Annotated in this window: 104 protein-coding genes and 5 tRNA genes (1 of these 109 running past the window's edge); 34 read left to right on the forward strand and 75 right to left on the reverse strand. The window is 38.8% G+C overall.

The annotated features are described in order from the left end of the window. Positions 1-36: 36 nt before the first annotated feature. A complete protein-coding gene (locus tag HQN86_RS07915) occupies positions 37-3,180 on the reverse strand; it encodes a TonB-dependent receptor (RefSeq protein WP_172660482.1) in 3,144 nt (1,047 codons plus the stop codon). 325 nt (positions 3,181-3,505) lie between these two features. Here HQN86_RS07915 and lpdA point away from each other — a divergent pair, with 325 nt between their 5' ends. From lpdA to HQN86_RS07930, 3 genes are all read left to right on the forward strand, one after another. Next, a complete protein-coding gene (gene lpdA / locus HQN86_RS07920; RefSeq protein WP_172660483.1) occupies positions 3,506-4,894 on the forward strand; it encodes a dihydrolipoyl dehydrogenase in 1,389 nt (462 codons plus the stop codon). A 69-nt stretch (positions 4,895-4,963) separates the two neighbouring features. Further along, the gene (locus tag HQN86_RS07925) at positions 4,964-5,812 is read left to right on the forward strand and encodes an MBL fold metallo-hydrolase (RefSeq protein WP_172660484.1); all 849 of its coding nucleotides are present in this window, start codon (positions 4,964-4,966) and stop codon (positions 5,810-5,812) included. A 92-nt stretch (positions 5,813-5,904) separates the two neighbouring features. Further along, positions 5,905-6,234, forward strand: a complete 330-nt coding sequence (locus HQN86_RS07930) for a YegP family protein (RefSeq protein WP_172660485.1) — start codon at positions 5,905-5,907, stop codon at positions 6,232-6,234. Between the two features lie 226 nt (positions 6,235-6,460). Here the strand turns inward: HQN86_RS07930 and HQN86_RS07935 are convergent, their stop codons facing one another. Beyond that, positions 6,461-6,664 (reverse strand): helix-turn-helix domain-containing protein, encoded by a 204-nt coding sequence (locus HQN86_RS07935; protein WP_172660486.1) that lies wholly within the window; start codon positions 6,662-6,664, stop codon positions 6,461-6,463. A 363-nt stretch (positions 6,665-7,027) separates the two neighbouring features. Between HQN86_RS07935 and HQN86_RS07940 the strand changes: the two genes are divergently transcribed. After that, on the forward strand, positions 7,028-7,888 hold the full coding sequence (locus HQN86_RS07940) for a sigma-70 family RNA polymerase sigma factor (protein ID WP_008242129.1): 861 nt from the start codon (positions 7,028-7,030) through the stop codon (positions 7,886-7,888). Positions 7,889-8,023: 135 nt separating this feature from the next. Next, positions 8,024-9,466 (forward strand): glyceraldehyde-3-phosphate dehydrogenase, encoded by a 1,443-nt coding sequence (locus HQN86_RS07945; protein WP_172660487.1) that lies wholly within the window; start codon positions 8,024-8,026, stop codon positions 9,464-9,466. On the opposite strand, the gene HQN86_RS07950 is transcribed toward HQN86_RS07945, so the two are convergent. After that, positions 9,463-9,729, reverse strand: a complete 267-nt coding sequence (locus HQN86_RS07950) for a hypothetical protein (protein ID WP_048904470.1) — start codon at positions 9,727-9,729, stop codon at positions 9,463-9,465. The genes HQN86_RS07945 and HQN86_RS07950 overlap by 4 nt on opposite strands. 123 nt (positions 9,730-9,852) lie before the next feature. Here HQN86_RS07950 and HQN86_RS07955 point away from each other — a divergent pair, with 123 nt between their 5' ends. Continuing rightward, on the forward strand, positions 9,853-10,785 hold the full coding sequence (locus HQN86_RS07955) for a M20/M25/M40 family metallo-hydrolase (protein WP_172660488.1): 933 nt from the start codon (positions 9,853-9,855) through the stop codon (positions 10,783-10,785). Between the two features lie 7 nt (positions 10,786-10,792). Here HQN86_RS07955 and HQN86_RS07960 read toward each other — a convergent pair whose 3' ends face one another. From HQN86_RS07960 to HQN86_RS07975, 4 genes are read right to left on the reverse strand one after another with little or no spacing between them, the layout of a single operon-like run. Next, on the reverse strand, positions 10,793-12,361 hold the full coding sequence (locus HQN86_RS07960; RefSeq protein ID WP_172660489.1) for a S41 family peptidase: 1,569 nt from the start codon (positions 12,359-12,361) through the stop codon (positions 10,793-10,795). Positions 12,362-12,407: 46 nt separating this feature from the next. Then, positions 12,408-13,022: an HAD family hydrolase gene (locus tag HQN86_RS07965; RefSeq protein WP_172660490.1), complete on the reverse strand. Its 615-nt coding sequence runs from the start codon at positions 13,020-13,022 to the stop codon at positions 12,408-12,410. Continuing rightward, positions 13,022-13,351 carry an ATP-grasp domain-containing protein gene (locus HQN86_RS07970; RefSeq protein WP_172660491.1) on the reverse strand — a complete coding sequence of 110 codons (330 nt, stop codon included), beginning with the start codon at positions 13,349-13,351 and terminating at the stop codon, positions 13,022-13,024. The genes HQN86_RS07965 and HQN86_RS07970 overlap by 1 nt, the downstream gene beginning before the upstream one ends. 3 nt (positions 13,352-13,354) lie before the next feature. Then, positions 13,355-14,005, reverse strand: a complete 651-nt coding sequence (locus HQN86_RS07975; protein ID WP_172660492.1) for an ABC transporter ATP-binding protein — start codon at positions 14,003-14,005, stop codon at positions 13,355-13,357. Positions 14,006-14,126: 121 nt separating this feature from the next. On the opposite strand from HQN86_RS07975, the gene HQN86_RS07980 reads away from it, so the two are divergent. From HQN86_RS07980 to asnS, 6 genes are all read left to right on the forward strand, one after another. Further along, positions 14,127-14,756, forward strand: a complete 630-nt coding sequence (locus HQN86_RS07980) for a hypothetical protein (RefSeq protein ID WP_172660493.1) — start codon at positions 14,127-14,129, stop codon at positions 14,754-14,756. Further along, positions 14,756-15,052 carry a winged helix-turn-helix domain-containing protein gene (locus HQN86_RS07985; RefSeq protein WP_172660494.1) on the forward strand — a complete coding sequence of 99 codons (297 nt, stop codon included), beginning with the start codon at positions 14,756-14,758 and terminating at the stop codon, positions 15,050-15,052. Before HQN86_RS07980 ends, HQN86_RS07985 begins: the two co-directional genes overlap by 1 nt. A 377-nt stretch (positions 15,053-15,429) precedes the next feature. Then, positions 15,430-17,049 (forward strand): DUF4153 domain-containing protein, encoded by a 1,620-nt coding sequence (locus tag HQN86_RS07990; protein ID WP_172660495.1) that lies wholly within the window; start codon positions 15,430-15,432, stop codon positions 17,047-17,049. A 16-nt stretch (positions 17,050-17,065) separates the two neighbouring features. Continuing rightward, positions 17,066-17,821, forward strand: coding sequence for a ferritin-like domain-containing protein (locus HQN86_RS07995; RefSeq protein WP_172660496.1), 756 nt, complete (start codon positions 17,066-17,068; stop codon positions 17,819-17,821). 41 nt (positions 17,822-17,862) lie between these two features. Next, positions 17,863-19,053, forward strand: coding sequence for an ADP-forming succinate--CoA ligase subunit beta (gene sucC / locus HQN86_RS08000; RefSeq protein WP_172660497.1), 1,191 nt, complete (start codon positions 17,863-17,865; stop codon positions 19,051-19,053). Between the two features lie 589 nt (positions 19,054-19,642). After that, complete coding sequence (gene asnS / locus HQN86_RS08005) at positions 19,643-21,091, forward strand: asparagine--tRNA ligase (protein ID WP_216854360.1); 1,449 nt, start codon at positions 19,643-19,645, stop codon at positions 21,089-21,091. Positions 21,092-21,153: 62 nt separating this feature from the next. Here the strand turns inward: asnS and HQN86_RS08010 are convergent, their stop codons facing one another. Then, the gene (locus tag HQN86_RS08010) at positions 21,154-22,818 is read right to left on the reverse strand and encodes an FMN-binding glutamate synthase family protein (protein WP_172660498.1); all 1,665 of its coding nucleotides are present in this window, start codon (positions 22,816-22,818) and stop codon (positions 21,154-21,156) included. Between the two features lie 76 nt (positions 22,819-22,894). Between HQN86_RS08010 and HQN86_RS08015 the strand changes: the two genes are divergently transcribed. Further along, positions 22,895-23,515, forward strand: coding sequence for an L-threonylcarbamoyladenylate synthase (locus tag HQN86_RS08015; RefSeq protein ID WP_172660499.1), 621 nt, complete (start codon positions 22,895-22,897; stop codon positions 23,513-23,515). Next, complete coding sequence (gene nhaA, locus HQN86_RS08020; RefSeq protein ID WP_172660500.1) at positions 23,516-24,697, forward strand: Na+/H+ antiporter NhaA; 1,182 nt, start codon at positions 23,516-23,518, stop codon at positions 24,695-24,697. It begins immediately after the preceding gene. Here nhaA and trpA read toward each other — a convergent pair. The 6 genes from trpA to recR all read right to left on the reverse strand — a co-directional run bounded on the left by trpA (position 24,687) and on the right by recR (position 29,980). Continuing rightward, complete coding sequence (gene trpA, locus HQN86_RS08025) at positions 24,687-25,454, reverse strand: tryptophan synthase subunit alpha (RefSeq protein WP_172660501.1); 768 nt, start codon at positions 25,452-25,454, stop codon at positions 24,687-24,689. The two genes, nhaA and trpA, sit on opposite strands and share 11 nt — an antisense overlap. Positions 25,455-25,459: 5 nt before the next feature. After that, complete coding sequence (gene trpB / locus HQN86_RS08030; RefSeq protein WP_172660502.1) at positions 25,460-26,641, reverse strand: tryptophan synthase subunit beta; 1,182 nt, start codon at positions 26,639-26,641, stop codon at positions 25,460-25,462. A gap of 32 nt (positions 26,642-26,673) precedes the next feature. Continuing rightward, positions 26,674-27,303: a phosphoribosylanthranilate isomerase gene (locus tag HQN86_RS08035; RefSeq protein WP_172660503.1), complete on the reverse strand. Its 630-nt coding sequence runs from the start codon at positions 27,301-27,303 to the stop codon at positions 26,674-26,676. Beyond that, on the reverse strand, positions 27,303-28,292 hold the full coding sequence (gene trpD / locus HQN86_RS08040) for an anthranilate phosphoribosyltransferase (RefSeq protein WP_172660504.1): 990 nt from the start codon (positions 28,290-28,292) through the stop codon (positions 27,303-27,305). Before trpD ends, HQN86_RS08035 begins: the two co-directional genes overlap by 1 nt. A 249-nt stretch (positions 28,293-28,541) precedes the next feature. After that, positions 28,542-29,357 (reverse strand): SDR family oxidoreductase, encoded by an 816-nt coding sequence (locus tag HQN86_RS08045; RefSeq protein WP_172660505.1) that lies wholly within the window; start codon positions 29,355-29,357, stop codon positions 28,542-28,544. A 5-nt stretch (positions 29,358-29,362) separates the two neighbouring features. Then, positions 29,363-29,980 (reverse strand): recombination mediator RecR, encoded by a 618-nt coding sequence (recR, locus tag HQN86_RS08050; protein ID WP_172660506.1) that lies wholly within the window; start codon positions 29,978-29,980, stop codon positions 29,363-29,365. A gap of 117 nt (positions 29,981-30,097) precedes the next feature. On the opposite strand from recR, the gene HQN86_RS08055 reads away from it, so the two are divergent. Beyond that, positions 30,098-31,576, forward strand: a complete 1,479-nt coding sequence (locus HQN86_RS08055) for a sodium:solute symporter (protein ID WP_172660507.1) — start codon at positions 30,098-30,100, stop codon at positions 31,574-31,576. 20 nt (positions 31,577-31,596) lie between these two features. Next, positions 31,597-32,304 carry an LOG family protein gene (locus tag HQN86_RS08060; protein WP_172660508.1) on the forward strand — a complete coding sequence of 236 codons (708 nt, stop codon included), beginning with the start codon at positions 31,597-31,599 and terminating at the stop codon, positions 32,302-32,304. Here the strand turns inward: HQN86_RS08060 and arsC are convergent. The 4 genes from arsC to HQN86_RS08080 form a co-directional block, all read right to left on the reverse strand. Further along, positions 32,301-32,654 (reverse strand): arsenate reductase (glutaredoxin), encoded by a 354-nt coding sequence (arsC, locus tag HQN86_RS08065; protein WP_172660509.1) that lies wholly within the window; start codon positions 32,652-32,654, stop codon positions 32,301-32,303. The two genes, HQN86_RS08060 and arsC, sit on opposite strands and share 4 nt — an antisense overlap. A gap of 6 nt (positions 32,655-32,660) precedes the next feature. Then, positions 32,661-33,251 (reverse strand): DUF502 domain-containing protein, encoded by a 591-nt coding sequence (locus HQN86_RS08070; RefSeq protein ID WP_172660510.1) that lies wholly within the window; start codon positions 33,249-33,251, stop codon positions 32,661-32,663. 19 nt (positions 33,252-33,270) lie between these two features. Further along, positions 33,271-35,730 carry a bifunctional UDP-N-acetylmuramoyl-tripeptide:D-alanyl-D-alanine ligase/alanine racemase gene (locus HQN86_RS08075; RefSeq protein WP_172660511.1) on the reverse strand — a complete coding sequence of 820 codons (2,460 nt, stop codon included), beginning with the start codon at positions 35,728-35,730 and terminating at the stop codon, positions 33,271-33,273. A 73-nt stretch (positions 35,731-35,803) separates the two neighbouring features. Beyond that, positions 35,804-36,490 (reverse strand): substrate-binding periplasmic protein, encoded by a 687-nt coding sequence (locus HQN86_RS08080; protein WP_172660512.1) that lies wholly within the window; start codon positions 36,488-36,490, stop codon positions 35,804-35,806. A gap of 238 nt (positions 36,491-36,728) precedes the next feature. Between HQN86_RS08080 and HQN86_RS08085 the strand changes: the two genes are divergently transcribed. The 5 genes from HQN86_RS08085 to HQN86_RS08105 all read left to right on the forward strand — a co-directional run bounded on the left by HQN86_RS08085 (position 36,729) and on the right by HQN86_RS08105 (position 37,803). After that, on the forward strand, positions 36,729-37,220 hold the full coding sequence (locus tag HQN86_RS08085) for a regulatory protein RecX (RefSeq protein ID WP_172660513.1): 492 nt from the start codon (positions 36,729-36,731) through the stop codon (positions 37,218-37,220). Positions 37,221-37,353: 133 nt separating this feature from the next. Then, a tRNA-Gly gene (locus HQN86_RS08090) sits at positions 37,354-37,426 on the forward strand. A gap of 65 nt (positions 37,427-37,491) precedes the next feature. Continuing rightward, positions 37,492-37,576: transfer RNA gene (locus HQN86_RS08095), tRNA-Leu, on the forward strand. Between the two features lie 21 nt (positions 37,577-37,597). Further along, a tRNA-Gly gene (locus HQN86_RS08100) sits at positions 37,598-37,670 on the forward strand. A 48-nt stretch (positions 37,671-37,718) separates the two neighbouring features. Next, positions 37,719-37,803 (forward strand) — tRNA-Leu (locus HQN86_RS08105). Between the two features lie 49 nt (positions 37,804-37,852). Here the strand turns inward: HQN86_RS08105 and gdhA are convergent. From gdhA to HQN86_RS08130, 5 genes are all read right to left on the reverse strand, one after another. Next, on the reverse strand, positions 37,853-39,193 hold the full coding sequence (gdhA, locus tag HQN86_RS08110; RefSeq protein ID WP_172660514.1) for an NADP-specific glutamate dehydrogenase: 1,341 nt from the start codon (positions 39,191-39,193) through the stop codon (positions 37,853-37,855). Between the two features lie 329 nt (positions 39,194-39,522). After that, the gene (locus tag HQN86_RS08115) at positions 39,523-41,400 is read right to left on the reverse strand and encodes a RagB/SusD family nutrient uptake outer membrane protein (RefSeq protein WP_172660515.1); all 1,878 of its coding nucleotides are present in this window, start codon (positions 41,398-41,400) and stop codon (positions 39,523-39,525) included. Between the two features lie 24 nt (positions 41,401-41,424). Continuing rightward, complete coding sequence (locus HQN86_RS08120; protein WP_216854361.1) at positions 41,425-44,934, reverse strand: SusC/RagA family TonB-linked outer membrane protein; 3,510 nt, start codon at positions 44,932-44,934, stop codon at positions 41,425-41,427. Between the two features lie 103 nt (positions 44,935-45,037). After that, positions 45,038-46,105, reverse strand: a complete 1,068-nt coding sequence (locus HQN86_RS08125) for a FecR family protein (RefSeq protein WP_172660516.1) — start codon at positions 46,103-46,105, stop codon at positions 45,038-45,040. Between the two features lie 96 nt (positions 46,106-46,201). Next, positions 46,202-46,768 (reverse strand): RNA polymerase sigma factor, encoded by a 567-nt coding sequence (locus HQN86_RS08130; RefSeq protein WP_172660517.1) that lies wholly within the window; start codon positions 46,766-46,768, stop codon positions 46,202-46,204. Positions 46,769-47,164: 396 nt separating this feature from the next. On the opposite strand from HQN86_RS08130, the gene HQN86_RS08135 reads away from it, so the two are divergent. Continuing rightward, the gene (locus HQN86_RS08135; RefSeq protein WP_172660518.1) at positions 47,165-48,541 is read left to right on the forward strand and encodes an aspartate kinase; all 1,377 of its coding nucleotides are present in this window, start codon (positions 47,165-47,167) and stop codon (positions 48,539-48,541) included. Positions 48,542-48,550: 9 nt separating this feature from the next. Here the strand turns inward: HQN86_RS08135 and HQN86_RS08140 are convergent, their stop codons facing one another. From HQN86_RS08140 to HQN86_RS26705, 10 genes are all read right to left on the reverse strand, one after another. Further along, the gene (locus tag HQN86_RS08140; protein WP_172660519.1) at positions 48,551-50,308 is read right to left on the reverse strand and encodes an ATP-binding protein; all 1,758 of its coding nucleotides are present in this window, start codon (positions 50,306-50,308) and stop codon (positions 48,551-48,553) included. Between the two features lie 25 nt (positions 50,309-50,333). Then, entirely contained in the window at positions 50,334-51,464 is a 1,131-nt protein-coding gene (locus HQN86_RS08145) for a sensor protein KdpD (protein WP_172660520.1), read from the reverse strand. A gap of 225 nt (positions 51,465-51,689) precedes the next feature. Continuing rightward, the gene (locus HQN86_RS08150; protein ID WP_172660521.1) at positions 51,690-52,760 is read right to left on the reverse strand and encodes a porin; all 1,071 of its coding nucleotides are present in this window, start codon (positions 52,758-52,760) and stop codon (positions 51,690-51,692) included. Between the two features lie 168 nt (positions 52,761-52,928). Next, complete coding sequence (locus HQN86_RS08155; protein WP_172660522.1) at positions 52,929-53,495, reverse strand: K(+)-transporting ATPase subunit C; 567 nt, start codon at positions 53,493-53,495, stop codon at positions 52,929-52,931. Positions 53,496-53,507: 12 nt separating this feature from the next. Continuing rightward, positions 53,508-55,538: a potassium-transporting ATPase subunit KdpB gene (kdpB, locus tag HQN86_RS08160; RefSeq protein WP_172660523.1), complete on the reverse strand. Its 2,031-nt coding sequence runs from the start codon at positions 55,536-55,538 to the stop codon at positions 53,508-53,510. Between the two features lie 6 nt (positions 55,539-55,544). Beyond that, entirely contained in the window at positions 55,545-57,263 is a 1,719-nt protein-coding gene (gene kdpA / locus HQN86_RS08165) for a potassium-transporting ATPase subunit KdpA (RefSeq protein ID WP_172660524.1), read from the reverse strand. Positions 57,264-57,272: 9 nt separating this feature from the next. Further along, positions 57,273-57,350: a potassium-transporting ATPase subunit F gene (locus HQN86_RS08170; protein WP_084498241.1), complete on the reverse strand. Its 78-nt coding sequence runs from the start codon at positions 57,348-57,350 to the stop codon at positions 57,273-57,275. Between the two features lie 288 nt (positions 57,351-57,638). Continuing rightward, positions 57,639-58,745, reverse strand: a complete 1,107-nt coding sequence (locus HQN86_RS08175; protein WP_172660525.1) for a M20/M25/M40 family metallo-hydrolase — start codon at positions 58,743-58,745, stop codon at positions 57,639-57,641. Between the two features lie 185 nt (positions 58,746-58,930). After that, a complete protein-coding gene (locus tag HQN86_RS08180; RefSeq protein WP_172660526.1) occupies positions 58,931-60,268 on the reverse strand; it encodes a sigma-54-dependent transcriptional regulator in 1,338 nt (445 codons plus the stop codon). 20 nt (positions 60,269-60,288) lie between these two features. Then, positions 60,289-61,248 carry a zinc-binding metallopeptidase family protein gene (locus tag HQN86_RS26705; protein WP_216854362.1) on the reverse strand — a complete coding sequence of 320 codons (960 nt, stop codon included), beginning with the start codon at positions 61,246-61,248 and terminating at the stop codon, positions 60,289-60,291. A gap of 250 nt (positions 61,249-61,498) precedes the next feature. Here HQN86_RS26705 and HQN86_RS08190 point away from each other — a divergent pair. Beyond that, a tRNA-Cys gene (locus HQN86_RS08190) sits at positions 61,499-61,572 on the forward strand. A 249-nt stretch (positions 61,573-61,821) separates the two neighbouring features. Here the strand turns inward: HQN86_RS08190 and gloA2 are convergent. The 6 genes from gloA2 to HQN86_RS08220 all read right to left on the reverse strand — a co-directional run bounded on the left by gloA2 (position 61,822) and on the right by HQN86_RS08220 (position 69,190). Continuing rightward, positions 61,822-62,205: an SMU1112c/YaeR family gloxylase I-like metalloprotein gene (gene gloA2, locus HQN86_RS08195; protein WP_172660527.1), complete on the reverse strand. Its 384-nt coding sequence runs from the start codon at positions 62,203-62,205 to the stop codon at positions 61,822-61,824. A gap of 14 nt (positions 62,206-62,219) precedes the next feature. Next, the gene (locus HQN86_RS08200) at positions 62,220-63,242 is read right to left on the reverse strand and encodes a WD40/YVTN/BNR-like repeat-containing protein (protein WP_172660528.1); all 1,023 of its coding nucleotides are present in this window, start codon (positions 63,240-63,242) and stop codon (positions 62,220-62,222) included. Beyond that, complete coding sequence (locus HQN86_RS08205) at positions 63,242-63,673, reverse strand: DUF2147 domain-containing protein (protein WP_216854363.1); 432 nt, start codon at positions 63,671-63,673, stop codon at positions 63,242-63,244. The genes HQN86_RS08200 and HQN86_RS08205 overlap by 1 nt, the downstream gene beginning before the upstream one ends. 57 nt (positions 63,674-63,730) lie before the next feature. Continuing rightward, entirely contained in the window at positions 63,731-65,161 is a 1,431-nt protein-coding gene (locus tag HQN86_RS08210) for an AcvB/VirJ family lysyl-phosphatidylglycerol hydrolase (protein WP_172660530.1), read from the reverse strand. Between the two features lie 9 nt (positions 65,162-65,170). Then, on the reverse strand, positions 65,171-67,759 hold the full coding sequence (locus HQN86_RS08215) for a phosphatidylglycerol lysyltransferase domain-containing protein (protein WP_172660531.1): 2,589 nt from the start codon (positions 67,757-67,759) through the stop codon (positions 65,171-65,173). Positions 67,760-67,825: 66 nt separating this feature from the next. Continuing rightward, positions 67,826-69,190, reverse strand: a complete 1,365-nt coding sequence (locus tag HQN86_RS08220) for a glycosyl hydrolase (RefSeq protein ID WP_172660532.1) — start codon at positions 69,188-69,190, stop codon at positions 67,826-67,828. A 257-nt stretch (positions 69,191-69,447) separates the two neighbouring features. On the opposite strand from HQN86_RS08220, the gene HQN86_RS08225 reads away from it, so the two are divergent. From HQN86_RS08225 to HQN86_RS08245, 5 genes are all read left to right on the forward strand, one after another. Further along, entirely contained in the window at positions 69,448-70,518 is a 1,071-nt protein-coding gene (locus HQN86_RS08225; RefSeq protein WP_172660533.1) for a phosphotriesterase family protein, read from the forward strand. A 161-nt stretch (positions 70,519-70,679) separates the two neighbouring features. Beyond that, positions 70,680-72,140 (forward strand): TolC family protein, encoded by a 1,461-nt coding sequence (locus tag HQN86_RS08230; protein ID WP_172660534.1) that lies wholly within the window; start codon positions 70,680-70,682, stop codon positions 72,138-72,140. Next, the gene (locus HQN86_RS08235) at positions 72,140-73,129 is read left to right on the forward strand and encodes an HlyD family secretion protein (RefSeq protein ID WP_172660535.1); all 990 of its coding nucleotides are present in this window, start codon (positions 72,140-72,142) and stop codon (positions 73,127-73,129) included. The genes HQN86_RS08230 and HQN86_RS08235 overlap by 1 nt, the downstream gene beginning before the upstream one ends. After that, the gene (locus HQN86_RS08240) at positions 73,129-74,313 is read left to right on the forward strand and encodes an ABC transporter permease (RefSeq protein WP_172660536.1); all 1,185 of its coding nucleotides are present in this window, start codon (positions 73,129-73,131) and stop codon (positions 74,311-74,313) included. Before HQN86_RS08235 ends, HQN86_RS08240 begins: the two co-directional genes overlap by 1 nt. Next, positions 74,282-75,448 carry an ABC transporter permease gene (locus HQN86_RS08245; RefSeq protein ID WP_172660537.1) on the forward strand — a complete coding sequence of 389 codons (1,167 nt, stop codon included), beginning with the start codon at positions 74,282-74,284 and terminating at the stop codon, positions 75,446-75,448. Before HQN86_RS08240 ends, HQN86_RS08245 begins: the two co-directional genes overlap by 32 nt. Here the strand turns inward: HQN86_RS08245 and HQN86_RS08250 are convergent. The 12 genes from HQN86_RS08250 to HQN86_RS08305 form a co-directional block, all read right to left on the reverse strand. Next, positions 75,440-75,841: a DoxX family protein gene (locus HQN86_RS08250; RefSeq protein ID WP_172660538.1), complete on the reverse strand. Its 402-nt coding sequence runs from the start codon at positions 75,839-75,841 to the stop codon at positions 75,440-75,442. The two genes, HQN86_RS08245 and HQN86_RS08250, sit on opposite strands and share 9 nt — an antisense overlap. Positions 75,842-75,883: 42 nt before the next feature. Further along, positions 75,884-76,450 (reverse strand): DUF3347 domain-containing protein, encoded by a 567-nt coding sequence (locus HQN86_RS08255; protein WP_172660539.1) that lies wholly within the window; start codon positions 76,448-76,450, stop codon positions 75,884-75,886. A 97-nt stretch (positions 76,451-76,547) separates the two neighbouring features. After that, positions 76,548-77,762, reverse strand: a complete 1,215-nt coding sequence (locus HQN86_RS08260) for an efflux RND transporter periplasmic adaptor subunit (protein ID WP_172660540.1) — start codon at positions 77,760-77,762, stop codon at positions 76,548-76,550. A gap of 3 nt (positions 77,763-77,765) precedes the next feature. After that, positions 77,766-79,001 (reverse strand): efflux RND transporter periplasmic adaptor subunit, encoded by a 1,236-nt coding sequence (locus HQN86_RS08265; protein ID WP_172660541.1) that lies wholly within the window; start codon positions 78,999-79,001, stop codon positions 77,766-77,768. Next, entirely contained in the window at positions 78,979-80,250 is a 1,272-nt protein-coding gene (locus HQN86_RS08270; RefSeq protein ID WP_246269514.1) for a TolC family protein, read from the reverse strand. The genes HQN86_RS08265 and HQN86_RS08270 overlap by 23 nt, the downstream gene beginning before the upstream one ends. Further along, the gene (locus tag HQN86_RS08275) at positions 80,216-82,153 is read right to left on the reverse strand and encodes an efflux RND transporter permease subunit (protein WP_172660542.1); all 1,938 of its coding nucleotides are present in this window, start codon (positions 82,151-82,153) and stop codon (positions 80,216-80,218) included. The genes HQN86_RS08270 and HQN86_RS08275 overlap by 35 nt, the downstream gene beginning before the upstream one ends. Further along, a complete protein-coding gene (locus HQN86_RS08280) occupies positions 82,150-83,448 on the reverse strand; it encodes an efflux RND transporter permease subunit (RefSeq protein ID WP_172660543.1) in 1,299 nt (432 codons plus the stop codon). The genes HQN86_RS08275 and HQN86_RS08280 overlap by 4 nt, the downstream gene beginning before the upstream one ends. Before the next feature lie 24 nt (positions 83,449-83,472). Then, entirely contained in the window at positions 83,473-83,817 is a 345-nt protein-coding gene (locus tag HQN86_RS08285; protein ID WP_172660544.1) for a heavy-metal-associated domain-containing protein, read from the reverse strand. A gap of 100 nt (positions 83,818-83,917) precedes the next feature. Then, positions 83,918-84,316: an HYC_CC_PP family protein gene (locus HQN86_RS08290; RefSeq protein WP_172660545.1), complete on the reverse strand. Its 399-nt coding sequence runs from the start codon at positions 84,314-84,316 to the stop codon at positions 83,918-83,920. 84 nt (positions 84,317-84,400) lie between these two features. Next, positions 84,401-85,267 (reverse strand): dTDP-4-dehydrorhamnose reductase, encoded by an 867-nt coding sequence (rfbD, locus tag HQN86_RS08295; RefSeq protein WP_172660546.1) that lies wholly within the window; start codon positions 85,265-85,267, stop codon positions 84,401-84,403. 80 nt (positions 85,268-85,347) lie between these two features. Continuing rightward, the gene (locus tag HQN86_RS08300) at positions 85,348-85,893 is read right to left on the reverse strand and encodes a GNAT family N-acetyltransferase (protein ID WP_172660547.1); all 546 of its coding nucleotides are present in this window, start codon (positions 85,891-85,893) and stop codon (positions 85,348-85,350) included. Positions 85,894-85,904: 11 nt separating this feature from the next. Then, positions 85,905-86,315 carry a DUF1801 domain-containing protein gene (locus HQN86_RS08305; RefSeq protein WP_172660548.1) on the reverse strand — a complete coding sequence of 137 codons (411 nt, stop codon included), beginning with the start codon at positions 86,313-86,315 and terminating at the stop codon, positions 85,905-85,907. A gap of 91 nt (positions 86,316-86,406) precedes the next feature. Between HQN86_RS08305 and HQN86_RS08310 the strand changes: the two genes are divergently transcribed. Then, positions 86,407-86,880 carry a VOC family protein gene (locus tag HQN86_RS08310; protein WP_172660549.1) on the forward strand — a complete coding sequence of 158 codons (474 nt, stop codon included), beginning with the start codon at positions 86,407-86,409 and terminating at the stop codon, positions 86,878-86,880. 63 nt (positions 86,881-86,943) lie between these two features. On the opposite strand, the gene HQN86_RS08315 is transcribed toward HQN86_RS08310, so the two are convergent. From HQN86_RS08315 to HQN86_RS08340, 6 genes are all read right to left on the reverse strand, one after another. Further along, positions 86,944-87,594, reverse strand: a complete 651-nt coding sequence (locus HQN86_RS08315) for an NADPH-dependent F420 reductase (RefSeq protein ID WP_172660550.1) — start codon at positions 87,592-87,594, stop codon at positions 86,944-86,946. Positions 87,595-87,695: 101 nt separating this feature from the next. Continuing rightward, entirely contained in the window at positions 87,696-88,304 is a 609-nt protein-coding gene (locus tag HQN86_RS08320) for a Crp/Fnr family transcriptional regulator (protein WP_172660551.1), read from the reverse strand. Between the two features lie 22 nt (positions 88,305-88,326). Further along, positions 88,327-88,785, reverse strand: coding sequence for a hypothetical protein (locus tag HQN86_RS08325; protein WP_172660552.1), 459 nt, complete (start codon positions 88,783-88,785; stop codon positions 88,327-88,329). A gap of 87 nt (positions 88,786-88,872) precedes the next feature. Continuing rightward, entirely contained in the window at positions 88,873-89,031 is a 159-nt protein-coding gene (locus HQN86_RS08330; protein WP_161662271.1) for a hypothetical protein, read from the reverse strand. A gap of 122 nt (positions 89,032-89,153) precedes the next feature. Continuing rightward, the gene (locus tag HQN86_RS08335) at positions 89,154-89,516 is read right to left on the reverse strand and encodes a VOC family protein (protein ID WP_172660553.1); all 363 of its coding nucleotides are present in this window, start codon (positions 89,514-89,516) and stop codon (positions 89,154-89,156) included. Positions 89,517-89,597: 81 nt separating this feature from the next. Next, positions 89,598-90,335 (reverse strand): DUF6597 domain-containing transcriptional factor, encoded by a 738-nt coding sequence (locus HQN86_RS08340; protein WP_172660554.1) that lies wholly within the window; start codon positions 90,333-90,335, stop codon positions 89,598-89,600. 203 nt (positions 90,336-90,538) lie between these two features. On the opposite strand from HQN86_RS08340, the gene HQN86_RS08345 reads away from it, so the two are divergent. Continuing rightward, a complete protein-coding gene (locus HQN86_RS08345) occupies positions 90,539-91,183 on the forward strand; it encodes a dihydrofolate reductase family protein (protein WP_172660555.1) in 645 nt (214 codons plus the stop codon). 53 nt (positions 91,184-91,236) lie between these two features. Here the strand turns inward: HQN86_RS08345 and rsgA are convergent, their stop codons facing one another. Continuing rightward, positions 91,237-92,289, reverse strand: a complete 1,053-nt coding sequence (rsgA, locus tag HQN86_RS08350; RefSeq protein WP_172660556.1) for a ribosome small subunit-dependent GTPase A — start codon at positions 92,287-92,289, stop codon at positions 91,237-91,239. 352 nt (positions 92,290-92,641) lie between these two features. Here rsgA and HQN86_RS08355 point away from each other — a divergent pair, with 352 nt between their 5' ends. Continuing rightward, positions 92,642-93,841, forward strand: coding sequence for a PQQ-dependent sugar dehydrogenase (locus tag HQN86_RS08355; protein ID WP_246269517.1), 1,200 nt, complete (start codon positions 92,642-92,644; stop codon positions 93,839-93,841). A gap of 336 nt (positions 93,842-94,177) precedes the next feature. On the opposite strand, the gene HQN86_RS08360 is transcribed toward HQN86_RS08355, so the two are convergent. The 3 genes from HQN86_RS08360 to HQN86_RS08370 form a co-directional block, all read right to left on the reverse strand. Next, a complete protein-coding gene (locus tag HQN86_RS08360) occupies positions 94,178-94,567 on the reverse strand; it encodes a hypothetical protein (protein WP_172660557.1) in 390 nt (129 codons plus the stop codon). A 15-nt stretch (positions 94,568-94,582) separates the two neighbouring features. Beyond that, complete coding sequence (locus HQN86_RS08365) at positions 94,583-95,095, reverse strand: hypothetical protein (protein ID WP_172660558.1); 513 nt, start codon at positions 95,093-95,095, stop codon at positions 94,583-94,585. Between the two features lie 92 nt (positions 95,096-95,187). Continuing rightward, positions 95,188-95,865: a Crp/Fnr family transcriptional regulator gene (locus HQN86_RS08370; RefSeq protein WP_317171673.1), complete on the reverse strand. Its 678-nt coding sequence runs from the start codon at positions 95,863-95,865 to the stop codon at positions 95,188-95,190. 81 nt (positions 95,866-95,946) lie between these two features. Here HQN86_RS08370 and HQN86_RS08375 point away from each other — a divergent pair, with 81 nt between their 5' ends. Continuing rightward, the gene (locus HQN86_RS08375; RefSeq protein ID WP_216854364.1) at positions 95,947-96,624 is read left to right on the forward strand and encodes a hypothetical protein; all 678 of its coding nucleotides are present in this window, start codon (positions 95,947-95,949) and stop codon (positions 96,622-96,624) included. A gap of 142 nt (positions 96,625-96,766) precedes the next feature. Here HQN86_RS08375 and HQN86_RS08380 read toward each other — a convergent pair whose 3' ends face one another. Together HQN86_RS08380 and HQN86_RS08385 are read right to left on the reverse strand one after the other, a co-directional pair. Then, positions 96,767-97,639, reverse strand: coding sequence for a helix-turn-helix domain-containing protein (locus HQN86_RS08380; protein ID WP_172660559.1), 873 nt, complete (start codon positions 97,637-97,639; stop codon positions 96,767-96,769). A gap of 115 nt (positions 97,640-97,754) precedes the next feature. Next, positions 97,755-98,663, reverse strand: coding sequence for an alpha/beta fold hydrolase (locus tag HQN86_RS08385; RefSeq protein WP_172660560.1), 909 nt, complete (start codon positions 98,661-98,663; stop codon positions 97,755-97,757). A gap of 359 nt (positions 98,664-99,022) precedes the next feature. Between HQN86_RS08385 and HQN86_RS08390 the strand changes: the two genes are divergently transcribed. After that, on the forward strand, positions 99,023-99,817 hold the full coding sequence (locus HQN86_RS08390) for an SDR family oxidoreductase (RefSeq protein WP_172660561.1): 795 nt from the start codon (positions 99,023-99,025) through the stop codon (positions 99,815-99,817). A 101-nt stretch (positions 99,818-99,918) separates the two neighbouring features. Here the strand turns inward: HQN86_RS08390 and HQN86_RS08395 are convergent, their stop codons facing one another. Beyond that, the gene (locus tag HQN86_RS08395) at positions 99,919-100,284 is read right to left on the reverse strand and encodes a winged helix-turn-helix transcriptional regulator (protein WP_090779212.1); all 366 of its coding nucleotides are present in this window, start codon (positions 100,282-100,284) and stop codon (positions 99,919-99,921) included. 136 nt (positions 100,285-100,420) lie between these two features. On the opposite strand from HQN86_RS08395, the gene HQN86_RS08400 reads away from it, so the two are divergent. Continuing rightward, positions 100,421-100,744 carry a nuclear transport factor 2 family protein gene (locus tag HQN86_RS08400; protein WP_172660562.1) on the forward strand — a complete coding sequence of 108 codons (324 nt, stop codon included), beginning with the start codon at positions 100,421-100,423 and terminating at the stop codon, positions 100,742-100,744. 341 nt (positions 100,745-101,085) lie between these two features. Here the strand turns inward: HQN86_RS08400 and HQN86_RS08405 are convergent, their stop codons facing one another. The 11 genes from HQN86_RS08405 to HQN86_RS08455 form a co-directional block, all read right to left on the reverse strand. After that, a complete protein-coding gene (locus HQN86_RS08405) occupies positions 101,086-101,565 on the reverse strand; it encodes a hypothetical protein (protein ID WP_172660563.1) in 480 nt (159 codons plus the stop codon). 3 nt (positions 101,566-101,568) lie between these two features. Next, positions 101,569-101,733, reverse strand: a complete 165-nt coding sequence (locus tag HQN86_RS08410; RefSeq protein WP_157247259.1) for a hypothetical protein — start codon at positions 101,731-101,733, stop codon at positions 101,569-101,571. A 534-nt stretch (positions 101,734-102,267) separates the two neighbouring features. Then, a complete protein-coding gene (locus HQN86_RS08415; RefSeq protein ID WP_172660564.1) occupies positions 102,268-103,683 on the reverse strand; it encodes a M16 family metallopeptidase in 1,416 nt (471 codons plus the stop codon). Between the two features lie 2 nt (positions 103,684-103,685). Continuing rightward, positions 103,686-104,999, reverse strand: a complete 1,314-nt coding sequence (locus tag HQN86_RS08420) for a M16 family metallopeptidase (RefSeq protein WP_172660565.1) — start codon at positions 104,997-104,999, stop codon at positions 103,686-103,688. 441 nt (positions 105,000-105,440) lie between these two features. Continuing rightward, on the reverse strand, positions 105,441-106,598 hold the full coding sequence (locus HQN86_RS08425) for an alpha/beta hydrolase family protein (RefSeq protein WP_172660566.1): 1,158 nt from the start codon (positions 106,596-106,598) through the stop codon (positions 105,441-105,443). Between the two features lie 58 nt (positions 106,599-106,656). Next, complete coding sequence (locus HQN86_RS08430; protein ID WP_172660567.1) at positions 106,657-107,979, reverse strand: MutS-related protein; 1,323 nt, start codon at positions 107,977-107,979, stop codon at positions 106,657-106,659. After that, the gene (locus tag HQN86_RS08435) at positions 107,976-109,328 is read right to left on the reverse strand and encodes a MutS-related protein (RefSeq protein ID WP_172660568.1); all 1,353 of its coding nucleotides are present in this window, start codon (positions 109,326-109,328) and stop codon (positions 107,976-107,978) included. The genes HQN86_RS08430 and HQN86_RS08435 overlap by 4 nt, the downstream gene beginning before the upstream one ends. A gap of 4 nt (positions 109,329-109,332) precedes the next feature. Beyond that, complete coding sequence (locus HQN86_RS08440) at positions 109,333-111,633, reverse strand: Gldg family protein (RefSeq protein WP_172660569.1); 2,301 nt, start codon at positions 111,631-111,633, stop codon at positions 109,333-109,335. Positions 111,634-111,652: 19 nt separating this feature from the next. Beyond that, positions 111,653-112,573 (reverse strand): ABC transporter ATP-binding protein, encoded by a 921-nt coding sequence (locus HQN86_RS08445; RefSeq protein WP_172660570.1) that lies wholly within the window; start codon positions 112,571-112,573, stop codon positions 111,653-111,655. Between the two features lie 88 nt (positions 112,574-112,661). Beyond that, positions 112,662-114,044 carry a RagB/SusD family nutrient uptake outer membrane protein gene (locus tag HQN86_RS08450; RefSeq protein ID WP_172660571.1) on the reverse strand — a complete coding sequence of 461 codons (1,383 nt, stop codon included), beginning with the start codon at positions 114,042-114,044 and terminating at the stop codon, positions 112,662-112,664. After that, positions 114,044-115,343, reverse strand: partial view of a SusC/RagA family TonB-linked outer membrane protein gene (locus HQN86_RS08455; protein WP_172660572.1) — the end only. It continues 2,288 nt past the right edge of the window; the window shows 1,300 of its 3,588 coding nt (coding positions 2,289-3,588); its start codon lies beyond the right edge, outside the window; it ends in the stop codon at positions 114,044-114,046. Before HQN86_RS08455 ends, HQN86_RS08450 begins: the two co-directional genes overlap by 1 nt.

The following is a 115,343-nucleotide window of genomic DNA, read 5'->3' on the forward strand; positions in this document are numbered from 1 at the left end:
TAAATTGGGAGCCTTTTTTGTTTATGATTATAATTCTTAGTTAAACAAATATCTAACTCCAATTTGTCCTTGCCATCTTGAATCGAAAGATTCAGTAGACGTATTACCAGGAGTTGTAGGAGAGAAATTAAATCCTTTAAGGCCTGAGTTATACGAAATTAACTGATAAGCCTGGTTGCCATAGCTGTATTGACGACCCCATTTCTTATTCAATAAGTTGGTGAAGTTAAATACATCAAACGATAATTGTAAGCGGTTTTTAGTTGACCCAATCATGGTACCTATATCTTGCATTACGCGAAGATCTACCTGGTGTTGCCAAGGTAAACGAGCACCATTTCTTTTTGCATACTGGCCTCTTATTGTTTTAAGGTATGAATCGTTATTGATGTAGGTATTTAATGCATCCCATTGCTCTTGTGGAGTATAGGTTTTAACAACAACACCTTTTGCATCTTTGATTTCAAGTTTCACCATATTGATATCGTTCATTGTTCTTGGAACAAACAATAAATCATTACCAAAAGCACCATCACCATTTAAATCACCATTATACAAGTAGGTAAAAGGAACGCCTGAACTACCCGCATAGAATACTGAGAAAGTAGTTCCACTTGATTTTTGACGACCATAGTTAACAGCGTACGATAAGCTACCTAAAATTCTATGACGGATGTCTTGGTTTGAATAAACAAGATCAGGATTATTAGCGTCATTAACGATCTGAACAAACTCCCAGTTAGACTGAGCAGTACTGCTAGCACCAGAGTTTACATCTTTAGATTCGCCATAGTTATAAGCTACAGTTGCGAATAAACCGTTAGAAAAGTTTTTCTTTAACTCAGCAGTCAGACTGTAAGAATAGCCTCTACTGGTATTATCTAAAAGATAAGCACCTGTGTAGGTTGGATTTACTCTATTTGAATAAGCGGGACGCAAGTCATTTCCATTGCTCAAGGCTGGATCTATAGTAGTCCCTTTTGCTTTAACATTTAAATCTTTATAAAGAATGTTGTTCACAGTTTTAGAGTAAATAGCCTCTAAAGTACCTAACATACCTCCAGGCAATTTAAAATCAGCAGCTAAGTTATTACGGAATACCTGAGGTACTCTGAATCTTGGGCTCATTAAGTTAACCTGATAAGTATTTCCAGCCGACCCAACTGTAGATTGTTTGTTTGGATCAGGCTCAAAACCAGCATTATTAGCAGCAGCTCCTGATAATGCAATAGATTTATAATCTAAACCAGTATTTCCATATTGGTTAGAGAACCATACAAATGGAGCACGCCCCGTAAATAATCCACTACCACCACGTATTTGAATTGTTCTGTCACCAGTTGCATCCCAGTTAAATCCGATACGAGGAGAAACTAAAATTTGTCCACTTGGTAAATTACTTGTTCCATAACCTGGGAATGCGGCAGAAACTGCTGGATTATCAGCGGGTTTATCAAAGAATAAAGGAACATCTAATCTTAAACCCGCAGTCAATCTGAAGGTAGGATCTACTTGGATTTCGTCCTGGAAGTAAAATCCTAATTGAGCTGCTTTAAATGCAGCAGCAGGAACAGTACCCGCAATCGCAGGATAAGTAACATCTATATTGTTCGGCTTATCATTGTAGAAATTGTCAAGATTACTGAAACGATAACGACCTCTGTAGTTATTTACGAACAAGTTGCTGAATTTGAAAAACTCGTTGTGCGTACCTAAAGTAAAAGTATGGTTACCAGCTAATAATTTCAAGTTATCCGTAAATTCAATCACATCCTGATCAAGTGAGTTAGCTGTAGAGCTTCTTTCTGAACCGAACTGAAGTGTGCTTCCTGCTTGTCCGCCCCAGTTCTGAATTTCTACCTGAGGGAATAAAGCACCATTTGTAGCACGTGAATCTCTGATTCTTGAGTAACCCACAATAAGATTATTTGATAGGCTTGAATTTATTTGAGACCTTAACTCCAATACACTGATGTTTTGAGTATTGGCAAACTTATATCCATTGTTTCCTAACCGGAAGAAAGAAGGGCTTCTGCTAAGGTTGTCATCAGATGCTTTAATATAATTGTGACGCAAAGTCAATTGGTTTTTGCTGTTGATATTCCAATCTAAGCGCGCAAAAATCTTATCACTTTTAGTTTCCTGATCAATTTTATCAAAGCTACCAATATCATAGCCATAAGTTTTTTTAACAAAATCAGCTAATGTATTGGCATCAGTTGCTGAAAGCATAGCATTTGCATCACCAACATTAAATGATGTAGGAACTTTATCTCTGGTTTGCTCAGCGTTTACAAAGAAGAATAATTTATTCTTAACAATTGGAGCACCTAAACGGAAACCGTATTGAGTTCTGTAAAAGTCGTTTGCTTTCTCGCCTGCAAAGTTTTTACCTACTAGTTTCTGGTTTCTACCAAAAAAGTAAGCTGATCCTTCTACATTGTTTGTTCCTGAACGGGTAATGGCATTAATGCCACCACCTGTAAAGTTACCATAGCTCACATCGTAAGGAGCTAAAACAACTTGAATCTCTTGTACAGCATCAAGTGAAATAGGCTGAGTTTTGGCTAAACCGCCCGGTGCCGGTGAACCTGCGATACCAAAGATGTCATTGTTCATGGCACCATCGATGTTGATGCTGTTGTAACGAGTACTTGATCCAGAGAAAGAGTTACCATTTGCCTGAGGTGTTAAACGCGTAAAATCCTGAAGACTACGGCTCAAAGTAGGTAAATTTTGAATTTGCTCTTTTGAAATGGTTGTAGCAGCACCAGTTCTCTTGCTATTCATAGTTGCATCCTTTTTACCAGATACTACTACTTCTTCAAGATTTTTACTGTCATCACTTAATACTACATTTAAAGTATATGGATCACCTAACTTTAAATAAATATCAGTAGCACTTTCTTTTTGGAAGCCTACATAGTTTACTTCAATAGTATACGGACCACCAGGTCTCATATTTGCAATGCTAAATCTACCGTCGTTGTTGGTAGAAACAGAGTATACTGTACCCGTTGGTACATGTATAGCTTTAACGCTAGCACCAGGCAAAGCTCCTTTAGCGTCTTTGACTGTACCGTTCATAGCAGATGTAGTTACCTGTGCATTAACTGCAGAAATAGACCCCACAAATGCCAAAACGATTACTACGATTTTAAATAGTAAAGATTTCTTCATATTGTTTTGTTTTTTTATGAATAACATCAAAAATTGATGATAGCGGCAAATTTAAATATTAATTTAATGCTCACTTTAATTTTCATGTTAAATAATTATTAATAAAGTCAAAACTTATCAACATTTAACACAGGAATTAAATATATAACCAACAGTTTATCAGTCAATTGTTTTTATCCGGCAAACTGTCTTTTGTTTTAGTAAGGTCATATGTTAACATTCTGTTTAGGTAAATCATTTACTCAAAAATCTTAAAGGAAGTATTAACGAACATTTTTTTTTATTTTTGGGCGTTTACTAAAGTTAAATTCCTTTATAATAAGATATGAACTACGATGTAATTGTAATAGGCAGCGGTCCCGGAGGATACGTAGCTGCAATCAGAGCTTCTCAGTTAGGTTTGAAAACTGCAGTTGTAGAGCGCGAATCCTTAGGTGGGATATGCCTTAACTGGGGCTGTATACCTACTAAAGCATTACTAAAAAGTGCCCAGGTGTTTGAATACATTAACCATGCTTCAGAATATGGTATCAAAACTGCTGAAGCTGAGGCTGATTTTGCAGCAGTCATTAAGCGTAGCCGTGGCGTTGCTGATGGTATGAGCAAAGGGGTTCAGTTCTTAATGAAAAAGAACAAAATTGATGTAATAATGGGTTCAGGTAAAGTTAAACCTGGAAACAAGGTAGAAGTTAAAGCTGCTGATGGTTCTCAAAAAGAATACACTGCGACTAACATTATATTAGCTACAGGAGGAAGATCAAGAGAATTACCTAATTTAAAACAGGATGGTAAAAAAGTAATTGGCTACAGACAAGCTATGGTTTTACCTGAGCAACCAAAATCTATGGTTGTTGTTGGTTCTGGTGCTATAGGTGTAGAATTTGCCTATTTCTACGCTACCTTAGGTACTAAGGTTACCGTTGTTGAGTTTATGGACAATGTTGTTCCTGTTGAAGATGAAGATGTATCTAAGCAATTATTACGCAGCTTTAAAAAAGCAGGTATAGAGGTGATGACCTCTTCAAGTGTTGAATCTGTTGACACTAGCGGTGCTGGCTGCAAAGTACAGGTTAAAACGGCATCAGGTATGCAAACGCTTGAATGTGATATCGTTCTTTCTGCTGCTGGTGTGGTTGCAAACATCGAAAACTTAGGTTTAGAAGAAACTGGCATCAAAACTGAAAAAGGTAAAGTAGTTGTTGATGAATTCTACAATACTTCTGTAAAAGGTTATTATGCTATTGGTGATATTGTTGGCGGACAAGCGCTGGCTCACGTTGCTTCGGCAGAAGGTATTATTTGTATAGAAAAAATTGCCGGTCACAAACCTGAGCCTTTAGACTACAACAATATCCCGGGGTGTACTTATTGCAGTCCTGAAATTGCTTCGGTAGGTTATACTGAAAAAGCTGCCAAAGCTGCAGGATATGAATTGAAAATCGGGAAATTCCCATTCTCTGCTTCAGGTAAGGCAAGTGCCGCAGGTGCTAAAGATGGTTTCGTTAAATTAATATTTGACGCTAAATACGGAGAATTATTAGGCGCCCATATGATTGGTGCTAACGTTACAGAAATGATTGCTGAAATTGTTGTTGCCCGTAAACTGGAAACGACAGGTCATGAAATGATTAAATCTGTTCACCCTCACCCTACTATGAGTGAAGCGATTATGGAAGCCGCTGCTGATGCATATGGAGAAGTAATCCACTTATAAGAATCATTTTTGCATTAACATATTTGGAAAAAGGCCGCGCAATGCGGCCTTTTTCATTAATTTTAAAATATGAATCTACATACTATAAATACAGGCTTATTTAAACTTGATGGAGGCGCCATGTTTGGTGTGGTACCTAAATCCATCTGGCAAAAAACAACGCCATCTGATGCGAATAACATGTGCACCTGGGCAATGAGGTGCTTGTTAATTGAAGACGGTGATAGATTAATATTAATAGATAATGGTATCGGTGATAAACAGGATGAAAAATTTTTAGGTCATTATTACTTACATGGTGATGATACCTTAGACAAGTCTTTGGCTGCAAAAGGTTTTTCAAGAGACGATATAACTGATGTTTTTTTAACGCACCTGCATTTCGATCACTGTGGTGGTTCAATAATGCGTGTTGGCGACAAACTTAGACCAGCATTTAAAAATGCTTTCTATTGGAGCAACCAAAAACACTGGGACTGGGCCGTAAACCCAAACGAAAGAGAAAAGGCGTCTTTTTTAAAAGAAAACATCTTACCTATTCAGGACAGTGGTCAACTTCGGTTTATTGAAGATATTGATGGAGTTCAATTTCACGATGGCATCAATATTCGATTTGCATACGGGCATACAGACGCAATGATGTTACCCCAAATCAAATATAAGGATAAGACAATTGTTTATATGGCTGACCTGCTTCCTTCTATTGGACACATCCCCTTACCTTATGTTATGGCGTACGACATGTTCCCACTGCAAACATTAAAGGAAAAGAAGTCTTTTTTACAGGAAGCAACTGATAATGGCTATATCCTTTATCTGGAACATGATGCCGTAAATGAATGCTGTACTTTACAGCAGACAGAAAAAGGCATAAGGCTAGATCAGACTTTTGATTTAAAAAGCATCACTAATCCTTAAACAAAAAAATAATAATTGTTTGGTTTTGTTTAGTTATTTTATAAATTGGTTTATTAAAACAGTCTACTTTAAAAATAAATTAAAAAAAGATTATGGGCAAATTTGAAATCACAACAAGAAAGAATGGAGAATTCCAATTTAATTTAAAGGCAGGAAATGGCCAGGTAATTTTAACTAGCGAAGGGTATTCAAGCAAAAGTGGATGTACCAACGGAATTGAGTCTGTAAAGAAAAACTCTCAGGACGATGGTAAATACGAGAAAAAAACATCATCAAATGGCAAACCTTATTTTAATTTAAAAGCAACTAACGGGCAAATTATTGGCAACAGCGAAATGTACGAAAGTGTTGCAAGCAGAGATAACGGCATTGAGTCGGTTAAAAAAAATGCCCCTGACGCAGAGATTTCAGATTTGACTTAAATATCTATTTATATATTTTGTAAGAGCCTGATTAACTTCAATGTTGATCAGGCTCTTGTTTTATAGGTTTATGCCATGGCCAACGCCGTCATTCTGCTTCGTAATCCCGAGAACCAAGGGATCTCTTGCTTATACAAACTTGCTTAGAAGCTATTTTATGGCCAGGAGATCTCTCCTATCGTCGAGATGACGAGTGAACTATAAGATGACGGTGGGCTCTCCAAAATCACCTGCGAAACTCCAGGATATCGCCAGGCTGGCAGTCCAGAACATTGCATATCGCATCCATAGTTTCCAATCTGATTGCTTTTGCCTTTCCAGTTTTTAATATAGAAAGGTTAGACATTGTTACTCCTACCCTCATGCTAAGCTCTGTTAAAGACATCTTTCTTTTAGCAAGCATTACGTCTAAATTTATAATTATTGGCATGATATGTTTTTATTATAAGTCATTAATCAATGCAATTAATATTCCCCTATTTTCCCCATTTTTAAAGATGCTAATTATGTTTTATTTCCTGACATCATAAAGACAAACATTTATTTTGGCTTTAGACGGCCTCAATTATTGTTGTAAAACACAATATTAATATTGATATTCAATAACAACACTATGTTTTACAATATAACGACATTGATACTGACAAAAGTATTTTGGAATAATTTTTGCTGCTAAATTATTGTATAATTAATACGTGTAAAGTGTAACGTTTTCAGTAATTTATGTTTTCTAATTGCCTTAAAATTCTTACTTTTGCACGTTCAAACACATAAAGAGTACCAAAGCATATAAATGAGACAACTCAAAATCACGCAATCGATTACCAATCGCGAAAGTCAATCTCTAGACAAATACCTTCACGAAATTGGTAAAGTGGATTTAATTACCGCGGAAGAAGAAGTAATATTAGCAAGAAAAATACGTGAGGGCGATCAGGCTGCGTTAGAACGTTTAACTAAAACCAATTTGCGCTTCGTGGTTTCGGTAGCAAAACAATATCAAAACCAGGGTTTAACTTTAGGGGATTTAATTAACGAAGGAAATCTGGGCCTAATTAAGGCTGCCAAGCGTTTTGATGAGACAAAAGGTTTTAAATTTATCTCATATGCTGTTTGGTGGATTCGTCAGTCTATTTTGCAGGCAATTGCTGAGCAAAGCCGTATTGTTCGTTTACCGCTTAACCAGGTTGGATCTTTAAGTAAAATCAGTAAGGCCTTCTCTAAATTAGAGCAGGAATATGAGCGCGAACCGTCTCCTGAAGAATTGGCAGATATCCTGGAAACAACTGTTGATAAGATTTCTGACACATTAAGTAACTCAGGAAGACACGTATCAATGGATGCTCCATTTGTTCAGGGTGAAGAAAATACGCTACTGGACGTATTGGAAAATCATGAGCCTAATACAGATAGCAGTCTTATAAACGAATCTCTTTCTGAAGAAATTAAGCGTTCATTGTCTACTTTAACAGAAAGAGAACGTGAAATTATTGTTCTTTTCTTTGGATTAAGCACAAATCATCCACTATCTCTTGAAGAGATTGGAGAGAAGTTCAATTTAACACGTGAGCGTGTACGTCAGATAAAAGATAAGGCACTTCAGCGTTTGCGTCATACCTCAAGAAGCAAGATCTTAAAATCTTACTTGGGATAGAAAGTTATTTGTTTAATCGGCCTCATCCTGAAATAAATTCAGGATGACGTAGCATAAGAAATATATAAAGTAAAAAAGATCGGGTATATACCCGATCTTTTTTACTTTTGTGACGTTCTAACCAAATTTAACCGCATGCTAAATAAGTACCAATCGGAGTTTCAAAGCTGGATTGAAAAGGAAAAAAAGGCAATTCAATTAATCAATATCGTAGGACAGCTATGGTTCGATAAATCAATTGAACTGGTACTATTCAGAAAACCTTTGTTTGACATAGGTAGCAGCGAGATACTTTCCTACCATCAATACGCCAAGGAAGTTAGTGGGAAAGACATTAACATTTATGAAACACTGGAATTAGCTAAAACAATAGCAAACAGTAACCTGGCACCTTCCAGGATTGACATAGGAAGATTAGCTGCAGAATGGCTTGAGGACAATAACACCAATATCCAGGATTTCGTAATTGGCAAACTAAACAAGCACATCGGCAAAGATAAGATCAACCTAAAACCTAAGGACGTAATATTGTTTGGATTTGGCCGTATTGGGCGCATCGCTGCAAGAGAATTAGTTTTGCAGGCCGGAAAAGGAGAACAATTACGGCTACGTGCAATCGTAACCAGAGGTCACAGCGACGAAGAGCTCATTAAAAGAGCAGAACTAATGCGCACAGATTCTGTTCATGGCCCATTTAGCGGCACTATAATCGAGGATTTTGAAAACCATGCACTAATTATAAATGGGCAAACCATTTATTTCGTTGAAGCTGAACAGCCGGAAGACATAGATTACACTGTTTATGGGATTCAGGATGCCCTGCTAATTGACAACACAGGAATTTTCCGTGAACGGGAAGACTTAAGCAGACACTTGCAGGCAAAAGGAATAGCAAAAGTGTTGCTTACTGCCCCAGCAAAGGGTAATGTACCCAATATTGTTGCTGGCATTAATGATTTAGAGATTGATTTTGATAAGGAAACTATCTTTTCTAACGCATCGTGCACTACCAATGCCATAGTCCCCGTATTAAAATTAATAGACGATTGTTTTGGAATTGAAAAGGGGCATATAGAAACGATACATTCCTATACAAACGACCAAAATCTACTGGATAATTACCATAAAAAATACCGGAGAGGTCGCGCCGCAGCATTAAATCTAGTAATTACCGAAACCGGTGCAGATAGGGCTGTAGCGAAAGTACTTCCTCATTTAGGAGGCAAATTAACAGGGAATGCAGTACGTGTTCCTACGCCCAACGTATCACTAGCCATATTAAATCTGTCACTAAACAAAGTATCATCAAAAGAAGAAATCAGTGAGATATTGAAACAGGCCTCCCTTTTTGGGAATCTGTCTGAACAAATCGAATATTCAATTTCCAATGAATTAGTAAGTACAGACCTAATCGGCAATAGCCATTCGGCTATTATAGATGGGCCTGCAACCATTATGGCCAAGGACAACAAGTCTGTAGTAATATATGTATGGTACGACAATGAGTATGGTTATACCAGACAGGTTATCCGTCTCGCCAAAAAAGTTGCAGGCGTAGTTAGGCTAACTTATTACTAGAAATCTATATCAATAAGGCTGCTTAGTGGGATATGAACCCCGCTCTTTAATTGAAGGTATCTTTCTGTAACAGACCAAACGGTAGTACTAACTGTTTTTGGCCCCTCTGTAGTGTTAAATGTAATATCCGCTTTTGATTTAAATTCGTTTCCCAGTCGTTGCGCGGAGTTTAACTTATCTCTTAATTCTTCTGTGTGATTCTGATCGGCTGAAACGATTTTACTGATATCTATTGATTCTTTTTCTATTAATTCCCCTAACATAGTATTATGACTTATTCTTACTTAAATATGCATTTAATCTATTTAAATAACAATAGGACATGAAAAGAGTTACAAATATCATTCTATATCTTTACTTTAGTATTATATACCAATCATAGCAAAATGAGACTCTACCCTTTAATATTCCTTAGCTTATTGTTAAGCTGTAGTTCTGTAAAAAAAACAGATGCTCAAGCTGGAAGTCAGCTACTTAAAGATGTAGAAGTATTATCTTCCGATGCTTATGAAGGGAGAAAAACGGGAACAAAAGGTGGCGAAAAGGCACGCGTTTATATAGCATCCCGATTTAAAGAAATTGGTTTAAAAACTTTACCAACATTTTCTGGTTATGAGATGCCATTTACCTATACAGGCAAAAAAGGAACTGCCATTGAAGGCAAAAACATGCTTGCATATGTAGAAGGAAAGAGTAAAAATATAATAGTTATATCTGCCCATTATGATCATATCGGCATTATAAACAATGAAATTTACAACGGTGCCGACGATAATGCTTCGGGAATTGCGACATTATTGAAACTCGCCTCGCACTATACAAAGAATAAACCCGACCATACTTTAATTTTTGCTGCATTTGATGCTGAAGAAGCCGGTTTACAAGGAGCCAAAGCCTTTATAAAAAATCCGCCCGTTCAACTTGAGAATATCAAACTCAATATAAATATGGATATGGTAAGTCACAACGACAAAGGCGAGCTTTATGCTTGTGGTACATTTAAATACCCTCAGCTAAAACCATCTGTTTTTAGCAAGAATTCTAAAGTAAAAATAATTTTAGGTCATGACGACCCAAAGTTGGGTAGCAACGACTGGACAAATCAAAGTGATCATTCGGCTTTTAACGACAAGGATATACCCTTTATTTATTTCGGAGTGGAAGATCATAAGGATTATCATAAGGCTACTGACGAGTTTAAAAACATCAATCCTGCATTTTTCACCAATGCAAGTGAGGCAATACTTGAAATAACCCAAAGGCTAGACCATCAGCTCTATTTGAAGTCTGTAATTAACGAAAAGAAAACAATAAATTAAGTGAGGGTTATTTTCGGTTTTCAATCATCCCAACAAATTCACCACTTGATTTACCTCCAAGTGCCTGCAAACGTGTTGATTTAGTTCTATCTGCAGTGGTAGCTACTTTTGCCTGACTGGTGACTGCTATGCCTGGAGCCAGGATATTAATGGCTTCTGCAGTACAATCATCTTTAGGATTACCAAAATCATACATCACATCTCCAGAAGCAAACTCATATCCTTTAACATCAGGAACCATTCCAGTATAATAACCACCGCCACCCGCAGAGTTTTTAGTTTCAAACATTGAAAAGTAAACATCATACTTGTTCTCCAGGGTTATAGGAAAAAAGCCAACTGGTTTTCCATAAGAAGTCTCTCCTACCAACTTAACAGTCATATGAGGTTTAAGACTGTTTATTACAAGTTCACTAGCAGAAGCGGTATACTGTTCAACAATAAACACCACATTCTTCACTCCGGTTAAATTTCCTGTTTTCTGGAATGTAGTGGTATTGCCGCTTACGGTATAATCATCATCAAAATATGTCCCAACGGCTTGCCCATCATCATTAACAGCTGGCTGATTCTTTAATATCGTAGCTTTTTTATTCTGCATTGTGGCATTAAAGTGCTCGGTAAACATTACACCTGAGGTACCGGTAGGCGCAATAAGATTAATAAGGTGTTGTGCTGTACTTATATAACCACCACCATTATACCTCAGATCAACAATAAGATCGGTTACTCCTTTAGCAGCGAAATTATTGAACACTGTGGTTAATGCACTTTCAGAATTTTCTTTATTTGAGAACCTTGCATAGGCCAAATAACCTATCTTTTTACTACTGGCTGTAAAAACAGTGTCTTTATATATAGGACTGCTCTTATATACGCTCTTATTTAATGTTTTAGTGAAACTTACATTCCCCTTTTTTCCAGCAAGAGTTACCGTAGCTCCCTCAATTGCACTTTGGATTTTATCTATTTCTCCATTAAAGTTAGTTCCATAGGTAACTCCATTTACAGATGTAATTTCATCACCTCTTTTAAAACCAGCTTTGGCTGCAGGAGAATTTGGATAAACTGCGGTCACGAAGATATCATAGTCTGAATTAGACGGCCCAAAATAGCCGAACCTTAATCCAACATCATTACCGTTTCCTTCTAAGTCAACAGATAACATTATACCAGGTATACTTGCAGTAGGATTTTTATCGGCTTTGTCAAAAATATAGGAATACTTTGGATCCGTGCTATTTGTTAAATAATCCGGAGATTTTGATGCCTTAACTATATTAAACAAGTTAGCTTCGTACTTTTCAAGGTTGGTTCCGCCTGTAGCACTATATTGTCGAGGCTCAAAAGCATCGTATGTAGGCAAGGATTCATTCCAGAAATAAACTTCCTTAGCATATAGAAATAAGGAATCATTTGTTAGATCTACCCTATTTGTTGTAGGAGTTTGCTTGGTATTTTGCGAAACCTGCGGTTCCGGATCAGGTGTAGTTTTATTTTTTTTACATGCACTGAATAAAATGCAAATCCCCAACACCGAACCAATTACGTAATTTTTTACAAGACTATTTTTCATTTAAATCATTTTATCACCAACACCCGGTTCGGAGGTATAAACGTAATCAAGATACTAATAGTTTATCAACATTCAAATAATCAACACCTACATTTATAGCACAATCTTCATCTGGTTTTATCTTACCAATCATTAGCACATCTTCTTTCTTCAAACTATGCTTATCTAAAATCAGTTGAATCCCTTCTGGAGAAGGTTTAAGCGCGGTTTCAGCAGCAAAATAAACAGTAAGATAGTTTTCTAATCCATGCCATTCCATTTGCTTAATCTTATTAAGCTGCATCATAGGATCGCCATTTGTGAATATAAATATTTGCTTACGTTCAACAGTGATTTCCTGCAGCAAGCTAAGCATCTCATTAAACATCAACAGCTTTAAGGGCAAACGCGCGCTTAAGAAAAGCAAATCAAAATTTACTTTATACTTTAATGGTATATCAAATTGGGTTGCTGTTTTCTCAAAAATATCCTCATTACCTGTTGCAAGGTAAGTTTGCTGCATACTTTTAAGGATTTCATCGGCGCTTATTTGCTCTGCATATTCTATAAATTGAGCAAATAAATAATAAACCTGTAACAAGTAATCCTTTTGTGGATAAAGGACATCATCCAGCTCAAAAACAAATGCTTGCTTGTTGTTTAAATAACGTTCAAATGCCATTAAATATTAGTTAAATGGATGATCTGATCTTTTTCGGGCATTAGCACCTGAATATTAAACTCCTCAAAAAGGATTTTCGATTTTAGTATATCGGCAATCTCAAATTCATGCAAAGGTAAAACAGCATCTACCCCCTCGTTGAGGCAATGATTTAACAAATTATGAGCTATAATTTCATCATTTCGCTCCCCTAAAGAAATGAAATAGTATCGTGCAGATGGAAAAGAAGGCACATCCCCATAATCAGCCAGTACAATATGATCATCTGCAAAAGTTTTAATCAGTTTTAGCGACTGAGCAGATTTCCCTCCCGTTATTAATATCTTCAAAACTTAAATAATTAAACCGTCTTTCATTGTAACCACCCTATCGCTAATCTTAGCCAGATCTTCATTATGTGTAACAATCACAAAAGTCTGTTTAAAATTATCTCTAAGGGTAATAAAAAATTGATGTAGTGAGTTGGCGTTTGCCGAATCCAAATTACCGGATGGCTCATCAGCAAGAATAATTGCCGGATTATTTATCAGTGCTCTTGCTACAGCAATACGTTGTTGTTCGCCACCAGATAATTGATTAGGCTTATGGTCTGCCCTATCCTTTAAACCCAAAAGATCAAGGAGCTCAGTTGCCCTTGCTATTGCTTGTTTTGTAGGCACCTTAGCTATAAATGCAGGGATACAGATGTTCTCAAGTGCAGTGAACTCAGGTAAAAGATGATGAAACTGAAAAACAAAACCGATATTCTTATTTCTAAAAACACTTAACAATTCGCCTGAAAGCTTGTTGACCTTAGAACCATTAAGTTCTACCGTGCCATCGTCGGGCTTGTCCAGTGTACCTAGAATATGGAGTAAGGTACTTTTCCCTGCACCCGAAGCACCTATAATACTTACAATTTCGCCTTTTTTGACCTCAAAATCTACTCCTTTTAATATGGGTAGATTTCCATAAGCTTTTTTTATACCTGTGGCTTTTAGCATAAGTGCAAACTTACAAAAACATAGCACAAGGTTAAACAAATATGACGCAACAAAAAAAACCTAAATTTTTCTTGGAAGTTCAGATTTATCATTTAACTTTGAAAAACAAAGTACTTTTAAAATGAGTAACAAGGAAGAACAGCTAAATGCATTGAACGACATCAAAAAAATGATGGATCGTTCATCAAGATTTATTTCTTTAAGTGGGCTATCAGGAGTTTTCGCTGGTTTTACTGCGCTGGTGGGTGCTTACCTTGCTCATTTAGAAATAGCAAATAGTGTAAATGGCACTTATGAATATGGTTTTACTGAGGATGATCTGGAAGCCAATTTAATTAAAATTGGTCTGGGGGTACTTGTTGTTGCGCTTATAGGTGGTTTTCTTCTTACACTTAGACAAACCAGAATAAAAAAGCTTCCATTCTGGGACAGAACCTCTAAAAATCTATTGATCAATTTAGCAATTCCATTATTTGCTGGAGGTTTATTTATTATTGGCCTTCTTCTGGCCCACCCCGGGACATATGGCTTAATAGCACCTTCTTGTTTATTATTTTACGGGTTGGCTTTAATTAATGCCAGTAAGTATACTTATACTGACATTCGCTTTCTCGGTTTCTGCGAAGTTGTACTAGGATTGGTAGCGATGTTTAATATTGGATACGGACTCTATTTCTGGGCTTTTGGTTTTGGTGTGCTTCATATTTTTTATGGATTGCTGATGTATTTTAAGTACGAAAGGACTAAATAATGAAGAACCCGATTGGAGCCCTTAACAAGATATTTGATAGTCGGATAAGACTAGGCGTGATGTCTATTTTGATTGTAAACGACAGTATCAGTTTTAATGAACTGAAACAAATGCTGGAACTTACAGATGGCAACCTCGCCTCTCACCTGAACACTTTGGAACAAGCAGAATACTTAAAAGTTCAAAAGTCATTTATTGGAAAAAAAACAAACACTACATATATACTTACAGATCTGGGTAGGCAAGCATTTAAAACTCATTTAGATGCTTTAGAGAAGATGATTAAAAGTCTTTAATTTTTTTTATCTATTTACTTTGAAATGCAAAGTACTTTTAAAAAATAAAAAAATGGAAACAACGTCAATTAATCAAATTACAACCATTGCCAAAGAATGCACTAAATATTCATTTGTTGCAGGATCTGCACTCTTCTTATTGTATTGTCTTACAAAATTCAGCCCCTTAGTTCCAGTAGGTCTCTTATACATCATACTTGCCCTAGTGATCAACTCAATTATCTTTATGAGTTTATTGATTACAATAATCGTTCACCCTGAGCATTGCCTTACACTCTTAAAAACAGCAGTTGTTATGCTATTTAACCTCCCTGTAGCTTTTGCATACATGTGGATAGTTACAAATCATCTTTAATCTAAAAACAATCTACACTCACATGAAACAGCGGATAGACCTACAGCTCCTTGCAGCAATTGGCGGCGGCATTCTTTTCAACTTTCTTTTCTGGATGGAGAAACAAGCCCTTAACCTACTTATTTACACACTTTTTTTAATCATCATAACTTTACTGGATCGGGAAAAGTCTAAAACTAAAAAGTACTACATTTTTGCTGGCAGTCATCTTCTGGCTGCAATAATGGTAGTTGTCAATCAATCAGATCTTAATATCATCACCTGGTATATCACTTTTGCGGTTATGATAGGCTTAATTCATTTCCCTTTATTACGGAATATTTTTACCGTATTGCTTGCCGCATTTTTACAGATTATTACGACCCCGATAAATCTTTTAAAAAAAATAATGGCCATTCACTTTGGGGACCTTTCTTTTAAGCCTGTCTTAAAAATCGTGAAGTACACTATTATCCCCTTTTTCGCCATCATGCTGTTTAGCATACTTTATAGTGAGGCTAATACTGTTTTTGCCAATTACCTTAATCGGATTACTTCTGGTATAACCACATTTATAAACAACATGGTTGTTTTCCTATTTCCAGAATTAAGCTTTGAACGCTTCATACACATTGTTCTGGGAATTGTGTTGAGCGCAGGAGCTTTTATCAGTTTAAAAAGGCTTGAACTTGAAAAAATTGAAGCTGGTTTTGGTGAGCAGTTAGTACGAGAACACAGGAATAAAACAAGCAACTCAATTGCCTATATGTTGATCGAAGTTTTTGCCGAAGGTTTGTTGAAACGGATGATGGCTTTAAAAACTGAGAATATCATTGGTATTATTTCATTTACAGCCTTAAACCTTCTATTGCTTTCATTAAACACCATCGACATAACTACATTATGGCTGGGTAAAAATATTGAATCGAATGGGGCTAAATATTCAGATGCGCTTCATGATGGCACAAATGTATTAATAGTAAGTATTGTGATAGCTATGATGATTATTGTATATTTTTTTAGAGGAAATCTAAATTTCTACAGTAAAAACAAAACGATCAGATTCCTGGCCTATTTATGGATATTTCAGAATATTTTTCTGGTATGTTCTGTCTTACTCAGAGATTACCAGTACGTAAGTGCTCTTGGATTAACCTACAAACGAATTGGTGTATTCGTTTTCTTATTGCTTTGCACAATAGGTCTGGTTACTGTTTACATCAAGGTCGCTCAGCAAAAAACCTTCTTTTATCTGTGTAAAATAAATGGTCGCATTTGGTATATCTTACTACTTGTTTTTGGATTTGTAAACTGGGATGTTTTGATTGTGAACTACAACATTAACAACAGAGCCTCCATTAACTTAGATCTTGATCATTTAACCGATTTGTCTGACAAGACCCTCCCCCTTTTAAATACGAATAAGATTATACTTAGAAAATATTTGAGCACCTCAAATTATGCTTATAAATGGAGCAACGACACAACTGACCTCAGTAACAAACGAATAACTCCAACGAATTCAGAACAGATCCTGGCCTTTGAAAAGGATTTAGCTCAACGAAACAACACATTCAAAACAAAATACAACGAGACATCCTGGTTGTCATGGAACTACCGTGATTGGCAAACAATGCAATTTTTACTTAAAAACCATTTATAATCTTAAAACCTGGTGTATGCACAACTCATCGTATTGGATAAACTATTTTAACCAAAACCTAAAGAACAAAAGAATTGACTGGAGTATCAGTCCGAATTTAAGCCAACTGGAAAAAAACAACATTTTAAGCTCTTTACAGGCCTGGCAACTGGGAGAAACATCTGAGGGAACGAATCTGGTAAATGCTGCAACCAAACATGCAAAAAAGCTAAATGATCCTTATTATACAGATGCCATTAAGCTATTTATTAAAGAAGAGCAAAAGCATGGTAATAATTTGGGTCGTTATATTGATCTAATTGGCGAGCAAAGAATAAAAAAGGATTGGGGTGATAGCTTATTTAGAAAAATAAGGGGACTAAATACAGACATGGAGTTTTGGACCATAGCAGTAATTACCGTAGAAAGCGCGGCCCAGATATTTTACCAATGTTTAAAGGATGCAACGAACTGCAAATTACTTAAACAAATAAGTACAGATATTTTAATCGACGAAGCGGCTCATATCACTTTTCAAATCGAGAGGCTAAGTTTGATATATAGACAAAAGAGCTTTTTTATGAGAACTATTACGTACTATTTTTACACAGTTTTCTATTTTTCAACAGCGATGGTAGTCTGGCTGGCGCATAGAAGATTATTTAATGCCGGCGGGGTTCACTTTGGCACTTATTGGATCAAGATGAAACTCAAATTTAAAAAGACCATTAAAAAATTAAAACCCGAAATAGAAAATATAAACGCTGAAAATACCTTTAGCCATTTGTTATAAAGCTTTTGAAATTGTAGATTTGAACAAATTTTTTCAGCATAATGAATATCCACGAATATCAAGGTAAAGAAATACTTAAAAGTTTTGGAGTAGCCGTACAAGAAGGTGTAGTAGCCGACACGGTAGAGCAGGCTGTAGAAGCTGCTAAAAAAATGAAAACTGACTACAATTCTGACTGGGTTGTAATTAAAGCTCAGATCCACGCTGGTGGTAGAGGTAAAGGCGGTGGTGTAAAGCTTGCCAAAAACCTTGATGAGGTTAAGGAAAGAGCTTCTGCTATCTTAGGTATGCAGTTAGTAACTCCACAAACTGGTCCGGAAGGAAAGAAAGTTAACAAAATTTTAGTTGCTCAGGATGTTTACTACCCAGGTGCATCTGAAACCAAAGAATTCTATATCAGCGTATTGTTAAACCGCGCTAACGGAAGAAACATAATTATGTATTCTACTGAAGGTGGAATGGATATCGAGGAAGTTGCTGAGCATACACCTCATTTGATCTTCAAAGAAGAAATTGATCCTAAAGTTGGTCTTCAAGGATTTCAAGCTCGCAAAATAGCTTTTAACCTTGGTCTAAGCGGTCAGGCTTTTAAAGAAATGGTAAAATTTGTTACCGCACTTTACAAAGCTTACGATAGCACTGATTCTTCAATGTTTGAAATCAACCCTGTTCTAAAAACATCTGATGATAAAATTATCGCAGTTGACGCGAAAGTAGATTTAGACGAGAATGCCTTATTCCGTCATCCGGATTACGCGGCAATGCGTGATAAACTGGAAGAAGATCCTACTGATGTTGAAGCAAGCGAATCAAACCTTAACTATGTTAAACTTGACGGGAACGTTGGCTGTATGGTTAATGGAGCAGGCTTAGCAATGGCTACTATGGATATCATCAAAATTGCAGGTGGAGAACCGGCTAACTTTTTAGATGTTGGTGGTACTGCAAATGCACAAACGGTTAAAGCTGGTTTTAACATCATCCTTAAAGATCCGAATGTAAAAGCAATTTTAATTAACATATTTGGTGGTATTGTTCGTTGTGATCGTGTTGCCCAAGGTGTTATTGATGCATATAAAGAAATTGGAGATGTTCCGGTTCCTATTATTTGCCGTTTACAAGGAACAAATGCTGTTGAAGCTAAGCAATTAATAGATGACTCAGGATTAAAAGTTTTCTCGGCGATAGCATTAAAAGATGCAGCTGATTTAGTTACGAAAGTATTAGCTTAATCTATAGCTATTCAAATAAATCTTTATTAAAGGAAAAAGCCAATTGTTAACTCAATTGGCTTTTTTCATTTACAAAAAAATAAACAGGCTTGATTTCTGTTTAAAACACAAAAAAAATGAGAATTCTACTTTTAAAATAAGAAGAGGCATACAATCATCCAATTGTATGCCTCTCTAACCAAATATAAATTAAACGAGCATTACAAATATAGGGTTTTAAATTTAAAAACAATAAAAAATTGATTTTATTTAAATAAAAATCTAAAAATACACCATAAAAACAAAACAAAACCCAACAAAACACAAAAACAACTAAAAAAACACAATAGAAAAGCAATAAAAACACAAAATAACCAATAAAACATAATTACAAATACCAACAAACAACACTAAAGCAATAAAAAAACAACAAAACACCATCCAAAAAACAGAATAATACCAAGAAAAATACATTAAATACCAAAATCACTCAAAATAAACCTAAAAATACAATCAAAATAAACCTAGGTAATTTAAAATAGGCTACTAAAATATTCCCTCCCATTTATTAAAGGAAATCCTTATTTTTGACGCTCTCCACAAAAAAATCATGATTAAAAGAGAAAAAGTAAAAAGTTTGTTAGATACAAACGAATTCGACAGAGAAGTTACGGTTATGGGATGGGTGCGAACATTTCGCAACAACCAGTTTATTGCAATAAATGATGGCTCCTGCATTGGGAACATCCAAGTCGTAGTGGATTTTAATAATACTCCGGAAGAACTTTTAAAGCGTATTACTACAGGAGCTGCAATTTCTGTAAAAGGAAAAATTGTAGAATCATTAGGAAAAGGTCAGAGAGTAGATATTAAAGCTGAAACTATAGAAATATTAGGCGATAGTGATCCTGAAAAATTCCCTCTTCAACCCAAAAAACATAGCCTGGAGTTTCTGCGGGAAATTGCCCACCTGCGTTTCCGCACCAATACTTTCAATGCAGTCTTTAAATTACGTCATGCATTAGCCTTTGCTATACATCAATTTTATAACGAAAGAGGTTTTGTTTATATGCACACACCTGTTATTACTGCATCAGACGCAGAAGGTGCCGGTGAAATGTTTAAAGTTACCACTCTTGATTTCGACAACACACCTCGTACAGATGATGGGAAAGTAGATTACTCACAGGATTTCTTTGCGCGCGCAACCAACCTGACCGTATCTGGTCAGCTGGAAGGTGAGCTTGCTGCAATGGCCTTTGGACAGATATATACATTCGGACCTACTTTTAGAGCAGAAAACTCAAACACAACACGTCACCTTGCTGAATTTTGGATGGTTGAGCCTGAAATTGCCTTCGCTGATCTTGAAGACAATATGCAGCTTGCAGAAGACATGTTGAAATATGTGATTAGCTATGCGCTAGAACACTGCAAGGAAGAGATTGACTTTTTAAACAACCGTTTACTAGAAGAAGAAAAAACAAAACCTCAGAATGAGCGCAGTGAGCTATCTTTAATAGAAAAGCTAAACTTCTGCCTAAACAATGATTTTGAACGCCTAACATACACAGAAGCTATTGCGATCTTAAAATCTTCCAAACCTAATCAGAAAAAGCAGTTTAAATATCTTATTGATGAATGGGGAGCAGATTTACAATCAGAACATGAGCGCTTCCTTGTTGAAAAGCACTTTAAAAAGCCAGTTATCTTAACTGATTATCCGGCCGATATTAAGTCCTTCTATATGCGTCAAAACGAACCTGATGCTCAAGGCAGAAAAACAGTAGCTGCAATGGACATCCTTTTCCCAGGCATTGGCGAAATCATCGGAGGATCTCAAAGAGAGGAGCGCCTTGATAAGCTAACCCGAAGAATGGAAGAGCTTGATATTCCACAAGACGAAATGTGGTGGTATCTGGACACCAGACGCTTTGGATCGGCACCACACTCTGGTTTTGGACTAGGATTTGAACGACTGATATTATTTGTAAGTGGAATGACAAACATCAGAGATGTAATCGCTTTCCCTCGTTTCCCTAAAAATGCAGAGTTTTAATAGACTCATAAAAATATAAAAGGGGTGTATCAATCATGATTGATACACCCCTTTTATATTTATTACCTATTCTGATTTTGATTCAAATCATCTGCAAATGAGTTTGCATGTGTATAATCAACCAGTGAAACTTTATAATCAGAAGGCACAAAACTTGTTGATACACTCAGTGCCATTCCCAACTCAAACCTTAAAGGGTAAGGTGACTGCAATAAACTTCCTTCAGGGATGTATGGGAAACTTTCCATATATGATTGCATTACATTGGGCGCAATCCTCCTGTTGATATATGCCCTGGTCAATTGATAAGGATGATGTAAACCCGCAGCACCTAATAACTCTACAGCACTACCAACAGTTAGCTTATGGAAATTATAAACCCTAACTGTTTTATCTCCCACTACAAGACCTTTCATTAAACTTGGGTCCTGTGTTGCCACCCCTGTTGGGCAAGTATTACTGTTGCACTCTAAGGCCTGTATACAGCCCAACGCAAACATCATTCCTCTCGCCGAATTACATAGATCAGCACCAAGCGCGATATTCTTTACCAAATCAAATCCAGATGCTACTTTACCCGATGCAATAATTTTAATGTGCTTTTTAAGGTTAAAACCTACCAAAACATCGTAAACAAAAGCCACACCTTCTCTTAATGGCATGCCAACCGCATTAGAAAATTCCTGTGGAGAAGCTCCTGTACCACCTTCGCCCCCATCAACAGTAATGAAATCTACATAAATACCTGTTTCAACCATTGCTTTACAAATGGCAAAAAATTCACTTCTTCTTCCAATACAGAGTTTAATACCAATTGGCTTACCACCAGAAAGCTCTCTCAGTTTCTTTACAAAACCCATTAATTCTAACGGCGTTTTAAAGGCAGCGTGAGCTGGAGGCGAGATCACATCAAACCCCTCTTTTACCAACCTTATCCTTGCAATTTCAGGAGTAACCTTTTTAGCCGGCAATATACCTCCATGTCCTGGTTTAGCGCCCTGAGAAAGCTTAATCTCAATCATTTTTACCTGATCTGTACTTGCCCTCTCGGCAAAGGCCTCATAGTTAAATGTACCATCGTGATGACGACAGCCAAAATACCCAGTACCAATTTGCCAGATTAAATCCCCTCCGGGATTAGCATGGTAATCGCTTATACCACCTTCACCTGTATTATGCGCAAAATTACCCATCTTGGCTCCACCATTTAAAGCCAGAATAGCATTCTGACTTAATGAACCGAAGCTCATAGCAGAGATATTATAAATACTTGCAGAATACGGCTTTAAACACTCCGGACCCCCTACTAACACACGCGGATCTTCATTAAGTTCAGTATGGCTGATTGCTGAAATACTGTGGCTTAGCCATTCATAACCATTTTCATATACATCCAATTGTGTCCCGAATGGAATAGTATCATTTTCTCTTTTTGCGCGCTGATAAATCAATGAACGACTAAGTCTGCTAAATGGCTTACCATTGGTATCACTTTCTACAAAGTATTGATACACCTTTGGCCTTAAATCTTCCATAAAGTACCTTAATCTGCCCACTACTGGGTAGTTCCTTACTATACTGTGTTTTGGTTGATACAGGTCATAAATACCCAACAAAACAACTGGTCCTGTAAAAATGAATAACCACCATAAAGGCGGATAAGTAAGACCCAACATTACAGTGAGTGCCACCAAAAACGCCGCAATTGCGATAAATGCTTTTCTCATATTCCTTAATTTAATAAAAACATGCCAATAGAACAATTATAATCTGATTTCGGATCAATATTTTGTAAATTTACACATGCTTATTAAAATCTATCCTGAAAACCCAAATCCCAAGGCGATTGAGCAAGTTGTTGAAGTATTGAAAAAGGGAGGAATAATCATCTACCCAACCGATACCGTATATGGAATGGGTTGCGATATTACTAATCATAAAGCCATTGAAAAAATTTGCCGGTTAAGAGGTATTAAACCTGAAAAGGCCAATTTCTCTTTCATCTGCTCGGATTTAAGGCACATTTCAGACTATATAAAACCTATCGACACCACCACATTCAGGCTACTAAAAAAAGCTCTACCTGGCCCTTTTACATTTATACTGAATGCAAACGGAAATGTACCAAAACTACTAAGTTCCAACAAGAAAACTGTTGGTATAAGGGTACCTGATAATGATATTGCAAGAGAAATTGTTTTGCAGCTTGGAAATCCAATTCTATCTACTTCTATATATGATGATGATGAAGTAATTGAATACTCTACAGATCCTGAACTGATCCACGAAAAATATGAAGACACTATAGACATCGTAATTGATGGTGGATATGGAGACAATGAACCATCTACGGTTGTAGACTGTACATCAGGAGATTTTGAAATCATCCGTCAAGGAAAAGGAAACCTGGAAAACTACCTATAAATGGCCAAAATAATAAACTTACAAGCATTTAAAGACTTTTTAAGATCAGGACAAATTGGAGGCATACTCCTTATGGTATGTGTTGCGATCTCTCTGTTTATTGCAAACTCTAGTTATAAGAATGGCTTTTCTGCACTACTATCAACAGATTTAGGCTTCACATTTGGCTCTGGCTCTTATGTATTTACTGTTTCTGCCTGGATAAATGATGCGCTAATGGCTGTATTTTTTCTTCTTGTGGGCTTAGAGATCAAGAGAGAGCTGGTAGAAGGCGAGCTTTCATCTATTAAAAAGGCTTCCTTGCCTGTAGTTGCTGCTCTTGGAGGAATGTTGGTACCCGCATTTATTTATTTCATTTTAAATAAAGATACCGCTACGGCATCTGGATGGGGAATTCCAATGGCTACCGACATTGCCTTTGCCTTAGCTATCATATCCATGCTGGGTAAAAGTGTTCCGGCCTCATTAAAAATATTTCTTGCTGCCCTGGCCATTGTTGATGACCTTGGCGCCATCCTGGTTATTGCTATTTTTTATACAAATGAGGTACATTTTCATTACCTCCTGATGGCAGGAGGTGTACTTGCGCTATTGCTGGTATTTAACTTCTTTAAGATAAAACCGCTTTATTTTTATCTTATACCCGGAGTGTTCTTATGGTACTTCATTCACCACTCAGGCATACACGCAACAATTGCAGGGGTGTTGCTTGCCCTTACCATACCAACCAATTCAGATAACACAGAATCTCCTTTAGAAAAGCTTGAGCATTTATTAAATGGTCCTGTAAATTATTTTATCATGCCGATCTTTGCACTGGCCAATACCAACATCACCTTTCAAAAAGAAATGCTTGACGGTTTAGTATCGCCGCTGGGGCTTGGAATTGTGGCTGGTCTTTTTGCCGGAAAAACAATAGGTGTTACACTGTTCTCCTGGCTTGCAGTAAAGCTAAAACTGGGAACACTTCCGTCGCAATCAGGCTGGAAACACATTATTGGCTTAGGTATGTTGGCTGGTATAGGATTTACCATGTCCATATTTATATCCTTACTTTCATTTAGTGATGAAATGCATGTAACCGAAGCAAAATTTGCGATTCTTTGTGCTTCGGTTATTGCAGGATTAGTTGGTTTTGTTTTCCTAAAATCTATTAAAGGAAAAGCGCCGGTTAAGGCTTAAATTCTTTCATGAAGTTTTTAACACTGCCCTGAACATCATCAGCAGACAAGCTTTTCACAAAGGCAGTACCTATAATTGCACCGTTAGCATATTTACATGCTTTATCAAAGGTTTCTTTGCTACTTATACCAAAACCTATCATGGTTGGGTTTTTAAGTTTTAATGATGCAATTCTTGAAAAATATGTTTCGGTTGTATCAGATACCTGAAGATTTTTTCCTGTAGTTGCCGACGAGGATAGCAAGTAGATAAATCCATTACTTAAACCGTCGATTTTACGGATCCTTTCTTCAGAAGTTTGAGGAGTAACCAGGAATATATTACTTAAACCATATTTAGCAAAAACTGGTTCATACAACTCCTCATGTTCAACCATTGGGAGATCCGGAACTATACAACCATCAACGCCTACCTCTGCACAAGCTTTACAGAAATTCTCTACACCAAATTGAAGCATTGGGTTTACATACCCCATTAACAAAACCGGGATAGTTACCGTTTTACGTAAATCTTTAAGCTGCTCAAACAGCAGTCTTAAATCCATACCATTATCAAGCGCCAGCTTACTGCTCGCCTGTATAACCGGGCCATCAGCAACAGGATCAGAATATGGGAACCCTATTTCTAATAAGTCTGCACCTGAACGCTCTAGCTCTTCTGCAATTGCCACTGTATCTCCAAGATTAGGATAACCAGCTGTATAGTAAATTGATAATATATCTTTCTTTTCCTGAAATAACTTTTTAATTCTATTCATTTCTTTTATAATCCAAAATATCTCATGTAAGTATCCATATCCTTGTCACCGCGGCCCGACAAGCAAACCACTACATTCTCCCCACCTTTAAAATTCATTTTCTCCAGATAAGCCAGTGCATGAGCACTTTCTATTGCAGGGATAATACCCTCCATTTGAGTAAGCAATAAACCAGCTTCCAAAGACTCATCATCAGTTATGGAAACATACTGACCACGACCAGTTTTAAACAAATGTGCATGCTGAGGGCCAATGCCGGGATAATCTAATCCTGCTGACACAGAATGAGGTTCAACAACCTGACCATCTTCAGTTTGCATCAAAATACTTCTGCTGCCATGCAACACACCCTCCTTACCCAGTGTAGTTGTAGCTGCCGAAAACCCGCTATCAACCCCTTTACCTGCAGCCTCTACAGCGATTAGTTTTACCTTTTCATCATCAATAAAATGGTAAAACATGCCCATGGCATTACTACCACCGCCAACACAGGCCAGCACATAATCCGGCTGGTCATTACCAGTTTGTTCTATCAATTGCTTCTTAGTCTCTTCTGAAATGATAGATTGAAAAAGTGCCACCATATCCGGGTACGGGTGTGGCCCAACAACAGAACCTATTATATAATGGGTATCTACCGGATTATTAATCCAATCGCGCATGGCTTCGTTGGTAGCATCTTTTAACGTTTTACTTCCTGAAGTTGCAGGAACTACCTTAGCACCCAGCATTTTCATTCGTGCAACATTGGGAGCCTGTCTTTGAATATCAATCTCTCCCATATATACTACACATTCTAATCCGCGTAATGCACACACTGTAGCAGTAGCCACACCATGTTGTCCGGCACCAGTTTCGGCAATAATACGTTTCTTACCTAAACGTTCTGCAAGCAATATTTGACCAATGGTATTATTGATCTTATGTGCACCCGTATGATTCAGATCCTCACGTTTCAGAAAAATATTTGCGTTATATTTTTGCGATAATCGTTTAGCTAGATATAGTGGCGAGGGCCTGCCGACATAATCTTTAAGTAACTGATGAAATTCCTTCTGAAAGTCTTTATCCTCAATAATTTTAAGATAATTTTGTCGTAATTCTTCTACATTCGGATATAGCATTTCCGGAATATAAGCTCCGCCAAAATCTCCGTAGTATCCTTTTTCATTTACAAAATAGTTCATAGTCTTGTTCTTAAATCCTTGGTTGAATAAACTCAATAGGACAACATATTTCTAAAGTCAATCAATTTATCTATATCCTTTAGCCCAGGCTCCAATTCAAACTTGCTATTAATATCAATAGCATAAAAACGCACATCTTTTATTCTGTTTATTTCATCAATACTTTCCAAATCAATTCCCCCACTTAAAAAGTATGGTTTATCTAACACATATTTTTGAAGCAACTCCCAGTTAAAAGTCCTTCCTGAACCTCCATGATCGGGAGTCTGGGTATCAAATAAAAAGTAATCAACTGAATCAGCATATGCTTCCAACTGCTCAAAATCAAATTGTTCATCAATTCCAAACGCCTTTATTACTTCTATATCTAATAATGCTTTTAGCTGGCTACAATAATTAGCAGATTCGTTTCCGTGTAATTGAACAGCATATAGTCCATATTCCAAAACCCGTTCAACCACTATTCTAAGCTCTTCATTTACAAAAACACCTGTTTTTTTGATATTAGAAGGCAGATCCTTAACAAACTGAGCTGAAAGATCCGCAATAAATCTTTTTGAGCCATTATAGAAAATAAATCCCATATAATCAGGCTGCAAGTCTGCCACCATTTCGATGTTTGATGGCACCTTCATTCCACATACTTTCAGTCTCTTATCCATTACCTTGATATTAAGTTTTTAAAACTATTCAAAGCATTCTTGCTCATTAAAGAAGCCTCTGCTTCATAAAAACAATCCGCAAAAGATTTAGTGTTATCTATTGTCTGAATAGCAAGTGCGGCATTGCAAAGCACAACATTTCGTTGAGCATCGGTACATTCATCATTAAGCACACTCATAAAAATCTTTGCTGATGATTCAACCGTATCCCCTCCTTTTATTTCCTGCTCATCAATCTGTGCAAACCCAAGATCAGCAACGGTTACCAACGATTCTCCATTTTTACTAAAAGTTTTAAAATCGCAAGTCAGCGAAACCTCATCAAAACCGTCCACCGCGTGCAGTATCGTATAGTTTTTATCAGTATCCTGATATAAATAAGCATACAACCTGGCTAGTTCGAGACTAAACACGCCTACAATTTGATTTTTAGGTTGTGCTGGATTAACCATTGGTCCAAGCATGTTAAAAAAGGTTTTAACTCCTAATTCTTTACGTATAGGCGCAACAATTTTCATGGCCGGATTAAACAACGGGGCATGGATAAAGCATATCCCTGCTGTATCTAAACTGCGTTTTAAAATATCCTGTTCGTTAGTAAATGTATAACCCAGGTACTCCATAACATTTGAAGAACCGCAGCCAGATGACACACCATAGTTACCATGCTTAGCCACTTTGTGACCTGCGCCAGCCACAACAAAAGAAGCAAGTGTAGATATGTTAAAGGTGTCTTTACCATCACCTCCTGTTCCACAAAGATCTACAAGCTCATAATCTGAAAAGTTCAGTTTCACACAAAGATCAAGCATAGCATCACGAAAGCCTTGAAGCTCAGCAACAGTAATGTTCCGCATCCCATACGCCGTAATAAAAGCGGCAATCTGCGAAGTATTAAATTCGCCTAAGGCAATAGAAGTAAGTATCTTTTGTGCCTCTGCTCTACTGAAGGTTTTGTTTTCAAATAGGTGGTTAAGTATTTTCTTCATGTTATTTTCTTCTTAAAGAAGTTTTTCAAAATGTCGTAAAACAAAAAAGGTTGCCTTAAGCAACCCTCAAAATATTTTTATATAAAATAAAACGTTCAAAACGGGGTTACACTACGCTATTGCGTTGTGCCACCACCAGTTGTTAAGTCCGTTTGTAAGTATCATTAAAGCAAATATGGAATTGTTTTTGCAAAGCAGCAAATCTTTTATCAAAAAAAATAAAATTTATTACTTCTTTGCAGGGCGGGTTTACTTAATCAGGGCGTTCTTTTCCTTGGTAAAATGGTTAAAAACCAGTTTATCTGCCAATGCAGGCAATAACTTATTAATCCATACGGTTAGTTTGCCCTGCCCTGTCATAACTAAAGTGCGCTTTCTTGCAGCAATGCCATCAACGATACGAGTAGCCACTTCTTCAGCGGTCATCATTTTACCTTCTTCCATACTTGTTTCGCCATGAGCAGCACCATCTTTAGCCAATGCTGTAACCCGAATATTAGAAGCCGTAAAACCAGGGCAGGCTACCATCACATGAACACCGGTTTTAAGTAATTCGGTCCGCAGTGACTCCATAAAACCATTCATGGCAAACTTGGAAGCAGAATAACCGGTACGACCAGGCAAACCACGATACCCCGCGATTGATGATACCCCTATTACACTGCCTTGTGTTTTTAAAATCTCGGGCAACGCATATTTAGTGCAATAAACCGTACCCCAGAAATTCACATCCATCAGGTTTTTCAATACAGACAAGTCCAGATCATTGAACAATGCACGCATAGATAAGCCCGCATTATTAATTAATATATCTATCTTACTGAAAGTGACTAAGGCCTGCTTAACAAGCACTTCACACTCTTCTTCTTTACTCACATCTACCTGAACTGCAATAGCTCTTATGCCATATCTTGCCTCCAGATCGGCGGTAATTTCGCAAAGTGTAACATATTGTCTGGCACCAAGAACCAGGCTAGCACCGCGTTTAGCAAACTCTTCAGCACATGCTTTTCCAATACCAGATGATGCACCCGTAATTATGACTACTTTATTCTTAAAATCCATTCTAATTATTTAATTAATGAGTTTTCATAAGGTACTCTGGTAATAATAGACCTTCCCAGTGTGATCTCATCAGCATACTCCAACTCACCTCCAAAGGCAATTCCTCTGGCAATCGTGGTAATTGGTATTTGAAAATCTTTAAGCCGTTTATACAAATAAAAGAGTGTAGTATCACCTTCCATTGTGGCGCTAAGTGCCAGTATTATTTCTTTTACGGGAGTTGTAGCGACCCGCTGTACCAATGAATCAATAAACAGATCAGATGGTCCTACTCCATCCATTGGAGATATTAAACCGCCAAGCACATGATAAACGCCAAAATATTGAGAAGTGTTTTCCACAGCCATAACATCTCTGGTATCTTCTACTACACAAATCACTTCCTTTTCGCGCTTAGGTGCTGAGCATATTTCGCAAATATGGTTATCAGAAATATTATGACAAATGCCGCAGTGCTTAATTTCTTTTCTAAGCCTTACAATTGCATTTCCAAAATGCTCCACTTCCTCCTGCTCTTTATTTAATAAATGCAGAACCAACCTTAAAGCTGTCTTTTGTCCAACGCCAGGTAACTTCGAAAATTCGTTAACAGCGTCCTCAAGCAATTTAGAAGAAAAGTTCATCTTACAAACTTAGATAAATTGTGAATGTAAATTTATATTTATCTCCTGATATTTAATTTTTATAAGTAGAAACTCATGAGGGTTTCTTACATTTAGAATCTTAACTAATCATAAAAAATGAGTCCAATTATACTTTTGTCTTTTCTGCTCGGTTACTTTGCACTGCTAATAGGTGTATCCTATTTTACATCCCGAAACAACTCCGACAACGCTTCATTTTTTATAGCAAACAGAAATTCAAAATGGTACCTGGTAGCGTTTGGAATGATTGGAACGGCTCTTTCCGGCGTTACTTTCATTTCCGTACCCGGAGCGGTAGGTAAAAGCGAGTTTGGCTATTTCCAGTTTATACTGGGTAATGCTGTCGGTTTTGTCATTATCGCCACGGTACTATTGCCTTTATATTATAGGTTAAACATCATTTCTATATATACCTATCTTGAAAGGCGTTTAGGCTTTTGGAGTTATAAGAGTGGTGCTGTTATCTTCTTAGTTTCGCGTACTATTGGCTCATCTTTCAGACTCTACCTTGTTGCTATCGTATTGCAAAAATTCATATTCGATGCCTGGAATGTCCCTTTTTGGCTCACCATCGTTATCTGTCTGGTGCTTATCTGGCTTTATACCCATAAGGGAGGATTAAAAACCATTATCATTACCGATACCTTACAAACCGTATTCTTACTCCTGTCTGTGGTGCTATCTATCATTTTTATTGCAAGGTCTTTAAACCTGGATATTGCCGGCACTTTTGAAGCGGTAAAAAACAGCAGCTATTCAAAAATCTTCTTTTGGGAAGATTTTATGGGCAGTAAAACGCACTTTATTAAACAATTCCTTGGGGGTATTTTTGTAACCATTGCCATGACTGGGCTTGATCAGGACTTAATGCAAAAGAACCTGAGCATGAAAACAATAGGTGAAGCGCAAAAAAACATGTTCACCTTTACTGCGGTTTTTGTTGTAATGAACATCTTCTTTTTAAGTGTAGGCGCTTTATTGTACCTATTTGCAGCAAAAAATGGAATTGATGTGGCTGCATTAAAAACGCCAGATCACCTTTACCCTGAAATTGCGTTAAATTACCTGAATGTTATTCCCGGCATTATTTTCATGCTCGGATTAACCGCTGCAACATTTGCGACAACGGACTCGGCATTGACTGCTTTAACCACTTCATTTTGCGTAGATTTCTTACATTTCGATAAAAAGGCTGATCAAAACGACCCAAAACTGGTAAGTAAAAGACATTATGTGCATGTTGGCTTTTCAATATTAATGGTTCTTGTGATCATGGTTTTTAAACTCATTAATGACGATTCTGTTGTGAACGCGATATTCAAAGCAGCCGGATATACTTATGGTCCATTGGTAGGATTATTCGGTTTTGGTATGCTGACTAAAAAAGCTGTAACAGATAAGCTTGTACCTTATATCTGTATCGTCTCGCCAATACTATGCTATATAATAGATATAAATTCTTTAAACTGGTTTAATTACGCCCTGGGTTTTGAGCTTATCATATTAAATGGCCTGATTACGTTTATACTTCTTTGGATAACTGGGAAACAAACTACAACCCAGACCAAATTTTAAATATTATAATACCTATTAGAATGACAAGTGAAGAGAAAATAAGAAGCGCATTTGAGAACAAGAACTGGCAGGAAATAAAAGTTACCGACTCCTGGCAGATTTTTAAAATAATGGCCGAATTTGTTGACGGTTTTGAAAAGTTGGCAAAAATAGGCCCATGCGTAACCATTTTTGGATCGGCAAGAACTGCTGAAACAAATAAGTATTACCAAATAGCTGTTGAGTGTGGCAAACTGCTAACAGACCGTGGCTACGGAGTTGTTACTGGCGGCGGACCCGGTATCATGGAAGCAGGGAATAAAGGTGCACATACAAATGGTGGCAAGTCAGTTGGTCTAAATATAGAATTGCCTTTTGAACAATTCCACAATAAGTACATTGACCATAACAAGCTCCTTGAATTTGATTATTTCTTTGTAAGAAAGGTAATGTTCATGAAATACTCGCAAGGCTTTATTGTTTTACCCGGCGGTATGGGTACCATGGATGAGCTTTTTGAAGCAATAACACTTATACAAACAGGTAAAATTGCAAGATTTCCTATTGTGCTTATAGGTAGGGATTATTGGAGTGGATTAGTGGACTGGATAACCAGCACTATGCTAAACAAGGAGCATAACATTCATGCAGAGGATTTAAACCTATTCAGACTAGTTGATACGGCCGAAGAGGCTACCGAGCATATTTTCAGATTCTATGAGAAGTATGTTCTAAAACCGAATTTCTAGACAGGCTGTTGAAGAAAGTCATAAATTTTTTCTGATGGTCTTGCTATAACGGCGAGATCATCAGAAACTAATATCGGACGTTCTATCAATATTGGATTTTCAACCATTGCTGCGATCCATTCGTCATCAGAAAGATCTTTCCCTTTATAATTCTCCTTATAAAGAGTTTCTGATTTACGCACGAGCTCAGGAGGAGCAATTCCTAATTTACCGACAATAGTCTGCAATTCTTCAACAGTAGGAACGGTTTCCAGGTAATTGACCACTTCAAATTCCTTTCCGCTATCTTCCAAAATAGTTAACGCACACCTGCTTTTACTACATCTATTATTATGATAAATTTTGATCATATTATTTTAGAAATGGCTAACTCCGCCAGATACAACCAACTTCATGGCATCCGCAGCACTCATATTTAACGACTTAATCTTTTCGTTTTTAACAACGTAAACCTGACCGGCAAAAGAGTACGAAAATGGGAAATAAACGATTGCCTCTCCAGGAAGTCCTATTGATTTAAGATCAGCCTGAGTAAGAAAGCCTATCCTCTTTAAATCTCCTTCAACCTCTACAAGCACCGGGTGATTAAACTTCTTCTCATCGCCTACAAATGCTTCAGTAAGATCTTTAATAGATGAGTAAATAAACTTTACCACAGGAAGCCTGTCTAAAGCTTTTTGAAACCAGTTGTACATTGGTTCAGTAACAAAGTTAGTTACAAAAATTCCTGCAGCCAGGATAATGGAAATTACCAATGCTAAGCCTAGTCCGGGAATATTTCTGCTTGCCCCGGTTCTTGGATCTACTCCGAGAATATTGTTTACATTTAACCAGCTGTCTACGGTAGTAACAGCCCAAATCACAATAAAAATACTTAGTGCAATAGGCAGCACAATCAACAACCCTTTAATAAGGTAATTTAACAACGCCCTACCAATTCTATTCATGATGCAAACTTAGATAAAACTACTCATAAAAATACACTCGTTTTACCCTTTGAGATACATTTGTTAATATTTCGTAGGGTATGGTATCTATTTGTTTTGCTAACTCAGAGATGGTAAGCTTTCCATTAAAAACGATCACCTCATCGCCCGTTTTCACGTCTAAACCAGTTACATCCAACATGCACATATCCATGCATATCACACCAACAGTAGGTACAAGCTGACCGTTAATCAGCATTTTACCAACGCCATTTCCAAATTTACGGTTATATCCATCGGCATAACCAATTTTAACGGTTGCGATCATGCCTCCATTGGGCAGAGCACCCCTTCTGCTATAACCAACCGTTTCATTAGGTTTTATAGGCTTTACCTGAGTTACTGTAGTTTTTAAAACTGCTACAGTTTGGAGCCCTTTATTATGAGATAACCCTCCGTCAAAACCATACAGTCCAATTCCAAGTCTAACCATGTCCAATTGGGCCTCGGGGTGACGGGAAATCCCTGATGTATTAGAAATATGCCTGATAAATGAGTAGCCTATTCCATCCTTAATCTTATCTGCCGCGGACGTAAATCTTTCCAATTGATGTGCCGTAAATTCATCATGTTGGGGGTCATCGCTTCCAACCAGATGAGAAAATACAGAAATCACTTTTACTTTCTCGGTTTCATTTAATTGTTGTAAAAGATCTGCCAATTCCGGTTCTTCAAAACCTAGCCTGTGCATTCCTGTTTCTATTTTGAGGTGGACGGGATAATTTTTCACATTTTCACTTAGAAAACTGATAAAGCTTTTTAGAATATCCAGATTATAAATTTCAGGTTCCAGCTTGTGCTTAACTATAGCGTCGAAAGCAGAAGGTTCAGGACTCATTACCATAATAGGCATAGAAATACCTCCTTTTCTAAGCGCCACTCCCTCATCTGTATAAGCTACAGCCAGATAATCAACCTTATGGTATTGTAACAGGTTGGCAATTTCAAAACTACCACTACCATAAGAAAAAGCTTTTACCATTGCCATAACTTTAACGCCAGGTTTTACTTTATTTCTATAGAACTGCAGATTGCCTGCCAACGCATTTAAATCGATCTCCAGAACCGTATCGTGTATCTTTTGGGTAATCAGTTTACTGATCCGGGCAAACTCGAACCTGCGGGCTCCTTTAACTAAAATAGTTTCGTTACTAAAATGAAGAGATGGAAAGTTCTCGATAAAAGCTAATGTGCTATCAAAAAAGGAAGTTTCCATATCAAATAGCTTTGCAGCGGCAGAAATATGGGGTCCAACCCCTATCAGCCTGTTTACATTCTTTTGCTTAAGCAGGGCGGATATCTCTGCATACAGGTCCTCATCACTTTTCCCCGTCTCATACAAATCAGAAAGTATAAGAGTCTTTTTAGGGTGCTGGTTCTGCAGGTTTAAAAAATCAAGTGCAATGGCCAATGAGGAAATATCGGCACTATAAGAATCATCAATAACTGAACATTGATTGATTCCATTTTTCAGTTCCAAACGCATGCTAACAAGTGTCAGCTTTTCTAACAAAGCATCTGTTTGCTGAGGTGTGTAATTCAATGCAAGCAAGGTGGCCCAGCAAATAACACCATTCTCAAGAGAAGCTTTGTCGCTGAACGGAATTAAGCACTCTATTTCTTCGCCTTTAAACTTCGCTCTTATATAATTCCTGCCATCTATTGGCTCTATAAATAAAATCTGTAGATCTGCTTTTTGTTTAAAGCTCCAGGAGAATTTTGATTTGCCTGGTAAATCATCTAAACTTAATCCCTCAGTATATTCCGGAGAATAAATAAACAACTCAGCATTTTTAAAGAGCTTTAACTTTTCGAGCAGCTTTTCTTTAACGGAAGAAAAACCTTCTGCATGTGCTTCACCAATATTGGTTAAAATACCTATTGTTGGTTGTATAATTTCGGCAAGGCTATCCATTTCACCAGATTTGGAGATACCTGCTTCAAATATCCCCATGGTATGGTTCTCTTCAATTTCCCATACAGAAAGAGGCACACCAATTTGAGAATTAAAACTTTTCGGACTTCGAACTATATTAAAATCAGCTGCAAGCAATTGATACAACCACTCTTTAACTATAGTTTTACCATTGCTTCCGGTAATCGCAATTGTTTTTAGTGTATGATGTTCACGGTTGTATTTTGCTAAAGTTTGAAGCGCAACTAATACATCAGCAACCAACAGGACATTAGCATCAGGAAAACTACCAATGTAATCCTCATCACTGATTACAAAATTCTTAATTCCATTTGCATAAGCATCTTTAAGGTACTCATGCCCATTTCTTTTTGCATTCAAAGCAAAAAATAAAGACTCATCCGGATCAATTACGCTTCGGCTATCAATTACCAATTTGGTAATTATAGCCTGATCATTGGCTATGTATGATTTTGCACTTAAAATGCCGGCAATAAGAGAAATGGAATAATTGGGATTGCTCATGCCTCAAAATTAAACTTTTTTAAAGAAATGAATGAGAGCTCGTTCTAAAAGTATGGTCTTTATATGAGCTTTTCTAAAACTGAATATCAGTGAACCATTTTTTATAAATCGTCTGATAGGTCCCATTCTCCTTTAAAAGACCCAGAACTTCGTTAAACTGATCACGAAGCTGAGTATCCCCTTTTTTCATGGCAATCGCATATTGAGAATCTGTTTTAGGCAGATACATCCCTACTTTTAGTTTTTTGTTTTTTTGTAAAAACCCGCCTGCAATTGGTGAATCATCGATAAGCAGGTCTATTTTTCCTGCTTGTAACTTTCTGTATAATTCTTTGTTTGTTTCGGCATGTACCATATTGTTGCCCGGGAAATTAACATGAACATATCGCTCTGCCTCGGTTGCTTCTCTGATACCGATTGTTTTATTTCTAAGGTCATTTATGTCCTTTATGTCATCATCATTATTAACTACAGCACATAATCTAAAATGCAGATAGGGATTACTGAATTCAAGGATATGCCTCCGCGAGGGTGTGACCGTTACTGCAGAGCAGATGAGATCCAGCTCCCCTTTAAACAGCTTTTCGAGAATGGTTGCCCATAATGAAACTTCGTACTCTACCTCCAAATCAAGATGTTCGGTTATGGCTTTCATTAAGTCGACTTCGAAACCTTCAAAATTTTCAGAATTGTAATCTGAATGCATAGGAAATGGCGCTGCAGAATCTAATCCGACTTTCAATATTTTTTTTGGTTCCATAGAAGGAGAGTTAACTAAATGACATCCGAACGAAGCTAAAATACGCCTTTTCAGCAATAATTTAATAAAAAAACCCTAAAACAAACAAAATGTTTGAGATAATTATCGCTTTTTACTCATTTACAAGATATTAAAACCCAGCCCAATGAAGATTTTGATAAAAACACCGCACTTAAATAAGAAATTCTTGTTTAAACATAAATCACACTAATGACAAGCACATTTTGTAATATTGTAAATGCTCGATTCATCAAAAAAACAAACCGTAAAGTTAGATAAGAAAGCGGCTTTGGCAAAAGCTGAGCACTACTGTGCTTATCAGGAAAGATCTCAGCAGGAAATCAGAAACAAACTTTATGAATGGGGGCTTTGGAAAAATGAGGTTGAAGAAATTATTTCCGAACTTATACAGACAAACTTTTTGAACGAGGAGCGCTTTACGATGGCTTACGTTTCTGGTAAATTTAAGATAAAGAAATGGGGAAAGATGAAAATCAAACAGGGCCTTAAATTGAAAGGGGTAACTGAAAAGATGATTTTGAACGCGCTTAAAACAATAGATTATGATGAGTATTTAGAAACTATACTCGTTTTAGCGAACAAAAAGTTACCCTCCATTAAAGAAAAAGACGATTACAAGAGGAAATATAAGCTTACTTCTTACTTAATGGGGAAGGGTTTTGAAAGCGATTTAATCTCGGAAGTACTAAAGACCAATGGCTTAGCTTAACCGCAGCATTTTTTATAAAAAATAACTTGACGGTAATACAAAAGTATTTATATTTGCAATCCCAAACGGAAACAAGGTTATTAATTATTGTTTTAAAAAGGGAATCATTGGATAATGATTTAATGAAACCAATGCGAAAGTAGCTCAGTTGGTAGAGCACGACCTTGCCAAGGTCGGGGTCGCGAGTTCGAATCTCGTCTTTCGCTCTAAAAACCTTTACAGGTTTTTAAGTAAACAGTCATCATTTCAACAGATATTGAAATAAGACTATGCTCAGATGGTGGAACTGGTAGACACGCAGGACTTAAAATCCTGTGACCTTAAAAGTCGTGCGGGTTCGATTCCCGCTCTGAGTACAATAAAACAACAATACCAACGCGAAAGTAGCTCAGTTGGTAGAGCACGACCTTGCCAAGGTCGGGGTCGCGAGTTCGAATCTCGTCTTTCGCTCAAAATGCCTTCAGTAGAAGGCATTTCATTTTAAAAGGTTATTCACCTGCTCAGATGGTGGAACTGGTAGACACGCAGGACTTAAAATCCTGTGACCTTAAAAGTCGTGCGGGTTCGATTCCCGCTCTGAGTACAAAGCCTCTTTACTAAATGTAAAGAGGCTTTTTTATTGGCTCAGTGTATTATACAATACCTTGCGCTATCATTGCATCAGCAACCTTAACGAAGCCTGCTATATTTGCTCCTTTACCATAATTTACATAGCCATCTTCTTCTTTGCCATATTTAACACAATTCTGATGAATCTGAGCTATAATTATTTTTAGTTTAATATCAATTTTTTCGCGATCCCATGAATAACGAAGTGAGTTCTGGGACATTTCAAGCCCTGAAACGGCAACACCACCGGCATTGGCAGCTTTACCGGGAGCATACAAGATCTTAGCTTTTTCGAACACATGAATAGCGTCTGGTGTAGATGGCATATTTGCACCTTCTGCAACACAAAGACAACCATTTTCTACCAGAATCTTAGCGTCGTTCTCATTCACCTCATTTTGAGTAGCATTAGGAAAAGCCACATCACATTTTATACCCCATGGTTTCTCGCCAGCAAAGAATTGGCAGTTAAATTTATCTGCGTACTCTTTAATTCTTCCTCTGCGACTGTTTTTAAGTTCCATGATGTACTTAAGCTTTTCTGTGTCTATTCCATCAGGATCATAAACAAAACCTTCCGAATCTGACAAGGTCAATACCTTTGCCCCTACTTCTATACATTTCTCTGCTGTATATTGAGCAACATTTCCAGAACCTGAAATGACAACGTTTTTTCCTTTTAACGAATCACCTTTCAGCTTCAGCATCTCTTCAACGAAGTATACCACACCGTAGCCAGTTGCTTCAGGACGAATTAAACTTCCTCCCCACTCAAACCCTTTTCCTGTTAAAACCCCTGTAAATTCGCCTCTGATGCGCTTATACTGACCAAACAGAAATCCTATTTCTCTTGCCCCTACACCAATATCTCCGGCAGGAACATCAATATCAGCACCAACATGGCGATATAATTCGGTCATAAAACTTTGGCAGAATTTCATCACCTCAGCATCAGATTTCCCTTTTGGGTCAAAATCTGAACCTCCTTTACCCCCACCCATAGGCAACCCGGTAAGGCTGTTCTTAAATACTTGTTCAAACGCAAGGAACTTAAGTACACTTAAGTTTACAGATGGGTGAAAGCGCAAACCTCCTTTATATGGACCAATTGCGCTGTTCATTTGAACCCTAAACCCACGATTAATTTCAACTTCACCTTTATCATTCAACCAAGGCACTCTAAAAATGATAACCCTTTCCGGCTCCGCAATTCTTTCTAAAATCTTGTTTATTTTATACTTAGAATTCTTTTCACTAAAGGGTATTATTGATTCTGCTACTTCATATACTGCCTGCAAAAATTCCGGTTCATGTGCGTTCCGAAATTCTATTTTACTCATAAATGTCTTGATCGATGAATCCATTGATAGTTTAAATGTTATAAAAATGATGAATTTGGCCTAAACATATAAAAATGCACTAAGCCTGGAAGTCGTAAGTAACCGGAAAATTCTTTATAGAAAAGTACAATCAATATTGAATTATTGATTGTGTTATAACATGCTGCATTTCCTTTATTATTTGATTCCTGGATAAAAATATGTTTTTTTCAATTAAGGTCAAGCAATTTTTATATTCTCGCCGCTAATGTTACAGAAATAATCAACGAAGAGAGAGTAAAAGCGCCGATTCAAAATAAAATCAAAAAAAGGGCTGCTCTGGATGAACAGCCCTCACGATATTGAGTGCGTTATTAGTAACCTGGATTTTGTTTCAACTCACTATTTCTGTTGATCTCATCACGGCTAAATGGTCTGAAATAAATTTTATCTTCCCATTTGCGATTTTCCTGTGCGGTCTCTACAGTTGGTGTGTATGTATAATCATAAACTGAAGTATCATAATGATAAGGCTCAGACATAGTTTTACCTGCTTTAAAAGTACCGGACACTTTAATGTAAGTCGCTTTCCTACCCAAGGTTGCAGGTGCTATCATCCATCTGCGCGTATCATGATAACGTTGTTCTTCATATACCATTTCAATTCTGCGCTCATGGCGATAAATTTCGGTTAAAACTTCCTTCGAACTACCTGCAATTGCAGGCATTCCTGAACGGAAACGAATACGATTTAACCACAATACAGCCGGAGCGAAATCGCCTAGCTCTATACTGGCTTCAATATAATTCATTACCGCCTCAGTATATCTGAAGAATGGCCATGGCACAAATTGAGGCATAGAAGCATCTACAATATTCGGATCCGGATCTATAAATTTATGTGTATAATAGCCAGTCCAGCTTCCGTTCCAGTTTTCAATGGAGCTACCTCTTGTATCGAGCCCTTTAAAACGGATCTTTTTCCCGTCCTCCATAAGGTCATATTCACCGGTTTGTATCTGGTTAGCAGGATCTACTGATCCTGAAACTTTATCTCTTGGTTTCCAGCCAGCACCATCATATAAAACAGTTGCGTAGAAACGTGGATCACGATTTTGATAAGGAGCAGATTGCTGCGCAGTATTTGTCCAGCTAAATTTTGTTCCATCAATCATCTCATAATCATCAACAAGCAAGCCTATTGGGGTGTTACCAGCCCAGTTATGATAACCATTTGGTCCATTTGCTCTTCCATAGCGCAAGTCACTGCGATCTATAAAGTATCTGGCAAAAATTAACTCAGAAGCAGCAGCGATATCTATGCCCGGCGCTTTACTACCACCACCCATAGCTATACTTTTATAGTTATTACGTCCTTCAGCAACAGATACTTTTGCATCCAGGTTCAACTTATACCCTGTTCCGGCATCCATTACAGCTTTTGCTGCATCTTGTGCTGCTTTCCAGCGTGCATTGCGATCACCAGTTAGATATCCTAAAAATTCTGGGTTAGCATAACTTGAAATCACTGTAGATTTTGATTTTGCCGTAGGAACATCATGCAGATCACTTGCGGCATATAACAAAACTCGTGATTTCAACGCTAAAGCAGCCAAAGAATTAGTTTGCCCCTTTACCATTGTTTGATCTTTTAATAGATTAAAAGACTCCTCACAATCTTTAACAATGAAGTTTACACACTCTTCATAAGTGGCTCTTTTTACTTTATAATCATCATTAAGTCCATAGCTTTTTGTAATAAGCGGCACAGCACCGTAGTATCGCAACAACTGCTGATAAAAATAAGCTCTTAAAAAATAAGCCTGTCCCAACAACTTCGATTTTACAGCCTCGTCAGTAATTGCATTATCGGTACCTGTTAACTTTTCTACCGTGATATTACAAGCACGGATGCGGTTATACATCTGATCGTAACCCCAGGTTACATGAACCCACCCTAATGTTGTTGGATTAATGGTACTTGCATTAACGAGATCGATTCCCCTGTTTGGATGCGTAAAAAGTGACTCGTCGGAAACTGACGACAACATTTGCTCATCAAATCCCCCCACATTTAATCCATTGTATATCTCGGTAACAAAAGCTTGTGCCAATGCAGGATCCTTCCATACCAAATCAGCATTAATTGCCGTCGGCGGATCTACTGCAAGAAAATCCTTTTTACAACCTGATCCGAACAGCGTTATAAGAGCGATGGAAAATATGTATGTATTTCTATTTATAGGTTTCATATAAAATATTTTAATTCTTTGAACTTAAAAAGTGGCTTTAATTCCTGTATTGATAACCCTTGCCTGTGGATAATATTGGGCACTAGAGTTTGTTGATTCAGGATCCCAAATTTTAATTTTATCCAGAGTTACAAGGTTTAGCCCATTTACATATACCCTAAGCGCTGTTAATCCGATTCGTTTTACCAATTCCGGAGCAAACGTATAGCCCAGTTCAACATTTTTTAACCTTATATAGTTGTTGCTACGCATCCAATAGGTATTACGTGCTGCATTATTAAAATCCGTATAATAGGTTTTACCACGGTTAGATAACCTAGGGAATTCACTACTCGGATTTTCGATGCTCCAACGGTTTTTGTATGACCATTCAAGGAAGTTACCTATGTCACCAGATTCTGTTAATCCTACAATCTGCAGACCTCCTGAAGCTCCCTGAATTAATGCCGAAAGGTCAAAACCTTTATAAGCCAGATTCAAATTAAAACCACCTGTAAAAGTAGGTGTGTTTGTTTTGTCCATTCTAATCTGATCATCGCCATTGATTTTACCATCGCCATTGATGTCTTTAAACTTCATATCACCTGGCAATAGATTACCGGTAAAGGCGCTATAATCGATTTTGTTGGCATTAATTTCGGTCTGATCTCTAAAAACTCCATCATATTGGTACACAAGTTCTGTTCCTGTAGGCATTCCAGTTGATCGCTGCCACTCTGGTGCGCCTGGTGTTTCATCCCAGAATATGATCTTGTTTTTAGAATATCCTCCGTTAACACTTACTCCGTAATTAAGTTCACCTACATTGTCGTTATAGCTCAACTTAAATTCAAAACCTTTATTGTTTACTTTTCCAAGATTCACAGGAGGTAATTTATCGGTAATACCCGAACTGCCAGGTATAGAGTTACCTCTTGCAATAAGAATTTTTGTACGCTTGTTATAAAAGGCGTCAAACTCAAAGCTTAATTTATTATCCAAGAACGATGCATCCAAACCTACGTTGGAATTGTTTGCTACTTCCCATCCGAAATCCAAATTAGGAACTCGGTTTTCAACTAATGTTTGGCTTAACTGATCATTGATCACATAACTTCCAAAGCCCATTGTACTCAGGTATTGATATTCGGCCAGTGCATCCCCAAAGTATGCCTCTGCACCCATCTGACCCCATGAAGCTCTGATTTTCAAATTATTAACAAATCTGACGTTATCTTTAAAGAAAGGCTCTTCAGATACCCTCCAACCCAGTGAAAAGCCAGGGAAGAAACCAAAGCGCTTATCTTCAGGGAAGATGTACGAACCGTCAGCTCTCCACAAGAATTCAGCAAGATATTTTTCTTTATAGTTATAACCTACCCTTCCAAAATAACTCAAACGAGCTCTTTTGTATAAGTTGTTAGGGTCACCTGGATTACTGATCGACTGCTCTTTATCGCTACCTGCTAACAGTTCCTGCAAAGCAGTAGAAATGAAATATCTTCTGAAAGCTGAAAATCCATCATTATCAACCTTTTCTCTGGTTACACCAGCCATTAAACCAATAGTATGATCTCCTATTTTTTTATCATAATTGATCATTCCCATTAAATTTGTTGCCAATTGCGCTCCAGCGGTTTCAGTTAAACTAGGATCTGTACGTTCAGAACGCACCGAACCTGTCAGTACAGGTGTTACACCATCGGCTTCAAAAGATTTTTTGTCCCAATAATAAAGCGTCCATGGCGTCTGCCATCTTTTTTGCCTGCCTGCAAACTTATCTATAGAGGCAGTTCCTGTTACTTTTAACCCATCAACCCATGGAATTCTGATTTCTACTTTACCAGTAGTTTGTAAGTAATCCCTGCGATCCCTGTTATAACCTGTAAGATCTGTAGTTGTCACATATGGGTTATATCCATATTCAATATCAGGTCCTGGTAAACCATTTGGCCAAACCTCTATTTCTGTTGGTTTTCCGCGCATCAGCATCCTGAATACATCAGAGGCACTTACAGTAGGGAAATTACGAACTTCCTCTCTACCAGTAACACCTAATGTAGCAGTTACATATTTGTTGATGTTCGCTTCGAGGTTAATCCTCAGATCGTACTGCTGATATCCTGTTGCAGATTTTTTGTAATAACCATCCTGATCTAAATATCCCAAAGACACAAGATATTTGATGTTATCTCCTCCTCCATTAATTTGTAAGTTGTGTTTTTGTTGTGGAGACCAGTTTTTAAGTGTGGTATTAAACCAATCTGTATTAGGGTATCTTAACGGGTCTGAACCATCACGTAGCTTCTGCATCTCATCGGGACGATAAGCTGCGCTGATTGTACTATTGTTATCAGTTCGTTTGTACGACCCTGTTTCCTTAAACGCCTGCCACGCAGCACTCCATTGGTCCTGAGGCAAGTCGGCACCGAATATGTTTAATTCATTCAATATTTCAGCATACTGGGATGAATTTGACATTTTAGGCGTTCTGGTCGGTTGCTGCAAGCCATAACCATAATCATAAGATAATTGTGGTTTTCCTGATTTACCTTGTTTAGTGGTTATAAGGATAACACCATTTGCCGCCCTGGAACCATAAATTGCAGCAGAAGCATCTTTTAGTACTGATACACTTTCTACATCATTTGGATTTAAGCGTTCTAGACCGCCTGCCCTGTTAGGCACCCCATCGATAACGATTAAGGCATTGTTATTTCCTAAGGAATTAACTCCACGGATGCGGATAGTTGATCCATCATAACCCGGCTCACCACTTGCTTGAACAGCTGTTACACCCGGCAAACGACCAGCCAGTGAGTTAGAAAGGTTTACCGTTGGTGTTTTTGCCAGCTCGGCTCCTTTAACTGAAGTTACAGCTCCGGAAACGACAGCTTTTTTCTGTGTTCCATAACCAACAACCACAATTTCAGATAGTGCCTGTGCACTTTCGACCAGCTTCACATTAATTGTTTCTTGCTTATTAACCGGAATTTCTTGCGTCTGATATCCCATATAAGAGAACACCAATGTGCCATTGTCCGGCACCCTGATGCTGTATTTACCTGTTGCATCAGTAGTTGAACCAGCCGTACCTTCTTTTAATTTAACACTTACCCCGGGGATGCCAGTTCCATTGGCATCTGTAACCAGACCTTTCACCAAAATGTCAGCCGCCGATGCATTTCTTAGTCTTATCACTACCAGGTTATCTTCCAATTCCTGGAACTCCAGATTAGTGTTTTTCAAAAGTAGCATCAGGGCATCAGAAACAAATATCTGACTCTTTACCAATGTAACATCTTTACTACCAGAAAGGTCGTCCTCGCTATATAGAAAGCGTATATTCCCTTTCTTCTCAAGCACATTAAGCGCTTCTTTTAATTTGACTCTATGCAGCTCTAAATCAACCTTTGTACCTTGGGAGAAGGTGGAAGCTGATACCTGCAAACATAAGACAAACGATGAAACAAAGATCCAGTTTAGCATCATTATTAGTTTTTTGTTGGGAAAGTTGGCACATAGAACTTTATTGCACAGTTCTTTTTTTTTCATAGATTTGTGAATTTCAAAGTTAAAAATCTGTAATAGTAGCATTTAGCTACTCATGAAGGTTTAGGGGGAGAGAAATGTTAGCCGCATTTAGCTCCCTTTTTTGTTAGTAAATGATCACGTCATGTTCTTTAAGTTTAAAGTTAAATGGTTTGATTAATTGCATTGCTTTCAGGGTTTCTTCGATTGTTTCATTTTTAAATACACCTGTAAAGCGATAAGATTTTGCTTGCTCGGTTTCAAAGTTGATTTGCACATTGAACCAGCGTTCCAGCTTTGGTTTCAGATCTTCTAATGATTCATTCTGAAAAACAAGCTGGCTATCACGCCACGAAGTTTCTTCGATATATTCGTTGTTACCAATTCGCACCGGCACCACGTGTTGTATCGTTAACGTTATGTCCTTTGGCACATCTGGCGAGGGACTAGACTTAACATGAATAACTTTTTTATCTTCAACCAATGCAAATTTTTCTGACGGACTTAAAAGGATCTTTTGTTCCGATCTGTCGTTTACAGAAAGCTCAATAGACCCGCGGATCAAGGTAGCCTCTGACTTTTTATCAATGGGATAAGCTTTTATGTTAAATGCAGTTCCCAAAACTTTTACACAAATTTTATCAGTACGTACAATAAAGGGGTGAGATTTATGGTGAGCCACATCAAAAAAAGCCTCACCTACCAGATAAACAATACGTTTCTTCTTTTGATTGATACTGCTTTCATATGAAAGTTTACTATCAGAATTAAGCCAAACTATTGTACCATCCGGAAGCTTAATTTTTTTTCGGATCCCTTTCCCTGCAACAATTTGAGTATCCGGGGAAAATTTATCGGACCTATTGTAGTAAAGTAGAGCAGCAGAAACAATAACAAGTAATATTGCAGCAATGCCAATTAGATTTTTATATTTTTTGAAGCCGGTTATTTTTTGTGTTTCCTCTTTATGTCCAAACTCATCACGGAATTTAAGCCTATGCAACAGGTACGCCTGATCTACGTCTGGCAAATCGGTTTGTCCTTCTGAACTTAACCAGAGTTGTTCTAGAAATTCTTCATAATAAACGGAATCAGGATATCCTGTTATGAGGTCATTCAGCTCTTCCAATTCGCTTTTCGTGGCTTCACCAGCTAATTTACGAGCTAACAGTTCTATAATTCTGTTTTTATACATACAGATAATCCGGGTAAGTTTATATTGGTTTGTATGTATAGGACAAACCTTTTTGGAAAACTCCCTAGTCTTTCATGAAAAAAAATAAAAGTTTTTTTACATGAGGTTAAATTCTGCTTTTAAAACAGTGCTCATTTTTTTAATTGCCGTTACCAGATGCGCATCTACTGTTTTAGGAGAAATATTTAAAATGGATGCCGTTTCCTTATAACTTAAACCGTCTTCTTTTATTAATTTAAATACCAGCTTGCACTGAGAAGGCAGTTTTTCGGTGGCAACCTCGAGCTTTCTCTTCAATTCATCATTAATCAATATCTGCTCCGGATTCAGGTTGTCAAGAATAATTTCGAATTCAATATCATCTAGAGAGACCCACTCCTGCTTTGAATGTTTATTAAGCACATTTAAGGATAAATTACGGGCAATTACAAAAGCATAAACTTTGATATTTCTCACCTCCGATAATTTTTCTCTATTCCGCCAAATGGTAATCATAACATCACTGGCCACTTCTTCTGCAAGTTCTCTTGACTTTAATAAACAAAAGCAAAAGCGATATAAAGAAGGAAACAAAGATTTGAAAAGCTTCTCGTATGCGTTCTCATTATTATACAAAGCAATATGACTTATCAGACTGTTTAGGTCGGGTAAATGTTTAGGCATAGGGTCTATATTTGATTAATTCAAATGTATGAATTAAACCATACCATCCAAATCCTAAAACAATTCTCTTGAAATTTAACTGAATATAAGTACATATTCCTTACTTCTAAGCCCTTTAACCCAAAACATGTTAAAATGAAAAAACCTCACCCATTTTGAAAAATGCTTATTTAATCTGGATTTTAGTTAAAAAAATTAAAAACAGCTAACACAATGTGTAACTGACCTTTAGCATCAATCTCATCTTTTAGGCCACGAATTTGCATCTCTATTCACATCTTAGGTTCTCTATGCAAGGTCTAATCCCATTCGGATTTTGGCTTAGAATGGATTAGTCCTAACGTAGAATAGAAAAAATCCTTTAATTTTAAACCGAAACTGAAAGTAAAATCATACATGTTAACAGTAGAAAAAATTGGGGGGACTTCGATGAGTGCCCTTGCAGATGTTATTAATAACATCGTTTTATTTGAAAGAAGCGGTGAGGCATTATACAACAGAGTTTTTGTAGTCTCTGCATTTTCCGGTGTGACCGACCTGTTGTTGGAGAACAAAAAAACAGGAAAGCCAGGTGTTTATCATCGCATTGCTAAATATCAGGATTTTCACAGGCCGTTAATGAGTCTGATCGTTCAGTTAAAATCCATCAACAAAAAGTATAAGAGTATAGGCCTTGATTTAACTCTGGCCGATCAGTTCATAGAAAATCATATTACAGAGGCACAAAAATATCTTGAAAATCTAGCAAATATCCTGGCCTCAGGTTATGTGAGCAAAGCAGGTATTTTACAGGCGGCACGTGAGATACTAGCCTCAATTGGAGAAAGCCACTCTGCTTTTAACTTTACTAATATCTTAAAGAACATGGGTATTAATGCTATTCTTATAGATTTGAGTGGTTTTAATGACCATAGGGCATTTACTATTGACCAGCGGATAAAGCATGCCTTTAAAAATATCGACTTCGAAAACACAGTGTGTATAGTTACAGGATATGCTAAAGGAACCGAAGGTATTATGCGTGAATTTGACCGGGGATATTCTGAAGTAACTTTTAGCAAAATTGCTGAATTCTTAAAACCTCAGGAAGCAATTATTCATAAAGAATATCATCTATCAACAGCAGATCCGGCGTTAGTGGGGATAGAAAATTGTACCCCGGTTGGTTACACCAATTATGACATTGCCGATCAGCTGGCAGATGTAGGCATGGAGGCAATCCATCCCAAGGCTTCAAAACCTCTGGAAATCAACGGGATTCATCTACGAATAAAAAACACTTTTGAACCTGCCCACCCTGGCACATTGATCACCAGGAATTTTATTTGTGAGCATAAACGGGTGGAAGTAATTACAGGAACAGACAAATTGCTATTGATTGATGTTTATGATCCATTAATGGTAGGTAGTGTGGGTAGCGATCTGCACATCATGCAAATTTTCTATAAACACCACATTAGTTATACCTTTAAGGCAACCAGTGCCAACAGCATATCTATTGCAATTTGGGAACGAGATTTTGTTAAAAAACTAATTAGTGATCTGGAAGATGACTTTGAAAAGGTAACTATTGAAGAAGTTGCTATGGTATGCCTCTTAGGATCTAACATAGACCAACCGGGTTTGTTGGCAAAAAGTGCCTACGCTCTAACCGAAAAAGGGATAAACATTAAGAGCGCAGGCTTTGCATTAAGAAAAGTAAATATTCAGTTTTTAGTTGCACGCGAACACTTTAAAACTGCCATCATTGCACTTAACTCTGCAATGAATTAATAACGCATTTTATACTGCTATTGGTAGCTGAAAGCAAAATCTGCTTCCTTCTCCAATAGCACTTTCCACCCAAATCTTTCCGCTTTCTGCCTCTATGAAGTCTTTGGATATTGCCAATCCTAATCCAGACCCTGATTTATTATTTCCGTCGGTAGGAACCTGAAAATAACGGTCAAACAACCTTTTCTGATACTGCTCATCAATTCCTTTTCCAAAATCCCTCACAGAAAATTCTATGTTTCCATCCTTTTCAATTATCTGAATAATCACTTTAGATTTTTCTGAGCTGTACCTCAAAGCATTAGATAAAAAATTAACCAGCACCCATGCGGTCTTTTCAGTATCCACAAATACTTTAGCCAAATTATTTTTGCTGATCAATTCCAATTCTATCGACTTCTGCTCTGCCTGAAACCTTACAGCATCCATAGCATAAATAGCGATCTTACGTGGGTCAGATTTCACAAAATTTAATTGCAGGTTACCTGTTTCTACCTGAGCAAGATCAAGTAGCTCCGTTGTAATCTTTAATAAACGTCCGCAATCCTCCTTAATATGCTGAACAAGTTCCTTCTGCTCGGCATTCATTGTACCAACGCGCTCATCATCCATTAATTTTAAACTCATTTTAATAGATGATATCGGCGTTTTTAATTCATGAGATACAGTAGCAATAAAATTTGTCTTTGCTTCGTCTAATTCCTTATACTGTGTTATGTTTTTTAGTATATATACTTCACCAGCAGTTCTTCTGGTCTCAGTAATTATCTGTTCGTCCTGATCTTCATAGGCTACCGGAACTGTGATCTCCCTACGCTCCAACTGGAAGTAAGACTCTTTATTATCAGCATAGATCTTCATTGGTTTGTCTACACTATTGATTTGCAATATTCTATTTAAAAGATCATTTCTTTTCATTAGCTCTAAAGCATTTAATCCGATAATATCTTTTTCGCTCAGGTTTAACAACTGTCCGGCTACTTTATTCAAAAATAAGATCTCTTTTTTCTCGTTCAGACCAATAATTGCATCCTGCATTTGTTCAATAATGGCTTCTATCCTTAGCTTTTCGGATTGAAGTTTGGCCAGATTACTGTTTTCCCATTTGTTGAGCTGAGCAGCCATAGCATTAAACTCTGTTGCGAGCTCCGAAAACTCATCAGTTCCATTGAATTCCAAACGCTGTTTATAATTTTTCCGACTGATTTCTTTAATCGCTTCAGAGAATTCCTTTAGGGGATTGGCTACAAAGCCCGGGAAATTTACAACAAAAGAAAACAAGATTAGAAAGCACATTGAAGCCGCAAAGATCAGATAAGTTGCTGCCTTTTCGACGCCCCTTTGGGCAGCAGCATTTTTTCTGACAATAGCATTCATATTCACCTCATCAATGATCCTCAACTGCAATCGGGCATTATTTAATGCCAACTGCTTGGCTGATATATTTTTTGCCGGGTCTACAATAATCTTATAGGCTTCAGCAAGTCTAAGTACAGACTCATGCTCTCCTTTTTCAGTAATGTTATTTCTTTCTTTTGCCAAATGGATTCCAAACTGTTCAGCCTCTTTCTGCGAAAGTGGTATTACGCTTTCATCAAGTATCTTTCGCATCTCGCCAGAAAAATTTAAGCTCTCGTAGTTGTCCTTTAAGATTACCTTGGAGCTTACAGAAATTTTGTTCATATAGTAGAGCGAGATCGCTCCGAAGAATATCACGACCACGAATAAGAACCCGAATCCGAGGCGTAGTTTAGTTTTTATCTTCATGGTTTATAATATTAAATTTTTAACGTCATGATAATATAACAAGATCAGTTTCGGTAGCAGAAATACTTCGCAAAAGTTGGTTAAAAACAGCAGTTCTCATAATGATCTGAAATAAATTTAAGTGTGGCTTTCCTATACATATTGTGGTAATTTCTTTTTCTTCAGCAACCTTCAATATAGCGCTGGTGATATGATTGCTTTTAACTTTTATCACCTCTGCACCTAGCTCGGTTGCCATTTTAAAGTTGTTAATCAGATGTCGCTGCACGTCTAATTTAATCCGATCTCCACTTTCATTATCGTTTTGTACATATAGCACTATCCATGGTGAACGGTAATAGGAAGCAAGTCTTGCGGTTTTTCTGATTACTATTTTAGCTGTTGTATTATTAGTAGATATACAAGCTAAAAAACGCTCAGGCCGAAGCTTGATCTGCTTAGGAATTTCGATATTGATTTTCCTTTCCAGGTGATGGGCAACTTCTTTTAAAGCAAGTTCACGAAGTTGGAGTATACGCTCTGGTTGAAAAAAATTTCCGAGGGCCCGTTCGATCTTACTTTTATCATAAATTTTCCCGGCTTTTAACCGCTCTATCAACTCATCTGCGGTTAGGTCTATGTTAACGATCTCGTCCGCTGTTTCTAAAATCTTATCTGGTATTCTCTCTGTGATAGGGATCCCGGTAATGGTTTCAATATCCTCATTCATACTTTCAAGATGTTGAATATTTACAGCAGAGATCACGCTAATTCCCGCTTCAAGAATATCAGCAACATCCTGCCAGCGCTTAACGTTTTTACTCCCTTCAACATTTGTGTGCGCTAATTCATCAACAATAACAACCTCTGGGTGCGTATTAATAATTGCGTTTACATCCATCTCCTCCAGCTCTTTACCCTTATAAAAGAGTTTTCTTCGGGGAATAATCGGGATACCGTCTAATAATGCATGTGTTTCAGCTCTGTTATGGGTTTCTATATAGCCAATCCGAATATCAATACCATTCTTTAATAAAGCATGGGCTTCCTGCAACATTCTGTACGTTTTCCCCACGCCCGCACTCATGCCAATATATACCTTAAATTTCCCTCTTCTGGACTTCTTTACCAGATCAAGAAATTTCCTTACCGAGTCTGCTTTATTATCTTCTTCCATGGCTCAATAAAATTACCATTTAATAATGATGTAATTATTAGTCATCAAATACCATAATCCACCAATAATCAACCCAATACCAAAACACAGAATCAGTTTACCAAAGGGATTACTCACAAAACCCCGAAATGTCCATTTTTTCATAGTAAATATTTGATTTTAACAATTACGGAATCCGCCTGGTTTTAGGTGAATTCCGTAATTCTAAACTATATTAATCTAAGTCTAAAAAGCAACAGCAATACTTGCTGTAACTGCAGCATTGTTGTCTACAGCATTTAAATTACGCACAAATATTTTGTCTTTACTGCTATACATTTTACCTTCCAATCTAATTACTGCATTACTCACAGGCGCGTAATCCACATTAAGGGAATATCCGGTTGTTTTAAAGCCATTAGGTGTTCCGGTAGCAATAAAAACACCATTCTTATCCTGGTAATATTCTCCTCTTGCGGCAACCGCCCAGTTGCTGTTGATCTTGTATTGTGCAACGGCAACAGGCGAAAGAACTTCATTTTTGTCGCTGCTTCCTTTTGTTTTCTGCTGTGTTCCGTAATCAAAGCCAAGAGTCAATCCAAACTGATCAGTTACCTGGAATATTCCATAAACATTATGATAGAACCGTGTTACCCTTATAGAGTCAGCACCTTCTGTTCCCAGGTAATTACTATAGTTGACAGTAATTTTATCTGTTGGTTTCCATGTTAACTGTACACCACCGGCCGGCTGGCTGTTTCCGCTCTGACGGGTAATTCTTTGCCATCCGTTCAAATAAAATGCGGCAGCAGTAAACTTTCCATCACTAGTACCATAGGTAATTTTTGCACCCGATTCATAATAAGGTGTATTTTCTGATGAGATGTTTCTTGTTAATACCCAGCAATCTTTAGAAACGGCACTTTCAAAACCAATATGTGAAGAGAAAATTCCGGCATCCAACCATAAATTAGCTGTTTTGGAAAGTTTAACCCCAGCATTTGCTTCATAGATGTTTTTTAACACCCCAGGCTCAGCCGCTAGATTTGCATTGGCATAACTTCCCGCCATTACAGCTACATTTGCCCTGATGGTTCCATTATCGTAATTCCCTTTGATGAAACCCAAATTTAAGTTCATTTCGTTATGACGGTTATGAGAATAGATAAATCCAGGTCTGTTGTTATCCGTCGGTTTATTAAAATCGTAACCGAAATAAGTTTCCAGGTAACCACTCACTTTGATTTTTGATGTTTCCTGGCCGTATGCTAAAGATCCCGTAGTTAATGCTGTTGCTAATATTAAAAGTTTTTTCATTTATAGTTTTGTTTTTTCTAGATATGGTCATCTCTGATGGCCACGTTATTGTATTATTTGTTGTTTTTGGATTAAAATTTAGGCCATACTTCCCCTGCCGCTGCCTGATCCGGGGTTTGGCAAACGCATTATGGATCAGGCAGGAGTTTCGGAGCGAGAGTCGTAAGATTATTTTTTTAGCTCATCCAGGGCAAGGTTAAGCTTAAGTACATTTACGGATGACGGGCCAAACAGTCCTAACAATGGCCCCTGAGTATTTTTAACTACCAGTTCAGCTACTGTCTTTTCATTTATTTTACGATAAGCAGCAATTCTTTTGATCTGGATAATGGCACCCTGTTCGGAAATGTTTGGATCTAAACCACTACCTGAAGCAGTGACCATATCGGCTGGAATATCAGCCTTTTTCAAAGATGGGTTGTATTTTAGCAAAGTGTCGATTCTGCTCGAAACCTCTTTTAGGTAATCAGGATTTGAAGGCCCCTTATTGGAGCCGGCCGAGCCTGCAGCATTATAACCAACCGCAGAAGGTCTTCCCCAGAAATACTCCGGTTTGGTAAACGATTGGCCAATTGCGGCATAACCAACAACTTTACCATTTTTGCTGATCTTTTCGCCGCCACCATTTCCTTTTGAGAAGCCACCGGCAAAAGCAACAATCAATGGATAAATAACGCACAGTAATACCATAAGTACTAGTGTTAAGCGTAAGGATTGTATGATATATTTTTTCATGATTTCTATTTTTTAAACAAATAAGCCTACAACAATATCAATAAGTTTGATGCCTATAAAAGGGGCTATCACACCGCCAAGTCCATAGATCAGTAGATTTCTACGCAACAACGCACTGGCACCGATTGGTTTATATTCAACACCTTTTAAGGCCAGAGGGATCAGGATAGGGATAATGATTGCATTGAAAATTACAGCAGATAAAATCGCACTCTCAGGACTATGCAATCCCATAATATTTAAACTCTGTAATGCAGGAATCGAAGCAATAAACAATGCCGGTACAATCGCAAAGTACTTCGCTACGTCATTGGCAATAGAGAAGGTAGTAAGTGTTCCGCGGGTGATCAGCAATTGTTTACCGATTTCCACAATCTCTATGAGCTTGGTCGGATCATTATCCAGATCCACCATGTTACCTGCTTCTTTGGCTGCCTGCGTACCACTGTTCATAGCCACACCTACGTCTGCTTGTGCAAGTGCAGGGGCATCATTGGTACCGTCACCCATCATGGCTACAAGTTTACCCAAGGCTTGTTCTTCTTTGATGTAATTCATTTTATCCTCAGGTTTAGCCTCAGCAATAAAATCATCCACACCGGCTTTCTCTGCAATGAATTTTGCGGTAAGGGGGTTGTCTCCGGTAACCATTACCGTTTTTACACCCATTTTACGCAGGCGCTCAAAACGCTCACTAATGCCGGGTTTAATGATATCCTGTAATTCAATTACTCCAAGTGCTTTTTCATTCTCAGAAACAACAAGCGGTGTTCCCCCATTATTGGCAATTATTTTCACCTGCTCCTCAATGTCTATTGGAAAAGGATTTCCAGCCGTTAAAACAATGTTACGGATAGAATCAAATGCGCCTTTACGGATTCTTTTTCCATCCGGAGTATCCAAACCACTTGACCTGGTTTCAGCAGTAAATTTGATGAATTTAGATCCTTCAGGTGCAGTAAGTAATTTATGATCTTGCAATACCGCAAGCTCTATAATAGATTTACCTTCGGGGGTTTCATCAGCTAGAGAACTTAACATACAGGCATCAACGAATTGCTTCTTATCCATCCCCGAAGTAGGGTAGAAATTGGTGGCCTTACGGTTACCAATAGTAATGGTACCTGTTTTGTCCAGTAATAAAACGTCAATATCGCCTGCTGTTTCCACAGCTTTACCTGATTTGGTAATTACGTTGGCACGCAGTGCCCTGTCCATCCCGGCTATACCAATTGCAGACAGCAGTCCGCCGATAGTGGTCGGAATCAAGCAAACAAACAAGGAGATCAATGCAGCAATAGTAATCGGAGTATTTGCATAATCAGCAAATGGCTTTAAGGTAACGCAAACAATAATAAACACCAAGGTAAAACTGGCGAGCAATATGGTCAATGCAATCTCATTGGGTGTTTTTTGTCTTGATGCACCTTCAACAAGGGCAATCATTTTATCCAGAAAACTTTCACCCGGCTGGGTATTTACCTGAACTTTGATATGGTCTGAAAGCACTTTTGTACCCCCGGTAACAGAAGATTTATCGCCTCCCGACTCACGGATTACCGGAGCCGACTCACCGGTAATGGCGGATTCATCAATGGTAGCAATACCTTCAATAATCTCTCCATCGGTTGGAATGGTATCTCCCGACTCGCAGAAAAATATGTCTCCTTTTTTTAATTGGTTCGAAGAACGGATCTCGATCTTTCCATTTGCCAGAACAACCTTAGCTGGTGTTTCTTCACGTGTTTTCCTTAAACTATCCGCTTGTGCTTTTCCTCTGGCCTCGGCAATGGCTTCAGCAAAATTTGCAAAAAGAACAGTAAGCAGTAATATTAAAAAGATAAAAAAATTGTATAGTGGTGATCCCTGACCTGCGTTACTCATGGAGTATACAGTTACGTAAGCCATGATTACGGTACCGATTTCTACGGTAAACATAACCGGATTACGAACCATTACTCTGGGGTCAAGTTTGATGAAGGACTGCTTAAGTGCAGTTTGCACTAAAGCGGGTTCAAATAATTTATTAGATGAGTGTTTCATTATAATCTATTTAAGCATGGTAAAGTATTCTGCCAATGGGCCTAAAGCCAGAGCAGGGAAATAAGAAAGCGCATTCAGTACAATGATCACTGCAAAAGTCATCAGACTGAAAGTCAAAGTATCTGTTTTCAAGGTACCAGCAGACTCCGGGATGTATTTTTTAGAACCTAGTAAACCTGCAATGGCAACAGGGCCTATAATCGGTAGGAAACGACCAAGGAATAGAACGAAGCCACTGGCTACGTTCCAGAAAACATTATTGTCACCCAGACCTTCAAAACCAGAACCGTTATTGGCATTGGATGAGGTCATTTCGTACAACATCTCCGAGAAACCGTGGAAGCCGGGATTGTTTAACCAGTTCTTAGGTTGTACCGCCCATCCAGCTTCCCCGTGATTCGTAAATACATAACTGGCAATTGCCGTTCCTGCCAAGATCAGAAAAGGACTCAGTAAGGTGATCAATGCTGCAATCTTAACCTCTCTGGCTTCTACCTTATGCCCAAGGAATTCCGGTGTTCTTCCCACCATCAATCCGGAAATAAATACAGCAATGATCAGGTAAATAAAATAATTCAATACACCAACACCGCAACCTCCATAAAAAGAGTTGATCATCATACCCAGTAATTGCCATGCGCCTGTTAGTGGCATGGTACTGTCATGCATCCCGTTAACGGAACCGGTAGAGATAATGGTGGTTACTGTGCTCCAATAGCCGGTTATGGCTGGGCCAAAACGAACTTCCTTGCCTTCCATAGCCCCGGTAGCCTGCGAAATGCCCATTTTTGCAATGGCAGGATTTCCTCCAAGCTCGGAACTTACAGTAGGGATCAGCAGGAGTAGCATACCAATCGTCATGACCCCAAAGATCATCCAGGCAAGTCTCCTACGTCTGATGAAAATGCCAAATGCGATGACCATTGCAATAGGAATAATTACCTGTGCAACCAATTCAACGGTATTGGTGATGTAATTCGGATTTTCCAAAGGGTGGGTAGAGTTTGCACCAAACCATCCACCACCATTAGTACCCAAGTGCTTAATGGCAATAAAAGCAGCTGCAGGGCCTCTTGAAACATTTACTGTATCTCCCTGAACAGAAATAAACTGATCTTTAGCTTCATAGCTTGTTGGAGAACCGTTAAAGGCAAGAATAATTGCCATTACCAATGATAACGGAAGTAATAACCTGGTAATAGATTTCACAAAGAATTCCCAGAAGTTACCAAGTTTAGTGCTTGTTTTATCCCTGAAAGCTTTAAAGAAAACTACAGCAGCAGCAAGGCCTGTAGCCGCACTAACAAACTGGAGAAACATCAGTACAAAATGCTGGGTAAGATAAGTTACACCCGATTCTCCTGAATAGTGCTGCAGGTTACAGTTTACCACGAAACTGATGATTGTATTAAAAGAAAGATCGGGTGTCATTCCTGGGTTTCCGTCAGGATTCAACGGAAGCTTGTCCTGATACATCAGAACAAAAAATCCATAAACAAGCCATACAAGATTGATGGTTAACAGCGCCTTCATGTGCTGCTTCCAATTCATCTCTTCTTTGGGGTTAATACCAGAAAGCTTATAGATTGCGGATTCAATAGGTTTTAAAAAGTCTGTCCAAACTTTTTCTCCGGCAAATACCTTTGCCAGGTACTTGCCTAGCGGAATAGCGATGACCAGTGTAAGCAGGTAGGTCGCAACAATTCCAAGTAATTCTGTGTTCATAATGTACAATTAAAATTTTTCAGGTTTAATCAACACGTAAATCATATAGATAAATACGGCGATTGCGATAATAAATAATGCAGTCATAATTTTAGATTTTTTCGAACCAGTCGATTGATTTGTAAACTACCCAGCAGAGGATCAGCAGGGCTAAAAAAAGCAGGATTGTAAGCATGATATTTTTATTTTGTGAGAAGCATAAGCCAATTCATATACCACACTTAGATATAAACACATAAAATCCTGATTTACAGATACATAAAACACAAAAATATTTTAACATCTTATTATTGAACAGAAAAACCCTTCCATTATGGAAGGGTTTTTATCAAAATGAAAAAGTCTGTTTTGTATCAATTAGAATGGCACTTTTCATCATGCGGAGGTGTATAATTGCTGATCCAGACTAGAATCATTAACAAGATATGGGAAAATAGATTCTAAAAGATTGATATAAATGGTGATCCCATCACTTATTTCTGCAAGATAAATGTATTCATCAGCTGAATGAGAGCGGGCAGAATCTCCAGGGCCTATTTTAACAGATGGCATTTCAAGCCAGCCCTGATCGGAGCTGGTTGGGGAGATGTATGTTTTTCTGCCAATGGCAATACCAGTTCTGACAAGGGGGTGCAAAAGATCAATTGCTGATGGTGTGAGTACGTTAGGACGAAGCGTGGTATCACAAAAGGTATGATTTTTAATTGTATTGAGTATTTCCTTTTCTGTATAACTATGATCAAATCTGATATCAATGGTAAAGCTGCATTCGCCCGGAACAATGTTATGCTGTATACCCGCATTGATCTGAGTAACAGTCATTTTTACTGGATTTGGAAGATTAGAGTCAATAGGAAAAACATAGCTTGAAAACCAATGAATGTCTTTCAGCGCTTTGTAAATGGCATTATCTCCTTCTTCTCTTGCCGCATGCCCGGGCCTACCAGTCGAAACGCAGTCCAATACCATAGAGCCTTTTTCGGCAACCGCCATATGCATATTCGTAGGTTCCCCAACAATCGCAAATGAAATAGGCATTAAATCATCCAGAATAGACTTAATCCCTTTTCTGCCAGAATTCTCTTCTTCTGCAGTTGCGGCCAGGCATAAATTAAAAGGAAGGTCTTTCCTTTCATAGAAAAAAAGAAACGCAGAAATCAGTGAAACCAAAGGTCCGCCTGCATCGTTACTACCCAAGCCATAAAGTTTTCCATCTTTAATCAGCGGCACAAAGGGATCGTTATTATATTGATCATTTGGTTTCACTGTATCATGATGGGAATTCAATAAAATGATGGGTTTTAAGGGATCAAAGTATTTATTGTAACACCAGATGTTATTGTATTTACGGATAGTAAATACTTCATGGTCATTTAAGAAGGATTCAATACAATCTGCAGTTAGCTTTTCCTCTGTACTAAATGAAGGGATTTTAATTAGTTTTTCCAGTAGTTCAACCGCCTGGTCATATAATTTGTTCATATTGATGATGTTTATGATTAAATGTTGAACACGGCAATTCAAAAGGAATGCCCCAGTCATAAATCATCAAAAAAATGCAGTTAATTAGCTTAAATAAGCGATAAAATATTTTTTAGGTCTTGAATGAATAAAATTTACCATATCAAAATGGTATGATTAATTTCATTTTGAAGAACTGGGAGTTTCTAAATTTTATATTCTTCAATTTTTCGATATAATGTAGTAAGTCCTATCCCCAATAAGCGGGCAGTCTCTGTCTTATTTCCTTTGGTATATGTTAGTACTTTAAGAATATGCTGTTTCTCAACCTGCTCCATTTTCATTGGATCTGTCTCCCCTACCTGTTGCTCTAAAGCGTGAAACTCATAAGGTAGCAGATTCGCTGTAACTGAGTTCCCGTCGGCAAGAATAACGACACGCTCAATTACGTTTTTTAGCTCTCTGATGTTCCCCTTCCAGTTGTGCTTAAGGAGTAGTTCAGCAAAATCATCCCCCATTAAAAGCTCCTGCTTGTTTACTTTATTCGCAAATTCTTTTAAATAATGTTTGGCGATTAGTAAAATATCTGATTTCCGTTGAGATAAAGGTGGAAGTTCAATAGAAAATACGGAAAGGCGGTAATAAAGATCTAATCTGAACTTCCCACTTTCTGCTTCCGTTTTTAAGTCTCTGTTGGTGGCAGCAATAATGCGGACATTCACTTTACTTGTTTGGGTATCTCCTACCTTTATAAAGGTTTGATTTTCCAATACGCGAAGCAATTTTGCTTGCAAATCCAGGTTCATCTCTCCAATCTCATCCAGAAACAAAGTTCCTTCATTTGCTTCTTCCAGCAAACCTTTTTTATCTCTTACTGCTCCAGTAAATGCACCTTCTTTATGCCCAAACAATTCACTTTCTAAAAGTTCATGATTAAATCCGCTACAGTTTACGGCAACGAAAGGCTTCATTTTCCTTAAACTTTCGTAATGTATCGCTTGTGCGAACACCTCTTTCCCCGTACCCGTCTCGCCAAGTAAAAGAACAGTAGTATCTGTACCGGCAACCTTTTCAGATAGCGCTATCGCTTCTTTAATAGCCTTAGACTGACCAAGTATGCCCGTAAAATCATATTTTCTGGCTACTTTATTTTCCAGTTCACTAATCCTAAACTGGAGTTTGGCTTTATCTAATGCTTTATAAACAAGGGGGATGATTTTGTCATTATCATCCCCCTTAGTAATATAATCAAAAGCGCCATTGCGCATTGCCATTACACCATCTTGTATTGTACCAAAAGCAGTCAGATTGATCACCTCGGTATAAGGTTTTATTTTCTTGATCTCTTTTACGAGTTCAACTCCATTAATATCCGGAAGTTTTACATCACTAATTACTACATATACATCCTGGGCAGCTAGAATTTTCAGGCCTTCTTTGCCTGTATTTGCCTGAAAAACCTTGAAGCCTTCCAATTCAATGATGCGCGCCAGCAGGCTGCAGATCTTTTTCTCGTCGTCTATTATTAAAACGGTGTTTTGCATCGCTGATAATTTCAACAATATTAGCAATTATTCAAGACAAGTTGCTGTTCGTAGACGGAATCGTCTATAATAGAAACATTAAAAACATCCTGCCTTACTGTAAATTTACATCTTGTATGATTTCTAATTGTATTTAAAATCTCCTTTTCAGTATAATTATGATCGTAAACAATTTCAACGGTGAACCGACACTCTTTTGAGCTGCAGTTTTGTCCACCGTCCATATTTACATTTGTAACGGTCATTTTAACTGGATCTGGAAGGTCTGATTCAATTGGATATATATATTCAGAAAACCATAAAATATCTGTTAAAGCGCTGCAAATAGCATTAGTGCCTTCTGCTCCTGCGGCAAGGCTTAATTTTGGACAGGCAATACAATCAAGAGTCATCTCACACTTTTCAGTGGCTTGTGTTAAAGCATAACTGCTAAAACTTTCTTTGTGAGGATCAAATAACATAGCTGTACATAAGCAATTGCATCTTTTTTTACCCTCAAGAACATTGTAATTAATACAGCTTTTACAGCCCTCCCAAAAATGTTCATCATGCGTAATTTGGTCAAATGTTACCGGTTCAAAACCCAGTTGATAATTCATTTTCATAATTGCCGCTCCAGATGTAATGCTAAATATCTTGGCCTCTGGATATATTCTTCTTGAAATTTTAAATATCCTTTCCTTAATTGCCTTAGCCACACCAGCATTTCTGAATTTGGGAGCTACAATTAAACCAGAGTTAGACACAAAGGAGCTGTTTTCCCAAACTTCAAAATAAGAGAACCCAACCCATTCACCACCCCCGGTTACTGCAATAACAGCTTTTCCTTCTTTTATCTTTTGGGCGATAGATTCGGGACTGCGCTTTGCGATCCCAGATCCTCTGGCAATTGCCGAAGATTCAGTTTCTTTAACGATTTCATCAACATGTTTTATATCAGCGACGGTAGCGATACGAACAAATATCATTTGATTTTCCATTTTTTTAAAAGATTAATGAACGGCTTTATCAAATGAGATGCCCATATAAAGCTTACAAGCAAGAAATGCCCTTAGTAATTAAATAAAGTCGTTTACCACCTATTTCTTGCCTTTTAGCCAATAAAAATAGTCTTCCAATATGGTATGGTTTATTCCGTTTTGGTTGGGCTCATGGATAAAAAAATAAAGTTTGAAAAAAAATATAAATAAAGTCTACAGTTTTAGTAGACTTTATTTATATTTGTCCCATAGTCATGTGGCCGAGTGGTTAGGTGAGGGTCTGCAAAACCTTTGACGGCGGTTCGAATCCGCCCTTGACGTCCAGTTCAATTTCTACATTGTCTGAATCATTAGATGTTTGGTTAGATCTAAGTTTTGTTTAAAAAGCAGCCAGGTTGGATGACCTGGCTTTGCTATTTAACAGCAGAAATGTATTTCCAGATCAGAAAGAAAAACTATTGCGAAAAGAAACGGGGATACAGCAATCCGCCGTATCCCCGCTATCTAAATTAACGCTCTCATATACATAGACGCCTAAATATTCTATTTATTGTATTAGAGGTAAAAAAAATATTATTTTTCATAAAATTCAATCGGGAGTTGGTCGGGATCAGAAATAAAAGTAAAACGTTTATCAGTAAACTCATCAACACGGATCTGTTCAGCTTCTACACCTTTACTATTAAGCACACTAATCACCTTATCAAGATCATCTACTTCAAAAGCAAGATGTCTTAATCCTGCAGCTTCTGGTCTTGAAGGACGTTTAACCGGATCAGGGAAAGAGAAAAGTTCTATAATGTAAATGCCATTTAATGCCAGATCTAGCTTGTACGATAACCTTTCGGCTCTATATACTTCTCCAATTATTGTAAGTCCTAAAACATCAGTATAAAATGCTTTCGAAACTTCATAGTCACTACATATTATCGCAATGTGATGGACTTTATTTATCATATTCTCAGTTCGTGTTACTTGGCTGCAATTGTAAGTTTATAAATCTCTCCCTTGTTTCCCGCTAAAAGAATAAGCTTACCCTTTTTTGCTTTTTGGACCACATTGAAGCTTGAGGTGGAAATATTATGCCAATTCAACCCTCCATCTTTAGATACATCAGTGCCGGATGTGCCGGTTGCCAGCAAAACCTTTGAATTAACATAAGCAACTCCCGAACGGAAACCGCTTACAGGCTTTAGAGGTTTTTTCCAGCTCTGTCCTCCATCATTGGTCAACAATACATTATTGGTATTCTCTTTATCTTTTAAATAATTCCCACCAACAACAACCCCTTTGTTCTTGTCAAAAAATGCGATAGAGAACGGACCGGTGCTACTTTCTCCCTGTAAAATAGGACATTTAAAAACCTTCCAGGTGTATCCGTAATTGTTCGAAAAGTAAATATTAGATACCGCACCACCGGTTGCAATCCATACTTTACCCTTACCGATTGTTTTAATAGTAGATCCACTAGCAGCAAAGCTGGCTTCACCCGGGGCCATATTTGTTTTCAAATTATCCGAAACATCTGTCCATGAGGCTCCACCGTCTCTTGTTCTAAGAAGCTGCATCTTGTTCTTGATCGGATCACCAAAAGTCATTCCTGTTTGCCCATCCCAAAAGTCCATACCATCCAGAAAAATTGCAGAATCAACATTCTTATAATGCTCTGTCCATGTTTTACCACCATCTTTCGTGAGTAAAATAAACGCAGGAGCACCCGCATTTACAACTACCGCCCTATCCGCATCAAAGGCTTCAATATCTCTAAAATCAAGGGTTTCATACCCAGCAGGCATTATCCATTCCCAGGTTACACCTCCATCAATAGTTTTCCCAATACTGCCATTACTACCACTTACCCAGGCAACATGATCAGAAACAATAGACATACCCCTTAAGCTTGTATTTGTACCTCCTGTTAAGGGTATTAACTCATAGGTTTGTCCGAACCCTAATAAGGGCAAAAAAACCAGGCACCAGATTAGTTTTTTCATTATTTAACTCTTTTCCAAACTTCTGATCTGCCAATCAGAGAGATACCTACATATCCTCTCATGTTTAGCTGACCGTTATCTTTAAGTGTCATATTGCAGCTATAGGTCTTACCCGACTTAGGATCATATATCGTCCCATCAGTCCATTTACTACCTGCAAAAACAAAATCTTTAAGTATTTCTAATCCTAGTATGGGTCTTGATTTCAAGCTTGCATCAGGGTTTTTCAAATCCGTTTTAACAATTCCTTTGTCGTCTTTTGTTTCTTTGAGCCAAACTATTTTACCAAAGTATTTATCACCTTTTTTGGCTATTTCTACGTGAGCCTCACCGGTTGAATTGATCCATTTTCCAAGGATGGCATCCTTGTTTTGCGTAAAGCCAGAGAAAGATATTGCAGTGAAAAGCAACAGCAGTGAAAAATATTTCATAATCATAAGTTAGTGTTTTTTAAAGTTAACAAATCAGCCATAGAATAAGAAAAAAACTTACTCTGCCAGCTCCTTTAAAAGAACGAAAGAAATCGCTGAATAATCATCATTAAAATGATGAGTACCGGGAATACTGGTTACTTTGATGCCATTTCTCACAAATTTATCCTTAACATCAGCATCTTCTTCTGTCCCAAAAACACACAGGGGTTTTAATGATTTGATCTTTTTCATTTCTGCAATTACATCATATTTATCATTCGAGCTTCCAATGCTAAGCATGTCTGCAATGTGAATTTCAAAATCAGCGGTCACATCAGGAGAAAGTGAAAAAACTGCCTTTAAGTCGCCCTTCAACTCAGCTGACAACCTGCTTGCCAGAAACGGAACAACTGAAGCGCCAAAAGAGTATCCGGCAAGTACAAAGTTTTCTTTTCCAAACTCCTGTTTGTAATATGCAATGGCCTTGCTTAAATCTGCAGTTACACCCTCCGGAGTTTTAACATTCCAAAAATATTTTTGTGCATCAAGGCCAATTACTGAGAGTCCTTTTGATGCCATTGATTCGGCCAGAGATTGATCAAAACTAGTCCAGCCACCATCACCAGAGATCATAAAAACCAATGGCAGGTTATTCTTTTTACCAGATGGAACCAGTGTTAATGGCATCCCACCGGAATAAGCCTTAGGTTGCGAAGTTTTAAAGAAATCATAAGCAGATTTTTGCTCATTAAAGGATGGAGCAGCCAATACTTTTTTATATGCCGTATTAAAATCAGGAAGCCAATTATTAGCGATAGAAAATCCATGACCTACTTTTGTTAAGGTTACAAGTTCAGTCATTGGCATCCCCTTTAAAAAAGCTGCAGTAGCATCAAATGGGCAGGTCTGATCTTTCACCCCATTTAAAACAATAAATGGGGCAGTTAAGCTTTTTGTAGCCTCCAGATAGTAAGAAACCCCCGGCTTTAAAACATGCTGTGTGAGTCCGGCACCTTTACACATAGGTTTTTTAATATTAATATCCGGGCAAAAGCCTAAAGCTATAGCCCCCTTAAATGTATTTGCAGGTGCCTGCGCCAATATTCCGTATATCAGAACAGCCCCATATGAATACCCCAGAAGTACTGGCTTATGATAGTTGGTCAGTTTGTATTTCTTTTGGATAAAAAGACTCAGTTCTTCAAAATCCGCTGCTGGATATAAACATTGAGCAGATTCTTTTGATAAATAATTGCCATAACGTTTGCCATCAATACCTAACACCAATGCCCCCTGATTGGCAATATTCTTTGCCATATTAATAACTCCATTCTTCCAGCCGCCATCTCCTGAAACGAATAAGGCAACAGAAGTTGGAGTTCCGGTGGGATGATATACCGTTATTAAACCAAACTTCTTATACGTTACAGAATCAATTTCGCCGGCTACACTCTTTGTTATCCACAAGCAGATTAGCATAAAACATAAGGCAACGCATCTTTTCATATACTCTTATTAGGGTTTAATTACTTTAGTTAATACATTTGGAACCTGCAAAAGATCATAATCCTGATCATATATCAAATACTTATTGTGCCATACCGGCGAGAACTTCTCTTTTGATGCGCGCAGTCCCTTATAATGAGAAAATGACCGGATCTTTTCGTAGGCAAATCTCATAGATCGCTCGGTAAAATTGTGCGGTGTTGTAAGGCCCGACAAAGGGGCAAAACCCAGGTTAACTGCAGTATAATTTTGTTCCTTAAGGTGATTAAATAAGGCTACCATAATAAAATCAATAACACCGTTAGGCGCATCGGCAGTTTTTCTGATCAAATCGTAAGTTCCTTCGCCCTTTACATAATCAGGTATTACATTTAAAAAAGCAACAATCTTTTCTTCTGTGTTTTCTACCGTGATGATAGTTTGATTTTTCAATTCATCCCATATAAATATACCTTGCGAAAACACGATTTCTTCGCGCTCTGTTTCTTTAAGCCACTCGTCAGATACAGATTTAAGTTTTTGAAGCAAACCATCTTTAATGGGACCATTATAGATCTTTGTATGAAATCCCTGATCCGATACTTTTTTAAGCGCATTCCTGATAGATTTTCGGCTTCCCCCTTCCAAAGAAAAAGTAGTCAGATCAACCACGCCCTCTTGTCCTAGAAAAAGTCGCTTTTTTCCCAAAGAAACAAAATCGTCCAGGCTTTCTTCCGACACCCTGTAATAAAGGCTTTTCATCCCGCTTTCGATGCAATATCTGTCGAACGATTTGATAAAACCCTGTCTGTTTTCTGGCAGTGTAACCGGAAGCTCTAATACCACAGCAAAATTACCGGCTATTCGATAGGCAATAAATCCTTCCAGTTCGTCTGTGGTATAAATCAGCTTATCTCTATAAGTTTTGAAATAATCAATTGCTGAATTACCATATTTTTCCAGATCAGCTTTAGCCGCTTCAAATTCCTCTTCTGAAGTGTCCATTTTCAAAATATATGGCCTGATCAGTGTATAAATCAAGAAGGCTATAGATAAGAATCCGCTAATATTAATTGAAAAAAGGAAGCCTCTGGCAAACGCATCCTGAGGCACCAAATCAGAGCTACCCACCAATAAAAAATTTTGTAAAGTATACCTGATGGATTGCAACCAACTAAAGTCAATATCAAAATGTTTTTGATCAAGGAAATAGAATCCAATAACACCATAAAGCAAAACGGCCAGGATGCTTAATAACGTAGTTTGAATGCCAATAAACCTTAATCTTGAATTGTGTTTTATATAATACTCTTTTCTTGATCCTATTAAAATAACCAGCACAATTATCGAAAACCCGGCTTCTTCATAATCTATTGCTTTAGTTAAATGCCCTACCAGCGAAAGTATACACAAAGCAACTGCAAAGTACCATGCCATTCGCAGTCCTTTAAGCATAAATGCAGCTGTAACCAGCAGAAACAATCCCGCAAGCAATACAAAGTAATTGGACACTCTAATTGCTTCTATAGGAAGAAAATCTTTAAGAAATGCCAGCCTCGAGTGGATTGCAGGAGTAAGTACGGACACAATATTAATAATACCCAGCAGCAATAACAGCAAGGCAGGTACAATTCTCATTAATAATTTGTTAATTTTAAGAAGGAAGCTTAAGGCACCGAGAACCAGTGGAATCCAAAATTCCATAAAACGGTACAGCAATGTAATTGAAACTGCTGCTGCATTTGAGTAACCCAATCTAATTAAAATGAAAGCCATAGAGGCTTCTACCGCACCCAGTCCTCTTAAAAAAGGAGAAATAATTAAAAACACAACGGCAACTACGTAACTAATGGTAGCAAAAATTAAAGAGGGGTTCATGTCTAATGCAATCATCGCAATATAGATGTGAACTATGCCAACAACTTCTATCAGCATGCTGTAAACGAATGTTGAAAGAAAATGCTTACGTTCAATTTTATTGGCCCTAAACTCCGCTGCAAATACTTCAACAGAAGGAAGATATTTAACAACGAGCTTATAAACTACTCCTTTTTTTATAACCGACCTGTACAACAAATATATACCGGCAATTAACAGCAAGGCTGCCAACAAACCAAACCACTCTCCCTGACCTAAAGTTCCTTCTAAAACGCCATAAACAAATACAGGTATGGCAATTACCAATACCGATAAGATACCCACAAAACCATATATAGACGAGGCAAAATTAATTTGTGATCTGCTTACCCCCTTCTTTTCTATTGGCACACTAAAAAAAGCCAACGACGAGACCCCACCAGCCGGCAAGAAAACACTCACAAAGTTTCGCTTTAAAAAAAGAATGGTGCCATCTGCTATTGATATTTTGCTCGATACCGCAGCAAATGACGATCGGTACATCATTCCATGAATAAATACATAAACTACGCTCAATAACATCCCTGCACTTAACCACCACCATTTTGCTGTTATTAGCAACTGCTTTACATGATGTATTTCGCCCCGCTCCTGTTTAATAAACCAAATAGCAAGACCAATAAAAAAAAGAGTAAAAATATAACTGGAAATAATCTTTCCGTTCTCGCGGATAAAAGGCACAAAAAATTTGAAGCGCTTCATTAATTGGGATAATTAGAGTAGCAAAGAAAGTTTTTTTACTTTATAAATATAAGAAAAACATCTGTGTTATATTTCAATAACAAAAGGATGATCACTGGTTTTAAGTTTAACTGATTTTATATTCCTTAAAACCTGAACTGCTTCTGTGCCCTTTGTAGGATCATAAACTTTTACCAGAGGATATGCCTTGCTTAGTTTTATTTCTACTTCTTCAGTGCCCTTTGCTTTTTCTCCCCAAATTACCAATTCAAACCTGCCATTACTTTTTTGGAGCAATAGCGTATGCACAGTTTCAGGTTGACCAATAATTTGGAAAGCTAATTTCCCTAAGCTAAACTTTAATGGTTTGTCGGCCAGAATTGTAGTTAAGTTGTGTAAATATATGGCTGATTTTCTTGGGCTATAATCTGGCTTATAAAAACCAAAAGTTTGATTACCTGCCTCATCTACCCTGTCTCGCAATAAATAAACAGCAGTATAACTCCAGTTCCTCTTGAATTGCGACAGGTATAAGTTCAGGTAAAGTCGGGCTTGCTTCTCTTCAGTTATTTCATCAGTTAGCGTTACCCCTGTTTCAGTTGTAACCCGCGGTAATGTTAAAAGTTCGTTTTCGGTATATCCCTTATGTTTTCCCCTCCAGGTTTTTCCATAATTGCCATAGAGCCCGTCAACCTTACACAGTGGCCCCGGATCGGCAGCATTCCATGTTTGGTTATCGTACAGTCCCGGATGGGAAGGATGTGAGAAATAATTATGACATGTTGCAAAATCAGCATATTTAGTTCCATCAGGCATTGATGTGCCAGCCCCTTTTGGTATTTTAAGAAATTGTAATCCTACATTATCAGTTTGTGCTCCATTTTCACAAAGATCCCATACCGGATACTTTTTCAATGTTTTGTCACTTTTAACTGCATCATATAAATCCTTTTGTAATTGAGCAACCGGCAACCAGGTTAAGTTCTTTCCGCCCTCTGCCCCTTTATATTTAAACCCCCAGTTGTTTGGTTCGTTAGAACCTTCAAAAGCCAGCAGGGCTCCTACTGCATCGAGCTTTCTGGCTCCCGCTAACAACCTTTTAATGTCAGTTCCGCCACTTAACAGACCGTAGCTAAATCTAACACCTGTCTCTTTATGGAGTTTAATGAAATCTGCCTCAGGAATATCTCCTTCATAACCTGCACGAATCCATCTGATGCCTGTATACTTCATTAGCTCGATAGTCTTGTCCAAAGATTCTCCCCGCTTCGAGATCGCTGAGTTTACGCCAATGCTATTGAGAAAATCAACTGATTTAACAGCCGTTTGAGCAATTATTGGATTTTGCGTTGAAGGCGTTTTTACACCTGTTAAAGACACAAATAATGCTATACCAACAAAACCAATTGTTAATTTTAATAAAAGCCCGGAATTCGTCTTTTGTTTGCTCATTAAAACAAATTTATAATATCTTAAATAAAGTAAAAGGTATGCTTAACAGCTTAATAAAGATGCAATAAAACCAGATACAATTCAAATTGTAGCATAATTCACTTTTTAAGGGGTGGAAAAAAGACAAAGGTGCATTTGCTCTGCTTCTGGTGTGCTTGAGGCTTGCTTCTGGGCTAACCTTGAGCATTCCTGAGCCATAGGTAAAGCATACCCATACTAAATACGTAAAAATACGGGTGATTAAATTATTTTTGTATATGGAGCGACGTCAGTTTATATCTCTTTCCTGTTTTGCAGGTTTTATCAGTTTATATCCAAATTTTCTAGCGCTTGCAGCAGAATCATCTGGAGCTGAAAAAGGTTTTGTAATGACTGTGAATGGCAAAATTGAGACAAATTCAATGGGCCTTACCTTATCACATGAACACATTATTACCGATTTTAAAGGTGCAGAACCTGATACGCGTCCCGAATACGATAATGAAGTAACAGCAAACCTGTTGCTTCCCTATTTAAAAGCTGCTAAAAAATCTGGCGTCAACACCATTATTGAGTGTACTCCTGCACATATTGGCAGAAATGTAGAATTACTAAGATTACTTTCAAAAGCCAGTGGCATTAACATTATAACCAATACAGGCTATTACGCCGCAGTAGGACATAAATATCTACCCAAACACGCCTTTACAGAAACCAGTGAAGAGTTAGCTACCAGATGGCTAAAAGAATGGGAGAATGGAATCGGTGGAACCGATATCCGCCCTGGTTTTATAAAACTTGGAGTAGGTAGTGCACCACTGAAACCTATTGAAGAAAAATTAATTAAAGCTGCAGCAATTGCCCATCTTAAAAGTGGTTTAAAAATAGCCATACATACAGGAAATGGTGCCGCTGCGCGCCAGGAAGTCGAAATCCTTATTAAAGCAGGGGTAAGTCCGGAAGCTCTAATCTGGGTACATGCACAAAATGATCCAACAGGATTTTTCCACGTTGAACTGGCAAAAAAAGGTTGCTGGATTAGTTTAGATGGCATTAATGAAGACAGGGACTCGATTGTTCAATATCGAAATCATATTTACAGATTAAAAGGTGAAGGCCTGCTACATAAAGTATTGATTTCTCATGACGATGGTTTTGCCGTTACAGAAGAAGGCGGCAAAGCTGCTTTCAACGCTTTTAAAAATGGCAACTCAATACCTTATAACACCATTTTTGGAGTATTAAAACCTTCCTTATTTGAATTGGGGATTACACGGGATGAGTTTAAAATGATGACAGTAGGTAATCCGGCAAATGCTTTTCAGATAAAGGTTTGCCGTCAGGGTTAAACTTTAAGCGCCAATTATCATTATTAAGTTTCATAAATCGAAAATTTAATGTAAATTTTTAAAACTTTATTAGCCTGGAGAGAGTTGATAGATAACATCAACTTTATTCAACATGTAAGCCATGTAAAGTTTAAAGTTATAGTACTCATTAACCTGGATCGATGAGAAACAAACCAACAAACCATCTTAAGTGGTACTTACTACTCAAGATACTGGCAATTTTTGTTGTTACAGCAAACGGCCAAACGACCTCTCTTGAAACATGTTTTAATCTCGCCCGGGATCATAACATGACGCTCAGACAAGCCAAATCTGCACTGCTATCCAGTCAGTATAATTTGCAGGCCGAGAAGAAAAGCTACTTGCCCAAAGTAGACCTGCTATCTAGCTATACTTACCTTAGCAGCCCATTAACGGTAAATTTGCAGACAGTAAAAGATGGTATTGTAGAGGGTTCTTCAAAGCAAAGTGTTAATGCTGCAAATGAAGTATTTAAAGAGGTTACCGGCAATGATTTGTCGCAAGCCGCACAAGACCGGATATATAATGCTTCCAAAAATATTATCGGGAGCGTTTATCCCAACTATAATCCGAGTTTAAGTAAGCAATCTTATTTTGTAGCCGGCTTAGGTGTAAGGCAACCCATTTTTCTGGGAAACAAACTTGATGCTGCCAGTAACCTGGCTCAATCCCTTGTAAATTCTGCAGATATCAACGTTGATCTGGTAAATAAAGAAGTCGATTTTTTGATTGCAGCACAATACCTGCGCATTTTATATTTAAATACCCTGTTCAATAAGCAGCAGATAATGGTTGATGCGTTAACCAAAAACAACAATTATGCCCAGGAACTGGTGAAAAACCAAATCCTTGCGCCTTATCAGAAAAGCTGGACAAATGTAATACTAACACAGGCCGAAAGCCATTTCAATAACATCAAGCTGGAGCAGCAAAATGCCTATATTGAACTTAACAAGCTACTTGGCGTCCCGTTAGACTCTGCAATAATAATTACAGATACGCTGAAATATGCAGTTATTGAGCCATTTAAACCTGAGGGCGATTTTTGGGAATCAAATCCTGTATATAAAATGGCCGGCAGTAAGATCTCGTATGCTAAAACAGCCGAAAAGATCAGCAGTTCATTTTCTTTACCCAACATTTTTGCCATTGGGAATTATAATTTATATCAAAGAGACCTGCCCCTACTTATGCCCGACTGGTTTGTTGGTGTAGAATTACAATGGACGCTTTTTAATGGACAAACAAGAAAAAGAACACTGGCAGCCAGACAATTGATTGAAGAAGCAAAACTTGCTGAGAAGAATGCAAGTCTGGGAATACAGGTCTTATCTACAGTTGCCAGAAACAAGATGAAATCTCTTCAAAATGAGGTGGCATCACTAGATAATGCAAGAAAGGATGCCCATACCACGAGCCGCCTGATCACAGAACGGATGAGAAACCAACTCTCCTCTCCAAAAGATGTAAATGATGCTTTATTAATAGAAACAGAAATTGAAAAAGGCTACCATACCGCAGTGTTTGGATACTATTTAGCCGCAGCAGAATATTTCAACAGTCTAGGTAAACCACAGCAAATAACTCAATACATTAAGTGATGAAAAACATTCTAAAAAACTATTGGGCACTGCTCATTCCTATAGTGGTAGTAATTATTGCTTTATTTTTCTTTCTGGCGGGAAACAAGGAAGATGAAAACAACTTTGTTGGGATGGTTGACGCATCTAGTGTTGACGTAGCAGCAGAATTTCCGGGCAGATTGGATTCACTGCTTGTTGAGCAGGGAGATACGGTAAAAAGCGGACAGTTAGTTGCCATATTACGTTCAAACGAAATAGATGCCATTAAGGCCCAAGCGCTTTCAGCTATTGATGCAGCTAAAGGTCAACAAGAGTTATTAACCCACGGCGCCAGACCAGAGCTAATTGAAGCAACTTCTAAGCTGTATCAGATCAGTCAGGAACAGTACAACCTTTTTAACACCACTTATCAGCGTATGGAACGTTTATACAATGCTGATGTGATATCAGGGCAAGAGAAAGATGTATTCTATTTCAGATATCAGGCAGCTAAAAAAGAAATGGAAACTGCAGAGCTGAACTTAAAAATGCTGAAAGAAGGGACAAGGCCCGAGCTGCTTAAAACCGCTAATGCTATTGTAAAACAGGCAGAGCAGGCATACGAGCTTACAAAGGCTCTTGGAGATAACACCAAAGTTTATGCTCCTGCAGATGGAGTTATTTCGAGTTTGGTTACCCATCAGGGTGAGATCGTATCAATAGGCTATCCTATGATGACCATTGAAAAAAAGAATTCGACACTTTTACGGTTCAACATCAGGCAGGACAAAGCCAACTTATTGAAATTAGGAGCGGTTGCATCTGTAAAAGTACCGGGATGCGAACCTGAAATCTTCCCTGTAAAAGTAACCTCAATATCGCCAACACTGGAATTTGCCAATTGGGTACCATCAAAAGATAAGGGGCAGTTTGAACTTAGAACCTTTACCATAGAGCTTAAGCCCGAAAACCAATTACGGGTAAAAGGACTACGTTCCGGTATGACTGCATCATTAATTCTGCCTTAATGAATCGTTTTGGCCATATCATCATTAGGGAATGGAAGCGAATTCTCAGCTTAAAGGTATTTTACCTGGTTATGCTGGTTGTTCCCGTGCTTCTGTTTTCATTCTATGCGGTGATTTACCAAAAAGAAGAAGCTAAACATTTATCATTTGCCATATGGGATGACGACCAAAGTCCAGTTAGCCGACAGCTTACTTTTTTACTGGAACAAAGAGAAGCGTTAAACATTACAAGAAGAGTTAGCAGTGAGGCCGAGGTTGAAAGACTAATACAGCAGGGCAAAATACTTGGAGCCATACATTTCCCTGTAAACATGCAGAAAGACATTTACAGCAGACACCCGGTTAATGTAACGCTGTATACCAATGCAGCGTCTCTGGTACCAGCAAAAATGGTATATAAGGCCGTGGCCGAAGTTGTAATTACCGGGAGTTCGGGTGTAATTTTAAAGAAGCTGATAAAAACAGGAATGAAAGCCGATCAGGCGATGGCGCTCGCCAATCCAATTAAACTGAATTCTTATCAGCTCTATAATGCAAGTTACAATTACCAGGAGTATCTGGTGCCCGGATTAATAACCGTGGGCATACAAATGATACTAATCATAAGCAGTATGCTTGCCCTGAATTATGAATGGAAAACTGAAACAATGCAGGAGCTGTATGAATTGTCAAAGGGTTCGGCCTTGACCGTAATTACAGCTAAAACCATTGCCCACCTTGTAGTAAGCTGGGTTAATTTTATACTTATTGCTTTTGTTGTATTTCCCTTTTTCGATATTGGAATTTCAGCTGCCACTGGCAAATTCTTTGTTATTTATACACTACTCTCATTAGCATGCATTGGAATTGGTCTCTTTATTTCAGCTTTATTTAAAGATGTAATGCTCTCGGGTGATACCGCTTTATTTTATACTTCTCCGGCTTTTGTTTTTAGTGGATTTACATTTCCAAGATGGGCCATGCCATGGTACGATCAATACTATGCTACCATTATGCCTTACACACCATTTCTGGATGCCTTTTTTAAGGTTTATTATATGAATTTACCATTGCATTATGCACAGGCAGATTTAAATAAGCTTTTATTGTTTTGCGCAGTGATGTTCCCAACTGCAATTCTTTTATTTCAACGTCAGTTTAATACCAGTAAAGATGAAAAAGCAATCAGGGCAGTCCATAATTAAGCTCTTTTTAAGAGAGGCCGCCCTTGTGGCGAAGGACCATAGCTTGCTCCTGACCCTCTTGATTGCGCCGTTGCTTTATGCGTTTTTTTATGGAAGCATCTACATTAATAAAGAAGAGCAAAATGTAAAGCTTGCTGTTGTTGATGATGATCATTCAAGGCTATCAAGGTTGCTCCAACAAAATATTGATAACTCTCCTATTGTTGAATTAATTCATTTCCCTAATCTTGAAGAGGCCAAAGAGCAAATGTACCGTGGAAACTGTCAGGGGTATTTTTATATTCCAAAAGGTACAGAATCAAATTTACTAACCTTAAAGCAGAGCAATGTGGTACTTGCCGTAAATGCAGCCCGGTTCCTGCCCTCAAGCGATATCCTAATGAACGTGCAGCAAATATGCCTTACCATTGGTGCAGGTGTACGCTTACAGTATTTCCAAAAAAGCGAAGGCATGAGCTCCACCATAGCCATGCAAAACGTAATGCCCGTGAATTTAGATTACAGGCCAATGTTTAACGAAAGATCAAGCTATGGTGCATTCCTGCTCCCTGGACTACTGGCATTAATTTTACAACAAACCTTACTGATAGGTTTATCTGAAAGTGTGGCCGGAGAGCGACAACATTCACGTATTGGGGAGTGGCTAAGGGGAGGAATATCTACCGGTATCTGGGGGAAAGGATTATTTTATCTGTTTCTATTTTCAGCTTATGCTTTTTTCTTTTTGAATGTAAACTATAACCTGCTCAATTTACCGATGCGCGGCAATGGTTTCGAATTGAGTGTCTTATTGATACTGTTTATTCTTACGCTTATTCCTATGGCTCAATTTATTGGATCGCTGTTTAAATCGCAATTGCTCTGCCTGCAAATGATGGCCTTTTCTACTTATCCGATTTTTCTGATCACGGGATACTCATGGCCATTCGAATCCTTACCCTTAGCTGTTCAATGGCTATCAAAACTATTACCTACAACACCATTTATTCAAATCTATTCCTCAATAGTTCAGTCGGGAGCGAGTTTATCAGCAAATCCTTCAGCATTAATACATTTAATTTTGCTTTGGTGTTTTTATAGTGTTATTGCCTACATCAGGTTGAATATGTTAAAAAAGAATCTTTTATCAGCTTAACTTGCTTTTTGATTCATCAGCCGCAATTACAATAAAGCAAACGATCAATATTGCGCTGTATTCGATCCCTCCTGATCCATGTTCGCCAACAAACCAACCATTTTCTGCATGTATGATTATAATGCCAATTGCAAGCATTATGATAAATCCTATTGAAATCCATTTTCTGAAATACCCGGCAAGGAGCAATAGTCCTCCTATGATTTCAAATGCAGTAATTCCCCAAACAAAAGCGGTTCCGTATACAAAGCCTTTGCCGTTAAGAAAGCCACCGAACCGCTCAATAGTTCCACCGGTTATACGAACTACGGCATGTGCAAGGAACAACAAACAAGTAAATACCCGTAAGAGCCCCAGACTTTGATTTAAAGAGATGAAAGGAAATGATTTCATTTTGATGATTGGTTTCTATAAATATATAGAAACCAATCTCAATTATTGTATAGTTTCTTTCACTTCGCCACAGGCCAGCATGTTTTCGCCAAAATAAGGGTTTTTTATTTCTTTTTGGTTGCTTAACCACGATGCTCCTTTGTCATTTAAAGCCATTGGGCAATAATCTACATATACTTCTCCGGAACTTAAACCAGATGCTTTTACTCTTTCTATAAAGTTTGTACTCAATTCAGCATATGCAATTCTTTGCGCATCAATATCAGTTGCTGATCCTATTTTCGCTACTAATGAGGCTAAAGAAGTGCCATTAGCTAAATCTTTAGCGCCTAGTTCAATTGCATTAGCTGCCACTTTTGCCTCAGCCACATCGCCTTTAACAAGTGCATTGGTTAAATGAACATAATGTTGATAAACTGCATTTAATTTATCGTCTTTTAAATTTACGGCAGCAGCAGTACCCTTTTCTGTAGTTTCGGCATGCGTTTCTCCTGCCGCGTGACTGTGGCCTTCGTGTGCATCTGTTTCTGTTGTTTTTTGTGGGTTGCTACATGCAGCAAATAAGGTTACTGCTGCCAAAGTAATAATGAAATTAGTTACTGTTCTCATCTTCTTCTTTTTTATTAATTAATAATCTAAGTTTTATTCAATTTTAGTTTGTCACCTAGGGTTTCGTTCGTCATCACGGCACTCGTCCGTCGTCAGCTCAATGATGCCCAACAGGATTTTTACCTTTTTTAAGAATATACTCGCTATATAAAAGATAAGCTCCTGTTACTACGACCTGATCTCCATTTTTAAGTCCTTCAGAAATTTCAACTTCATTGTTATTCTCCTGTCCTGTTTTTACCGATCTGGGTTCAAAGCTGTCTTTACCCTTTTTAATCCATACATGCATACCTTTACCATCTCTAATTACCGCATCAACCGGCAAAGTCAATACATTACTCTTATTTGCTGATGGTAAAAAAACATTTGCCTGCAGGCCTGGTTGCCATTGATTTTGAGGATTAGCAATACTTCCCCTGATCTGTGTAAGCTGGGTTCCAGATTGAAGTGACGGGGTAATGAAGCTAATGGTCATTTCCTGTGGCTGATCTTCCCATCCGGCAATAACAACCTTAACTTTCTGACCCATCCTTATATTTTTTGCCTCGCTTGGATAAACATCGGCTTCAACCCATAACTGCCCATATCCTTCCAATCTTAAAATCGGACTCCCTTCTGTTACATACTGACCCTGAGTCACTGACAACTCAGCAACTACACCACCTTCGGGCGCGTAGAAAACCACATACGGATCTTTCTTTTGAGTTTTAACAAGCTGCTGTACCTGACTTTCGGATTGCCCGTACAACAGTAATTTCTGTTTTGCAGCGGCAACAATCTGCCGCTCTATTTTATCTCCCTTGAATTCTTTTTCCTGCGCCATCGCCATCAGATATTCTTGCTGGAGTGTGGCCAATTGTTCTGAATAAAGCTTGTATAAAGGCTGTCCTTTACCAACCTTAACACCAGTTTCTCGTATATATAATTGCTCTATTCTACCGGCAATTCTGCTGGAAACATAACTGCTTTGCTCTGGGTTAACAGTAAGCCTTCCATTAAGCTGTTTCGCTCCTGAAAGACTACCTTCACCTACCAATACCGTGGTAATATTTGCTAAAGCTTGTCGCTTTTCATCTATTTTCAGCGCCTTTTCATTACTGTTTTTTTCAAATGGAACCAGATCCATTCCACAGATGGGGCAAGTGCCCATCTCATTTTTTATCACCTGCGGGTGCATCGGACAAGTAAACGTTTGCTGTTTTGCGACAATCATTTTACCTTTTGATTTATCCTCACTACTGCAGGCAGCAATGAATATTGATGGAACCAACGCCAACAAGGCAATCTTTTTTATAAATAATTTCCGTTCCATAACTTAATTTCCTTTGTTCTCAGTCATTTTTATGAAGCTTTCGCTATCTACCAGATAAGCCGCTTTTTTACTTACCTCCCAGCTGCCGATGTCTTCTTTAATCTGTATCATTCCGGCAATGGTAATCCCCGACTTTACCACTTTAGGGATAACAACATTCCCTTCCTTTTTAAAAACCACTGTTTTATTACCCAGCGATATCGCAGCCGATTCTGGCAGCCACCATGAGGCATGAAGCAATACAGGAATTCTGGCAGTTAGCAGCTCACCTACCCTAAAGTTTGGTTTATTAAGGTAAGTGCGGGCAATAGTAAAGTTTACCCCATCTTTAAAAACAGGCTGTATCATACCTATGCTAGCATTCTGAATAGTACTTTTATCAGCCGTTTTATAGAATAAAAAATGATCGCCCTTTTTTATGAGCGATGCCAGAGCAGGCTTTAAGGAGAATTCAGCGATCAGCTGATTAGCGTTATAGATGGTAAAAAGCGATTGTCCGGCACTCACATATTGTCCTGCACGTAATAACACAGGGGAATTTACAGGCGCGGCACTTACAGGAGTAGCCGCAGATGAGCTTCCTCCGCCTCCCATATTGTCCATTCCATTTCCACCAGATGATGGCACAGCTACACTTGGTGCTGCAACTGGTGCCGTAGATTTTTCAAGTATGTACCCATCAGCATTGCTATACACCGGAATGCGGTAGTTTACCTTTCCTGTTTTTATTAGCTGATTAATACTGGCAGCACTCATTCCCAACAACATCAATCGTTGTTTTGCCCCCTGGAGCATCGTCTGATCAGTCCCTGTACCTTTCAGGAATAGTAATTCCTGTTGTGCGGCTGCCAAATCCGGTGAATAGACCTCCATTATCAATTGCCCTTTTTTAACAGGTTGGTAATTGTATTTAATCAGCAAACGTTCTATTCTTCCACTCACTCTGCTGGCAATGCTGTTCTGATTTCTTGTATCGTAATTGATTATGCCCTGAGCCTCTTCTGTAAATATTTTGGTTCCATATTCAGCCTTAATTACCGGGAGCGTAGATACCACCTGCTCATTTGAAGGTTTCAGCAAATGAGAAAGGTTACTGTCAATTTTTACAACACCAGGATCATCATGATTCATGTGCTTATTGTCTTTCCCCCTGTTGCAAGAGCTGATTACCAACGCGCCGATCAGGACCATTGCAAGCCATACGTAGGTATGCCGCTTAGCGATATAATTCTTTCTCATAATCGGCTATCATTAAATAAAGTTTCAATTTCTCATCCAAAACGCTGGTTTGCATCATAGTAAGGGCCTCCCATGAATCAATTACCTCAGGCAGTTCCATTTTATTTTCACGGTAATTCAAAAAGTTAACATCCAGTGATTTTTGCAGTGCGGGAATAATCTTGCTTTCCATAGCATCGATACGCTTTTGCATAGATTGGATTTCGAATTGCATACCATACAGCATCCCTTGGGTTTCCTGTAACATGGCAGCCTTTTCTTTATCCATCGCCTGCACTTCGTATTCCATTCCTTTTACTTCCGATTTATACATTTTTGAAGACCACGGGGCAATCGGGATACTTACCATCCCCATTACACTAAAAGCCTTCGGCATCATCTTGGTTAAAGGCGACATATGATCGAACCGCAGCTTAAAATCGGGTCTGCTTTGTTTTTTCATTGCTTCAATATTCAGCTGCATAGATTGGATATTGTAATCCATCTTCTTAATATCATTTCTGGCCAACGCCAAACTCCCGGTATCAATAGCATCTGCCTGTACAAACTTTGGCTGATAATTGGTATCAATAGCTATATCTGCATTTCCCGGCTGGTTCATTAAACTATTTAACCAGGCTCTGGATTTAGCAATATCGCCTTCCTGCATGCGGATCATGTTTTTGTTTTCCTCCAGTTTTGCAGTGGTTTTATATACGCTACCTAATTTCGATTGATTAAAAGGATACCTGATCTCTTCAATCTTCTTCATGGTCTGCATAATTTTCTCATTCTGTTTCAGCACTTCTATTTTTTGTACTGCAACCAGCCAACCGAAATACAGCCTTTTTGCCTGCGTTTTATATTCATTTAAGGTAATGCCGCGGGTTTCATTCTCTGCCTTACCCTTAGATTCGATATAGCGTTTGTTGGCATTTAATTTAGATAGGTTTGGGATATCCTGTTCCAGCTGTATCATTACAGATCCTTTATCCCTGTCGTCCATAAGTTCCTGACCGGGATAAGGGGTCATAAATGTACCTACACCAATCATTGGTGCCATCCAGGCAGTTGCCGCTTTAGCGGTATGTTTATAGCTCTCGGCCTTTAAACCATACGACTGCAGCAACAGATTGTTTTTATCTATACGGTGCAAAATCGTATCCAAGGAAAGCACCTGTTTTTGTTGTGCTGTTGTGTAAAATGGCAGCAGCAACAATATCCATGTTAATTTTTTAATGATGTACATCGTGAACCTCCAGTTTTCCATATTTCCTCAATTCATACTCTTTGGACATTAAAAAGATAAGCGGTGTAACCAACAGAATGTGTGTGGAAGAAGTTAGTACCCCACCTATCATTGGCAGCACTATTGGTTGCATTACATCTACCCCAACACCACTGGCCCATAACACGGGTACCAATCCGAATAGCGACACACAAACTGTCATAAGCTTGGGTCTCAACCTTTTTGCTGCACCATGAATTACATATTCTCTAAGGTCTTCCTTGGTAATGGTCTCGCTCGAATTCCCTTTTAATTTGATCAGCTGCTGCATGGCATCATTCAGGTAAATTACCATCACAATCCCTGTTTCCACAGCAATCCCGAACAGGGCTATAAAACCAACGGCTACACCAACAGACAAATTCACTCCCCAGAAATAGATCATGTAAGCCCCCCCAATTAAGGCAAAAGGAACCGTAATCAGACTTAAAAAAGCTTCTCTAATAGAGCGAAATGCAAAATACAGAGAGAAGAAAATGATCACCAAAACCACCGGAGCAATCCACATCAGTGTTTGCTTACCCCTTATCAGGTTTTCATACTGTCCACTCCATTCCAGAAAATACCCCTCGGGAAGAACCCCCTTCTCTTTATTCAGCTTCTCCATTGCATCCTTAACCGTGCTGCCCAAATCTCTATCGCGAACGTTAAACATTACAGCACCACGCAGAATAGCATTATCAGAGCTGATCATTGGCGGCCCATCTTCAAACTTCACATCGGCCACTGCCGATAAAGGAACTTCACCAAAGGAAGCTGATTGAATAGGGATTCTTTTAATGCGTTCTACACTGTTGCGGTATTCCTGAGCAAGGCGTACGCTTATAGAAAAGCGCTGTCTGCCTTCAATAGTATTGCCAATAGTTGCTCCACCAAGTGCACTTTCAACAACCTGATTAACGTCATCTACGTTTAAGCCATACCTGGCCAACTCTTCTCTTTTTACATCAATAGACAGGTATTTACCCCCTGTAATAGGCTCTACAAATAAATCGCTTACCCCAGGGGTACCTACTAATGCTGCTTTTACCTTTTCTGACACCGAAGCAATTGTATCCAGATTTTGTCCGAATACTTTTATTCCTACATCGGTACGGATACCGGTAGCCAGCATATTGATCCTGTTGATAATTGGCTGTGTCCACCCGTTTACCACACCCGGAATTTGAAGCTTGGCATCCAATTCCGTCACAATATCTTTTTTAGTGATGCCTTTTCTCCATTCGCTTTTCGGTTTCAAAGTAATGATCGTTTCGATCATACTAATCGGCGAATTATCTGTAGCGGTATTTGCCCTTCCGGCTTTTCCAAGAACCTTATCTACTTCCGGTACCGATTTAATAATCTTATCCTGTACCTGCAATATCCGCTTTGCTTCTGCATTTGAAACATCAGGCAGGGTTACCGGCATAAACAAGATACTTTGCTCATCTAATGGTGGTATAAACTCCGTGCCTAAATTTTTAAGCAAAGGAATTGTAATTAGCAAAGCGATGATATTAATGGCAATAGTTGTTTTTCTCCATTTCAATACCGTTCTGATAATTGGCTCATACACCTTTTCTAAAACTCTATTTACCGGGTTTGCATGATCAGGTCTGAATTTCCCTTTCATAAAGAAAGAGATCAGTACAGGAGCCAGCGTAATCACCAAAAAAGCATCAACAATCATGATAAATGTTTTGGTGTAAGCCAGCGGGTGAAACAACTTACCCTCCTGTCCGGTTAGCATAAATACCGGTAAAAAAGAGGTTATAATAATTACCGTAGCAAAGAATACACCTCTGGATACCTGCTTGCTGGATTTAGTGATCACCGCGAGGCGATCTTCTTCGCTAATCCAATCCGGAGATTTGCGAAACATATTTTTAAACCAGTTCATCATGATGCTGTCGTTTTATTTTGATCCTTTTCCCACTGTTCGTATCGTTCTGCCAAATGCTTATAAGCATTTTCACTCATGATAATTCCATTGTCTACAATTACCCCAATGGCCAGTGCAATACCGGTTAGCGACATAATGTTGGACGAAATATCAAAGGCATTGAGCAGGATAAAACTTGCGGCAATAGTAATAGGAATTTGTATAATGATACTTAGTGCACTGCGCCAATGAAACAGGAATACAAATACGATTAGGGATACTACGATCATCTCTTCGATCAGCGTATTTTTTATAGAGTCTACAGATTCTTTAATCAGTTCACCTCTATCATACACGATATCAAATTTTACACCTTTTGGCAAGCCTTTTGATACTTCCTTCATCTTTTCTTTCACCCGATCAATTACCTCTGCAGCGTTTTCGCCATAACGCATTACTACAATACCGCCTGCACGCTCGCCCTTGCCATCCTGATCAAATATGCCTAATCGGGTTTCTCCAGTCATCTGAACCGTAGCCAGATCAGACACCTTTATTGGCGTACCATTCTGATTCTTTACCGGGATATTCGAAATTTCTTCAATGGATTTGAGGTAGCCCGATGTTTTGATGATATAGCCCATGTCGCTCATTTCAAACTTTCGTCCGCCCGACTCGTTATTATTGCTCCTAACTGCGGCTATTACCTGAGGCACAGTAAGTTTATAATACAGCAATTTGTTTGGATCTATCGAGATTTGATATTGTTTCTGAAAGCCACCAAATGAGGCTATTTCACTTACTCCGGGAACGGTTTGCAAAGCGAACTTTACATACCAATCCTGTATTGCCCGTTGCTCGCCCAAGTCCATTTCAGGAGCATCTAAGGTATACCATAATACATGACCCACTCCTGTTCCATCAGGACCAAGTTGCGGAGATACGCCTTCTGGCAAGGTTCGGGATATGGTACTGATCCGTTCCAAAACCCGCTCTCTGGCCCAATAAACATCAACATCATCTTCAAAAATCACGTAGATAAAGCTCATCCCGAACATGGAGGAACCTCTTACATACTTAATTTTAGGAATCCCCTGCAAATTGGTTACCAGCGGGTAAGTCACCTGATCTTCAATTAACTGTGGCGATCTGCCCATCCACTCTGTAAATACGATTACCTGATTTTCTGAAAGATCAGGAATCGCATCTATTGGATTTTTTTGTACGGAGAAAACTCCCCATATAAACAACCCTGCGGAAAGTACCAGCACAATAAATCTATTGCGCATCGACCATTCTATAATTTTATGTACCATTTATAATAACCCTCTTTCTTTTAGTTATTTTTTGTCTGTACTTTTTCTATCGTATTGGCAGCATGAAGGTAGTTTGCTATAATTTTCTTGTTTGGCAGTAACCTTTTGCGTGTCGTGCCCAACTGCGGCAATTTTTTGTTGAATACCTTCAGTTGTAATCTTGGCACTATCGTAGCTTACCGTTAATATTTTAGATTTTACATCCCATACAGCTGTGTTAACACCTTCAGTTTTAAGGGCAGTTTCAATGCGTTTTTTACACATTCCACAGTTTCCAGATACATTGATTTTTTCGGTTTTAGATTGTGCAAATACAGCACTACCAAGGAAAGTCAAGCCGACTACCAAAAGAGATCTTAATGAGTTCATCTTAATAAGTTTTAAAGAAAATGGTATAAAAAAATTTGGGGTTACAGTAATGCTGCAACCAGGGCACGAATGTGCCAGGCATTAGAAAAGAAAGAGGGTATTATATTCTGTAGGTACAGTTTTTTAGGTAGACAGGAACTTGCTGTCTATTAGGTGGTGCATTGCTTAATGCTTCCCTTATAATTTTAACAGGCACCGGGGCCTGATAATTAACAAATAATTCGGGTAATATAATGGCTACAGATGGCTGATCGAATTTATAAACCGCTTGGTTTACTTTTTGAGAACTCTCAACCTTTACTTCGTGCTTAACATCTTTACAGCATGATTTCTTTTTAGATTCTGCCAAAGGCATTTTACAGAAATCACATAATTTGCCGGATTTTTTTGTCATGCTCCAGCTTACCAGCTTGTCCATGCAATAATGAAAGTGCACAGCTGCTCCACTGGAAACACCCAAATAGAAAATGGCAAGTATGGTAAGCAGTGTTCTTTTCATTACGGATCAAAGATTGGAAAAAGAACGGAAAAATATTTATATAATTCCGTTCTTTTTTTATATCATGGTTTATTTAGCACATGCTTAGGCTTTATCCAGTACAGATAATTGCTCAATACACTTAATCAAACTGTCTCTCCAATAAGGTACTTCGATTCCAAAAGTTGCTTTTATCTTCGTTTTGTCCATTACAGAGAACTTAGGTCGGCTAGCTCTTGTCGGATAAGCAGAAGTAGGAATCGGGCTAACTTTTACCTGTGTATTACTGATATCAAAAATACCTTTAGCAAAATCAAACCACGAGATTGATCCTTCATTGCTATAATGATACACCCCATATTCCGTTTTGCCAGAAGCAATAACATCCAAAATTGCACCGGCCAAATCAATAGCATAAGTTGGCGAGCCAATCTGATCCGCAATGATATTTAACTCATCGCGGTCCGCTCCTAGTTTCAACATTGTTTTCACAAAATTATTTGCATACTCAGAATATAGCCAGCTGGTGCGAATAATGTAATGTTCTTTAAGATTATCTATAATATCTGTTTCGCCTTCAAGCTTAGTTAAGCCATATATGCTAATGGGTTCTGCTAAATCATCTTCCTTTAGTAATTCTGGAATGGCTCCTTCAAAAACAAAGTCTGTTGAAACGTGAACTAATTTAGCACCAAACTCTTTACAAAGCAAAGCGATATTTAATGCCCCCTGCTTGTTTATTAATCTGCACAGATCTACATCATCTTCAGCTTTATCAACAGCCGTATAAGCAGCACAATTGATTACGTATGCTGGTTTTTTCTCGGCAAACAAAGCCTTTAGTTTCTCAACATCAAGGATGTTTGCGACACTTTCGTCCGGGAAATCTAATGTGTCGATATTTCTATTTGAGGCAACTGCCTTAAGGCATTGCCCTAGTTGTCCTGAGGCTCCTAATACTAGTGTTTTCAATATAAAATTGAGTTATGTGGTTAGCTATTACTTTTTTCAAAAATAACATTATAATGGAAAACTCACGCTTAAATCATTTATTAGGCATCCATCTTCCATTCGTGATGGAGCATGGAATATAAAACCAGGTCTAAGAATTTACCATTCACCTTTTCGGATTGCCTTAAAACCCCTTCTTGCTGAAAACCCAGTTTGCGTGGAATTGCCTGACTTTTCAAATTCAAAGTAGCTGCTTTAATCTCAATACGATGTAATGCCAGTTCCTTAAAACCATAATCAATTAATGCTTTACAAGACCGGATCATAATACCTCGGCCTTGTGCACTTTCTGCCAGCCAGTAGCCAATTGCTCCACTTTGATTAAAAACATTCAAATAATGCAAACCAATTCTGCCTACTGGTTGATTATCAAGCATAATCACAAAGCTAACTTCAAGACCCTGTTCATAAAGCTGCTCACATTTCCTGATGTACGCTATAAGATCTCCTACAGACTGCATGTTGGGTACCCAAGGTAAAAACTCAGATAGTTGCGCCCGACTGCTGTTTATCGCTTCCAATAAACCTTCTGCATGCTTCACGGCTGTTTGTTCCAGTGTGATATTTTGATCAATCGTTATTATCATTTCTTCTAACCTTATTTATTTTTCATATGCGCCACTGATTGATCTATCATCTTGGTTAATACTTGTATATTAACATCTGCCAGTTTTTTAATATAAATACAGCCTTTCCCTGTTTTATGTTTACCCAATTGCAGCAGCAAGTTTTCTTTATCTTCAAAATCACAAGCAACATACAAAACAATAGCAGTACTTCTCGGAGAAAATCCGATTAGAGGGGCATCTCCCTCATGACCACTGGCATATTTATAATGATAGCTACCAAAGCCTACGATTGAGGTTCCCCACATCGAAGGTTCATATCCTGTCTGTTTTTCCATCAATGCGGCGATCAGATAACAATCTTTTCGCTTTAAAGGGTCTGCCACTTTTTCCAGGAAATCACGGACATCCAGATTTGTGGCAACAGTTTTATTCTTAGCCATAGATGAAATTAATAAATATTATGAAAACCAGGTGAACTTTAAATTTGTTTCCATACAAGATCATCATTGGAATTATTTTAAATCAACAAATATGAAAAAGATAAGACCCTGTTTGTGGTTAGACCATAATGTTAAAGAGGCAATTGACTTTTACACCTCAGTATTTAAAAACTCAAAAGTCCTTAATGCCAGCTATTATCCAAAAGACGCACCTGGTTTTGGCGGTGAAATACTGGCTGTCGATATGGAAATAGAAGATCAACAGTTTATACTATTAAATGGAGGTCCACAGTTCAAATTTAACGAGTCAGTCTCTTTTTCTATTGAGGCCAATACACAGGAAGAAATTGACTACTACTGGAAAAGCCTTGTAGCTGGAGGTGGTGAAACATCACAGTGTGGATGGTTAAAAGATAAATTTGGTTTGTCGTGGCAGGTATCGCCTGCTATACTAGGGGAATTATTACAAGATAAAGATGTAGAAAAGGCCCAACGCGTAATGCAAGTTATGATGAAGATGACCAAGATCATTATCAAAGATTTGGAAGACGCCGCAAAGGGGTAATTTATCTAATTATCTAACTATCCACATCTGGCATACTAAGGACCAGATGTGGGTAGTTCAAGATTAGATTTTGGCTTTTGCCTCCGATGCCGTAACAGTTTTTCCCAATGCACCGAATTCGTGAAGATCACCGAATACCTCGATACGAATTGACTGATTGATTGCCCCTACCCGAACCGGATCAAATCCATTGTCCTTAATTAATTCTTCTACATCAGCATCGATGTTTGTATCATCTGTTGCATAAAACAATACTGATTTTTCTGGAGATTGATAAGCGGCTCCGCTAAGCGAAGCAGCACCCAATGTTCCTAACGCTTTCGCCAATTTTGCATTTTTAGGTAACGCTATTGCATTAATTTCGCCGGCAGATTGGTTCTGATCAATGATTTTATTAAACCCACCGTTTCCATCTGGCGCAATAGGATTGGATGGATCAACAATGATTTTGCCTTCCAGGTCACCTGAATATTCTGAGATAAATGGCTTAATCGCGCCAAATGGAATAGCCAAAACCACAATATTGGCGTCTTTTACCGCCGATGCAATATCACTTGGCACAGCAGACTTACCTAATTTAGCAGCTAATTCTTCTGCTTTCTCTACATTTCTGTCGGCTACAATGAAAGCTTTGTTTGCTTTTGAAAGGTTGGCAGCAACTGCCTGGCCAATGTTTCCTAAGCCGATTACGGCTACTTTTGATGTATTTGTCATTGTTATTTCTTTTAAAGTTTATATTAAATTGATAACACAAAATTGCATCAGAAAGAGCTCACATGCCAATGAACTGCATCAAGAAATAGTATTGATCTGGTTTAAGATTTTGGCTTTACAAGCTTGTTACGGAGTCTGCTTAAAAATTCAGGAGTAATCCCTATAAATGATGCGATTTGCACCTGAGGTAGGCGATTATTTAAGTGGGAATAATCTTGCATAAACGACAGATAACGTTCTTCGGCAGTAGAACTGATGTTTTGTAATAGTCGCTTTTGCAGTGAAACAAAGCTGTTTTCGATCAGCACTCTGAATATCAGATTGAATTTTGGCCCCTTTGTATATAAGTTGATGAGGTCATTATAACTTATATGAAGTACCATTGTATCCTCAATTGCGTCTATATTAAGTTCTGACGGTTCTTTTCCATGGAAACTACCAATATCCATTAGCCACCAATTTTCTGTCGCAAACTGTATAATGTGAGTATTTCCTTTATCGTCAATTTTATACATCCGCAAACACCCCCGTACTACAAAGTTAAAACTAGAGCAAACATCCCCCTCCTGTAAAACGTACTGTCTTTTTCTGTATAACCGAGGTTTAAATAGTTCAGCTACAAGTTGTTTTTCTTCGCTGCTTAAAGGGATTAACCGATTAAAGTATTCAAGTAATGGAGCTACGGAGGTGTACAAAATGTTTTCTTTCATCGGATTTTCCAGTCTAGTAAGCCTATGGTGTCAATCCACCTTCATCAATCGTGATCAGTCTGCGGAATTTTGCGGGCGTATTAACCGGCGCGTCGGCAGGGTAGCTAGTGTAATTCAGTTTAAGGATGTCGCCAGTAATACTAAAGGTGGCATTTTCGTAGAGTGTGTAATTCGTAGGGGTTCGTTGAACTGGTTTTCCTTGTTCCTGCTCCAGCTTTTCGGTAGTAGTTATCTTTAATCTGTCGCCTTGGATCTGGTAAGATCCGATGAACTGACTGCTACTTCCATCATTAAGGACAATATTAAGAAAAAAGCTATTGTCTTTGGTAAAATTGAGAGATCGCTTCAATCCGTTCAGGTCCATTTCCTCCCAGTTTCCCTTAATAAGATTTTCGGGATTTACATTCCTGTCTTTTTTACAAGAGAAAAAGCTAAGGGAAAATAAAAGTAATACTGAAATTGCGGATGTAGGGTTTTTCATAATCAAAAGTTTCTGGTTTGTATTAGAGTTTACGAATACATTAGCCGAAACGCTACAATATTAATTTAATCCTCATAAACCATCACGCTACTCATTAGCTTCAATATCATGATCAAGTAAGGCATTTTTATAACCAAGTGAATAATTAATGGCACCCCATGCGGTTAGCATGGTAATAATATCTTCTTCCTTTAATGGGCCTGTAATTTGGTTTTTACAAAACTCCAGGTATTCTGTTTCAGTCATAATCTCTACAGTTCTCTATACAAATTAAAATAGAAAAACTTCCCATATGGGAAGTTTTTCTTAGTACTCACAAATGTACTATTATCGAGGAAATTTAATGAGTTAGTATTCTAATATTTCGTTTATTCAGACCAAACTGCCAACTCATTACCATCCGGATCAATAAATTGAAAGCGTCTACCGCCTGGGAAACTGAAAATATCTTGTGATATTATACCGCCGGCCTTAATAATTTTTTCTCTGGTCGTTTCAATATCCTTTGAATAAAGGATAACTAATATGCTTCCTTTTACAGGCCTGCCCGAAGTAAAGCCACCATCAATATAATCGCCTTCAAAAGCGGTGTAATTGGTACCAAAGTCGGTAAAAGTCCAATTGAAACATTCTGTATAAAACCTTTTAACAAGTTGAATATCTTTAGAGAGAAACTCTATGTATTGGATTTGTTCATGCTTAAGTTTGTTCTGTACTGATCTATTGCCCATAATGTCTGTAGATTTCTTTAGATTATAGATGCAAATGTAGTTGACAATACTGATCCATACTTTGGAAAAATGCGACAAATTTTATAGTTCGTTAGGTGTAACGCCCGTGTAACTCTTTATAGCATTGGCCAAATGCGCATGATCGTAATAACCATGTTCAAAGGCAATCTCCGACATGCTTTTCTTTGATGATTTTTTCTGGATAGCAGCGTGCACAAACTGAAAGCGGGTTATATTAATAAATTCTTTTGGACTGATTCCCACATGCTGCTTGAAATGACGTTCCAGCTGTCTTACAGTAGTAAAATGCCGATTTGTCAATTCAACCACACTGATGATGCCTTTGTGTTTTTTAATGTCAGCTATAACAGGCATCAGTATAGGTGCTGGATGTGGTTTAAGCTTTTTAATAAAAAACTGATTAAGATATCCGATAGATTCCGTTATAACCCGATTGAAGTCGGGCGAAAGTTCTTTGTCAAGTGTTATAGTACTGTCGGTTGCCTCGTGCAGCGAGCCGAATTTATAGAAAGCAGAAAAGGCAGAAGGTTTGAAGCGTACTCCCAAAAGTTTTGTTTCCGTTTTCAGCTCAGTCATTTTGAAATGTCTCATAGTCCCCACCAAACAGATTTCTCCATTTTTAATATTGAATTGTCCATTGTCAGTCTTACAATCCTCGCCCAGATTTAAGATGATATCAACACAACCATCAGGTAAGATCTTTTCGAACACCGCGCTTCTTTCGTCGTTCGTTGTAGTCCAAAACGCATCAATATAATCAGCTATTGCCGGATGGGGCTTAGTTTCCTTATAGTTCATCACTTAATTGATTAATCAAATTTGGAGAAAATATCTTAAAAAAATTAGTATCCATAGGAACACTTGTCGCATTCTGCCCTTATTTAGTCGTATAGACACCACCAAAAATTAATTTTTCTAGCGAAATTTGTATTATAAAAAGAGATCGGCAGGCATATAAATTAACTCAAGACCTTAAAAACCAATTGAAAATGAATCTAAATATGAGTAAAGTAAAAGTTGCATGTTTTTCTATTTCCCTGGATGGATTTGGTGCAGGCGCCAAACAAGATCTAACTAATCCTTTGGGACTAAGAGGTGAGGAACTTCACAACTGGATTTTTCCAACAAAAGTGTTTCGGAAGATGGGAGGTAAAAATGACGGAACTGAAGGCACAGATAATGAATTCGTAGAGAAGTCATTCGAGAACATGGGAGCTTGGATACTGGGGCGGAATATGTTCGGACCCGTTCGTGGAGCATGGCCAGATGATGAATGGAAGGGTTGGTGGGGCGAGGAACCACCTTACCATGTTCCAGTATTTGTTTTAACGCATCATGCTAGAAAACCAGTGACCATGAAAGGAGGAACAACGTTTTATTTTATTACCGATGGCATCGAATCTGCGTTGAAAGAGGCAAAAAAAGTAGCGAACGGAAAAGACATTCGTATTGGTGGTGGGGTTTCAACGATAAGGCAATATCTGCAAGCGGGCCATATTGATGAACTTCATTTAGCAATTTCACCTGTCTTCTTAGGTTCAGGGGAACACTTATTCTCAGGAATGGATATGGCAGCGCTGGGCTATAATCAAGTGCAAAAAGTGGCTGGAGAGAACGCGACACACATTATTATAAAGAAAGGATAGCCAGACAGGTGCTCCATTATTAGATGGAACACCTGTACTGAATAATAGGACGATCAACGTTTTTTTATTCTCTTAGCTTCATCTGAAACTCTAGCAAAATATTTATCTCTTTTGCGTTTTTCATGTTCAGAAGTAGAAAAATACCAAGATTCTTTTCGCAATTTGAGGTAACTGTTGTACACTTCAAATTTTAAAAGACCGTTGTTTACAGCTTCAACAACTGCACAGCCAGGTTCATCGACGTGCGTACAGTTCTCAAAACGACAGGATTCCGCGAAATCAGAAATATCGAATATATCTGCGAGTGCCTCAGGATTATCTGACGCTAAACCAAATTCTCTTACGCCCGGCGTATCTATTAGAATACCACTATCATCCATCAGAACCATTTCTCTTCTAGTTGAGGTATGCCGACCTTTACCTGAAGATTTGCTTATTTCAGATGTGGGAAGTACTGTCCGTTCACATAATACATTGATTAAAGAACTTTTCCCAACCCCTGATGATCCTACAAATACAATCGATTCTCCTTGCCTGATAAATTTTCGCACAGGGAGTATTGTCTCGGGAGAAAGAATACTTGTGAAAAATATTGGTATTTGCCGGGCAATATGTTTCAGCGACTCATCTACTTGATGGCGACTAAACTCCAAGTCAGATTTAGTGAGTATCAATACTGGTTGAATATTTTCTTCTAATACCTGAACCATAAAACGCTCCGTTCGGCGAACACTGAAATTGGCATCAAGGCTTTGTACAATAAATACCTTATCAACATGGGATGCGATAGCTTGCCTGTCGGATATTGTACCACTCTTTTTCCGAAACAGCGTATGTTTACGCGGTAAAACATCAACGATTATTCCTTTATTATCGTCAAAAGGTTGAAAAATAATCCAATCGCCTGTACACGGAAGTTCAAATAATGACCTTCCATAAAGCAAATTGCCGGTTAGTTCGCACAACAGCAGACCACCTTCGGTAATAACCTCATAATTTGTTTTGTTTACTGCAGAAACACGACCATGAAAAAGATGTTTGTATTGTGATGTTTGTTTGAGTTGGAATAGACTGTCGTTCCAACCATATAATGATAAGTTATTCACTACTTATAATTTAAAATGATGAAATAAAATTGCTTAATTATCTATCATCCGAATGCTTTGCCCCATACAAAACACCTTTGGTAATACAGAAACTACCAAACATGCAATTTTAGAAACAAGACACCCGGAATCAGGCAATCATTCCAATCGCTAAACTATAATATGTGAATAGTTGTCTTTGCATAAGACACGAAGGTACAAAAAACTAATTCAATGCCTTAATTCTAATTGTAAAACTAAAAATTTTATGATTTCAAGCCCCCCTCTGTTGTGACTAGTGTAAAAAACACGTTGTATTCAAACATTAAGCTCATAAGGTTGTAACTTACCTGACATTAATCCAAATTGCATTATGTTTTCGAAAATTTATAAACCATTAACCCTGGGCGTTGCCCTTCTATCGTTAAATGCATCCAGCATGGCACAAACCGGTAAGCCGGTTGAAAAAAACAAGGCTAATAGCGAGTATAAACCTGCTTTCGCAGGGCAAACCCGTATCGGCAGCGTTAAAACCAAAACTCCGTATACCGCAAAAGTCATAAGCACTGAGCTAAAGGGCCCCTGGGGCATGCATGCTTTACCCGACGGCCGTTTACTGATAAGCAGTAAGCCGGGGACTATGCAAATATTGACAACTGCCGGTAAAATTGATAAAACCATTACCGGTTTCCCGGAAGTGCAATTTCAGGGACAAGGTGGTTTGCTTGATGTGAACATTGATCCTGATTTTACTAAAAACCGCATGATTTACTGGACCTATGCGCAACCGGGCGAGGGGGCTACCTTAGCCGTAGCTAAAGGAAAATTATCGGCCGATGAAACAAAGCTGGAAAACGTGAGCGTGATATTTGAAGCCAGTCCGCGTTTTAAAGGTGCCGGTCAGTTTGGTTCACGTTTGGTGTTTGATAAACAAGGCAATATTTTCATCAGCTCTGGTGACCGTCAATCTAATGATATTCGCGCTAAGGCGCAGGACCTAAGCGCAACCACCGGTAAAATTATCCATATTACTAAAGACGGCAAACCTGTTGCCAGTAACCCGTTTATAGGCCAGGCGAATGCCAAGCCAGAGATATATGCCTATGGCTTTCGTAACCCAGATGGTTTGTCCATTAACCCCGTTAATGGTGACCTATGGGAGACAGAATTTGGACCACGTGGTGGCGACGAGATTAACTTAATTAAACCAGGCGGCAACTACGGGTGGCCTTACGTAACTTACGGCATTGAATACAGTGGTGAAAAGGTCTATGATGGTATACAACAAAAAGAAGGTACGGTACAGCCAGTTTACTATTGGGATCCCGTTATCTCGCCAGGCTGCATGATGTTTTACACTGGTAACATCGCTGAGTGGAAAAATAACCTATTTGTAGGGGCACTCAGTGGACAACACATCATTCGTTTGGTGATAAAAAACAACAAAGTTGTGGGTGAAGAACGTTTGCTTTCCGATAAAAATGAACGCTGGCGCTGCATAGCCACCGGTAAAGATGGTGCTATTTATGCAGCAACGGACAGTGGTAAATTATACAAGCTAGCTAAGCAATAATTGTATCAACATCAGTCATACGAAAATTTCACCAGGGGTACCTGAGGTTAACCTGGGTGACATTTAACTAAAATGCCTGTAAATATTGATTTACAGGCGTTTTATTATTATCCCAGCACTTTTACTCCAATAATTTATTTATTTTTTTCCGAGACTCTGGATTTTCTTGTATGGATAAGACTTTATAAGTTCATACCCCCGTGCCGTTTATCATATTTTCAGATGGGGAAACCTTATAACCAAACCGTTTTGAAACTTCCTAATAACCTTCTAATGACGTTTATCGAATTTATTTACTAAATCTATCGTAGGATCTGTAAAGTCTCTAAAAGAAATTTAAAAAACTATAGCCGGAGCAGATTTAGAGAAACTTCCTGAAGCATCAGCCACTGCATCAATTGGTACTCCTACCTGACTGCCTCCTCTCTTGACTACAATTGTTACTTTTTGACCGGCTACTCCTCCATTTCCTGATATTGCGACAATGGCTGCAGCTACATTTGTAGCGTAAGTAATTTCTTTTGTCCATGGAAGCGATGCGACCGGATCATTTGCCGTACCACCTGTAGCAGTCGTATATGACACCATCAGTGTTGGTCCCGAAAAAGCTCCTGTGATCTCATAACGCACTGTGCGCGAGTTATTATCAGGCTTTTTATCTGAATTCTTCTTGCAGGCAACAAAAACTGCGACTACCATTAGTAGTGTAAAAATTGACTTTTTCATAAAGTATGTTTTTAATTAAAATTTAAGTGCTATTCCAATTCTGGCATTGGTACTGCCTATAGCGCCAAGCTCAGTGAATGCGCCAAGGTTATTGCTGAAGAAGTATTTGCCTCCTACGTATGCGCCCAGAAACAGTCCGCTTCCGTAACTATCGCCCAGGTCTTCACCATTGTCTTTCCAGGAAAAACTTCTGTAGCCAAGGGTTGGCCCTCCGTATAAATCTATCTTGTTATTGTTAATTTTTAATAATTGATTAACATGATAAGACGCTCTTAAGCCAAAGTAAATGGCCGTAAATTTGAGGGACAGGTATTCATTTGAGAGGTAGTCTGCATTTGCACCAATGCTGATACTACCTGTAATTCCCTGCTCATAAGAAAGACCGACAGGTATGCCTCCGTCATAAGAGGAGTTTACGCCAATACCGATATTGAGTAATTGATTTCCTTTTTTAAAGGCACCATTCTCTTGGGCGAACAATGTTGTGGTCGTAAAAAATACCAGGATAAGGATGTTAGCAATTTTCATTTTTATCATTTTTAATAGTTCTATGCAAACATAAAAATGATAAAAGCCTAAACTCGTTACCTTAAGTTAAGAAACGATTTGGTGTCGTAAATTTAAGAGGCTTTTCTAACCAGTCTCTTTCTCATTCTACTTAAAGATTGCGGAGTGATACCCAAATAACTCGCTAAATGGTACTGAGGAATTCTTTGAGCCAAATCCGGCCTTATTTCTAGCAAATTCAAATAGCGTTGTTCTGGTGTAGAAATCTTAAAATTATCAAACGCTATTTGACTTTTTGAGTGTAAATCTTCGGAAACAAGACGACACAGTTTTTCTAAGACAGGGTATTTTACAAAAAGTTCTTCATCTGTTTCTGAACTCGCTACAATCAAAATAGAGTCCTCAAGACAATCAACATAATATTCAGATGGGGTATGGTTTAATGCGCCTGGGGGGTTAAAGGTTTCAGACTCGGTATAAAAAGCAGTAGTCTTTTCTTCAGTATCAACTATATAATAGCACCTAATGCATCCTTGAAGCACAAAATAGGCATCCTTTGAGAGTTGACCCTCTTTCAATAAAATTGTTCCTTTCCTAAAACTTTTAAAAATGGCTAACTCTAAAATAACATTTTGCTCCTCTTCAGACAGGATTACATATCTCGCTAAAAAATTTAACAGGATTTGATCCATTTTATCATTATTCAACTGCATATTTCTAATATTTAGGCGATAGGTATCAAATTTAATATTTCTTGTTGGTTTATTATTAGCCGTAAAAAATTGTTTCACATAAAAAACTATGAGAGTGTTAAATCTTCAAGAACTAAATACCCTAAGTAAGGTTCATTTCTTAACTTAAGTGAACGAGTTATGCCAACTCGCCAATCTACCTTTGCTTATCGTTTAACAACTAATATACTTATGCAAAAGAAAATTTTATGTTTCGCCCTGACTTTAATGACGGCAAGCGCCCTACAAGTAAAAGCCCAATATTCCAAACAAGACAGCACTTATAGAAAGTATTTCATAGGCAGCACCTTATTTATGATAGCTAATGTAGTAGCTGATAATAATCCGCCTGGTATGGCTTATCTGAACTTAGGTTACCGCATTACAGGAAAGGATGTAATTTCACTAGAGCTAAAAACTTGGAAATATGGCTGGCCAATTGGCATTCCTTACGGAAAATCATTTGAAGCAGAAGGAGAAGGGTTTCCAGGTCATATTCGTGAATACGGGGTTTCACTTAATTATCAAAGGTTTTTATGGAATCGTCTTTTCGCTCAAGTTGACGTGATGCCAGCTTGGCAAAGCTTTGTAAATGATAACGGTAATAAGATTGACAATGGCTTTCAAATATTTAACACCTATTCCATTGGTTATCACATTAAACTTTTCAAGGACAGGCTTTTTTTTCAACCTTCAATAGCAATAACTCACCGCCCTTATCAATCAAAAATGCCTGATTCGTTTAAAAAGGTTGACGATAGATGGTCAAAATTCTTCTTCGGGCAGCCGGGATTGCATTTTGGATATAATTTCAATTGAAGTACCATAATGAACTCCAGATTCAACTGCCTCCTTCCGATGCCATTAAACAGTTAACAATAAAATTAACAGAAAAAACGCTGCCGCAACGCCTAGTAAGACCTCTCTATTTTTAGTTGATCACATACAAGATCATTGACGATTAAGCCTGTTTTGGTTCATGTAAATTTAGGTATTTAGACCTGAAGCTAGATGGCGGTTCACCGGTCTTGATAAAAAATAGTCTACTGAAATAGGCAGGATCTTCATAACCCAGCGCGTAGGCAATCTCCTTTGCAGTTCTGTCGGTATGTACAAGTAATCTTTTTGCTTCTAGAATAATCCTGTTCTTGATGATTTCGTTCGGCTGAGGAAGGTTAAGTCGCTTGAATCTATGGGTAAGGGTTTTTGGGGCTATCATCAGCAGGTCGGCGTAGTCGGCAACATTATGCTTTTCCTTAAAGTTCACTTCGACTAATTGGGTAAATTTCCTAAAGAACTCAAGGTCATTGTTCGATCTGGCGGCCATCGCTCCTTCTAGGTGTTGCACCTTCCATAATCGGGTAGACTTGATCAAAAGCTGCTTAAGATAAGTCCTGATCATTTCCTCCAGCGATCCATCCTTGAGTTCAAATTCATCCTCGATCCGAGAAAACAGGTACTCAATAAATGTGGCATCCTGCTCGGGTATCACCGTCATCGGCATATTGCTAATGTTATTGAACAAGAATCCATCGCAGGCAACTTCCTCATCATGTAACTGTATGCAATAAAAGTCGCGGTTATAGAACACAAAAAGGCCGGGTTGCTCACCCAATTTCTCAATGCTCAGTACCTGATTTGGACTGATAAAGAAAAGCGTTGAACCAGTAGTAATGTAAACATTGAAGTCCACTTTTATCTCAAATCCTTCATTAAGATAAAGCACCTTGATATAGGATTTGTAAGTGTCGGAATTGATGGCTTCAATATTTTCTAGATCAACATTTACCATGCCGATGGTTTTAAGATTCGCATCAAAAATGCTCTGTTTCATAATTGGGCTAATCAAATGGATTAAAAAATAAAATTACCATTCTTGATGATGATTTCAAGATTGGTTAAAACGAAAATTACCTGCAAGTATTTAAACCAACAGGCAACTTTCATTATTATTTTTTCGCAAACTGCTCAAGCTCCGAGTTAAATTTGTCCATCTCTTCTACAAAAAGTGCATGCCCGCTGTTCTCGAATTTTACGATATAGGAGTTTTTTAAGCCTTTATTTAATTGCTCAGCCAGCGTAAAATCAATTAGTTGATCTTTTGTGCCCTGAAATATGGCTACAGGGATCGTGATGTTCTTAAGCACCGGACGCAAATCAAGATCACCAAGTGCACTGATAGATTCAGTAACAACATAAGGACTTGCAGACAGATTGATATTCTCCAACCATTTATCTACATTTTTTGGAAGAGTAGTGCCTTTTGCCGCGAATGCTGCTCCTAATCCTGCTATCAGGTCTTCTCTGCTTGTCATGGTTTGTTTAATCAGTCCCGCAGCGCCTTCCTCGGATATTCCGTAGTTGTAATCTGCACGTTGCTTCCAAGATGGAGCCGCTGCCGCAAACAGCGCTAGTTTGCTTACATGTGCTGATTTATATTTGTTCACATAGTGGATAGTAACTGCTCCGCCCATAGAAAAACCACCCAGCACAGCCTTCTCTATTTTTAAGGTATGAAGAACGGCATAAATGTCATCTGAAAAAACATCGAAATTGTACTTTCCATAAGGTTTATCAGATTTACCGAAACCACGCAATGAAATGCCGATCACCCTGAAACCCTTCCTTACCAAATACTGATATTGATATTGGTACATTTCATCGCTAAGTGGCCATCCGTGAATCAATACAATTGGTTGTCCTTCGCCAAGATCAGTTACGTGAAGTTTTACACCTGGCTCAACTTCGATATATTCCGTCCTTCCGGCTGAAGCTGGGATTCTTTTGCTTTGTGAAAAAGCGAACTGGCTTGTTAATAAAGTCATGATTAGACTTGCGGTTAAGATTAGATTTTTCATTGCTATTTTTTTAAATTAATGTTTGAAATATTTGTTGTTTGTTTACATTACAAAGATGGGGAGAATGCCAGCCTCATGAAATGGACAAACGGACAACAGTCTTGTACATTTTTCCCATAGTATAGATTTATAGAGCCCATACTAAATCATCATCAAGAAGCAATTGGACTTTTAGCCCACATGCCATCTAGCACAAAACCATTCCTCGCACTACATAAGGTAAATATATAGGGTACATTTAATCATCGCAATTACGGAAATGCGAATTGCATAGGGATAAATTTTACGCTATCCGAATCGTAATACCGTACTTGTAGGAAACTGTAGTATACCTGAATTTTGTATAATATATATATACAATGGAAAAGGAATTTAATTTCAATAGCGAACTATCCGGCAAGATTGCCATGGTAACAGGTGGAACCAAAGGCACCGGAAAAGCAATTGCCGAAAGGCTACTGGCAGCCGGGGCAAATGTAATCATCACCGCAAGAAACAGGACTGAAGAGCCCAATGAAAAGCTGTATTATATTTCGGCAGACCTCAGCAGTCCCGATGGAACGGCAAAAGTAGTAACAGAGGTATTATCAAAGTTTGGCGGGCTCGATATCCTGATCAATAACCTTGGTGGTTCGGAAACTCCGGCGGGTGGTTTCGCTAATTTAACAGATGAACACTGGGAAGAAACATTGCAGACCAATCTTTTAGCACCAGTAAGATTAGACAGGGCATTTTTGCCGCAAATGATTAAACAAAAAACCGGTGTGATTATTCACATCGCATCCATTCAGGGGAAACTTCCGTTATATGAAAGCACACTACCCTATGCGGCTGCCAAGGCCGGACTGATCAATTACAGTAAGGGACTTTCTAAAGAGGTTACCCCAAAAGGAGTTCGAATTCTAACAGTTTCTCCGGGCTGGATCATGACTGACGGCTCAAAGAGAATGATGGAACGCATATCGAAGAGCGAAGCAATTTCGATAGAACAGGCCACACAAAGTGTAATGAATGCACTTGGTGGCATTCCATACGGCAGACCAGCAATGCCTGAAGAAGTTGCTGAATTTGTCGGGTTTCTTGTTTCACCAAGGGCAAGCTATCTTACCGGAACCGAATTTGTTATTGATGGAGGCACCATCCCAACCGTTTAAAAAATTACAACAATACCAGCCTGGGTTGCATTTGGGATGAATTTAAAATGCTGACCGAAATCAACTTGGGCTTAATTCAGCTAATCCTCACTCTGAAAAAATCAGGCCAACTGTGGATATCCTTTCAAAATCACACGTTTCAAACTGTCCTGATACTCATCTCCCCAATTCCCAATAGCGGCGATTACCGGTATCAAGGTTTTGCCAAACTCAGTAAGTGAATACTCTACCTTTGGTGGCATCACCGGATAGATTGTTCTGATAACCAATTCATGTTCCTCGAGTTCCTTTAGCTGAATATTGATTACCCTACGACTTGCATCCGGTATTTTGCGTTGCAGCTCGCTCGGACGCAAGTAACCCTCGTTGATAAACCACAACAACCGCATTTTCCATTTGCCATAAAGTACCTCTCCAACTAAATCGAGGCCACAGTTTAAATTGGGAAAAGTTTTTTTCTCGTACATCTAACAAAGATACATGTAGGTCATTAATGAAACAATACGGATAAATTTTTCCGTATTCGAATCGTAATCCCCTACTTGTGCGTGCCGCTAGTACCACCGAAATTTGTACAACAATAAGTAATTTAAAATAAATATCATGAACTTACCAAAATTAATAACAGACCTAGTTGAAGCGCAAAACAGCCATGATGCTGCAGCTTATTCCTCACTTTTTTCAGAAAACGCCGAAGTATTCGACGAAGGAAAAAACCATATTGGAAGAACAGCAATTCAAAAATGGATTGAAAATTCGAACCAACAGTATCAAGCTACTTTAAAACCGATTAGTTATAAGGAAGCTGAAAAGGGGTCGGTATTTACAGCAGAGATTTCCGGAACATTTCCAGGTAGCCCGGTCATTCTTAACTTTAACCTCGTTCTTCAGCAGGGTTTAATTCAATCGCTTAAGATTACTGGCTAATGCCAAACATCCAGCGACCATAAAATCGTAGGGATTCTGTTGCAACTCCAGGAGAAGGTATGGAACGAACCGTTATTAATCCGTTGGAATTTCCGGGTTTCCCAAACTAATCTGCTATTCCGAATCACCAGACTGAACCATTAGCAAGAATATTTAGAACAAGGATGACATAGAAAAAAAACAATGATTTTTTCATAAGAAACCGTACTTTGATTTGTTCAAAGTACGGTTGTACTCCAAAACATATCGTTAACTAAGGCTTTCAAAGAGGACATAAAAAAATGTGCCCGTCTTTATGATTTCCCAACCGATTTTTAAAATCAAAAACAGATTGTGTCGAATTAAAAATCGTCTCGCAACTTTCGTATTTGTTCAAGTGCCGCTACGTCAATCTGATCTTTTGGGCGATTAACAATCTTCTTATTCTCAATTAATTGATTAATATGCAAAAAAGGAACATTTACGTTATCAATATCCGCAATAGAGGCCATTTCCAAACATTCGTCAAAGGTATATCCTTCAAGCCCCTTCATTTCAATGAGTATATCTAAACGGAGACCATTGTTAAGGTGAAAATCTGTCCAGCCAAGTATAAATTGCATAGTTTCGATCAGTGGATAATCCCCCATATCACATTTTACAAATGCTTTTCTCAGTTGCTTTCTATTTTCTAAGGTGTCTTTTAGCCAAATATCTAAGTCACCTGTAAAACGCTGGTAGCCGTGTAAATTGGTGGCATAACCACCGACCATAATATATTGCACATTATACTCTTGAAGTGCTCTCCAAAAATTTAGTATCTCTTCATCAAAGATGTCCACGAATTATTTACTGATAAATGGTTTATGTGATATAGAAGCCTTACTCATGGTCTGTTGTATTTTATACAAACGCGTAGCCATTTCAAAACGTTCTTTATAGCTTCGTTTCAGACCCTCTTTTAAAAGTTCCAATTCGGCCTGATCAAATGTTTGTTTCCTTTTGTCCATGAAATGTTGACCTTAAAACTATATCAAATTTACATAAAATGCTTGTCATTAACAAGAGGGGTTGCAGACATTAATCTACAGCCCCTTTAATAATTTTCCTAAGAAACTTTAACACTACACTAACACAGTGTTAAAAAAATGTACCCATCAGCAGGAATACTTTGAACATTTAAATCGCTTTTTGTTGCTTATTGAGCACGTTATCGAGGATTTGGAGATACCTATAAATTAAAAATATAAAAAGCGCTGTTAATCTTTAAAAGTCAATATTCTATTTGTTATTCCCTTTGGTTCGTGAGTTCTTTTATTGACCTGCCCCCAATAGCTATGCCAGACCAGGTTGCTTAGCTTTCAGCTACTATTTGTACTTACAGACACGGTTCAATTCCAGCTGATGAAAAACAGGGTGATTAGATCATGTCTATTGTAGTTTCAACTTTTCACATCACTAAGCTATTCTGATAGATCGGATTGCATAAACCATTTCCAACAAATCAAGTGGAACTTTCTTATTATTCAAAATCATGATCAGTATTATTTCATTTTTATAGGCTCTGCATACCCACTAAATTCCTTGATGTTGAAACCTGACTTTTTAAGTCCGGACAAAAACATTTCGGTTTTTCCTACAATAACGACCCTGGCATTGTCATGCAAAAAGTATTTTTTGCTGACGCGAAGGACATCATCCGCAGTAACCGCATTTAATTTCTGCAGATAGGTACGATAAAAGTCCTTTGGAAGGTTGTTGATCAGGATGCTGCTTGCAAAGCCCGCACCACGGGCCGGGTTTTCCAGACCCAGTGCAAAAGAACCGTTGTATAAATTCTTTGCATCCTGGAGCATTTCTGGACTAACTTTTTTCGTACGCATCACATTGATCTCTTTTAAAATCTCTATCACAGCACTATCCACTTTCTCATTTCTCACCGAAGCCGAAGCACTGAAAGTGGACTGCAGACGTCCTGAACCTGTTTTAGAATAGGCACCATAAGTAAAGCCGTGTTTTTCCCTCAGATTTCTAAAAAGTTTGGCATCCGCCCCGCCGCCCAGAATTTGATTGGCAAGCAAAACCGCATGGTAATCGGGGCTGCCCATTGGTAAATCAATGAGATTGGTCACAGTGATCTCCGACTGAACTGCTTTCAGAACATTCACGAGGTCTACTTCCGTTTTCGCAGGGTTACTGACCCTGGTTAAAACAGGGAAGGTAAGCACAGGGCCCTTCCAGTCACCAAATGCTTTAATGGCCAGGGCCTTCGCAGCTTCCGGTTTAATATCACCAACAAAGGTTAAATAGCCTCTTGAAGGTGTCACATATTTTTTATACGCGGCTTTCACATCATCTAGGGTAATGGAATTGATGCTTTGCTCGGTTTCAAACTCGCCGTAAGGATGGTTCAGTCCAAAAGAAAGCGCATTAACCACACGCCCTGAAATCGCAGTGGCACTTCGTTCACTGGATTTCAGATTAGTAAGACTTTGTGACTTGAGCTTGTCAAATGATGCCTGCGGAAAAGACGGATTTCTCAGGGCATCAGCCATTAATAAAAAAGCGTCACCAAAATAGCGGGTCAGTGCAGATGCCTGTCCTCCACTGGCGGAAACGCCTACTTCTGCGCCCATCTGATCAACTGCCTCATCAAACTGGGCTTTTGTTTGTGTAGTGGTACCCTCATTGAGCATGCCGCCCAGTAATCCGATAACACCGGCTTTCTCACCCTCAGTGATCGGTCCTGCATCAATGCTGTAACTTGCGGAAATCTTCGGTAATTTATGATTTTCTACCACCAGAACAGTAATGCCATTTGGCAATTTATAGATCACAGGATCAGCAAATGTAATGGTTGGTGCAGGTCCTGGTTTTGGTTTCTGGCTCCTGTCTAATTTCTGTGCAGATACTGCCTGAACAAACAGGGCAGCTATGGCTAATGTAAATATCTTCTTCATGTTTATTTCTTTGGCAGGTAATAAAGTACTATACGCTGGTCTTTGCTGAGGTATTTTTTGGCGACATCCCGGATCTCTTCACGAGTGATTGATTTGATTTGTGCGAGCTGTTCATTCAGGTCGTTCGTATTCTTGTTGTGAAACGTATAGCCATTGGAAAGATTTTCAGCCACCCCGATCATTGTTGTATTGGCACTGACATAACCGTTCTCAAACTGGTTTTGCAGCTTTTTAAATTCAGATTCACTGATCAGATCAGTCTGCAGGCGAACAACCTCAGCATCGATGTCTATTAAAAGATCGTTTAAAGAAGTGTTGTTGTTGGGTAGTGCCAGTGTGATGTAAGCACCATAGTCTTCCAGCGTATAATTGAAAGCAGCAACCTGCAAAGCGGTCTTTTTCTCATCCACCATTTTCGTGCTCAGTCTTGAGCTTCCGCCACCGGACAAAATGGTACTGACCATTTCCAGCACCTTATTGTCACGGCTTTTCATTCCCGGAACACGGTAGGCTGCAAATATTGCCGGAATTTGGATATTGGCATCATAAACCGTATCTACAATTTGTCTGGCAATCGGTTTTAACTCGAAAGATCCCTTAACCACCGGCATGCCTTTTGGCACTTCGTTAAAATATTTAGCGACGAGGTCTTTGGTTTTTTCTATGTTCAGATCCCCGGCAATTGTCAGCACAGCATTATTAGGCACATAGTATTTTTTGAAAAAAGCAATAAATTCATCCAGTTTAGCAGCATCCAGATGGGCCATAGAACCGATTGGCTGCCAGCTGTACGGATGTCCTTCAAACAAATGAGTGAAGATATTTTCAGCAAATTTACCATAGGGTTTATTGTCAATGCGCAGACGTTTTTCTTCTTTAACCACTTCGTTTTGAGTCTTAACACCCACATTATCAATTTTCGGATGAAGCATACGTTCACTTTCCAGCCATAGCCCAAGTTCGAGCTGATTTGAAGGGAAAATTTCATAATAAAATGTCCTGTCCTGTGAAGTATTGGCATTGTTCTGTCCGCCATTGCTGCTGACAATCTTCATAAAATCTCCGCGCTTCATATTGTCACTGCCTTCAAACAGAAGATGTTCAAAAAAGTGGGCAAAGCCGGTTCTTTGCGGATCTTCATCCTTAGAGCCAACATGATACATTACCGAGACAGCTACCACCGGGGCTCTTTTGTCCTGGTGAAGAATTACATGCAGGCCATTGTCCAAATCATATTCGATGTATTTTATCTCCTGCGCAGTGCTGCGAAGACATAATCCCGATAACGAAAGAATCATTAAAAATTTATATCTCATTTTTTACGTTTTTTTGTTTCACTTTCTATAGATAAGCCAGGATGGCATCCACCAACCCTGGCCTCCTTATTAACTACCTATTTTTTTTACGAATAGACTCTTCATTTCCCCTTGTAGGCACCTAAATTAGGGGATTCAGGTCATGTCCGGCCAGTACAATATAATGGCCGGACGTTGGACCCATATTTTGTAGCCTGAAAATCCAGGTTCCAGTAACCCAAGACGCCGGTATTGCGTTTCAATATACTGAATTAATGGATTTTAACCTCTTCCATCTTGATGTCATGGTCATCAGCATACACTATTAACTAAAGTAAATAAGGCTGCAATTCCTAACCTCCAAACGTAACAGTTTCGCCATCCAAAATATTACCAGCAATCCCTTGTCAAGAACCAGTGTCGCCACAATGACAGTGCTTGTTGAGGCAAGGCCATAGCTTATCAAAAATTAGCCAGCCGAACCTGGTTTCCGGCCAGGATGAGCTTTGCCGAGAAGACCATAGACGGATCCTGATACTCCCGGATTGTACTGCTAATTGTTGCCAAACTTCTTTTTAGCTTCTTTCGGAACACGACCCGACCGCCAATCCTCACAGAAACAGGTTTATCAAGATCCAGGAACTGATCATTAAGGTTGAGATAGAGTTCGCTAAAGGTATTTTTGTTGATGTAAATTTCATTTCCCTTGATGCTGACATCTGCGGCCGAGCCCTTTATCTGCGCTGAAGCAGGCGCGGATAACCAATAAGACCGGTGCTGAACCCTATCATCTTCCACCCATATGACTCTTTCCGGGAATGGATTTCTTTTAAAAGAGGACATCCATGGGATCGCGATGGTATCCCTTCTGTCCATCCAGTGGGCTTTGTCGGCATATAAATGAAAATCATGAACAAAGCCTTTTGGATCAAGCCGCTGTAGGCTATCTAACTTTTGGTTGAAGGAAACGGCCAGGGTATTGCGGTGATAGGCGGTATCTCTACCCCCCATGTAAATGGAAAATGGGAGGTTACGAAGGTTGAGTGCATTGGCATCACCGGGATGTCCTGCCATCATAGAAGCCGCAGCCCAGCGGTCGGCCATGCGCGGCCCCAGCTGAAAAACACCATCCCCACCGGCAGAGTAGCCCAGAATGTATACCTTATTGGGATTCACATCTTCTAATATTACCCCATAGCGTATCAGTGAATCCAGCAGGTTATCTATATGGTCCTCGTGCCATAAATTCCAGGTATTGGTAGGTGCCAACGGCACAATAACCAAACCTTCCGGAATGTTATAGAGTGTTCGCTGGTTTTCCCACTGCTGATGGTTTACTGCGGCCGGAGCATTTCCCCCACCATGCAGGGAGATGTAAAGGCTTCGTCCGTCTGCAGGCTTTTCTCCAAATACCCTATAAGCGATAGGCATTGTGTATTTATTGAAAGCAATTACCCCTTCCGCCCACACTTTTTGTGCGGAAGGAAGTAAGCGCTGTTTTTCCAGTGCCCATTCTTTAACCGAAAGTGCTTCCGCTTCCTTTCTGCTTAGTCCCTTCTGTGCAACAGAAGTCCCGGTCATGATCAGTAAAATACCGATCCAAAGTATGTTGTGTTTCATGTGTTTCATTCGTATTTTTATTAACTCAGGTGATGGATCCCATCACAATTTATTTATCTTAACTTTTAAGCAGGTCTAAAATCCCTTCATTTTCAATAATGAGCATTCCCTGACGGTCCGTTGTTATACCCTTTTCTAGAAGGTAGGTGTATCTTGGCACTTTTCCATCCATCACCGTAGGCAGATAGGCAAACAGCACATTATCCGTTGACTTTTGCAAGGCCTCCCCCACTTCAATGATGTGAGTTGAAATGATGAAAAAGCATTGCCTGAATTGTGCGAAAGCAGTAGTTACAGACAGCGTCGCATCGTAAGCATCCTTAACATTGGTCCCTTTAAACAGCTCATCAAATAGCACCAAAAAGCTTTTACCACTGGCCACTTCTTCTGCTGCTTTTTTCACCCTCAAAACCTCTGCGAAGAAATGACTATACCCCATGTTTAAGCTATCGGGAACATTAATGGAAGAGTAAATTCCATCGCAAACTGAGAAACGCATCCCTCTAGCAGCAAGCGGAAAGCCCATGTGCGCAAGATAAAGCGCGATGCCTAAAGACTTCATGAAGGTAGACTTCCCAGCCATATTGGCCCCGGTCAGGAAAATCATGTTATTGTGTTCACTAAGACTAACAGGGTTTGCCACGCCCTTAATTAATGCCGGATGCCAAAGTGCGGCAATTTCTATTATTTGTTTTCCCTTGGGTACAGCCTGTGCACAGGCGAAGCCCTGAGCCTTTCCAACTTTGCCCACGGCAAGATAAACATCGAGCCTATAAATACATTCCAGTAAAACCTCAATATTGCGACGAAGGGTGTGTTTCAGCACATGGTCATAAGCCGCTAGTTTTGGTGTAGAAAATTCATTGTCGCCCCTTTCTTTTAGCACATTACGGAGTGAAGGCATTGCCAGGATACCCTGAAGAACATGAAGTTCCTCATCAAAAGGTGTCGGATTGGATTCCTGGAATTGCTCTAGAAAAGCGCTTAAAGCGTTTAACAACTTTATCGTTGCAACCAATCCCGCCTGGAGCGCGGAGTATCGCTCGTCCTTCAGCAGTGCGGCCTGCATCTTTTTAGAAAAAACAACCATCAGTGCGGCAGGATAGTTTCTCCTGCTAGCGGTGCTGAAATAATTTTCTACGAGCTGGAATTCAACACGGCTAAATGGAAAATCCAGGTTCTTACCTTGAAAATAACAAAACAACTCACTCCGCTTGTTGATGGTGGTAGCATCCGTGAGGGGATTTTTAAAAAACTGCTGCAAAAGCCTTTCACCACCACTGGTGTGTACTTTATTAAACATGGCAAAAACGGAACCAGGTGTAAACTTACCTAGTAAGTTCAAATCCTCAAGCGTTTGTTTGTCTACTGTGAAGCTCATATTTTTTGTGTATTTAACCGCTCCATGCCCGAAGCCAAAATATCCAGTATCCCCTCGTTTCTTATAATAATCATCCCATGCCTGTCGGCCGTCAAACCTTGCTCCAGCGTGTAAGTATAAATGGGCTTGTTCCCTTCCACACGGGTTGGCAGATATACAAAATTGATGTTATCACATCTCTCCTTCAGTACTTCTCCTGCTTCAATAATGTGTGTTGAAATGACAAACATGCTGTTGCGTTTCCCTGCGAAGGCTTCAGTAAAAGCAATCGTCGCTTCTGCTGCATCCTTCACATTCGTTCCCCTGAACATCTCGTCAAAAAGAACAAACAAATTCCTGCCCAGCTTGAGTTCCTGTGCTATTTTTTTTACACGCAGGACCTCCACGTAAAAATGGCTTGCTCCCATACCCAGATTATCTGGCAGGTTTATCGTGGTATAAATTCCATCCAGCACAGAAAACTCCATGTATTTGGCCGCAACCGGGAAACCCATATGGGCAAGAAAGAGGGAGATGCTCAACGACTTCATGAAGGTTGATTTCCCAGCCATATTGGCGCCGGTAAGGAAAATCACATTGCTATCAGGTGTAATGTTTATTGAATTGGCCACCGCGTTTTGTAGCTGCGGATGATATACTCCCTCTAGTTTCACCACATGCTGCTGCTTAGGTAAAGCCTTGGGAAAAACAAAGGATCGTTCTACTGCCACATTCGCCACAGAGAAGTAAACATCCAGGCCGTAAACATAGTCCAATATTCTAAGCACCGCATCGCGATGGCGAAACCTGAAAACCTCGTCGTAGGTCATATATTCATTGGAAGACAGCCTTGCTCCAGCAGGCAACACGAGGCTTTCTGTAATTCCTGGTAAAGCCAGCAGGTTTAATAATTCTGCCTTGTCATGCTGGTAAAAATCAAGATCTCCCATATTCAGCCCGTTTAAAAACTGGTGCAGTTCTTTCAGCAGCTTGATCAGGGAGGTGATTCCAGCGTATATACCAGAGGTAACGGCATCAAGGGCAACCAGATTGCTCAGCTTTTTCGCTATTGAATCATCTTGCGCAGATAGTTTTGTCCTTGTGTCTGTATTTCGCATATAGGATTCCACCGGGTCAAAATGATCCGTACTAAAGGGAAAAGACCTACCGGAGCTGGCAAAATACTGTATAACTTTACTTCGCTGATTGATTTTAGCATCATCTGATAACGGAAAGCGAAACATTCCTTCCAGTATCGCCGCTCCCCCCCTTGTTTTGGTCCTGTTAAAAATCTGATAAATGGAATCTCCGCCTGATTTACTAAAAAGGTTCAGGTCATCTATAGTTTGCTGATCGGTAAGGAATGCCATTTCTTTATTTTCTTTTTCTTCTGATCAATATCAATGTTCCGATGGCCACCATCATACCTGGAAATACCCAAAGAAAGGCGATACGCAGGTATTTAATTTGGTCCCTTTTAATTAACAGCGTGGTATCCTTCGCTGAAGGACGGTAGCTGCTAATTGGAAACTCTCCATAACTTAACCAGCTAAAAATTCCTGTATTGAAGGCAAAGTTGGCGGTCCTCATATTGAAACGGTTCAACTCTATATTCGACATAAAGTCGGCGTCACCAACAACAACGATGCGCTGTTCCTTCCCTTTTGTGTTCCTGGCTAAGCTGACCGCAAGTGGGAAAGACTTCTGCAAATCACCCCGTTCAGGTTCAAATTTCACCTTTGCGGAATCCGTTACAAATTTGTCCTTTTTGAGCCAGCTTCTTCTTTCATCGGTTACCAGCAAAGGCTTAATGATATATCCGCTAGAATTTTCAATACCGAGCGCCGTGGCCATGGGCATTGAAACCACTACACTGTCGTAATGCGCGGCTACAAGTGGCGGATAGAGCTTGGCGCCCGTGCCGGTTAAAAACGGCGCGGCAAGGTGGGGCTCCAGATCTCTACTGGCCTGCACGATGGCCCCAGCCATCAGTTGAACGCCAAACTGTTTTAATAGGGGATTAAGCATGGCCTGTTTTCCAGGCTCACCGGAAATCAGCAAATTTCCACCATTGTCGATGAACTGCTGCAATTTTGCCGTCTCTACATCGTCCAGCTCAGTTTTCGGATCAGCCAGCACCAGGGCAGAAGTGTTTTTAGGAATCGATTCGCTTTGTAAGGAAATGGTATCCACATCAAAGCCCTGATTAATCAGCGAATTCCTGAAATTCTTCAGGTTTGCCAAAGCACGGTATTCACGGTCGCCCATTTTGTTGATGTTACGCTCCAGATTTCCGGTTACAAACAGGATTTTTGGAATTTTCGCAAGAAGCAACCTTTTTAGTGCAGCAGAAATTTCGGTCTCGGATGGCCAGTGGTCATTATCAGGAAATACCCTTAAAAAAGTTTGCCTCCCTTTATATTTGAGCTGCATAATGTAATAATTGGGTTCCTGAGAAAGGTCAACCATTTTTCTGATCTCTTCAGGGCGCTTAAACTGGCTTAAGCTGATCTCCGCAGTTTTGGCGGATTTTGCCGCGACCTCGGCCAGTGTTTTACCGGGGTTGGCTTTCTTCATCCCTTCGCCAACACCCAGAGTATCATAGTACAATACCGTTTTCAATCTGATATTGTGTTTGAACCTGACATAAGGTGCCCAACGATTGATATTCAGCTGGTAGGATTCCGGTTTTGCGTCTTCCATAAATCCGCCGAATAGGTTTGCGTACCCGGTAACCTCAAGTGGCTCATCACCCAGGTCCTCCACAATTTTCTGTGTGTCTGGCTTAATCGTATTGTTTTTATCCCTGGTCACGTCAAAATAAACAATGAGTTGGGGAATGGAACTGATGTAACCAATGGCTAGCGTAATGAGGACAATCATACTGTAACCCATCGCCTTTTTTAGTGTGGACATGGTTTCCATTCCAGTTTTAAGTTTAAATATGGTCAGCTGCAGAAACATAAAAACGATGGCGAGGAAATAAACAATTCCATTGCTCGTGATCAGTCCTGCCAGCATCCAGTCCGTTCTGCCAGCGACAGAAAGAAAGTACGTAACGTCCCTGACGAAGGGCACACCGCTCCATAATCCGGAAACATTATACAATATCCCGAAAGTAACGAACGTACATACAGCGGCCACAATCTGATAAGTGGTCAGGCAGGACATAAAGATTCCTATCGCAGAGTAAGCGCAGAGCAGCAGGAACAAGCCCAACACACAGCTCAGCAGCAAGCCGGTATCCGGGTTGCTGACTGTGAAATAGCTGGCAATAATGTAGATGGAAACGATACCGATCATCAGCATGCTCATGACTACCATTGCAGCAAATTTTCCCAGTACAATGTCCCGAACCCGGATCGGCGACGAATATAAAAGCCGGATGGTACCGCTGGATGTTTCCCGGCTGATGAGCCCCATGGTAAGTAACGGAAGGTAAAGATAAAGGTTTCCCATCACGTTAGAAAGGACGCCCCTTCCTCCGGAAAATATCGAGGCAATGATACTAAAGGGAATTTTATACCCCCCGTCCACCGTTAAGGCAACATCGTCAAGCCCTTTCAGGTAGACAAAGCCGCACTGAATCATAAAAATAATGATTAGAAACCAGGCGATAGGAGAATAAAACAGCAGTTTAAGCTCCGTTTTAGCCACTCGGAAAATTGTTTTCATTAAGCTTTTTTTGATATAATTAGTTTTGTGACAATTGTTTAAATATTTCCTCTACAGAGTTTTTTTCAAGCGCAATTTCCTGTAAACGCCAACCGTTCGCTACGCTTTTGGCTACGATGGTCTCGGCGATCCCCGCCTCTCCGCTGAAATAAAGACGGACAAGCCTTTCGGTGAGCAGCTCTGCCCTCATGATTCCATCAATGGCTTCCAAAGCAGCGATTTCAGGCATATTGTTGAAATGAATCAGCATGCTGTGCGGCTCTATGTAATTGTTGAAGGCATCCATTGTATCTTCAAATACGATCCTTCCGTTCTCAATCATCTTAATGTCCCGGCAAAGTAGCTGTACTTCGGAAAGAATGTGTGAGGAAAAAATCACAACTCTGTCTTTAGCGATGTCTTTAATCAGGTTTCTGACCTCAATGATTTGATTGGGATCTAGTCCATTTGTAGGTTCATCGAGCACGAGTACATTGGGGCGGTGTACAATAGCCTGGGCGATGCCCACGCGTTGTCTGTACCCCCCGGATAAGTTCTTGATCAACCTGCCGCTGAAATGGTCTATTCCGCAGCGTTCTTTGGCTTCCTTTACGGCATCTTTTCTAAGCTGTCCTGACATATCGCGTAAACCTGCACAATAATTAAGGTACTCATCCACGGTCAGGTCCATGTACAAAGGCGGGTTCTGAGGCAGAAAGCCGATCTCCATCTTCGCCCGCTTTGGGTCATCCCTAAAGTTGATGCCATTGATGTACACATTTCCCTCCGTCTGGTTCAGAGAGCCGCAAAGAATGTTCATCGTGGTGGACTTTCCGGCGCCATTTGAGCCTAAAAGCCCAACAATGCCATACTGGCTAATTTCCATGTTAATGTCGCGTATCGCCCAACTACTGCTATATCGATGCGATAAATTCTCTATTTTTACTATACTTTTTTCCATTAAATTGGGCTTTAAACTTCATAGGATATCCCTCAATCTATTGATGGCCCGAGTTGGGCACATCAATAGAGAATCAACTTATTTTAAATTAATTGGGATTTTGAATCAACTCAGGGTTTTGATTCACAATAATTGTTGAAAATGGAAAAACATATCCATTGCTATTGGGTTCCAATGTATAGGTAACCCCATTAAGTACCCTTGTTACGGTTTTAGCAAACAATGATTCCTTATTTAGGCGCTTCTGGTCAAACCAGCGAAGCCCTGTTCCAAACAGTTCCCTTCGACGCTCATTAATCACTAATTCCAATGCCTGCTGGTCACTCGTTGCGGAAAGGTCTACGTAATCAGCTTCCAGGAACCTGAATTTACGCAAGTCATTCAATGCTTGTAAGGCGTCTGCACGTCTTCCGGCACGTGCCAGGCATTCTGCCCGGATGAGCCAGGTCTCGCCAACTGTTAATCCCACACATGCGTTGTCAGCACCAGCTCCGGCAAAAAATCTCCTGCCTGTAAAGCTGGGAGAACCACCGTCATCTCCTGCCTTGGTAAATAGGGTATATCTCAAGTCTTTAGTACCCAATAAGTTCAATAAGTCTTCGCTCAACTGCAGGCCGCTGTAACTAAGTCGAGGAATTTTACGTAACAGAACTTCTTTATTTTGTATAAGCGTAGGGAATGCCGCATTAACGAACAGTTTATAATCATTAAGTCCGTTTGAAAGTGCTAATGCTTGTTCTGCTGCTACCTGGGCGGCCTCAAAATTACGCATATTCAAATGCACCTTTGCCAATAGCGCATACGCGCTGCCTTGATACGGGTTCACTGAATTCGTTTTGACAGTGGGTAGTAAAGGAATAGCAGTTTCTATATCTTTCAGCACCTGGGTATAAACCTGAGCAATAGTGGCCCTTTGCAAGTTTACAAACAGCTTTGCTTCCAATAAAAGCGGTACACCGAGATCAGTGCCAGCTGTCGAAGCATCGTATTGCTTCCCATGTGAATTTACCAGCGTAAAATAAGTAAACGCCCTTTGGATAAGTGCTTCCGCATAAATCTCATTCCGTTCTGCCAGTGAGCCATTTTTACTCTCCAATACACCTGAGATCACGGTGTTAGAAGTATATATTGCTTTATACATGGAATTCCAGTCAAAATCATCTTCTTTGTCGATATAGAATGGTTTTGCCCAGGTATATTGCGCAACGTATACACTATTGTAAGAGATATCACTTTGGAGGTTTGGATCTTTGAGATCAATGTCATCACAACCTATAATGGCTGCATTTGCCGAGCCAAGTTCTAAATCGGATCTACTGTTCATCAGTAGGCGGTAATCATTTGTATATACTAAAACCCGCTGGCCTTGCACCGGAACATTTTCTACATATTTCCGGCAGGAAAGTAAGGTTACGACAGTTATAGTGAGGAAAAATACTTTAAATACATTCATGGTGATTTCTTTATGCATTATAAACTTAGGTTAAGTTGAAATGAATAGCTACGCGTAGGAGCCAATTGGTAAGTGTTGCTTACATTGAATAAATAGTCCGGATCAATCTTCTCCTTATTCTTTGCCCAGATCATGCCCAGGTTTCTGCAAACCGCAGATAAACTCAAGGCCTTAATACCCATTTTGGCCACCACCCGCTGAGGAACCGCATAAGACAGGCGCACCTGATTCAATTTTACATTGCTCCGGCTTCTCACCAGTAAATCCGAATTGGAATATCTTTCTACACTGGTTCCATAATTAAAACCCTGCGAATAATCCGATGTAATTCCTGGAACGTTGGTCGTCAATTCATCACCTGGCTTTCTCCAGCGCTGTGCCAAATCTCCGGCACGACTTAAATAAAATCCGGTTTCAGCAACTGAGGGCCTTAAAAAAACACCACCGAGTTGGTATTGAAATTGAAAACCCAAATCAAACCTCTTGTAGGTCACATTAGTACTGTATGCACCAAACCACGGAGAGGCCGTTCTTCCTGAATACGACTTCACGTCATAAAAAGGAAAATCCCAGGTATTATACAACTTGCCCGGCTCTTTGGGATCCTCTATTAAGGTTTCTCCTTTTGCATCCAGTCCTGCAAACTTATACGTAAATAAAAAGTCTGTCGGGTAACCATCGTAGAATGCCTCCTCTCCTTGCGGAATCGAATTGGCGATAGGCAATTTAAAACGCTCATCATGAATGATATTGGTATTATAAGATAAATTGATCGCGTTGTTCCATGTCACTTGTTTAGATTTAGCGAGCGCGAAGGAGAAACCTATATCTATACCCTCTGCGTCTAATGTGGCGGCATTAAATAAAGTTCTTGTAAAACCGTAGGTTCCGTTGATGGGCAAGTCATAAAAGATATCCTTAGTATGTTTTTTATAGTATTCCAGTGTTCCAGAAATGCGGTTGTCAAAAAGGGAAAAGTCAAGTCCATAATTCAGCATTTTGGTTTTTTCCCATGCCAGATCTTCTCGTGCGGGCGTTCTAATACGTGCAGTCGGAAGGAGGGAATAATCATCTGTCCCCTGTAATTCGATTACTGTTACCGGTGCATAGCCCTGTGGGGCATTCCCTGTAAAACCAAAAGTAAAACGTCCGGATAAAGCGCTCAACCAGTCCACATCTTTTAAAAAGCTTTCCTTTTTCATGTTCCAGCTTAATCCTCCAGACCAAAGCGGGATGGCTCTTTTTCTCCTTTCCACACCAAGTAGGTTTAAATCGTCAAAACGTGCACTTCCCGAAACCGTATACTTGCTATCATAC

Origin of the sequence: Pedobacter panaciterrae (assembly GCF_013204795.1) — a bacterium.
GTDB classification, from domain to species: domain Bacteria; phylum Bacteroidota; class Bacteroidia; order Sphingobacteriales; family Sphingobacteriaceae; genus Pedobacter; species Pedobacter panaciterrae.

What these genes read in the sequence shown, in the direction of transcription:
- HQN86_RS07915 (WP_172660482.1), bottom strand. Translation starts at nt 3,180, where the DNA reads ATGAAGAAATCTTTACTATTTAAAATCGTAGTAATCGTTTTGGCATTT.
- lpdA (WP_172660483.1), top strand. Translation starts at nt 3,506, where the DNA reads ATGAACTACGATGTAATTGTAATAGGCAGCGGTCCCGGAGGATACGTA.
- HQN86_RS07925 (WP_172660484.1), top strand. Translation starts at nt 4,964, where the DNA reads ATGAATCTACATACTATAAATACAGGCTTATTTAAACTTGATGGAGGC.
- HQN86_RS07930 (WP_172660485.1), top strand. Translation starts at nt 5,905, where the DNA reads ATGGGCAAATTTGAAATCACAACAAGAAAGAATGGAGAATTCCAATTT.
- HQN86_RS07935 (WP_172660486.1), bottom strand. Translation starts at nt 6,664, where the DNA reads ATGCCAATAATTATAAATTTAGACGTAATGCTTGCTAAAAGAAAGATG.
- HQN86_RS07940 (WP_008242129.1), top strand. Translation starts at nt 7,028, where the DNA reads ATGAGACAACTCAAAATCACGCAATCGATTACCAATCGCGAAAGTCAA.
- HQN86_RS07945 (WP_172660487.1), top strand. Translation starts at nt 8,024, where the DNA reads ATGCTAAATAAGTACCAATCGGAGTTTCAAAGCTGGATTGAAAAGGAA.
- HQN86_RS07950 (WP_048904470.1), bottom strand. Translation starts at nt 9,729, where the DNA reads ATGTTAGGGGAATTAATAGAAAAAGAATCAATAGATATCAGTAAAATC.
- HQN86_RS07955 (WP_172660488.1), top strand. Translation starts at nt 9,853, where the DNA reads ATGAGACTCTACCCTTTAATATTCCTTAGCTTATTGTTAAGCTGTAGT.
- HQN86_RS07960 (WP_172660489.1), bottom strand. Translation starts at nt 12,361, where the DNA reads ATGAAAAATAGTCTTGTAAAAAATTACGTAATTGGTTCGGTGTTGGGG.
- HQN86_RS07965 (WP_172660490.1), bottom strand. Translation starts at nt 13,022, where the DNA reads ATGGCATTTGAACGTTATTTAAACAACAAGCAAGCATTTGTTTTTGAG.
- HQN86_RS07975 (WP_172660492.1), bottom strand. Translation starts at nt 14,005, where the DNA reads ATGCTAAAAGCCACAGGTATAAAAAAAGCTTATGGAAATCTACCCATA.
- HQN86_RS07980 (WP_172660493.1), top strand. Translation starts at nt 14,127, where the DNA reads ATGAGTAACAAGGAAGAACAGCTAAATGCATTGAACGACATCAAAAAA.
- HQN86_RS07985 (WP_172660494.1), top strand. Translation starts at nt 14,756, where the DNA reads ATGAAGAACCCGATTGGAGCCCTTAACAAGATATTTGATAGTCGGATA.
- HQN86_RS07990 (WP_172660495.1), top strand. Translation starts at nt 15,430, where the DNA reads ATGAAACAGCGGATAGACCTACAGCTCCTTGCAGCAATTGGCGGCGGC.
- HQN86_RS07995 (WP_172660496.1), top strand. Translation starts at nt 17,066, where the DNA reads ATGCACAACTCATCGTATTGGATAAACTATTTTAACCAAAACCTAAAG.
- sucC (WP_172660497.1), top strand. Translation starts at nt 17,863, where the DNA reads ATGAATATCCACGAATATCAAGGTAAAGAAATACTTAAAAGTTTTGGA.
- asnS (WP_216854360.1), top strand. Translation starts at nt 19,643, where the DNA reads ATGATTAAAAGAGAAAAAGTAAAAAGTTTGTTAGATACAAACGAATTC.
- HQN86_RS08010 (WP_172660498.1), bottom strand. Translation starts at nt 22,818, where the DNA reads ATGAGAAAAGCATTTATCGCAATTGCGGCGTTTTTGGTGGCACTCACT.
- HQN86_RS08015 (WP_172660499.1), top strand. Translation starts at nt 22,895, where the DNA reads ATGCTTATTAAAATCTATCCTGAAAACCCAAATCCCAAGGCGATTGAG.
- nhaA (WP_172660500.1), top strand. Translation starts at nt 23,516, where the DNA reads ATGGCCAAAATAATAAACTTACAAGCATTTAAAGACTTTTTAAGATCA.
- trpA (WP_172660501.1), bottom strand. Translation starts at nt 25,454, where the DNA reads ATGAATAGAATTAAAAAGTTATTTCAGGAAAAGAAAGATATATTATCA.
- trpB (WP_172660502.1), bottom strand. Translation starts at nt 26,641, where the DNA reads ATGAACTATTTTGTAAATGAAAAAGGATACTACGGAGATTTTGGCGGA.
- HQN86_RS08035 (WP_172660503.1), bottom strand. Translation starts at nt 27,303, where the DNA reads ATGGATAAGAGACTGAAAGTATGTGGAATGAAGGTGCCATCAAACATC.
- trpD (WP_172660504.1), bottom strand. Translation starts at nt 28,292, where the DNA reads ATGAAGAAAATACTTAACCACCTATTTGAAAACAAAACCTTCAGTAGA.
- HQN86_RS08045 (WP_172660505.1), bottom strand. Translation starts at nt 29,357, where the DNA reads ATGGATTTTAAGAATAAAGTAGTCATAATTACGGGTGCATCATCTGGT.
- recR (WP_172660506.1), bottom strand. Translation starts at nt 29,980, where the DNA reads ATGAACTTTTCTTCTAAATTGCTTGAGGACGCTGTTAACGAATTTTCG.
- HQN86_RS08055 (WP_172660507.1), top strand. Translation starts at nt 30,098, where the DNA reads ATGAGTCCAATTATACTTTTGTCTTTTCTGCTCGGTTACTTTGCACTG.
- HQN86_RS08060 (WP_172660508.1), top strand. Translation starts at nt 31,597, where the DNA reads ATGACAAGTGAAGAGAAAATAAGAAGCGCATTTGAGAACAAGAACTGG.
- arsC (WP_172660509.1), bottom strand. Translation starts at nt 32,654, where the DNA reads ATGATCAAAATTTATCATAATAATAGATGTAGTAAAAGCAGGTGTGCG.
- HQN86_RS08070 (WP_172660510.1), bottom strand. Translation starts at nt 33,251, where the DNA reads ATGAATAGAATTGGTAGGGCGTTGTTAAATTACCTTATTAAAGGGTTG.
- HQN86_RS08075 (WP_172660511.1), bottom strand. Translation starts at nt 35,730, where the DNA reads ATGAGCAATCCCAATTATTCCATTTCTCTTATTGCCGGCATTTTAAGT.
- HQN86_RS08080 (WP_172660512.1), bottom strand. Translation starts at nt 36,490, where the DNA reads ATGGAACCAAAAAAAATATTGAAAGTCGGATTAGATTCTGCAGCGCCA.
- HQN86_RS08085 (WP_172660513.1), top strand. Translation starts at nt 36,729, where the DNA reads ATGCTCGATTCATCAAAAAAACAAACCGTAAAGTTAGATAAGAAAGCG.
- gdhA (WP_172660514.1), bottom strand. Translation starts at nt 39,193, where the DNA reads ATGGATTCATCGATCAAGACATTTATGAGTAAAATAGAATTTCGGAAC.
- HQN86_RS08115 (WP_172660515.1), bottom strand. Translation starts at nt 41,400, where the DNA reads ATGAAACCTATAAATAGAAATACATACATATTTTCCATCGCTCTTATA.
- HQN86_RS08120 (WP_216854361.1), bottom strand. Translation starts at nt 44,934, where the DNA reads ATGAAAAAAAAAGAACTGTGCAATAAAGTTCTATGTGCCAACTTTCCC.
- HQN86_RS08125 (WP_172660516.1), bottom strand. Translation starts at nt 46,105, where the DNA reads ATGTATAAAAACAGAATTATAGAACTGTTAGCTCGTAAATTAGCTGGT.
- HQN86_RS08130 (WP_172660517.1), bottom strand. Translation starts at nt 46,768, where the DNA reads ATGCCTAAACATTTACCCGACCTAAACAGTCTGATAAGTCATATTGCT.
- HQN86_RS08135 (WP_172660518.1), top strand. Translation starts at nt 47,165, where the DNA reads ATGTTAACAGTAGAAAAAATTGGGGGGACTTCGATGAGTGCCCTTGCA.
- HQN86_RS08140 (WP_172660519.1), bottom strand. Translation starts at nt 50,308, where the DNA reads ATGAAGATAAAAACTAAACTACGCCTCGGATTCGGGTTCTTATTCGTG.
- HQN86_RS08145 (WP_172660520.1), bottom strand. Translation starts at nt 51,464, where the DNA reads ATGGAAGAAGATAATAAAGCAGACTCGGTAAGGAAATTTCTTGATCTG.
- HQN86_RS08150 (WP_172660521.1), bottom strand. Translation starts at nt 52,760, where the DNA reads ATGAAAAAACTTTTAATATTAGCAACAGCATTAACTACGGGATCTTTA.
- HQN86_RS08155 (WP_172660522.1), bottom strand. Translation starts at nt 53,495, where the DNA reads ATGAAAAAATATATCATACAATCCTTACGCTTAACACTAGTACTTATG.
- kdpB (WP_172660523.1), bottom strand. Translation starts at nt 55,538, where the DNA reads ATGAAACACTCATCTAATAAATTATTTGAACCCGCTTTAGTGCAAACT.
- kdpA (WP_172660524.1), bottom strand. Translation starts at nt 57,263, where the DNA reads ATGAACACAGAATTACTTGGAATTGTTGCGACCTACCTGCTTACACTG.
- HQN86_RS08170 (WP_084498241.1), bottom strand. Translation starts at nt 57,350, where the DNA reads ATGACTGCATTATTTATTATCGCAATCGCCGTATTTATCTATATGATT.
- HQN86_RS08175 (WP_172660525.1), bottom strand. Translation starts at nt 58,745, where the DNA reads ATGAACAAATTATATGACCAGGCGGTTGAACTACTGGAAAAACTAATT.
- HQN86_RS08180 (WP_172660526.1), bottom strand. Translation starts at nt 60,268, where the DNA reads ATGCAAAACACCGTTTTAATAATAGACGACGAGAAAAAGATCTGCAGC.
- HQN86_RS26705 (WP_216854362.1), bottom strand. Translation starts at nt 61,248, where the DNA reads ATGGAAAATCAAATGATATTTGTTCGTATCGCTACCGTCGCTGATATA.
- gloA2 (WP_172660527.1), bottom strand. Translation starts at nt 62,205, where the DNA reads ATGATAAATAAAGTCCATCACATTGCGATAATATGTAGTGACTATGAA.
- HQN86_RS08200 (WP_172660528.1), bottom strand. Translation starts at nt 63,242, where the DNA reads ATGAAAAAACTAATCTGGTGCCTGGTTTTTTTGCCCTTATTAGGGTTC.
- HQN86_RS08205 (WP_216854363.1), bottom strand. Translation starts at nt 63,673, where the DNA reads ATGAAATATTTTTCACTGCTGTTGCTTTTCACTGCAATATCTTTCTCT.
- HQN86_RS08210 (WP_172660530.1), bottom strand. Translation starts at nt 65,161, where the DNA reads ATGAAAAGATGCGTTGCCTTATGTTTTATGCTAATCTGCTTGTGGATA.
- HQN86_RS08215 (WP_172660531.1), bottom strand. Translation starts at nt 67,759, where the DNA reads ATGAAGCGCTTCAAATTTTTTGTGCCTTTTATCCGCGAGAACGGAAAG.
- HQN86_RS08220 (WP_172660532.1), bottom strand. Translation starts at nt 69,190, where the DNA reads ATGAGCAAACAAAAGACGAATTCCGGGCTTTTATTAAAATTAACAATT.
- HQN86_RS08225 (WP_172660533.1), top strand. Translation starts at nt 69,448, where the DNA reads ATGGAGCGACGTCAGTTTATATCTCTTTCCTGTTTTGCAGGTTTTATC.
- HQN86_RS08230 (WP_172660534.1), top strand. Translation starts at nt 70,680, where the DNA reads ATGAGAAACAAACCAACAAACCATCTTAAGTGGTACTTACTACTCAAG.
- HQN86_RS08235 (WP_172660535.1), top strand. Translation starts at nt 72,140, where the DNA reads ATGAAAAACATTCTAAAAAACTATTGGGCACTGCTCATTCCTATAGTG.
- HQN86_RS08240 (WP_172660536.1), top strand. Translation starts at nt 73,129, where the DNA reads ATGAATCGTTTTGGCCATATCATCATTAGGGAATGGAAGCGAATTCTC.
- HQN86_RS08245 (WP_172660537.1), top strand. Translation starts at nt 74,282, where the DNA reads ATGAAAAAGCAATCAGGGCAGTCCATAATTAAGCTCTTTTTAAGAGAG.
- HQN86_RS08250 (WP_172660538.1), bottom strand. Translation starts at nt 75,841, where the DNA reads ATGAAATCATTTCCTTTCATCTCTTTAAATCAAAGTCTGGGGCTCTTA.
- HQN86_RS08255 (WP_172660539.1), bottom strand. Translation starts at nt 76,450, where the DNA reads ATGAGAACAGTAACTAATTTCATTATTACTTTGGCAGCAGTAACCTTA.
- HQN86_RS08260 (WP_172660540.1), bottom strand. Translation starts at nt 77,762, where the DNA reads ATGGAACGGAAATTATTTATAAAAAAGATTGCCTTGTTGGCGTTGGTT.
- HQN86_RS08265 (WP_172660541.1), bottom strand. Translation starts at nt 79,001, where the DNA reads ATGAGAAAGAATTATATCGCTAAGCGGCATACCTACGTATGGCTTGCA.
- HQN86_RS08270 (WP_246269514.1), bottom strand. Translation starts at nt 80,250, where the DNA reads ATGGAAAACTGGAGGTTCACGATGTACATCATTAAAAAATTAACATGG.
- HQN86_RS08275 (WP_172660542.1), bottom strand. Translation starts at nt 82,153, where the DNA reads ATGATGAACTGGTTTAAAAATATGTTTCGCAAATCTCCGGATTGGATT.
- HQN86_RS08280 (WP_172660543.1), bottom strand. Translation starts at nt 83,448, where the DNA reads ATGGTACATAAAATTATAGAATGGTCGATGCGCAATAGATTTATTGTG.
- HQN86_RS08285 (WP_172660544.1), bottom strand. Translation starts at nt 83,817, where the DNA reads ATGAACTCATTAAGATCTCTTTTGGTAGTCGGCTTGACTTTCCTTGGT.
- HQN86_RS08290 (WP_172660545.1), bottom strand. Translation starts at nt 84,316, where the DNA reads ATGAAAAGAACACTGCTTACCATACTTGCCATTTTCTATTTGGGTGTT.
- HQN86_RS08300 (WP_172660547.1), bottom strand. Translation starts at nt 85,893, where the DNA reads ATGATAATAACGATTGATCAAAATATCACACTGGAACAAACAGCCGTG.
- HQN86_RS08305 (WP_172660548.1), bottom strand. Translation starts at nt 86,315, where the DNA reads ATGGCTAAGAATAAAACTGTTGCCACAAATCTGGATGTCCGTGATTTC.
- HQN86_RS08310 (WP_172660549.1), top strand. Translation starts at nt 86,407, where the DNA reads ATGAAAAAGATAAGACCCTGTTTGTGGTTAGACCATAATGTTAAAGAG.
- HQN86_RS08315 (WP_172660550.1), bottom strand. Translation starts at nt 87,594, where the DNA reads ATGACAAATACATCAAAAGTAGCCGTAATCGGCTTAGGAAACATTGGC.
- HQN86_RS08320 (WP_172660551.1), bottom strand. Translation starts at nt 88,304, where the DNA reads ATGAAAGAAAACATTTTGTACACCTCCGTAGCTCCATTACTTGAATAC.
- HQN86_RS08325 (WP_172660552.1), bottom strand. Translation starts at nt 88,785, where the DNA reads ATGAAAAACCCTACATCCGCAATTTCAGTATTACTTTTATTTTCCCTT.
- HQN86_RS08330 (WP_161662271.1), bottom strand. Translation starts at nt 89,031, where the DNA reads ATGACTGAAACAGAATACCTGGAGTTTTGTAAAAACCAAATTACAGGC.
- HQN86_RS08335 (WP_172660553.1), bottom strand. Translation starts at nt 89,516, where the DNA reads ATGGGCAATAGATCAGTACAGAACAAACTTAAGCATGAACAAATCCAA.
- HQN86_RS08340 (WP_172660554.1), bottom strand. Translation starts at nt 90,335, where the DNA reads ATGAACTATAAGGAAACTAAGCCCCATCCGGCAATAGCTGATTATATT.
- HQN86_RS08345 (WP_172660555.1), top strand. Translation starts at nt 90,539, where the DNA reads ATGAGTAAAGTAAAAGTTGCATGTTTTTCTATTTCCCTGGATGGATTT.
- HQN86_RS08355 (WP_246269517.1), top strand. Translation starts at nt 92,642, where the DNA reads ATGTTTTCGAAAATTTATAAACCATTAACCCTGGGCGTTGCCCTTCTA.
- HQN86_RS08360 (WP_172660557.1), bottom strand. Translation starts at nt 94,567, where the DNA reads ATGAAAAAGTCAATTTTTACACTACTAATGGTAGTCGCAGTTTTTGTT.
- HQN86_RS08365 (WP_172660558.1), bottom strand. Translation starts at nt 95,095, where the DNA reads ATGAAAATTGCTAACATCCTTATCCTGGTATTTTTTACGACCACAACA.
- HQN86_RS08375 (WP_216854364.1), top strand. Translation starts at nt 95,947, where the DNA reads ATGCCAACTCGCCAATCTACCTTTGCTTATCGTTTAACAACTAATATA.
- HQN86_RS08380 (WP_172660559.1), bottom strand. Translation starts at nt 97,639, where the DNA reads ATGAAACAGAGCATTTTTGATGCGAATCTTAAAACCATCGGCATGGTA.
- HQN86_RS08385 (WP_172660560.1), bottom strand. Translation starts at nt 98,663, where the DNA reads ATGAAAAATCTAATCTTAACCGCAAGTCTAATCATGACTTTATTAACA.
- HQN86_RS08390 (WP_172660561.1), top strand. Translation starts at nt 99,023, where the DNA reads ATGGAAAAGGAATTTAATTTCAATAGCGAACTATCCGGCAAGATTGCC.
- HQN86_RS08395 (WP_090779212.1), bottom strand. Translation starts at nt 100,284, where the DNA reads ATGTACGAGAAAAAAACTTTTCCCAATTTAAACTGTGGCCTCGATTTA.
- HQN86_RS08400 (WP_172660562.1), top strand. Translation starts at nt 100,421, where the DNA reads ATGAACTTACCAAAATTAATAACAGACCTAGTTGAAGCGCAAAACAGC.
- HQN86_RS08410 (WP_157247259.1), bottom strand. Translation starts at nt 101,733, where the DNA reads ATGGACAAAAGGAAACAAACATTTGATCAGGCCGAATTGGAACTTTTA.
- HQN86_RS08415 (WP_172660564.1), bottom strand. Translation starts at nt 103,683, where the DNA reads ATGAAGAAGATATTTACATTAGCCATAGCTGCCCTGTTTGTTCAGGCA.
- HQN86_RS08420 (WP_172660565.1), bottom strand. Translation starts at nt 104,999, where the DNA reads ATGAGATATAAATTTTTAATGATTCTTTCGTTATCGGGATTATGTCTT.
- HQN86_RS08425 (WP_172660566.1), bottom strand. Translation starts at nt 106,598, where the DNA reads ATGAAACACAACATACTTTGGATCGGTATTTTACTGATCATGACCGGG.
- HQN86_RS08430 (WP_172660567.1), bottom strand. Translation starts at nt 107,979, where the DNA reads ATGAGCTTCACAGTAGACAAACAAACGCTTGAGGATTTGAACTTACTA.
- HQN86_RS08435 (WP_172660568.1), bottom strand. Translation starts at nt 109,328, where the DNA reads ATGGCATTCCTTACCGATCAGCAAACTATAGATGACCTGAACCTTTTT.
- HQN86_RS08440 (WP_172660569.1), bottom strand. Translation starts at nt 111,633, where the DNA reads ATGAAAACAATTTTCCGAGTGGCTAAAACGGAGCTTAAACTGCTGTTT.
- HQN86_RS08445 (WP_172660570.1), bottom strand. Translation starts at nt 112,573, where the DNA reads ATGGAAAAAAGTATAGTAAAAATAGAGAATTTATCGCATCGATATAGC.
- HQN86_RS08450 (WP_172660571.1), bottom strand. Translation starts at nt 114,044, where the DNA reads ATGCATAAAGAAATCACCATGAATGTATTTAAAGTATTTTTCCTCACT.